The sequence below is a fragment of the Cryobacterium zhongshanensis genome (assembly GCF_022760445.1).
GTDB classification, from domain to species: domain Bacteria; phylum Actinomycetota; class Actinomycetes; order Actinomycetales; family Microbacteriaceae; genus Cryobacterium; species Cryobacterium algoricola.
On sequence record NZ_JALGAR010000007.1, the window covers coordinates 56,071 to 153,622 of the forward strand.

The 97,552-nt window shown below is 69.9% G+C and carries 85 protein-coding genes, 1 pseudogene and 2 riboswitches (1 of these 88 cut by a window edge); of the genes and pseudogenes, 38 read left to right on the forward strand and 48 right to left on the reverse strand.

The window, feature by feature from the left end; all coding sequences use genetic code 11:
• From MQH31_RS18665 to MQH31_RS18675, 3 genes are all read left to right on the forward strand, one after another.
• On the forward strand, positions 1-263 hold the end of the coding sequence (locus MQH31_RS18665; protein ID WP_372488188.1) for a DNA-3-methyladenine glycosylase 2 family protein. Its footprint begins 1,570 nt before the window's first position; only the last 263 of its 1,833 coding nucleotides appear in the window; its start codon lies off the left edge, out of view; its stop codon occupies positions 261-263.
• Positions 264-292: 29 nt separating this feature from the next.
• Positions 293-1,168, forward strand: coding sequence for a fumarylacetoacetate hydrolase family protein (locus tag MQH31_RS18670; RefSeq protein ID WP_134535007.1), 876 nt, complete (start codon positions 293-295; stop codon positions 1,166-1,168).
• Positions 1,169-1,265: 97 nt separating this feature from the next.
• Positions 1,266-2,009, forward strand: a complete 744-nt coding sequence (locus tag MQH31_RS18675) for a glycosyltransferase family A protein (RefSeq protein WP_243013310.1) — start codon at positions 1,266-1,268, stop codon at positions 2,007-2,009.
• A 168-nt stretch (positions 2,010-2,177) separates the two neighbouring features.
• Here the strand turns inward: MQH31_RS18675 and MQH31_RS18680 are convergent, their stop codons facing one another.
• Complete coding sequence (locus tag MQH31_RS18680) at positions 2,178-3,107, reverse strand: alpha/beta fold hydrolase (protein WP_243013311.1); 930 nt, start codon at positions 3,105-3,107, stop codon at positions 2,178-2,180.
• 126 nt (positions 3,108-3,233) lie between these two features.
• The gene (locus tag MQH31_RS18685) at positions 3,234-4,763 is read right to left on the reverse strand and encodes an amino acid permease (protein WP_243013312.1); all 1,530 of its coding nucleotides are present in this window, start codon (positions 4,761-4,763) and stop codon (positions 3,234-3,236) included.
• Positions 4,764-4,958: 195 nt separating this feature from the next.
• Between MQH31_RS18685 and MQH31_RS18690 the strand changes: the two genes are divergently transcribed.
• The 5 genes from MQH31_RS18690 to MQH31_RS18710 all read left to right on the forward strand — a co-directional run bounded on the left by MQH31_RS18690 (position 4,959) and on the right by MQH31_RS18710 (position 10,289).
• Positions 4,959-6,350 carry a glutamine synthetase family protein gene (locus MQH31_RS18690; protein WP_243013313.1) on the forward strand — a complete coding sequence of 464 codons (1,392 nt, stop codon included), beginning with the start codon at positions 4,959-4,961 and terminating at the stop codon, positions 6,348-6,350.
• A 52-nt stretch (positions 6,351-6,402) separates the two neighbouring features.
• Positions 6,403-7,173, forward strand: coding sequence for a gamma-glutamyl-gamma-aminobutyrate hydrolase family protein (locus MQH31_RS18695; RefSeq protein WP_243013314.1), 771 nt, complete (start codon positions 6,403-6,405; stop codon positions 7,171-7,173).
• The gene (locus MQH31_RS18700; protein ID WP_243013315.1) at positions 7,170-8,561 is read left to right on the forward strand and encodes an aldehyde dehydrogenase family protein; all 1,392 of its coding nucleotides are present in this window, start codon (positions 7,170-7,172) and stop codon (positions 8,559-8,561) included. The genes MQH31_RS18695 and MQH31_RS18700 overlap by 4 nt, the downstream gene beginning before the upstream one ends.
• Positions 8,558-9,349 carry a 3-oxoacyl-ACP reductase gene (locus tag MQH31_RS18705; protein ID WP_243013316.1) on the forward strand — a complete coding sequence of 264 codons (792 nt, stop codon included), beginning with the start codon at positions 8,558-8,560 and terminating at the stop codon, positions 9,347-9,349. The genes MQH31_RS18700 and MQH31_RS18705 overlap by 4 nt, the downstream gene beginning before the upstream one ends.
• A gap of 85 nt (positions 9,350-9,434) precedes the next feature.
• Complete coding sequence (locus MQH31_RS18710; RefSeq protein WP_243013317.1) at positions 9,435-10,289, forward strand: FadR/GntR family transcriptional regulator; 855 nt, start codon at positions 9,435-9,437, stop codon at positions 10,287-10,289.
• A gap of 108 nt (positions 10,290-10,397) precedes the next feature.
• Here MQH31_RS18710 and MQH31_RS18715 read toward each other — a convergent pair whose 3' ends face one another.
• The 3 genes from MQH31_RS18715 to MQH31_RS18725 all read right to left on the reverse strand — a co-directional run bounded on the left by MQH31_RS18715 (position 10,398) and on the right by MQH31_RS18725 (position 14,056).
• On the reverse strand, positions 10,398-10,745 hold the full coding sequence (locus MQH31_RS18715) for a hypothetical protein (RefSeq protein ID WP_243013318.1): 348 nt from the start codon (positions 10,743-10,745) through the stop codon (positions 10,398-10,400).
• Between the two features lie 113 nt (positions 10,746-10,858).
• The gene (locus tag MQH31_RS18720) at positions 10,859-12,196 is read right to left on the reverse strand and encodes an NCS2 family permease (RefSeq protein WP_372488186.1); all 1,338 of its coding nucleotides are present in this window, start codon (positions 12,194-12,196) and stop codon (positions 10,859-10,861) included.
• Between the two features lie 219 nt (positions 12,197-12,415).
• Positions 12,416-14,056: a carboxylesterase/lipase family protein gene (locus tag MQH31_RS18725; RefSeq protein ID WP_134535574.1), complete on the reverse strand. Its 1,641-nt coding sequence runs from the start codon at positions 14,054-14,056 to the stop codon at positions 12,416-12,418.
• Positions 14,057-14,114: 58 nt separating this feature from the next.
• Here MQH31_RS18725 and MQH31_RS18730 point away from each other — a divergent pair, with 58 nt between their 5' ends.
• Complete coding sequence (locus tag MQH31_RS18730) at positions 14,115-15,392, forward strand: uracil-xanthine permease family protein (RefSeq protein WP_134535573.1); 1,278 nt, start codon at positions 14,115-14,117, stop codon at positions 15,390-15,392.
• Positions 15,393-15,575: 183 nt separating this feature from the next.
• On the opposite strand, the gene MQH31_RS18735 is transcribed toward MQH31_RS18730, so the two are convergent.
• The 3 genes from MQH31_RS18735 to MQH31_RS18745 all read right to left on the reverse strand — a co-directional run bounded on the left by MQH31_RS18735 (position 15,576) and on the right by MQH31_RS18745 (position 17,715).
• The gene (locus MQH31_RS18735; RefSeq protein WP_243013319.1) at positions 15,576-15,908 is read right to left on the reverse strand and encodes a peptidase; all 333 of its coding nucleotides are present in this window, start codon (positions 15,906-15,908) and stop codon (positions 15,576-15,578) included.
• Positions 15,905-17,095, reverse strand: a complete 1,191-nt coding sequence (locus MQH31_RS18740) for an inorganic phosphate transporter (RefSeq protein ID WP_134535571.1) — start codon at positions 17,093-17,095, stop codon at positions 15,905-15,907. The genes MQH31_RS18735 and MQH31_RS18740 overlap by 4 nt, the downstream gene beginning before the upstream one ends.
• Before the next feature lie 146 nt (positions 17,096-17,241).
• Positions 17,242-17,715, reverse strand: coding sequence for an 8-oxo-dGTP diphosphatase (locus MQH31_RS18745; RefSeq protein ID WP_134535570.1), 474 nt, complete (start codon positions 17,713-17,715; stop codon positions 17,242-17,244).
• Between the two features lie 38 nt (positions 17,716-17,753).
• On the opposite strand from MQH31_RS18745, the gene MQH31_RS18750 reads away from it, so the two are divergent.
• Positions 17,754-18,008 (forward strand): mycoredoxin, encoded by a 255-nt coding sequence (locus MQH31_RS18750; protein ID WP_134449563.1) that lies wholly within the window; start codon positions 17,754-17,756, stop codon positions 18,006-18,008.
• A 78-nt stretch (positions 18,009-18,086) separates the two neighbouring features.
• Here MQH31_RS18750 and MQH31_RS18755 read toward each other — a convergent pair whose 3' ends face one another.
• The 7 genes from MQH31_RS18755 to nudC form a co-directional block, all read right to left on the reverse strand.
• Positions 18,087-19,115 (reverse strand): 6-phosphofructokinase, encoded by a 1,029-nt coding sequence (locus MQH31_RS18755; RefSeq protein ID WP_134449562.1) that lies wholly within the window; start codon positions 19,113-19,115, stop codon positions 18,087-18,089.
• Between the two features lie 106 nt (positions 19,116-19,221).
• A complete protein-coding gene (locus MQH31_RS18760; protein WP_134535569.1) occupies positions 19,222-21,402 on the reverse strand; it encodes a DEAD/DEAH box helicase in 2,181 nt (726 codons plus the stop codon).
• Positions 21,403-21,628: 226 nt separating this feature from the next.
• Positions 21,629-21,958: a DUF6804 family protein gene (locus MQH31_RS18765; protein WP_243013320.1), complete on the reverse strand. Its 330-nt coding sequence runs from the start codon at positions 21,956-21,958 to the stop codon at positions 21,629-21,631.
• Positions 21,958-23,841: a DUF2207 domain-containing protein gene (locus tag MQH31_RS18770; protein ID WP_243013321.1), complete on the reverse strand. Its 1,884-nt coding sequence runs from the start codon at positions 23,839-23,841 to the stop codon at positions 21,958-21,960. The genes MQH31_RS18765 and MQH31_RS18770 overlap by 1 nt, the downstream gene beginning before the upstream one ends.
• 9 nt (positions 23,842-23,850) lie before the next feature.
• The gene (locus tag MQH31_RS18775) at positions 23,851-25,338 is read right to left on the reverse strand and encodes an SDR family oxidoreductase (RefSeq protein WP_243013322.1); all 1,488 of its coding nucleotides are present in this window, start codon (positions 25,336-25,338) and stop codon (positions 23,851-23,853) included.
• Positions 25,339-26,241: 903 nt separating this feature from the next.
• Entirely contained in the window at positions 26,242-27,957 is a 1,716-nt protein-coding gene (locus tag MQH31_RS18780) for an ATP-dependent helicase (protein ID WP_134535567.1), read from the reverse strand.
• Positions 27,948-28,976 (reverse strand): NAD(+) diphosphatase, encoded by a 1,029-nt coding sequence (gene nudC, locus MQH31_RS18785; RefSeq protein ID WP_243013323.1) that lies wholly within the window; start codon positions 28,974-28,976, stop codon positions 27,948-27,950. Before nudC ends, MQH31_RS18780 begins: the two co-directional genes overlap by 10 nt.
• A gap of 93 nt (positions 28,977-29,069) precedes the next feature.
• Here nudC and MQH31_RS18790 point away from each other — a divergent pair.
• A pseudogene (locus MQH31_RS18790) lies at positions 29,070-29,810 on the forward strand (phosphotransferase); the annotation flags it as partial.
• A gap of 305 nt (positions 29,811-30,115) precedes the next feature.
• On the opposite strand, the gene MQH31_RS18795 reads toward MQH31_RS18790, so the two are convergent.
• Positions 30,116-33,616, reverse strand: coding sequence for an ATP-dependent DNA helicase (locus MQH31_RS18795; RefSeq protein ID WP_243013324.1), 3,501 nt, complete (start codon positions 33,614-33,616; stop codon positions 30,116-30,118).
• Complete coding sequence (locus MQH31_RS18800) at positions 33,613-37,239, reverse strand: UrvD/REP family ATP-dependent DNA helicase (protein WP_243013325.1); 3,627 nt, start codon at positions 37,237-37,239, stop codon at positions 33,613-33,615. Before MQH31_RS18800 ends, MQH31_RS18795 begins: the two co-directional genes overlap by 4 nt.
• 98 nt (positions 37,240-37,337) lie before the next feature.
• Between MQH31_RS18800 and MQH31_RS18805 the strand changes: the two genes are divergently transcribed.
• Together MQH31_RS18805 and MQH31_RS18810 are read left to right on the forward strand one after the other, a co-directional pair.
• Positions 37,338-37,562: a DUF3107 domain-containing protein gene (locus tag MQH31_RS18805; RefSeq protein ID WP_134449555.1), complete on the forward strand. Its 225-nt coding sequence runs from the start codon at positions 37,338-37,340 to the stop codon at positions 37,560-37,562.
• A 7-nt stretch (positions 37,563-37,569) separates the two neighbouring features.
• Positions 37,570-37,878, forward strand: a complete 309-nt coding sequence (locus tag MQH31_RS18810) for a hypothetical protein (protein WP_243013326.1) — start codon at positions 37,570-37,572, stop codon at positions 37,876-37,878.
• 146 nt (positions 37,879-38,024) lie between these two features.
• Here the strand turns inward: MQH31_RS18810 and MQH31_RS18815 are convergent, their stop codons facing one another.
• Positions 38,025-38,771 (reverse strand): ferritin-like fold-containing protein, encoded by a 747-nt coding sequence (locus tag MQH31_RS18815; RefSeq protein ID WP_243013327.1) that lies wholly within the window; start codon positions 38,769-38,771, stop codon positions 38,025-38,027.
• Positions 38,772-38,955: 184 nt separating this feature from the next.
• On the opposite strand from MQH31_RS18815, the gene MQH31_RS18820 reads away from it, so the two are divergent.
• Positions 38,956-40,485, forward strand: coding sequence for a DEAD/DEAH box helicase (locus tag MQH31_RS18820; protein ID WP_134535562.1), 1,530 nt, complete (start codon positions 38,956-38,958; stop codon positions 40,483-40,485).
• A 201-nt stretch (positions 40,486-40,686) separates the two neighbouring features.
• Here MQH31_RS18820 and MQH31_RS18825 read toward each other — a convergent pair whose 3' ends face one another.
• Positions 40,687-41,556, reverse strand: a complete 870-nt coding sequence (locus MQH31_RS18825) for a PHP domain-containing protein (protein ID WP_243013328.1) — start codon at positions 41,554-41,556, stop codon at positions 40,687-40,689.
• Positions 41,557-41,660: 104 nt separating this feature from the next.
• On the opposite strand from MQH31_RS18825, the gene MQH31_RS18830 reads away from it, so the two are divergent.
• Positions 41,661-43,208: an aminopeptidase P family protein gene (locus MQH31_RS18830; RefSeq protein WP_243013329.1), complete on the forward strand. Its 1,548-nt coding sequence runs from the start codon at positions 41,661-41,663 to the stop codon at positions 43,206-43,208.
• Positions 43,209-43,296: 88 nt separating this feature from the next.
• Here the strand turns inward: MQH31_RS18830 and MQH31_RS18835 are convergent, their stop codons facing one another.
• A complete protein-coding gene (locus MQH31_RS18835) occupies positions 43,297-43,953 on the reverse strand; it encodes a YflT domain-containing protein (RefSeq protein WP_243013330.1) in 657 nt (218 codons plus the stop codon).
• Between the two features lie 54 nt (positions 43,954-44,007).
• Between MQH31_RS18835 and MQH31_RS18840 the strand changes: the two genes are divergently transcribed.
• From MQH31_RS18840 to MQH31_RS18850, 3 genes are all read left to right on the forward strand, one after another.
• Entirely contained in the window at positions 44,008-45,339 is a 1,332-nt protein-coding gene (locus tag MQH31_RS18840) for a magnesium transporter MgtE N-terminal domain-containing protein (RefSeq protein ID WP_243013331.1), read from the forward strand.
• Positions 45,326-46,096 carry a DUF1003 domain-containing protein gene (locus MQH31_RS18845; protein ID WP_243013332.1) on the forward strand — a complete coding sequence of 257 codons (771 nt, stop codon included), beginning with the start codon at positions 45,326-45,328 and terminating at the stop codon, positions 46,094-46,096. The genes MQH31_RS18840 and MQH31_RS18845 overlap by 14 nt, the downstream gene beginning before the upstream one ends.
• Before the next feature lie 82 nt (positions 46,097-46,178).
• Positions 46,179-47,309 (forward strand): Mrp/NBP35 family ATP-binding protein, encoded by a 1,131-nt coding sequence (locus tag MQH31_RS18850; RefSeq protein WP_243013367.1) that lies wholly within the window; start codon positions 46,179-46,181, stop codon positions 47,307-47,309.
• 91 nt (positions 47,310-47,400) lie between these two features.
• Here the strand turns inward: MQH31_RS18850 and MQH31_RS18855 are convergent, their stop codons facing one another.
• The 3 genes from MQH31_RS18855 to ppk2 form a co-directional block, all read right to left on the reverse strand.
• Complete coding sequence (locus MQH31_RS18855) at positions 47,401-48,393, reverse strand: bacteriorhodopsin (RefSeq protein WP_243013333.1); 993 nt, start codon at positions 48,391-48,393, stop codon at positions 47,401-47,403.
• Positions 48,394-48,491: 98 nt separating this feature from the next.
• Positions 48,492-48,851 carry a DUF7882 family protein gene (locus MQH31_RS18860; protein ID WP_443656000.1) on the reverse strand — a complete coding sequence of 120 codons (360 nt, stop codon included), beginning with the start codon at positions 48,849-48,851 and terminating at the stop codon, positions 48,492-48,494.
• Between the two features lie 34 nt (positions 48,852-48,885).
• Complete coding sequence (gene ppk2 / locus MQH31_RS18865; protein WP_243013334.1) at positions 48,886-49,719, reverse strand: polyphosphate kinase 2; 834 nt, start codon at positions 49,717-49,719, stop codon at positions 48,886-48,888.
• Positions 49,720-49,842: 123 nt separating this feature from the next.
• Here ppk2 and MQH31_RS18870 point away from each other — a divergent pair, with 123 nt between their 5' ends.
• Positions 49,843-50,688 carry a helix-turn-helix domain-containing protein gene (locus MQH31_RS18870; protein WP_243013335.1) on the forward strand — a complete coding sequence of 282 codons (846 nt, stop codon included), beginning with the start codon at positions 49,843-49,845 and terminating at the stop codon, positions 50,686-50,688.
• Positions 50,689-50,745: 57 nt separating this feature from the next.
• Here the strand turns inward: MQH31_RS18870 and MQH31_RS18875 are convergent, their stop codons facing one another.
• Positions 50,746-51,135, reverse strand: a complete 390-nt coding sequence (locus tag MQH31_RS18875; protein ID WP_134535552.1) for a twin-arginine translocase TatA/TatE family subunit — start codon at positions 51,133-51,135, stop codon at positions 50,746-50,748.
• 85 nt (positions 51,136-51,220) lie between these two features.
• Between MQH31_RS18875 and MQH31_RS18880 the strand changes: the two genes are divergently transcribed.
• Complete coding sequence (locus MQH31_RS18880) at positions 51,221-51,853, forward strand: O-methyltransferase (RefSeq protein WP_134535551.1); 633 nt, start codon at positions 51,221-51,223, stop codon at positions 51,851-51,853.
• Positions 51,854-51,961: 108 nt separating this feature from the next.
• Here MQH31_RS18880 and MQH31_RS18885 read toward each other — a convergent pair whose 3' ends face one another.
• The 3 genes from MQH31_RS18885 to dapE all read right to left on the reverse strand — a co-directional run bounded on the left by MQH31_RS18885 (position 51,962) and on the right by dapE (position 54,662).
• Entirely contained in the window at positions 51,962-52,138 is a 177-nt protein-coding gene (locus MQH31_RS18885) for a DUF3117 domain-containing protein (protein WP_134535550.1), read from the reverse strand.
• Between the two features lie 103 nt (positions 52,139-52,241).
• Positions 52,242-53,528, reverse strand: coding sequence for a putative hexosyltransferase (locus MQH31_RS18890; protein WP_243013336.1), 1,287 nt, complete (start codon positions 53,526-53,528; stop codon positions 52,242-52,244).
• A 3-nt stretch (positions 53,529-53,531) separates the two neighbouring features.
• Complete coding sequence (gene dapE / locus MQH31_RS18895; RefSeq protein WP_243013368.1) at positions 53,532-54,662, reverse strand: succinyl-diaminopimelate desuccinylase; 1,131 nt, start codon at positions 54,660-54,662, stop codon at positions 53,532-53,534.
• 62 nt (positions 54,663-54,724) lie between these two features.
• Between dapE and dapD the strand changes: the two genes are divergently transcribed.
• Entirely contained in the window at positions 54,725-55,705 is a 981-nt protein-coding gene (gene dapD, locus MQH31_RS18900) for a 2,3,4,5-tetrahydropyridine-2,6-dicarboxylate N-succinyltransferase (protein WP_134535549.1), read from the forward strand.
• A gap of 69 nt (positions 55,706-55,774) precedes the next feature.
• Here the strand turns inward: dapD and MQH31_RS18905 are convergent, their stop codons facing one another.
• The 4 genes from MQH31_RS18905 to MQH31_RS18920 all read right to left on the reverse strand — a co-directional run bounded on the left by MQH31_RS18905 (position 55,775) and on the right by MQH31_RS18920 (position 59,902).
• Entirely contained in the window at positions 55,775-57,085 is a 1,311-nt protein-coding gene (locus MQH31_RS18905) for a citrate synthase (RefSeq protein ID WP_198415946.1), read from the reverse strand.
• Positions 57,086-57,302: 217 nt separating this feature from the next.
• A complete protein-coding gene (gene dapC / locus MQH31_RS18910; protein WP_308196488.1) occupies positions 57,303-58,406 on the reverse strand; it encodes a succinyldiaminopimelate transaminase in 1,104 nt (367 codons plus the stop codon).
• Between the two features lie 6 nt (positions 58,407-58,412).
• Complete coding sequence (gene fdxA, locus MQH31_RS18915; protein ID WP_104099174.1) at positions 58,413-58,730, reverse strand: ferredoxin; 318 nt, start codon at positions 58,728-58,730, stop codon at positions 58,413-58,415.
• 68 nt (positions 58,731-58,798) lie between these two features.
• On the reverse strand, positions 58,799-59,902 hold the full coding sequence (locus MQH31_RS18920; RefSeq protein ID WP_243013337.1) for a PIG-L family deacetylase: 1,104 nt from the start codon (positions 59,900-59,902) through the stop codon (positions 58,799-58,801).
• 103 nt (positions 59,903-60,005) lie between these two features.
• Here MQH31_RS18920 and efeU (MQH31_RS18925) point away from each other — a divergent pair, with 103 nt between their 5' ends.
• From efeU (MQH31_RS18925) to MQH31_RS18950, 6 genes are all read left to right on the forward strand, one after another.
• Positions 60,006-60,863: an iron uptake transporter permease EfeU gene (gene efeU / locus MQH31_RS18925; RefSeq protein WP_243013338.1), complete on the forward strand. Its 858-nt coding sequence runs from the start codon at positions 60,006-60,008 to the stop codon at positions 60,861-60,863.
• A 192-nt stretch (positions 60,864-61,055) separates the two neighbouring features.
• Positions 61,056-62,240, forward strand: coding sequence for an iron uptake system protein EfeO (gene efeO / locus MQH31_RS18930; protein WP_243013339.1), 1,185 nt, complete (start codon positions 61,056-61,058; stop codon positions 62,238-62,240).
• Positions 62,240-63,682 carry an iron uptake transporter deferrochelatase/peroxidase subunit gene (efeB, locus tag MQH31_RS18935; RefSeq protein ID WP_243013340.1) on the forward strand — a complete coding sequence of 481 codons (1,443 nt, stop codon included), beginning with the start codon at positions 62,240-62,242 and terminating at the stop codon, positions 63,680-63,682. Before efeO ends, efeB begins: the two co-directional genes overlap by 1 nt.
• Before the next feature lie 117 nt (positions 63,683-63,799).
• Positions 63,800-64,690 carry an iron uptake transporter permease EfeU gene (efeU, locus tag MQH31_RS18940; protein WP_243013341.1) on the forward strand — a complete coding sequence of 297 codons (891 nt, stop codon included), beginning with the start codon at positions 63,800-63,802 and terminating at the stop codon, positions 64,688-64,690.
• A 38-nt stretch (positions 64,691-64,728) separates the two neighbouring features.
• A complete protein-coding gene (locus tag MQH31_RS18945) occupies positions 64,729-65,505 on the forward strand; it encodes an alpha/beta fold hydrolase (protein ID WP_243013342.1) in 777 nt (258 codons plus the stop codon).
• A gap of 64 nt (positions 65,506-65,569) precedes the next feature.
• On the forward strand, positions 65,570-66,595 hold the full coding sequence (locus tag MQH31_RS18950) for an NADPH:quinone reductase (protein ID WP_243013343.1): 1,026 nt from the start codon (positions 65,570-65,572) through the stop codon (positions 66,593-66,595).
• 17 nt (positions 66,596-66,612) lie between these two features.
• Here MQH31_RS18950 and MQH31_RS18955 read toward each other — a convergent pair whose 3' ends face one another.
• From MQH31_RS18955 to MQH31_RS18980, 6 genes are all read right to left on the reverse strand, one after another.
• Positions 66,613-67,068, reverse strand: coding sequence for a hypothetical protein (locus MQH31_RS18955; RefSeq protein ID WP_243013344.1), 456 nt, complete (start codon positions 67,066-67,068; stop codon positions 66,613-66,615).
• 93 nt (positions 67,069-67,161) lie between these two features.
• On the reverse strand, positions 67,162-69,072 hold the full coding sequence (gene typA / locus MQH31_RS18960) for a translational GTPase TypA (protein WP_134535540.1): 1,911 nt from the start codon (positions 69,070-69,072) through the stop codon (positions 67,162-67,164).
• Between the two features lie 227 nt (positions 69,073-69,299).
• Positions 69,300-71,051 carry a dipeptide ABC transporter ATP-binding protein gene (locus MQH31_RS18965; RefSeq protein ID WP_243013345.1) on the reverse strand — a complete coding sequence of 584 codons (1,752 nt, stop codon included), beginning with the start codon at positions 71,049-71,051 and terminating at the stop codon, positions 69,300-69,302.
• Positions 71,048-71,995, reverse strand: coding sequence for an ABC transporter permease (locus MQH31_RS18970; RefSeq protein ID WP_134535538.1), 948 nt, complete (start codon positions 71,993-71,995; stop codon positions 71,048-71,050). The genes MQH31_RS18965 and MQH31_RS18970 overlap by 4 nt, the downstream gene beginning before the upstream one ends.
• Positions 71,985-72,914 (reverse strand): ABC transporter permease, encoded by a 930-nt coding sequence (locus tag MQH31_RS18975; RefSeq protein ID WP_134535537.1) that lies wholly within the window; start codon positions 72,912-72,914, stop codon positions 71,985-71,987. The genes MQH31_RS18970 and MQH31_RS18975 overlap by 11 nt, the downstream gene beginning before the upstream one ends.
• Before the next feature lie 137 nt (positions 72,915-73,051).
• Entirely contained in the window at positions 73,052-74,662 is a 1,611-nt protein-coding gene (locus MQH31_RS18980; RefSeq protein ID WP_134535536.1) for a peptide ABC transporter substrate-binding protein, read from the reverse strand.
• Between the two features lie 237 nt (positions 74,663-74,899).
• Here MQH31_RS18980 and MQH31_RS18985 point away from each other — a divergent pair, with 237 nt between their 5' ends.
• Together MQH31_RS18985 and MQH31_RS18990 are read left to right on the forward strand one after the other, a co-directional pair.
• The gene (locus tag MQH31_RS18985; protein WP_243013346.1) at positions 74,900-75,295 is read left to right on the forward strand and encodes a thiol-disulfide oxidoreductase DCC family protein; all 396 of its coding nucleotides are present in this window, start codon (positions 74,900-74,902) and stop codon (positions 75,293-75,295) included.
• Positions 75,292-76,065: a CPBP family intramembrane glutamic endopeptidase gene (locus MQH31_RS18990; RefSeq protein ID WP_243013347.1), complete on the forward strand. Its 774-nt coding sequence runs from the start codon at positions 75,292-75,294 to the stop codon at positions 76,063-76,065. The genes MQH31_RS18985 and MQH31_RS18990 overlap by 4 nt, the downstream gene beginning before the upstream one ends.
• 187 nt (positions 76,066-76,252) lie before the next feature.
• On the opposite strand, the gene gcvP is transcribed toward MQH31_RS18990, so the two are convergent.
• From gcvP to MQH31_RS19015, 5 genes are all read right to left on the reverse strand, one after another.
• The gene (gene gcvP, locus MQH31_RS18995; RefSeq protein ID WP_279239205.1) at positions 76,253-79,249 is read right to left on the reverse strand and encodes an aminomethyl-transferring glycine dehydrogenase; all 2,997 of its coding nucleotides are present in this window, start codon (positions 79,247-79,249) and stop codon (positions 76,253-76,255) included.
• A 25-nt stretch (positions 79,250-79,274) separates the two neighbouring features.
• A complete protein-coding gene (gene gcvH / locus MQH31_RS19000) occupies positions 79,275-79,646 on the reverse strand; it encodes a glycine cleavage system protein GcvH (protein ID WP_243013348.1) in 372 nt (123 codons plus the stop codon).
• 109 nt (positions 79,647-79,755) lie between these two features.
• The gene (gene gcvT / locus MQH31_RS19005) at positions 79,756-80,883 is read right to left on the reverse strand and encodes a glycine cleavage system aminomethyltransferase GcvT (protein WP_243013349.1); all 1,128 of its coding nucleotides are present in this window, start codon (positions 80,881-80,883) and stop codon (positions 79,756-79,758) included.
• A 65-nt stretch (positions 80,884-80,948) separates the two neighbouring features.
• Positions 80,949-81,049: riboswitch (glycine riboswitch) on the reverse strand.
• 1 nt (position 81,050) lies between these two features.
• Positions 81,051-81,146, reverse strand: a riboswitch (glycine riboswitch).
• Positions 81,147-81,270: 124 nt separating this feature from the next.
• On the reverse strand, positions 81,271-81,858 hold the full coding sequence (locus MQH31_RS19010) for an LON peptidase substrate-binding domain-containing protein (RefSeq protein WP_166792674.1): 588 nt from the start codon (positions 81,856-81,858) through the stop codon (positions 81,271-81,273).
• Between the two features lie 191 nt (positions 81,859-82,049).
• Complete coding sequence (locus tag MQH31_RS19015) at positions 82,050-83,714, reverse strand: ABC-F family ATP-binding cassette domain-containing protein (protein ID WP_243013350.1); 1,665 nt, start codon at positions 83,712-83,714, stop codon at positions 82,050-82,052.
• A gap of 92 nt (positions 83,715-83,806) precedes the next feature.
• Between MQH31_RS19015 and MQH31_RS19020 the strand changes: the two genes are divergently transcribed.
• Together MQH31_RS19020 and MQH31_RS19025 are read left to right on the forward strand one after the other, a co-directional pair.
• Complete coding sequence (locus MQH31_RS19020) at positions 83,807-84,157, forward strand: LysR family transcriptional regulator (protein WP_134535528.1); 351 nt, start codon at positions 83,807-83,809, stop codon at positions 84,155-84,157.
• Between the two features lie 112 nt (positions 84,158-84,269).
• Positions 84,270-84,770 carry a DUF2231 domain-containing protein gene (locus MQH31_RS19025; protein WP_243013351.1) on the forward strand — a complete coding sequence of 167 codons (501 nt, stop codon included), beginning with the start codon at positions 84,270-84,272 and terminating at the stop codon, positions 84,768-84,770.
• Positions 84,771-84,835: 65 nt separating this feature from the next.
• Here MQH31_RS19025 and MQH31_RS19030 read toward each other — a convergent pair whose 3' ends face one another.
• Together MQH31_RS19030 and MQH31_RS19035 are read right to left on the reverse strand one after the other, a co-directional pair.
• Positions 84,836-85,336, reverse strand: a complete 501-nt coding sequence (locus tag MQH31_RS19030) for a PNPOx family protein (protein ID WP_243013352.1) — start codon at positions 85,334-85,336, stop codon at positions 84,836-84,838.
• Between the two features lie 164 nt (positions 85,337-85,500).
• Complete coding sequence (locus MQH31_RS19035) at positions 85,501-86,688, reverse strand: DDE-type integrase/transposase/recombinase (RefSeq protein WP_243013353.1); 1,188 nt, start codon at positions 86,686-86,688, stop codon at positions 85,501-85,503.
• Between the two features lie 212 nt (positions 86,689-86,900).
• Here MQH31_RS19035 and MQH31_RS19040 point away from each other — a divergent pair, with 212 nt between their 5' ends.
• Positions 86,901-88,343 (forward strand): FAD-binding oxidoreductase, encoded by a 1,443-nt coding sequence (locus MQH31_RS19040; RefSeq protein WP_243013354.1) that lies wholly within the window; start codon positions 86,901-86,903, stop codon positions 88,341-88,343.
• A gap of 14 nt (positions 88,344-88,357) precedes the next feature.
• Here the strand turns inward: MQH31_RS19040 and MQH31_RS19045 are convergent, their stop codons facing one another.
• Together MQH31_RS19045 and MQH31_RS19050 are read right to left on the reverse strand one after the other, a co-directional pair.
• A complete protein-coding gene (locus MQH31_RS19045; protein WP_134535520.1) occupies positions 88,358-88,723 on the reverse strand; it encodes a zinc ribbon domain-containing protein YjdM in 366 nt (121 codons plus the stop codon).
• A 38-nt stretch (positions 88,724-88,761) separates the two neighbouring features.
• Positions 88,762-89,190, reverse strand: coding sequence for a DUF1761 domain-containing protein (locus MQH31_RS19050; protein ID WP_166792673.1), 429 nt, complete (start codon positions 89,188-89,190; stop codon positions 88,762-88,764).
• A gap of 255 nt (positions 89,191-89,445) precedes the next feature.
• Between MQH31_RS19050 and MQH31_RS19055 the strand changes: the two genes are divergently transcribed.
• A complete protein-coding gene (locus tag MQH31_RS19055) occupies positions 89,446-90,144 on the forward strand; it encodes a hypothetical protein (RefSeq protein ID WP_243013355.1) in 699 nt (232 codons plus the stop codon).
• 147 nt (positions 90,145-90,291) lie between these two features.
• Here the strand turns inward: MQH31_RS19055 and MQH31_RS19060 are convergent, their stop codons facing one another.
• Complete coding sequence (locus MQH31_RS19060; RefSeq protein WP_243013356.1) at positions 90,292-90,864, reverse strand: HhH-GPD-type base excision DNA repair protein; 573 nt, start codon at positions 90,862-90,864, stop codon at positions 90,292-90,294.
• Between the two features lie 231 nt (positions 90,865-91,095).
• On the opposite strand from MQH31_RS19060, the gene MQH31_RS19065 reads away from it, so the two are divergent.
• From MQH31_RS19065 to MQH31_RS19085, 5 genes are all read left to right on the forward strand, one after another.
• Complete coding sequence (locus MQH31_RS19065; protein ID WP_243013357.1) at positions 91,096-92,208, forward strand: DUF4407 domain-containing protein; 1,113 nt, start codon at positions 91,096-91,098, stop codon at positions 92,206-92,208.
• A 48-nt stretch (positions 92,209-92,256) separates the two neighbouring features.
• Positions 92,257-94,971: a winged helix-turn-helix domain-containing protein gene (locus tag MQH31_RS19070; protein ID WP_243013358.1), complete on the forward strand. Its 2,715-nt coding sequence runs from the start codon at positions 92,257-92,259 to the stop codon at positions 94,969-94,971.
• A gap of 128 nt (positions 94,972-95,099) precedes the next feature.
• Positions 95,100-95,792 carry a hypothetical protein gene (locus MQH31_RS19075; protein WP_243013359.1) on the forward strand — a complete coding sequence of 231 codons (693 nt, stop codon included), beginning with the start codon at positions 95,100-95,102 and terminating at the stop codon, positions 95,790-95,792.
• Between the two features lie 34 nt (positions 95,793-95,826).
• A complete protein-coding gene (locus MQH31_RS19080) occupies positions 95,827-96,078 on the forward strand; it encodes a DUF8691 family protein (protein WP_243013360.1) in 252 nt (83 codons plus the stop codon).
• A gap of 242 nt (positions 96,079-96,320) precedes the next feature.
• Positions 96,321-96,914 carry a DUF2306 domain-containing protein gene (locus MQH31_RS19085; protein ID WP_243013361.1) on the forward strand — a complete coding sequence of 198 codons (594 nt, stop codon included), beginning with the start codon at positions 96,321-96,323 and terminating at the stop codon, positions 96,912-96,914.
• Positions 96,915-96,967: 53 nt separating this feature from the next.
• On the opposite strand, the gene MQH31_RS19090 is transcribed toward MQH31_RS19085, so the two are convergent.
• The coding region (locus tag MQH31_RS19090; protein ID WP_243013362.1) for an HNH endonuclease signature motif containing protein at positions 96,968-97,552 on the reverse strand (585 nt) is incomplete at its 5' end.

Below are 97,552 nucleotides of genomic sequence, written 5' to 3' on the forward strand. Positions count from 1 at the left end.
CCCGGGAGTCCCTCACCGGGAAGCTCACCGCGCTGCCCGGGATCGGACCGTGGACCGCCGGCTACGTGGCCATGCGCGTGCTGGGGAGTCCGGACATCCTCCTCACGAGCGACCTGGCCCTCCGCCAGGGCGCCGCCCGGCTCGGCCTGCCGGCGGACCCGCGCGCCCTCGCGGCACACGGCGGGAGCTGGGCTCCCTGGCGGAGCTACGCCGGGATGCACCTGTGGCGGGCCGCCGGGCTCCCCGGGCCGGCTGCGGCGTAGCGCGCACGAATGGCGGCTACTCTAGGCAGGTGAAGTTTGCGCACCTCAGAGTTGATGGCCAGTCCACGCCCCGCCTGGCGGCGGTGTTCGGGGAATCCGCGCTTTTTCTCGACGAGGTCCTCGAGGACGCCCCGCGCGACCTGCAGGACCTGATCGAACGCGGCAGCGCCGAATACGACCGGGTGCGGGCGCTCAGCGAGAACGCAGCAGCCCACGGGGCGACGCTCACTCCGCTCGAGGAGCTGCGCTACTCATCCGCCGTGCTGCGGCCGCCGCAGATCATCGCGATCGGCGCGAACTACGCCGCACACTCCGACGAGCTCAAGCTGCGGACCGAGACCGGCGCGATCCTGTTCTCGCTCTGGCCGAACTCACTCACCGGACACGGGTCGACGGTCACCTGGGCGAGCGACATCGCCACCCAGGTCGACTACGAGGCGGAGCTCGGCGTCATCATCGGGCGCCCGGCCCGCAACGTCTCGGTGCGCGACGCCCTCGACTACGTGTTCGGGTACACGGTCGTCAACGACATCACTGCCCGCAACCTGCAGTTCTCCGAGGCCCAGTGGTCGCGGTGCAAGTCCTTCGACGGCTTCACCCCGACCGGCCCCATCGTCGTCACCCGCGACGAGATCGCCGACCCGCAGGACCTCGGCCTGACCACCCACGTCGACGGGCGCATCATGCAGGACGCCTCGACCGGCGACATGGTGCGGTCGGTCGCCGAACTGGTGTCCTATCTCTCCCAGACCTCGACGCTGCTGCCGGGCACGCTCATCTCGACGGGCAGCCCCGGCGGCGCCGGCTACAGCCGCACTCCCCCGGTGTTCCTGCACGACGGCTCGACCGTGACCATCACCATCGATAAGATCGGCCTCCTCACCACGCACTGCCGCACCCTCTGACGAGCCGCGGGGCGGCGAGTCGGGCCGGGTCGGGCCGGGAGTAGCATGTGCGGCGAGTCCGCACCCGACCCGAATCGGCGCGGCGAGAGGGGGCCCCGTGACCACCATCTCGGTCGTGATCCCCTGTTACAACGACGCGGCCTTCCTCGAGGTGGTCCTCGCCGCGCTCGCGGCGCAGACCCGGCCGGCGGACGAGGTGATCGTCGTCGACAATGACTCGACGGATGCCTCCGCGCGCGTCGCCCGGGCGGCCGGCGCCGTTCTCGTGGTCGAACCCGTGCACGGGATCTGGCCGGCCGCCGCGACCGGCTACGACGCGGCATCGGGTGACCTGATCGCGCGGCTCGACGCCGACTCCGTGCCGCCGCCGGACTGGATCGCGCGCGCCGAGGCGATCCTCACGCTCGCGCCCCTCGTGGACGTCCTGACCGGGCCGGGCGATTTCTACGACTGCCCGCGGTGGGTGGCCGCGCTCGGGCGGTTCGTGTATCTCGGCGGATACTTCCGGCTGATCGGGCTGTGGCTCGCGCAGCCGCCGATCTTCGGGTCGAACTTCGTGATGCGGCGCGCGGTCTGGGCGGAGGTGCGCGGCCTCGTGCACCGCGAGCGGGACGACGTGCACGACGACCTCGACCTGAGCCTGCACCTGCCGCCCTCGGTGACCGTATGGTTCGACCCCACCCTCCGGGTCGGGATCTCCGCCCGGCCCTTCGAGACCTGGCGGGGCATCGCCAGGCGGCTGGACTGGGCGTATCGCACCCTCGCGCTGCACGGGCCGGCGGGATCGCCGTGGCGGCTGCGGCTGGCACGCCGGGCCTGGGCGCGCCGCCTCCGCAGCTGAGCCGCGCCGCCCCACCGGCGCGAGCCGCCCCACGAGCCGAGCTCCGCAGGCCGCGCGCCCGGTGCGCCGCTTCGCGCCAGGCATGCCTGGCGCGAAACGGCGGAATTGGCGCGCGAACATCGCCCACCGGCTACGCCGCAGGAGCGCGAGCCGAGGGCCCGCCCGGGTTCAGGCGCGGGCGTAGAGGGCCAGCGGGTCGCGGGCGAGCTGGTGCGGCGTGGTCTCGCAGGGGCTGTGGCCGGTGCGGTAGACGCACAGTCCGGCGCCGATGCGCGCGGCGAAGACCCGGTGCAGCCCGACCGGCCAGAGATCCCGTTCACCGACCGCGACGAGCAGCGGAACCGGGCTCCGTGCGAGGTCGGGCCGCAGGTCGGGGGCGTCCTTCATCAGCCGCATGATCTCGTCGACGCTCCGGCGCAGCGTGTACTCGAAGCGCACCCGCACGAGCCGCAGCCGGCCGGGCGGTGCATGGTTGCGGTTGGTGACGAGGCCCCAGACCATCAGGCTCGCGATCGTGGGCGCGGGCAGCAGCCAGCTGAGCGGCCCGATCCAGCGCACACCCCGGAAGGTCTGGCCGGCCAGGGGCGGCGCGCCGAGCAGCGCGAGGCTCGCGAACAACTCCGGACGCGCGCTGAGCGCGATCTCCGCGACAATCCCGGCGAAGGAGTAGCCGAGCACGTGCGCCGGTCCCGCCCCAGCTTCGAGGACGGCCACGAGATCGGCGGCGAAGAGCCGGTAGTCGAAGCTCTCCCCGGCACCGGGTCCCGCGCCGGCCGACTCGTACTGCCCCGCAAGGTCGTAACTCTCCACGAGGTAGCCGGCGGCGGCGAGCAGCGGGGCGAGCAGCACGAAGTCTTCCTTCGAGCCCGTCGCTCCCGGCACGAGCACGACCCGCGGATGCCCCGGCTCGCCCCAGGCGAGCGCCGCGAGTGAACCGCTCGGGGCCTCGAACCGGAAGGCTCTGGCGCCCTGCGGCAGCCCGGTCCAGTCCCGGTCCTGGAGCGTCAGGTCGAGCGCCGCGGCCGGATCGGCGCTGACCTCGATCTCGAGGACGCCGGCCGGCCGGTGCACCCCGCGGCGTCTCTCCCGGATGGACACGCTGACACAGTAGCGCGGCCCGGTCGTCCCCGGTGGCTGCGCGCGGCATCCGCTGCGCAGCGGGGTCGCGACCGGACCGCGCGAACGCCAGAGGGTGTCGTCAGCGGACGTCGTCAGCTGATGCCGTCAGTGGGTGTCGTCCCGGAAGACCTCGCTCTCCATGGCGTCGTAGCCCTCGACCTGCGGGTCTCCGTGGGTGCCGCCGGAGAGGGCATATTCCTCCTCCGGCGAGAGCACGAGCTGCTTACGCCCGAACAGGGCGAAGCCGATGAGCATCACGACGTACACGATCGCGATCGCCACGATCGCCGGCCGGAACAGCTCGTTGAGCAGGAAGCCGAGGAAGATCGCGAGCGCGATCACCCCGGCGAGGATGGCGCCGGGCACGCCCATCGGGCTCAGGTACGGGCGGCTCACGTGGGCGAAGTTGCGGCGGAGCAGCACGAACGAGGTCATCTGCAGCAGGTAGGCGAGCACCGCGCCCCAGACGGCGATGTTGAGCACGATCGCGCCGCCGGTGCCCGCAGCGCCCCCGGTGAGGTCGACGATCACGAGGCCGAGGAACCCGATCACGGCGCCGACGAGGAGGGAGACCCACGGGGTCTGCCGCTTGCCGGTCAGCGAGAGGAACTTCGGGTAGTAGCCGGCCCGGCTGAGCGAGTACATGTTGCGGCCGTAGGCGAACATGATGCCCTGGAGCGAGGCGAGCAGCCCGATCAGGGCGAACGCGCTGAGCACCGCGGCGAGGCCGTCGGGCAGGATCGCCCGGAACCCGTCGAGGAGGGGCTCGCCGGAGGCGCCGAGTGAGTCGGAACCGGTCAGCCCTGGGTTCAGCACGAGGACGACGGCTCCGCACGCGACGAGGGTGATCATGCCCATGATGCCGCCGCGGGGGATGTCCTTCGCCGGGTCGTGCGCCTCCTCGGCGGCGAGCGGCAGTTCCTCGATGCCGAGGAAGAACCACATCGCGAACGGCAGCGCGAACAGGATCGGCAGCACCCCGTGCGGCAGGAACGCGGTCTGCCCGGCGTCGGGGACGATGTCGTAGAGCTTGTCGACGCTCCACTGGCCGGAGGCGAGCGCGAGCACGGCGAAGACGGCGAGGATCGCGATCGACAGGAACGCGACGACGAGCGCGAACCGGAACGAGACCGCGGCCCCCGCCGTGTTGAGGGCGATGAAGACGAGGTAGAGGATGATCCACCAGACCCAGGCGGGGAGCGTGAAGCTGAAGAGCACATCGGTGATGCCGTTCGCGTACGACGCGGAGAAGTAGACGATCACGGCCGTCGTCGCCACGTATTCGATCGTCTCGGCGAGACCGGTGACGAACCCGCCCCACGGCCCCATCGCCGCCCGGGCGAAGGAGTACGCGCCGCCGGTGTGCGGCATCGCCGCGCTCATCTCGCCGATCGAGAACAGCATCGCGAAGTACATCACCACCACGATCACGAAGGCGATCGCCATGCCGCCGAAGCCGGCGGATGCGAGTCCGAAGTTCCAGCCGGAGAAGTCGCCGCTGATCACGGCGGCGATCCCCATCCCCCAGATCCCCCAGAACCCGGCGGTGCGCTTGAGGCTGCGTTTCTCGAAGTAGCCGGCCTCGGCCGGCGTGTAGGTGACGCCGGAAACGCTCGTCTTGTCTGGCTCGGCCACGGGTCTCTCCTCTTCCTCGGGTGGCACGATTGTAGGGTGGGCAATGGCCCGCTGTACATACCTTTGGACGTCTTCTGCTGAGAATATTTCTGCCCCCGGGCGGGGCATCCTGTGTTGTAATGGTCGAATTGACGCGCCATTGATCCCGTTCCCCCCTCGAATGCCCACGCGAATCCCCCGCCAAGAGGAGCACCCATGACCCCGATCGAGTCACCGAAGACCCGGACCGGAACCGGCTACCTGAGCCTCACGGACCTCACCGGGCTCGTGGCGGCCGGCTCGATCGACACCGTCATCGTGGCCTTCACCGACATGCAGGGCCGCCTCGTCGGCAAGCGGGTGTCTGCGCGACTCTTCCTCGAGGACGTCGCGAGCCACGGCGCGGAGTGCTGCAACTACCTGCTCGCCGTCGACGTCGAGATGAACACCGTCGACGGGTACGCGATGTCGAGCTGGGCGCGCGGCTATGGCGACATGGCGATGATCCCCGACCTCACCACGCTGCGCCTGGCCCCCTGGCTGCCGGGCACCGCGCTCGTCACGGCCGACCTGCACTGGCTCGACGAGGCGCCCGTCGTCGCCTCGCCCCGGCAGATCCTCCAGGCGCAGCTCGCCCGCCTCGCCGAACGCGGACTCGTGGCCTACGTGGGCACCGAGCTCGAGTTCATGGTCTTCGACGACGGCTACCGCGACGCCTGGAAGAAGGGCTACCTCGGCCTGACCCCGGCGAGCGACTACAACATCGACTACGCCCTGCTCGCCTCGAGCCGGATGGAGCCGCTGTTGCGGGACATCCGCCGCGCCATGGACGGCGCCGGAATGTACTGCGAGGGCGTCAAGGGCGAGTGCAACCTCGGCCAGCAGGAAATCGCCTTCCGCTACGCGACCGCGCTCGAGACCTGCGACAACCACTCGATCTACAAGAACGGGGCCAAGGAGATCGCCGACGCGCACGGTAAGAGCCTCACCTTCATGGCGAAGTACGACGAGCGCGAGGGCAACAGCTGCCACATCCACATCAGCCTGCGCGGCACCGACGGGACCGCGGTGTTCGCCGACCAGGCGGATGCCGGGGGCATGTCGACCCTGTTCCGCCGGTTCCTGGCCGGTCAGCTCGCGGTCATGCGCGAGCTGACCCTGTTCTCGGCGCCCAACATCAACTCGTACAAGCGGTACGTCGCGGGCAGCTTCGCACCGACGGCGATCAAGTGGGGCTTCGACAACCGCACCTGCGCCCTGCGGGTCGTGGGCCGCGGCCTGGGCATGCGGGTGGAGAACCGGGTGCCCGGCGGCGACGTGAACCAGTACCTCGCGGTCAGCGCGCTCATCGCGGCGGGGCTCTACGGCATCGAGAACGAGCTCGACCTCGAGGATGCCTTCACCGGCAACGCCTACGAGAGCGACGCCGCCCGGGTGCCCGGCTCGCTGCGGGAGGCGACGGCGTTGTTCGCCTCGTCGGAGGTGGCCAGGGCGGCCTTCGGTGACGACGTGGTCGACCACTACCTGAACAACGCCAGGGTCGAGCTCGCCGCCTACGACGCTGCGGTGACCGACTGGGAACGGGTGCGCGGCTTTGAACGGCTCTGACCCGGACCGAGCACCGGTCACGGCACCGGTTTCTGCGCCTGTTTCTGCAGCTGTGTCCGCACCTGTTTCCGCACCGCTGATCGGTCTGACCACCTACCTCGAACAGGCGACGACCGGGGTCTGGGACGTGTCCGCGGCGTTCCTGCCCGAGGTGTATTTCGACGCGGTGATCCGCGCCGGCGGCATCGCCGTGCTGCTTCCGCCCCAGCCCGCGAACCCGGAGACGGTCGGCCGGGTGCTCGACGCCCTCGACGGCCTGATCGTGACCGGGGGGAAGGACGTCGATCCGGCCCGGTACGGCCAGGCGGCGCATCCGCTCACCGACCAGCCGCGCCGGGACAGGGACGCCTGGGAGGACGAGCTGCTCCGCGCCGCGATCGAGCGGGACCTGCCCTTCCTCGGGATCTGCCGCGGCGCCCAGCTGCTCAACGTCAGTCTCGGCGGCACCCTGCACCAGCACCTTCCCGACCTGCTCGGCCACACCGGGCACCAGGCCGGGGGCGGGGTGTTCGGGGTCGTCGACGTCGTCGTCGCCCCCGACTCCCGGCTGCACGACCTGCTCGAGGCCCCGCAGTCGACCGTCACCGTGCCGGTCTACCACCACCAGTCGATCGACAGGCTCGGCGCCGGACTGTCCGTGACCGCCGTGACCGGGGAGGGCGTCGTGCAGGCCGTCGAGCTCGCCGGCGCCGGTTTCGGGGTCGCCGTGCAGTGGCACCCGGAGCAGGATCCCGACGACCTCCGCCTGTTCGCGGGCCTCGTCGACGCCGCGCGCGGCTACCGCGCCGCGCGCTCCGCACCGAACCAAAGGATCTCCGAGTGAGCAGCTACACCGTGGTCAACCCGGCCGACGAGACCGTGGTGTCCGTCGTCGAGCACCGGGATCTCGAGGCGACGGATGCCGCGATCGAGCGGGCGCACGTCGCCCAGCGGTCCTGGGCGCGGGTCTCCCCCGCCGACAAGGCGGCCGCGCTCCGCCGCTTCGCTGAAGCGGTCGACGGCGACCGGGAGAACCTCGCACGGATCGAGGTCACGAACTCGGGGCATCCGCTCAGCCAGGCCCGCTGGGAGGCCGGGCACGTGCGCGACGTGCTCGAGTACTACTCCGCCGCGCCGGAGCGGATGTTCGGGCGCCAGATCCCCGTGGCCGGCGGCCTCGACGTCACCTTCCAGGAGCCGCTCGGCGTCGTCGGCATCATCACGCCGTGGAACTTCCCGATGACGATCGCCGCGTGGGGCTTCGCGCCCGCCCTCGCGGCCGGCAACGCGGTGCTGCTCAAGCCCGCGGAGTGGACGCCGCTGTCGAGCATCCGCCTCGGCGAGCTCGCGCTCGAGTCCGGCCTGCCCGAGCACCTGTTCCAGGTGCTCCCCGGTCGTGGTTCTGTCGTCGGCGAGCGGTTCGTCACGCATCCCGCCGTGCGGAAGGTCGTCTTCACGGGCTCGACCGCGGTCGGCAAGCGGGTGATGGCCGGCTGCGCCGCGCAGGTGAAACGGGTCACCCTCGAACTCGGCGGCAAGAGCGCCAACATCGTCTTCGCCGATTCCGACCTCGAGAAGGCCGCGGCGGCCGCGCCGTCCGGGGTGTTCGAGAACGCCGGCCAGGACTGCTGCGCGCGCAGCCGCATCCTCGTCGAACGCAGCGTCTACGACCGGTTCGTGGAACTGCTCGAACCCGCCGTCGCCGCGGTGCGCGTCGGCGACCCGCTCGACCCCGGCACGGAGATGGGCCCGCTCGTCTCGGCGGAGCACTTCGCGAGCGTCTCCGGGTACGTTCCGCCCGGCGCGCCCGTGCTCTTCCGCGGCAGCGCGCCCGACGGCCCCGGGTTCTGGTTCCCGCCGACGGTGCTGGCCCCCTCGCGCACCGACCGCACAGCGACGGAGGAGATCTTCGGCCCCGTCGTCACCGTCCTGCCCTTCGACGGCGAAGCGGATGCCGTCGGCCTCGCCAACGACACGGCGTACGGCCTATCCGGCTCGATCTGGACCCGCGACGTCGGCCGGGCGATCCGGGTGGCGCGCGCCGTCGAATCCGGGAACCTCTCGGTGAATTCGCACTCCTCGGTGCGCTACTCGACCCCGTTCGGCGGGTTCAAGCAGTCCGGGCTCGGCCGCGAACTGGGCCCGGACGCCCCCCTGAGTTTCAGCGAGACGAAGAACGTCTTCATCGCCGTCGACGAGATCTCCACCCCCAATCACCAGGAGCAGCCATGAGCACCATCACCCCGATCGACCTGACCCAGCGACTCGCCGGGAAGGTCGCCGTGATCACGGGCGGAGCGAGCGGGATCGGCCTCGCGACCGCCCGCCGGTTCGCAGCGGAGGGCGCGACGGTCGTGATCGGCGACCTCGACGAGGCCGCGGGTCGCGTCGCCGCGGCCGACGTCGGCGGCCTGTTCGTGAAGGTCGACGTGACGGACGAGGACGAGGTCAACGCCCTCTTCGACACGGCGAAGCACACCTACGGTTCCGTGGACGTGGCCTTCAACAACGCCGGCATCTCGCCACCGGACGACGACTCGATCGAGACGACGGAGCTGCCCGCCTGGCAGCGCGTGCAGGACGTCAACCTGAAGTCGGTCTACCTCTGCTGCCGGGCGGCCCTCCGCCACATGACACTGCAGGGCAGCGGATCGATCATCAACACGGCCTCCTTCGTCGCGGTGCTCGGCTCGGCGACGAGCCAGATCTCCTACACGGCGTCGAAGGGCGGGGTGCTCGCCCTCAGCCGGGAGCTCGGGGTGCAGTTCGCGCGGCAGGGCATCCGGGTCAACGCGCTCTGCCCCGGCCCGGTGAACACGCCGCTGCTCCAGGAACTCTTCGCGAAGGACCCGGAGCGGGCGGCCAGGCGGCTCGTGCACATCCCGGTCGGTCGCTTCGCCGAGCCCGCCGAACTCGCCGCCGCCGTCGCGTTCCTCGCGAGCGACGACTCCTCCTTCATCACCGGGTCGACGTTCCTCGTCGACGGCGGCATCAGCTCGGCGTACGTCACGCCCCTGTAGGCCCGCGAGCACGAGCACGGCCTGGAGACCGGAGGCCCACGGAATCTGTGGTCAACTGGACACCGGTAAACGTAACGGACCCACCATGATCGATGAATCCCCCGGCCGCGACAGCGGCCTCCTGCTCCGGCCGGTGCACGGCGGCAACGCCTTCGAGGAGACCGTGCAGCGGCTGCTGCAGACGGTGCGTCTCGGCCTGATCGCCCCCGGCGAGCGGCTCCCCTCCGAACGCGAACTCGCGGCGATGCTCGCGGTGAGCCGCGACACCCTGAGGGATGCACTCAAGAGCCTCGCCGACGCCGGGTACCTGGTCGCCCGGCGCGGGCGATACGGCGGCACCTTCGTGACCGAGGTCCTGCCGGGAACCGGTAGCGCGACCGCCGAGGGGACCGGCGCCACCGGCAGCGCGACCCGAGTCGCGGACCCGGCCATGAGCGGCTCCGGGGCCACGGACGGGACCGACGGGGGTGCTGCGGTCTCCGGGGTTCCGGCGTCGGCGCATCCGCTCGCCCGGCGGGTGCCGCCAGCGCGCGAGATCGACGACGCGCTCACCCTGCGTGAGATTCTCGAGGTGGGCGCCGCCCGGCACGCCGCTGCCCGTGCGCTCGGGCAGGCCGCGCGGGAACAGCTCTGGGCGAGCCTGGCCGAGTCCCGGGCAGCGACGAGCGCGGACTACCGGCGGCTCGACTCGCGGCTGCACCTCATGATCGGGGAGCTGGCGGGTTCACCCTCGCTCGTTCCGCTCCTCGCCGAGGTGCGGATGCGGGTCAACGAGCTCCTCGACGCCATCCCGCTCCTCGGCCCGAACATCGCGCATTCGGACCGGCAGCACGAGGAGATCGTCGCGGCGATCCTCGCCGGCCGGCCCGATGCGGCCGCGCAGGCGATGGCCGAGCACCTCGCCGGCACCGCCCTCCTGCTGCGCGGCTTCCTCGAATAGCGCGATCCGGATGCCGCGGCCGGGCCGAGACCTCGCCGTTCGTGCCGAGAATCGCCGGCAGAACGGCGACGGTCGGAGCTGACGGCGAGTGTCGGCGACGATAGCGGCTCAGAGGGCGAAGGCGAAGGGCAGGAACGGCAGGAAGGCGAGCCCGAAGACGAGGCCGAGCACCAGCAGCAGGAACACTCCCGCGAGCATGACGGCGTTGAGCACGATGCCCCAGAGGGCCATGGTGCGGGCGTACGGTTCCCGGCCGAGGGCGAGCACGCCGGTGACGATCCCGACGATCGGGGCCACGAAGGTCCAGCCGGCGAGGATCGAGACGAGGCCGAGCACGAGGCTCGTCAGCGCGAGCGGGCTGCTGGGCCGCACCGGCGCTGCAGGCGGGTAGGCGTATGCCGGCGGGGCCTCGTACGCGGCTGGCGGTGTCGTCTGGTCGGGATGCAGCGTGGACATTCTGGGTTCTCCTTGGGATTCGGCCGCGGGTGGCGGCTCTCTTCCAGAGTACGAAGCCGGCCTGCCGCCGACCATGGGGCTATCCCCCGCATCCGGCCTTACTGATTCGAGGGTCAGCCGCCGATCAGGGCCTCGATCGGGCCGCGCACGAAGAAGACCAGGAAGCCGACCGCGACGATCCAGAGCAGCGGGCTGATCTCGCGGAACTTGCCGGAGAACGAGCGCACGATGACCCAGCTGATGAAGCCGGCGCCGATCCCGTTGGCGATCGAGTACGTCAGCGGCATCACGATGATCGTGAGGAACACCGGGAAGACGATCGAGAATTCGCTGAAGTCGATGAACCGGATCTGCGAGACCATCATCGCGCCGACGATGACGAGCGCGGCCGCGGCGACCTCGAGGGGGACGATCTGGGTCAGCGGGGTGAAGAACATCGCGGCGAGGAACAGGAGCCCCGTGATGATGTTCGCGAACCCGGTGCGGGCGCCCTCGCCGATGCCGGCACCGGATTCGACGAACACGGTGTTGGAGGAGCCCGACGTCGCGCCGCCGAGCACGGCGCCGACGCCCTCGACGATCAGGGCCGACTTGAGCCGGGGGAAGTTGCCCTTCTTGTCCGCGAGGCCTGCCTCGGTCGCGAGGCCGGTCATGGTGCCCATCGCGTCGAAGAAGTTCGTGAAGACGAGCGTGAAGACGAGCATGAGTGCGGCGAGCACGCCGATCCGGTCGAAGGCGCCGAAGCTGATGTGGCCGAGCAGGCTCAGGTCGGGCAGGGACACCGCGGTCGTCGGGAGCACGGGTGCGTTGAGGTTCCAGCCGTACGGGTTGGTGCTGAACGAGGGCCCGACCTTGAAGATCGCCTCGAGGACGACGGCGATGACCGTCGTCGCGACGATTCCGATCAGGATGGCGGCCTTGACCTTGCGGGCCACGAGCACGCCGATCAGGAGCAGGCCGATCACGAACACGGTGGTCGGCAGGGTCACGATCGACCCGTTGTCGCCGAGCTGCACGGGCGGGCTCGCGAGCCCGCTCGAGCGCACGAAACCGGAGTCGACCAGGCCGATGAACGCGATGAACAGGCCGATGCCGACGGTGATGGCAATCTTGAGCTGGTGCGGAACGGCGTTGAAGATCATCTCGCGGAGCCCGGTCGAGGCCAGGAGCACGATGATGAGCCCGTTGATGAGCACGAGGCCCATCGCCTCCGGCCAGGTGACCTGCCCGACGACGCTCACGGCGAGGTAGGAGTTGATGCCGAGGCCGGCCGCGAAGCCGAACGGCAGCCGGGCGATCACGCCGAAGAGGATCGTCATGACGCCGGCGGTGAGCGCGGTGACCGCGGCGACCTGGGCGTTCGGGAGCCAGCCGCCGACGACGTCGACAGACGCCTGGTCTGCGCTGAAGCCGCCGAGGATGAGGGGGTTGAGGATGACGATGTACGCCATGGTCACGAAGGTGACGAGGCCGCCGCGGATTTCACGGCTCCAGCTGGAACCACGGGTCGTGATTTCGAAGTATCGGTCGAGACGCGCCTTCAGGCCGGTCGGGAGCGGGGTGGGCGTGTCGGTCTGTGTAACAGGAATGGGGTTCTCCAGGCTGCCGTCTCGGCTGATTCTCAGCTACCAGCTTACGCTTGTCGCTCTCGACCCCCGGCCTGGTCCGGATCAGACGTGCGGGACGAAGGCTCCCCACGCCAGCCGCCGCTCGGCGAGCGGATCGGACTCGACCCGGTCGGCCGCGTCGATGATGAGGGTCAGTCGGCGCGCCTCGTCGTAGAGCGGCCAGGCGGCATCCGGTTCGCCCGTCGTCGCGAAGCCGAGCCACCAGCGCTGCATGCGCGCGCCGATCGCCTTGAACTCGCGGCGGCCGCCGATGATCGTCATGCCGCGGCCGAACCAGCCGTCGAGCCGGTCGAAGAGCGGGAAGAGTTCGAGGCCGTGGGTCGCGTCGAGGCCCATCCGCCGCACGAGTCGCGGAGCGAAGTCGAAGCGGTAGAAGTGCACGGGGGCGTAGCGGGAGTGACGCTCGCCGACCTTCACGCTCGGGTACCAGAAGGAGAAGTCGCCGCCGAAGTCCAGCGCCGGCCGCAGCGCCGGAATCCCCGGGTACTGCGCCGTGAGCGCCTTGCGCGCCTTCTTCTTGGTGTTGGCGAAGATCGCACGGATGCGCTTGGGCGTCGACGCGAGGATATCGATCCGACCGCTGAAGAGCGAGCCCTCGCGGGCGTTGGTGCCGATGATCAGCGGGATCCGTGCCGCGCGGCCGTCGCGGAACGCATCGAGCGGGCGTTCGGGCAGGAAGTCGCCGTCGATGACGGGCGACAGCGGAATCGTGCCGGGGTACTGGTCGGGCGCCCGCACGGTGAGTTCCATCGTCGCGGCGGCGAGCCGGGCCGGGGTCGCGCCGAGCAGCAGCGCCCGGGACTGCTCGAGCGCATCCGGGTTCGCGGTCGGGTTCGGGTTCGGCTCGGCCAGTGCATCCTGGTCACCGTCCGACGTCGCGCGCGGGATCCCGTCCGCTGCCGCGCGTGCGGCGAGGATGCTCACGAAATCGCGCGCCCACTCCGCCGTGAGCGCCGGCGGATAGACCGCGTTCGGCGGTGCGCTCTGTGCGATCGCGCGCTGGAAGAGCCCGTGGGCGCTCGGCACGGTCATCAGGGTCGTCACGGCATTGCCGCCGGCGGACTCGCCGAAGAGCGTCACGGCATCCGGGTCGCCGCCGAAGAAGCGGATGTTGTCCCGCACCCAGGCGAGGGCCGCGCCCTGATCCCGCAGCCCGAGATTGCTCTCGAAGGGGCGCTCCGGGGTCGAGTAGCTGCTGAAGTCGAGGTAGCCGAGCGCGCCGAGACGGTAGTTCAGGCTCACGTAGACGATGCCGCCGCGCCGGACGAGCCCCTCACCCTGGGTGGGCACCTCCCGGGATGACCCCACGCTGTACGCGCCGCCGTGGATGAACACCATCACCGGGCGGAGCGCGGCCGGGTCGACGGGTGCGTCCGGGGCGAGCACGTTGAGATTGAGGCAGTCCTCGTCCTGCGGGATGTCCGGGCGGGCCCCGTTGAACTGGCCCTTGTGGCTTTGCGGGGAGACGGGTCCCCAGTCGGCCGCGTCGCGCACCCCCGGCCACGCCTCCGGCGGCTGGGGAGCACGGAACCGCAGCGCTCCGACGGGCGCGGCGGCGTAGGGAATGCCCCGCCAGGCGCGCACCCCCCGCACCCGGATTCCACGCACCAGGCCGGTCCCGATCCGGACGGTCAGTGCCGCGTCAAGCGAGTCGTCGTGGGCGGGCTGAACGGTTCGGGTCACGGTCCGATCCTAATTCTTCACTACGATCGGAATACGTCCCACTACGAAACGAGCGACAATGGCACTGCCCTGGACCCTGCACGGCGACGGAAAAACGGTCGGGGTCGGGGACGTGGTCGGTCCGGGTGAGCGACTGAACTGGCCGCTCACGATCGGGATCGGCGCCCAGCACGTCGTCGCGATGTTCGGTGCGACCTTCCTCGTTCCGCTGCTCACGGGGTTCCCGCCGAGCACCACCCTCTTCTTCTCCGGCATCGGCACCCTGCTCTTCCTGATCATCACGAAGAACAAACTGCCGAGCTACCTCGGTAGCTCGTTCGCCTTCATCGCCCCGATCACGGCGGCGGTCGCGACGGCGGGCATGGGCAGCGCCCTGTTCGGCATCCTCGCCGTCGGTGCTCTGCTCGCCATCATCGGCGTCGTCGTGCAGGTCACCGGAACCGGCTGGATCGACGCGCTGATGCCACCGGTCGTGTCCGGTGCGATCGTCGCCCTGATCGGTTTCAACCTGGCGCCGGTCGCGAAGGCGAACTTCGCCCACGCTCCTCTGACTGCCGTGATCACCCTGGCCGCGGTCATCCTCTCGACGGTGCTGTTCCGCGGCATCCTCGGCCGGCTCTCGATCGTGATCGGCGTCGCGGTCGGCTACCTCGCTGCCGTCCTCTCCGGCGAGGTCGACTTCTCCAAGGTCAACGACGCCGCCTGGATCGGCCTGCCGCCGTTCACGCTGCCGACGAACCCCTTCGAGAACGCCGCCGTGCTCGGGGTGCTTCCCGCGTTCCTGCCGGTCGTGCTCGTACTCGTCGCCGAGAACGTCGGCCACATCCGCGGCGTCGCCCAGATGACGGATGCGAAGGTGAACCGGTTCACCGGTCGCGCCCTGATGGCCGACGGGCTCGCGACGATGCTCGCCGGGTTCAGCGGCGGCTCGGGCACGACGACCTACGGCGAGAACATCGGCGTGATGGCCGCGACCCGGATCTACTCGACCGCCGCGTACTGGGTCGCCGGCCTCGTCGCCGTGCTGCTCGGCCTCTCCCCCAAGATCGGCGCGGTCATCAACACCATCCCCGCCGGGGTGCTCGGCGGCGTCACGACCGCCCTCTACGGCCTGATCGGCATCATCGGCGTCAAGATCTGGCTCGATAACAAGGTCGACTTCAGCCGCCCGGTCAACCAGTTCACGGCCGCCACCGCGCTCATCATCGGCATCGCCGACTACACCTTCACCGCCGGCAGCCTCAGCTTCAACGGCATCGCGCTCGGCACGGTCGCCGCGATCGTGATCTACCACGTGATGACCCTGATCGGCCGCCTCCGCCGCACCGACCGCTGACCCCCGACACCGGCCGATCCGGCCGCGCCACAGTTACCTTTCCGGTCGAGAGTGCCCGTTCCGCGGGTGACTCTCGACCGGAAAGGTGACTCTCGGGTGCGCTGCGCTCGCGCAGGCGCTGTCGCAGGCATCCGCTGCCGGACGCGGAACCGGACGGGCGGGCCGGAGTGGTGACCTGCGCGGTCAGCGGTGCAGCGCGGGCACGATCAGGTAGACGCCGTAGAGCACGGCCCCGACGCACAGCACGAAGCAGGCATACGCTCCGACGAGCGCGAGGCGCTTCTGGAAGACGGTCAGCGGGTTCGCCGTCGCCGACTTGCGCTGCCGCTTGGCCTCTTTCGCGGCCCGCTTGGGCGTGAGCACCGTGATCGCACCGGTGAAGGACGCCGGATCCACCACGAGGGCCCGGCCGGAACTCGTCAGCAGCCGGAGTCCGAGGGAGTAGAGGCTCACGACGAGGGTCGACGCCAGGAGCGAGGCCCCTGCGACGACGAAGAATGCGCCCCAGTCGATCACAGGGATACCTTCTTCCGGTCGCGGCGCGCGATGCGCCGGGGCGTCTTCTTGATGTTGACGACGAGGGCGGCGTCGTCGATGTCGTGCAGGTTGTCATGGGTGATGCGGGTGCGCCGCGACTGGCGGAACAGCAGGGCGACGATGACCGAGCCGAGGACGAGGTCGATGACGAGCCCGATCGGCCCGAGCAGGGTGAAGCCGGCGGCGAACGCGCCCATCACCGCGGAAGCCGGCAGGGTCAGCAGCCAGCCGAGCGCGATCTGGCCGGCCATGCCCCAGCGCACGGTCGCGCCGCGGCGGCCGAGGCCGGAACCGATGACGGAGCCGGAGGCGACCTGGGTGGTCGACAGCGCGAAGCCGAGGTGGCTGGAGGCGAGGATGGTCGCGGCCGTGCTCGTCTCCGCCGCGAAGCCCTGGGCCGGCTTGACGTCGGTGAGGCCCCTGCCCATCGTGAGGATGATCCGCCAGCCGCCGGTGTACGTTCCGATCGCGATCGCGAGCGCGCACGTGCAGATGACCCACCACTGCGGTCCGCTGCCCACGGCCTGGAATCCGCCGGCGATGAGGGTCAGGGTGATCACGCCCATCGTCTTCTGGGCGTCGTTGGTGCCGTGGGCGAGGGCGACGAGAGAGGACGAGAAGATCTGCGCGTAGCGGAAGCCGCCCCGGCCGTCCGCCTTGCCGGCGTCCCGGCGCGTGATGAAGTACGCGAGCCTGGTCGCGATGAGCGCGACGACGCCGACCGTGACCGGTGCGATCAGGGCGGGCAGGATCACCTTGGCGAAGACGACGCTGAAGTCGACGGACTGGACGCCGATCCCGATGATGGCCGCACCGATCAGGCCGCCGAAGAGGGCGTGGCTCGAGCTCGAGGGCAGGCCGCGGAGCCAGGTGATCAGGTTCCAGACGATCGCGCCGATGAGTCCGGCGAAGATGATCTGCGGCGTGATCTGGACCCCGCCGTTGCCCTCCCGGATGATGCCGCCCGACACGGTCTTCGCGACCTCGGTGGAGAGGAACGCGCCGACGAGGTTGAGCACCGCGGCAAGGCCGACGGCGACCTTGGGGCGCATCGCCCCGGTCGCGATGGGCGTCGCCATCGCGTTCGCGGTGTCGTGGAAGCCGTTGGTGAAGTCGAAGACGAGGGACAGCGCAATCACGAGCGCGACGATCAGGGTGAGATCCACCGGAGTCTTTCTTGTTCGGCTGCAACAGGGTGCAGCCCAATCCGCGCTGTTTCCCGGACGCCGGACGTGCAAGCGACCCTACGATCCTGACACTCCCGGGAGGTCAGGTCAATTCAGCGGGCGGTAACCACTGGTTCACCCGGCGTTCACCCGCGGGAGACGACCGTCGCGAGGTCCGCGCCGAACGTGAAGGTCTCGCGCACGGGAACGCCCGCGAGCACGCCGGGCAGCCAGTGCCTGGCGTCGTCCCACATCTCGTCGAGGGGAAGCGCGGCGACGTCGAACCAGACCGGGTTGAGTTCGTTCGACTCCCGCGGGGTGCCGCTCCAGTCGCTGCACACGAACACGGACGATTCCTGGCTCCACGCCTCCCGGTGCGGGAACAGGTAGGTCAGCACGCCGAGGGCGGTGAGAGCGGATGCCGCGACGGTGAGTCCGGACTCCTCTTCGATTTCGCGCACCGCGGCATCCACCGCGGTTTCGCCGGGTTCGAGCTTGCCGCCGAGGCCGACGATGTTGCCGAGACCGAGGCCCTTCTTCTTGCGGCCGAGGAGCACCTGGGTGCCGCCACCATTCGTTTCGCGGGTGAGGTAGCACACGCACACCTGGGGCAGGGTCATGGTCCCAGCTTAACGGCGGGGTTTGTTAGGCTGCGCCTATGAATTTCGTTCCCGAGTCGGGCACCATCACCATGTTCACGACCAACTGGTGCGGTTATTGCTCCCGGTTGAAGTCCCAGCTCGACAAGGCGGGCGTCGGCTACACCGAGGTCAACGTCGAAGAGGTCGACGGCACGAGCGAGCTCGTGATGAGCCTCAACGGCGGCAACCGCACCGTTCCGACCGTGCTGTTCCCCGACGGGTCGAGCGCGACCAACCCCTCGCTCGCGCAGGTCCAGGCCAAACTCGCCTGAGGCCCTGCCGGTTTCGCCGGTGGTTAACGAAATCCGGCCGGCACCGGGACTGGTGCCGGCCGGACGGGTCACACAGGTTTAGCCGAAGAGGACAGCAGCCTCGTCGTACCGGGCCTGCGGGACGGTCTTGAGGCCGATCGTGGCGTCGGCGATGCTGACGATCTCGATGTCGGTGCCCTTGAGCGAGACCATGGAGCCCCACTGGCCGGCGTGGATCGCGTCGACGGCGGCCATGCCCAGGCGGGTGGCGAGCACGCGGTCGTATGCCGACGGGGAGCCGCCGCGCTGGGTGTGGCCGAGGACGGTCGCACGGGTCTCGATGCCGGTGCGCTCTTCGACCATCGGGGCGATCATTTCGCTGATGCCGCCGAGGCGGGGACGGTTGAACGCGTCGAGGCCCTTGGTGGAGAGTGCTTCCTCCATGCCGGCGAGCTTGAAGCCCTCCGACACGACGAGCACCGGTGCGCGGCCGCGGTCGCGGACGCTGAGGACCCACTCGCAGATCTGCTCGATGGTCTGGCTCTGCTCGGGGATCAGGATGGCGTGTGCTCCGCCGGCCATGCCGGAGTGCAGGGCGATCCAGCCCACGTGGCGGCCCATGACCTCGACGATCATGCAGCGGCCGTGCGACTCGGCGGTGGTGCGGAGGCGGTCGATGGCCTCCGTGGCGATCTCGACGGCGGTGTTGAAGCCGAACGAGTAGTCGGTGGCCTCGAGGTCGTTGTCGATGGTCTTCGGTACGCCGACGATGCGGATGCCTGCATCGGTGAGACGGCGGGCCGCGGTCAGCGTGCCCTCGCCACCGATGGCGATAATGGCGTCGATGCCCTCGGCATCCATCATCTTCTGAATGTTAACGGGCCCGCCGTTCTCGCCCTCGAACGGGTTGGTGCGCGAGCTCCCCAGGATGGTGCCGCCCTGACGGGATAATCCACGCACGCTGTGGCGATCGAGGGTCATGAACTCCCCCTGCACCAACCCGCGCCAGCCATTGCGGATTCCGATGAATTCATCATCGAGAACGCGGACGCCTTTAAGAACGGAACCGCGAATAACCGCGTTCAGTCCGGGGCAGTCTCCACCGCTCGTGAGGATACCAATTTTCATCTGTGACTGCTCCTTCATGCCTAAGTCATCATGTCGGCGCCTGCACCAACCCCTAATGATGGTCCCGAATCGGGGCCAGACTCAAATCCGCGCCGGGGAGTCCGGACTACAGCTCCCCGTCGAGCGCCTGCGTGAGCAGGTAGACGAGCGCGCTGGCCTGGATCGAGTCCTCGGACGAGACCTCACCCTCGACGCCGTCGAGTGCGCGGGCGGCGAGACCCTGCTTGCTGCCGATGAGTTCCGCGATGCGGGCGTCGATCGTGTGCGCCGCGATGATCCGCCAGGCCGTGACCGGCTCCGACTGGCCGATGCGGTGCACCCGGTCGATGGCCTGGGTCTGTTCAGCGGCCGTCCAGCTGAGCTCCGCGAGCACGACGTTCGAGGCCGCCTGCAGGTTGACCCCGACGCCTGCGGCGCTGAGCGAGCAGACGACGACGGCGACTCCCGGGTCGTTGTTGAAGGAGTCGATCGCCGCCTGACGGGCGAGCGCGGTCTGGTCGCCGCGGAGGGAGACGGAGCGCATGCCGCGCTTGGCGAAGATCTGCTCCGCAGTGTCCATGACGTCGATGTGCTTGGCGAAGAACACGACCTTGCCGACCGAGTGCGCGAGCTGCACGGCGTAGTCGGCGGCGAGCCCGGCCTTGGCCTGGCCGATCTTGCGCACCATGGTGAAGACGTTCTCGCCCGTGGTCTGGCCCTTGGACTCCTCGAGCTCAGCGTGGGCGACCGCGCGGATGAACGCGGCCCGCTCCGCGCCGTCGAGGGTCGGAGCCTTCCGGCCGGGATGGCGCGCGGACACGAGGCCGTGGTACCGGGTGACGAGGCGGGCGGCGAGTTCCCGTTCGGCCTGGCGGATAGACCGCCCGAGGTCGTCGTCGAGCTCGACGGGCAGGTCGGCGATGCGCTTGGCGGGCAGGTCCGCCGCGACGTCGACCTTGCGGCGGCGCACGATGCCCATGTCGATGACGGCGGCCCTGGCTTCGGAGTAGAAGCCGGCATCCGCCGGGGTGAGGCCGGTGGCCTCGAGCCGGGCCATCAGCTTCGCGGTCGGCTTGTCGCCGTCGATCCAGCCGAGGAACTGCCAGATGGCGCGGAAGTCGTCGACGTCGTTGATCAGCGGGGTGCCGGTCAGGGCCATCAGGAGCGGGTTGCCGCCGGGGGTGCGGCGGCGGATCTGCTCGGCGAGGGCGAGCACGTGGCGGGAGCGCTGCGACTGCAGGTTCTTGATGAAGTGCGCCTCGTCGACGACCATGCCCTTGAAGCCGAGGGTTCCGAGCCAGGCCCGGTGCCGGTCGAGCACGTCGTAGTTCACGATGACGACGTCGGCGAAGGCGTCGAGGGTGTCTCCGTCGCCGTGGATGACGGTCGCCCGGCGCTGCGGCGTCCACATCTCGACCTCGCGCACCCAGTTCATCTTGACGACGTTGGGCACGATGGCGAGCAGCGGGTATGCGCCGGCGACGGACGCCGCGAGCAGGCTCTGCGCGGTCTTGCCGAGCCCCGGCTCGTCGGCGAGCAGGTAACTGCGGTGGCCGAGCCGTGCGCTCTCGATGAAGCGGGCCTGGTGACGCATGAGTTCCATGCCGGGCGGGGAGAGCCGGTCGATGACGGGCGCCTCGGGCAGGTCCATGCTCGCGGCCTGGCCGCCGGAGCCGTATTCGAAGGACTTGAAGAGCGGGCCGATCAGTTCCCAGTTCGCGAGCCGGCGACCCGAGATGACGGGGGCGGCCTGGACGGCGCTGAAATCGGGGGCGAGGAAGGGGTTGGCGAGCTGGCGCGCCCGCACGGACTGCGGGACGACCTGGTTCTCCGGCTCCTCGGGCTTGACCTCCGGTTCGCGGGTGATGATCAGTTCGTCCGGGCTCAGGTCCGCCCCGGATTCGAGGAGCCAGTCGCGGCGGAAGCGCTGCGCGACGGTCGAGACGCCGGCGTCGGGTTCGAGCAGGGTGATCAGGCTCGTGTCGCGGGCCGCGGTCTTCGCGAGGATCTGCGCGATGCCGTCGAGGCGTTTGAGCAGCTCTGCCCGGTTCGCGTCGGTCAGCTCGCGGTCGCCCTTGACCCTGGCGCGTTCCTCGCGCATCAGGAGCGCGATGACCTGGTACTTCGTGCGGTTCGTCGGCCCGAGCTTGGTGCCGGACTGGGCCTTCGCTTCGACCTCCCGCACCTTGCGCGCGAGGATCGGGATGATCGGGGCGTCGTCGTCCCTGGAGCGTGCGCGCTGCCTGGCGCGGCCTCCGGCCGGGGCATGGTTGTTCGAGCCTGGGGCCTGGTGGCGGGTGTATGCCATTCTTCTCCAACTTCACAGCGGCTGTGGCAGCGTGATCCACGCGCGACGTCGTGCGGCATCCGTGGACACCAGAGCGATCAATCGAAAGAACCGGGCCGAGCCAACGAAACGATTGTGCTGCAGACCGCTTCGGTACTACACCGGGGAGGTCGAGACGACGACCGGGTTTCGACGCACCTGTAGTCTACGCCCGCGCATCCGCCCGATGACACACCCCGTCGGCCGGTCAGTGCACGGGAACCTTGACCCGCACCCCGACGACGATGAACAGCAGTGCTGCGACGTACTGGGCGGCGACCCAGCCTTGCCCGTGCAGCTCGATCACGAAGATCGGGTTCCACAGCACGGCGACGGGGCCGAGGCCGATCAGCCACCACCACGCCGTCCCCTGCACGGCGAAGACGCAGAGGATGAGCGCGAGGATGCTGACGGCGTACCGGATGATGATGAAACTGTCGGCGTCGATCAGGGCGAGACCAGCGAGCAGGGCGATGGCGCCGAGCAGGCCTGGCGCGAGCGCCGACCGGGAGAAGGTGGGTGCGACCGGGGTGCCCATCAGACGCCCCCTCCGCCGCCGCCGCCGCCTCCGCCGCCGACGGACCCTCCGCCACCGAACCCCGAACTCGAGGAGCTCGACGCGGTGCCCGACCACGCCGCGGTCGTCGAACTCGCGAAGCCACTCAGGCTCGCCGCGAAGAATCCGGCATTGAACGCGCCGGTGCCGTAGTACCAGTCCGGCTGGGACCTGCTCTGGGCGTAGTACTCACCGAGCACGGCCGACCAGTCCTTCTCCTGCCCGAACAGCACGGCGAACGGCAGCAGCCGCTCGTAGAGCTTGAGCACCTGCATCGGCTGACCGGGGTCGACCCCCGCCTCCTGGCTCCCGGGCTCCGGGCGGTACGGCGAGCGCAGCGCGCCCTGGGGGCTCTGCAGCACCCGCAACCGGTCGGTTTCGGCGACACCGATGTACAACCTGACTCCTTCGAGGTAGTCGCGCAGTTCCGCCCCTGCCGCGGTGAGCGGGCGGATGCTCGACGCGAGTGACACGGTCGTGATCGCGCCGAGCAGCCCGACGAGGAGGACCAGGAACGGCCACGCCCCGCCGATCTCGAGGGCGAGCCCGACGACGCCGCCGAGAACGGCGACGAGGCCGCCGACGACGGAGAGGCCGAGCAGCGCGGAACGCAGGGACCCGCCCTTCTTCTCGCGGAACCCGGCGGGAATGGCAGCCCGGCGGGTCGCCCGCAGCTCGCCCTGCAACGCGGTCGTGAGGCTCGTGCTTTTCTTCTTGAGGTCGCGCTGGGTTCCGGGCTTGAGCCCGGGGAAGAGATGGCCGAGCACGGAGAGCTCCGCCTTGTCGACGCCCCGGGTGTCGCGCAGTTCGAGCAGGAAGTGCTTGGGGCCGGACCCTTCGATCACCCGGACGTTCCCGCGCACGGCGAACTGGAGGAACTGGGCGGTCATGGCCTTGGTGCTCGTGCGGGTCACTTCGCCGGCCTGGAGCAGGTTGACGCCCTTCGGCGGCAGGTATTCTGCGATGATCGTCGGCCGGCCGGGGGCGTTGCGCCAGCGGGTCGCGCGCGCGACGATCGCGAGGGCGGCACAGACGAGCGCGAGGACGGCGCCGGCGAGGCCGACGGCGGGGAACGGGTTCGCGAAGAAGGAATTGTCCCTCGGCACGAAGGTGCCCGGCGTGAAGCCGACGACGAGGGTGAGCCCCTGATGGGCGGCGAGACTGCCGCTGCTCGCGGTGATCCGGGTTCCGGTCGTCGTTGCCGCGCTCGTGTCGGTGCTGATCTCGGAGCAGTCCGTCGAGGACGACGCCGAACCCTGGATGCACCGGGCCTGGCCGGTCAGCCGGTCCGTCAGCGCCGGGTCGACCGTGAGCGTGGCGGAGACGGAGCCGAAGGGCTGGGCCCAGCCGGTGCCGTTGACCTCCCAGTAGAATTCCTCGTCCTGGGCGTCGGACGGCACCAGGGTCACGTCGCGCTGCGTGTAGGTGATCACATAGGTCTGCACGCCGTGCACGTAGCCGTCTGCCGCGCTCGTCACGATGAAGAAGTCGCCGTCGTCACTGTCGCCCGTTTCGCTCGGCCGCGGGGCGCCGTTCTCGTCGGTGACGCTCACGAGGTCGATCCCGGTCGGATGCCCGTCGTAGTGGGTCGGGATCGACCGGCGGATGCCGTGGTTCTGATCGAAGTCCGGGAACCGGGCCACGATGGTCTCCGTTGTCGTCAGCGCGGAATGCCCGTCCGCTGAGCGGCTGAGCACGAAGTCGGAGTGCATCGAATCGAAGCTGAAGTCGTCGACGCCGCCGGACACGGAGACGGCCGGTGGCGCGAGGTCCACCGCCGCGACGGCCGCGGCGGGTACCGACAGGGTGAAGAGGGCGAACGCGCCCAGGATCGTGACGAACAGGGATCGAGCCAATCGGCGCATGCCCCCACTCTAGCGAGCCGGAACGGACCCACTCGTCGCTTCGGCCGTCGCCGTGATGCGGTTGGCCATTCCGCTGAAGATGACGCCGTGGAACGGGAGGATCGAGAACCAGTAGAGCCGGCCGCCGAGGCCGCGCGGGAAGAACACGGCACGCTGCCGGTAGACGGAGCCGCCGTCCGGGTCCGGTTCGGCGGTCATCTCGAGCCAGGCCTTGCCGGGGACCCGCATTTCGGCCCGGAGCCGGAGGAAGCGGCCGCGTTCGAGGCTCTCCACCCGCCAGAAGTCGAGCACGTCGCCGGTGTGGAGGCGCTCGGCGTCACGCCGGCCACGGCGGAGCCCGACGCCGCCGACGAGCTTGTCCGCCCAGCCGCGCACGGCCCAGGCGAGCGGGAAGGAGTACCAGCCGTTGTCGCCGCCGATGCCCTCGATGATGCGCCAGAGTTCGGCGGGCGCCGCGGGGGTGTGCTTCGTCCGGAGGTCGGTGTAGACGAGGTGCCCCGCCCATTCCGGGTCGCTCGGCAGCGGGTTGCTGCTCGCCCCCTCGATCGAGGCGTTCCGCCAGCTGGTCTCGACGTCGCCGTCGCGCATCCGCCCGAGCGCGAGCCGCACGGCCATGCGATAGCTGGTCAGGCCGCCGTCGGGTACGGGGATGTAGCCGTCGATGTCGTGCTCGCCCATCACGCAGTCGTTCTGCAGGGAGGCGATGATCGGAACGGCGAGGTTGCGCGGGATGGGGGTGACGAGGTTGACCCACTGCGAGGCGAGCCACGGGGTCAGCACCGGAAGGGCGGCGATCGGGCGCTGGCGGAGGCCGGCCTCGAGGGCGTAGCCGTTCATCATCTGCCCGTAGCGGAGCACATCGGGACCGCCGATGTCGAAGGTGCGGCTGACGGAGTCCGGCAGGTCCGCCGCGGCGACGAGGTAGTAGAGCACGTCGCGCACGGCGATCGGCTGGATCTTGTTCCGCACCCACTTCGGTGCGGGCATGTACGGCAGCACATCGGTCAGGTGCCGGATCATCTCGAAGGACGTCGAACCGCTCCCGATCACGACGCCGGCCTGCAGGGCGGCGGTCGGCACGCCGGAGGCGATCAGGATCCGCCCGACCTCGGCCCGGGAGCGCAGGTGCCGGGAGAGGGTCTCGGTGTCCGGGTGCAGCCCGCCGAGGTAGACGATCCGGGACACGCCCGCAGCTGCGGCCGCCGCCGCCACCGTCCGGGCGGCCCGGGCCTCCGCCTGCTCGAAGTCGCCCGAGCTGCCCATCGCGTGCACGAGGTAGTAGAGGACGTCGATCCCGGCACACGCCGCGTCCACGGCGTCGGCGTCGGAGAGGTCGCCGACCCGGATGTCCACCCGATCCCGCCAGGGGACGTCGGTGAGCTTCTGCGGCGAGCGCACGAGCACGGTCACCTCGAATCCGGCGTCGAGGAGGAGCGGAACGAGCCGTCCGCCGATGTAGCCGGTCGCGCCGGTCACGAGAGCTCGTCTGGCAGTCATGGACACGAGCCTAGGGCGAATGCCGTCGCCGAGACTGGGAGCCTGCCGGGCCTGTGCTGCCGGGCCTGTGGATGAATCGCTCGCGCTCCGGAGGATTCCGGCAGGATCGGCGCATGACTCTGCGACTCGACCCCCGGTATCCCCTCGTCTGGCGCTCACCGGACACCATCCAGCTCGGCGTGGACCACCCGGTGCTCCGGGTCCGGGTGCCCGGCCCCGGCCTCGAAGGCGTCATCGACGCGCTCCGCTCCGGGGTGCCCCGCGCCGGGGCCGTCATGCTCGGCAGCAGGGGCGGCGCGACGGCGGAGTCCGTGCACGCCCTGCTCGCCGAGCTCCGCCCGGTCTTGCTCGACGACCGCAGGCCGGCAGTCTCGCCGGCCCGGCCCCGGCGCTGGGTGTCGGTCGACGGTCGCGGCACCACGGCCGCGCGGCTGCGTGCCTTCCTCGACGATCTCGGGCTCGAGGCCCACGACCTCGACGACGACGGCGGCACCGGCGATGTCCTTCCCGGCGCAGAGGCGGATGCCGCGGCGCCGGCGACGACGCAGCTCGCGGTGATCATCGGCCGGTTCGCGATCGAGCCGGCGCGCTACCGGCGCTGGCTGAACCGGGACGTGCCGCACCTGCCCGTCGTGTTCGGAGACCGCGAGGTGCGGATCGGCCCGCTCGTGGAGCCGGGTCGGGGCCCGTGCCTGTTCTGCCTCGAGCAGGCGAGGGTCGATGCCGACCCGGCCTGGCCTGCGATGGCGAGCCAGCTGACCCACCGGCCTGCGCCGACGGAGTCACCGCGTCGCGGCCTCGAGGTCGCCGTCCGGGTCGCCGGAATCGTGCAGGACCGGGTGCTGTCGGGTCGTTCGGAGCTCGCGGGCGTCTCCCTGGCGATCGACGCCGCGAGCGGCAGGATCACGCGCCGCGCGCACCGGCCGCACGAGCGTTGCGCATGCCGAGCTCTGTCAGGAACCGCGATCGTTCCCGCGGGGCCCGTTGCTGGTGTCCGGACGCGGACCAGCTCAGTGCGAGTCGCCGGCGTGCCCGGGTGATGCCGACGTAGAGCAGCCGGCGCTCCTCGTCGATCTGCTCGAAGGTGCCCGCATAGCTGATCGGGACGAGCCCCTCTGACAGCCCCACCACGAAGACGGCGTCCCACTCGAGCCCCTTGGCCGAGTGCAGCGTCGCCAGGGTCACGGCGGAGACGGTCGGTTCGTGCTGGCCGGCCTGCCGTTCCATCAGCTCGTCGGTGAACTGGCGGAACGTCGTGCCCGGCGGGGCCTGGTCGACGAGCCCCATCAGGGCGTTGAGCGATTCCCAGCGGTCCCGCACCGCACCGGCGGCCTCCGGAGCGGTCTGGCTCCAGCCGAGCGAGCGCAGCACGTCGCTCGCCGACTTGAACAGCGGCTCGCCCACGATCGAGACGGATGCCGCGCGCAGCTGCATCACGGCCTGCTTGACCTCGGTGAGGTCGAAGAACCGCTTCGATCCGCGGATCTGGTAGCTGATCGACAGGTCGCCGAGCGCGGTCTCGAGAGCGGCGGCCTGCACGTTGACGCGGTAGAGTACCGCGATGTTCTCCGGCCGGGTTCCGGACTCGATCAGTTCGAGGATCTGCTGGGCGACTCCGCGCGCCTCGGCGAGGTCGCTCGCGTACTCGTGCACGCTCGGATCGACCCCGGGCTCCGCCGAGTGCGCCCGGAGGGTGAGCGCACCCGTGCGTCCGCGCATCAGCTGGTTCGCGGTCGTGACGATCGCCGCGGTGGACCGGTAGTTCTGTTCGAGGCGCACGACCGTCGCGTCCTCCCACCGCTTGGGGAAGTCGAGCAGGTAGTCGCTGCGGGCACCCGCGAACGAATAGATGGTCTGGCTCGCGTCGCCGACCACGCAGAGGTCCCTGCGCGGCCCGACCCAGAGGGCGAGCAGGTCGTGCTGCAACGGCGAGACGTCCTGGTATTCGTCGACGACGAAGAACCGGTACTGCTCGCGCACCTGCAGGGCGACGGACGGCTCTGACTCGATCATCCCGGCCATCGCGAGAAGGACATCCTCGAAGTCGATCTGCTTGCGCTCGTCCTTCAGTCGTTCATAGCGTTCGTGCATCGCGACGACCTGGTCGGCGTCCAGCCGGCCGGGCAGGCTCCGCCGGGCGATGCCCGCGGCATAGTCCTCGATCGAGAGCCCGGTGGTCTTCCGCCACTCGACCTCGGCGGCGAGGTCGCGCAGGGTCGCGGTGTCGAGCCGGAGCTTGAGTTGTTCGGCCGCGTGGCCGAGAAGACGGCCCTTTCCGTCGAGGATGCGCGGCGCCTGGCCGCCGACGACGTGCGGCCAGAAGTAGTTGAGCTGGGACAGCGCCGCGGCGTGGAAGGTGCGTGCCGCGACGCCGCCTGCGCCGAGCTGGCGCAGCCGGCCGCGGAGTTCCGCGGCGGCCCGCGAGGTGAAGGTGAGCGCCATCACCCGGTTCGGGGCGTACGCGCCGGTCATCACCCCGTATGCGATCCGGTGGGTGATCGCGCGGGTCTTGCCGGTTCCTGCGCCCGCGAGCATGCAGACCGGCCCGACGAGGGCCTCCGCGGCAATGCGCTGCTGGTCGTCGAGGCCGGCCAGGAGCGTCTCGGGGGTCAGCGCCATCCGGCGACCAGGTCGGGGCCGAAGTCGATCGGTCCGCCGTACCACTGCTCGATGATCGCGCGCGCGATCGAGGAGCGGCCGGGCAGGATGATGCTGTCGCCGGCCGCGGCGAGTTCGGTGCGGCTGAACCAGCGCAGGTCGAGGATCTCCTCACCGTCCGGCAGGACACCGGCCGGCTTCTGGCCGTCGGCCAGCCGGGCGGTGAAGCCGAACATGATCGAGGCGGGGAAAGGCCACGGCTGGGAGCCCAGGTAGACCGGATCGGTCACGCGCAGGCCGGACTCCTCGAACATCTCACGGATGACGGCCGCCTCGAGCGACTCCCCCGGCTCGACGAAGCCCGCGAGGAGGGAGTAGCGGTTGTCCTCCCACATGGCGTTCGAGCCGAGCAGGATGCGATCGTCGTCGTCGGTGATCAGCACGATCACGGCGGGGTCCGTGCGGGGGAAGACCTGGCTGCCGTCGACGGGGCACCGGCGGCTCCAGCCGCCGCCCTCGACCTCGGTCGCGGCGCCGCAGCGCGGGCAGTGCGCGTGCGAGGCGTGCCAGTTCGCGAGGGCGAGTGCTTCGGTGAAGAGGCCGGCGTCACGGTCGGAGAGGGCGCTCGCGACGGTGCGGAGCGGCACCCAGAGGGACTCGTCCGGTTCGAGGGTCGCGGCCCCGTCGTCGTCGAGGATCGCGGCGACCAGGCGGGTGCCTGCGGGTTCCGCGCCCTCGTCGGCGAGGGACTTGCCGAGGTAGAGCTCGATCGGGACCCGAGGGACGAGCGCGGGCGGGAACAGCCGCAGCCGGGGCCGGGGGCTTCCGTCGTTGGAATCGTATGCCGCGAGCTCGTGGGTGCCTGCGGAACCGGCCCCCGGTTCCTCGGCGAGGAGCGTGGAACCGCGCCAGAGCGGAAGGACGCGCGTTGCGGCATCCGCCCGGAGTTCGTCGAAGAGCCCCGGCCGGGCCCGGGTGAGGTGGTCCCTGTCGACGGCGTGGCGGGACAACGGCAGTCGGGCGGTGAACGTGAACGGCATGAAGACCCCTTCGGACTCTGGCGTGACTGCCGAAGTTGTGTGGAGGCGTGGCGAACGACCACACCGAGGGGAAGTCGACCTAACCTAGTAGGTATGGCCAGATCCCATCTCACTCTAGCCGCGCTCGCCACTTCAGCCGTGCCCGGTCTCGACGTCGTCCAGGCCCGCAGCCATGGCTCCAGCGGGCGCTCGTCCGGCGCGCCCGGAGCGTACGATTCCGCCGTCCTCCTGGACCGCGACGGACGCTCCCTGATCATCCGGGTGCCGCTTTCGCAGGCCGCAGAGACCGAGCAGTCCGCGGACCTCGTCGCGCTCCGCGCCCTGACCGTCGGCAATCGCAGCCGGCTGCCGTTCGACGTGCCGCAGTTCGTCGGGCAGGCCCCGCTCGGCGGGACGCGCGCCGTCGTCTACGAATTCCTGCCCGGCGACACCTTCGACGCGGACGCCCTCACCGGGCACGCCGGGGTCTCCGGGTCGATCGGCCGGGCCATCGCGGCCGTCCACGGGCTGCCGACCGCGGTGGTGAGCGATGCCGGGCTCACGCAGCGCAGCGCCCAGGACTGCCGCACCGAGGTGATCGAGCTGATCGGACGCACCGAGGCGACCGGGTATCTGCCCGCCGCCCTGCTCCGCCGCTGGGAACTGGCGACGGACGACGATGCCCTCTGGCAGTTCCTGCCCTGTGTCATCCACGGTTCCCTGTCCGCGGAGTCCTTCCTGATCGGCGAGGATTCCGTGACGGCCGTCCTCGGCTGGGCGGCGCTGAGCGTCGGCGACCCGGCGAGGGACCTGAACTGGCTGCTCGCGTCCCGCGGGGCCGCCGGCGAAGCCGCGATCGCGTCCTACGGCGGCGTACGCCAGGGCAACGACCCGCGCATCACGCAGCGGGCGATGCTCTACGCCGAGCTCGAGCTCGCGCGCTGGCTGTTGCACGGCACGGACACCCGCAACCAGGGCATCGTCGATGACGCCGTCGCGATGCTCGACGGCCTGGTCGAGAACGTGCACCACGCGACCTCGCACCCGCTGTCCCCGAAGACCGGCCCGATCCTGAACGTGTCTGAGGTCGAGAGCCTGCTCGCCGCGACCCCGTACGCCGCGGTGAAGCGTGCGCCGGCCGCCGCGATGCACACGGATGCCTACCGACTGTCCGACTTCGAGACCGGCGAATTCTCCGACGAGGCCGACACGACCGGTGCGATCGACATCGTCGGCGACGGCGGGGACACCGGCGCCGACTCCGGTTCGGGCACTGACGTGCGGGACACGACCGCGGACCACGCCGCCACGAGGTCCGCCTCGGAGTAGAGCCGCTCGGGGGCGACCACGGTGTCGTCGGCGACGAAGTAGAACACCGCGTCGACCGTCTCGGGGTCGATGCCCTTCCAGCTCGCGTATGCGAGCCGGTAGAGCGCGAGCTGGGTCTGCTTGAGTTCGAGGTCCGCGGCGTTCTTCGGCGCCCGGCCGGTCTTCCAGTCGACGACCTGGTAGCCGGACTCGGTGCGGTACACCGCGTCGAGCTTGCAGATGAAGACCTGCCCGGCGAGCACGTAGTGGATCTCGATCTCGACCTCCTCCGGCTTGAGGCCGGCCCAGGGCGACCGTTCGAAGGTGGTCTGGAGGCGTTCGAGCTGGGCCTGCTCGAGCGGCTGGTTCTGGTCGAGGTCGAGGTCGAACGCGTCGGCATCCGTGTCGTCGTCGGATTCGAAGAGCCCGGCGTCGATCCGGTCCCCGCCGAGGAGGCCGCCGGCCCTCCGCTCGACCCAGGAATGGAAGAGGGTGCCGAGCCGGGTGGCCCGGTACGGCCGTTCGGGCATCGGGCGGCGCACCTGCGCGGCGACCCGGTCGGGGTCGTCGACGTAGTCCTTGAACCGCGACGCGGGGATGCGGGCGGGCAGCGGGGCGACCGTGCCCGCGCCCAGGCGGAGCGCGCGTTCCTCGAGCAACAGGGTCACCACGTGGGACCAGCGCGTCTCTCGGGCCGGGGCGTCCGGATCGTTCGCGGCGGCGCGCACCCCGGCGGCGGCCGCTTCGACGACGGCCCGGCGGGTGCCGAGAGGGTCGAAGGGCCAGGCCGGGGTGAGGCCGTCCTCCGGGGCAGGCTTCTCGTCGAAGGCGCTCGCCTCGGGCAGGGCATCGATGAGGCCGGCCTCGGCGAGCTCGACGAGGTACCGGCTCGGGGCGCGCACGGTCGAGCCGGATCCCCAGAACGAGCCGGTCAGCAGGAGTTCGTGCCTGGCCCGGGTGGTGGCGACGTAGATCAGCCGGCGTTCCTCGTCGTCGTGCCGGTCGGCGAGCTCCGCCTTGTATGCCTGGAAGGCGAGGTCGTAGGACAGCTGGCTGTCGTGGCCGGTCCAGTCCAGCTCGGGCAGCTCGGCGTGGTCGCCGCGGAACGGGTACGGCAGCTCGCCGAAGCGGATCCAGCCGGTGACCTCGCGGGCTGGGGCCGGCAGGCTCTTGTCCGTGAGGTTCGGGATGGCGACGTAGTCCCACTCGAGACCCTTGGCGCCGTGGATGGTGAGGAGTTGAACGGTGCCCTGTTCGGCCACTTCGGCGCGCGGCCCCATGTCGTCGGCGAGCTCCGCCCGGCCGAGCCAGCGCAGGAAACTCGCCGCGGTGCCGAGCTCGTCGCTCGCGAGGAAGTCGGAGATCGTGTCGTGGAAGGCGTAGAGGTTCGCGAGGCCGAGGCTGTTGTTCTCGTTCGCGACGAGTTCGACGTCGAGGAGGAGTTCCTGTTCGACGAGGCGCACGAAGTCGAGCAGCGGAAGACCGGCCCGGGAGCGCAACCAGGCCAGGAGCCTGCCTGCCGCCCGGAGCCGTTCCCGGCCGACGTCGGTGAAGCCGGCGAGCTGGCCGTGGCCGGGCGGCGCCGCCGCGACGAAGTCGAGGGCGTCGACGAGGGACGCCCCTTCGTCGTCGGCGACGGACGCCCGGAGCTTCTCGGTGAGCTCCCGGCTGACGGCCTTCTGGGCCCAGTCGTGGGCGGCGAGCCAGCGTGAGACGGCGGCGAGGTGCTGCAGGTCGCGCGGTCCGACCCGGAACCGGGCACCGCTCAGCAACCGGACGAGCTCGCTTCCCGCCGAGGGATCGTGCACGACCCGGAGCACGCTGACGACGTCGGTGACCTCCGGGGTGGAGAGCAGCCCGCCGAGGCCGAGGACGTGGGCCCTGACGCCGTTCGCGCGGAGTACGCCGGCGAAAAAGTCCATGTCGCGCCGGGCACGGAAGAGGATGGCGCCGGACTTGTCGCTGCCGGACCCGAGCCGCCCGGCGAACCAGTGGGCGACGGTCTGGGCTTCGTCGGTGGCTGTTTCGGCGAGGTGCGCGGAGACGGCGCCGGGCCGGGTGCCGTCCGGTACCTTGAGCGTCTCGACCTGGATGCCGTCCGTCCGGCGGCGGAGGGCCTCGCTGAGCGGGGCGACGAGGGTGTTCGCGGCGTCGAGCACCGAGCGGGGGTTCCGCCAGGTGAAGGAGAGCGACATCGAGGGGGTGACCCGGTGCTCCGAACGGGCGTCCGGGTCGAAGTCGGCGGAGAAGGCGAGCAGGTTCGCGGAGCTCGCGCCGCGCCAGCCGTAGATGGACTGGTGCGGGTCGCCGACGGCCATCACCGGGTGCCTCGCGAAGAGGGTGTGCAGGAGTTCGGTCTGGAGCACGGAGGTGTCCTGGTATTCGTCGAGCAGCACGACCCGGTACTGGTCGCGGTACCCGGCGACCACCCGCGGAACCCGCTGGCTCACCTGCAGGGCGAGGGCGACCTGGTCGGAGAATTCGATCAGGCCGAGCCGGCGCTTCTCCCGGTCGTACCAGCCGGCGAGTTCGGCGAGCACGGGCAGCGGCCCGACCGCGGCGAGCGAGTCGACGACGGAGGTGTACGGGACCTTCTTGCGCGGGTTGCCGTACGGAAGGTCTTCGAGGTAGGCGAAGCCGGCGGCGAGGCCGGCCAGATCGTGCCCGGGGCGGTCGGGAGCGTCCGCGCCTGGCGCGCCCGTCGCCAGGCCGATCGTGAGGTTCGGCGGGTTCTCGGCGAGCAGACGACTGAACCGGAGCACGGCATCCGTCACGGCGTCGAGGCTCTTGCCCCAGGGCACCAGCCTGCGGTCGCCGTGCTCGATCACGACGCGGCGGGCGAGGAGCCAGGCGCTCGTCTCGGTGAGCAGCACGGACTCGGGTTCGCGGCCGAGCAGGAGGGCGTTGTCGGTGAAGAGCCGGCTCGCGAACGAGTTGTACGTCGACACGGTCGGGGTGTTGAACAGGCCGGAGTCGACGAGCTCGCCGGTGGCCTCCGCGCCAACCGCCGGGGTGGGCGCCGGCAGCAGCCCCTGCGCGTCGAGCTGGGCGATGCGGTCGCCGATGCGCTCGGCGAGTTCGCCGGCCGCCTTGCGGGTGAAGGTGAGCCCGAGGATCTGGTCCGGGCGGGCAAGGCCGTTTGCGAGCAGCCAAAGCACCCGGTTGGCCATGGTCTCGGTCTTGCCGCTGCCGGCGCCTGCCACGACGAGGGTCGGCGCGAGCGGGGCCTCGATCACGGCCCGCTGTTCCGGGGTCGGCGGGAACATGCCGAGCGTTGCGGCGATCTCGAGGGCGCTGACCGGGTGGTGCGGACGGTTCGGATCCTGGGGCACGGGCGTTCCGTTCTGGCTCACGAGCTGACCTGCCCGATGATGTGGATGCGGCAGGCTCCGTGCGAGCGCGGGTCGAGGCAGTGCGTCGCGAGCTCGGCGACGAAGGTCGCTCCGCCCATGAGCGCCGCGTCGGCGCCGACCCTGGTGCGGAAGGCGAGGAGCTGCTCCGCGGTGAAGGTGGCCTGGGTGGGGTTGCGGTAGTTCTGTTTGACGGTGCCGGAGGAGACGATCACGAGGCGGGCGCCCGCGAGCGGGGTCCCCGCGGGGACGCCCTCGATCCGGTCCTCCTGGAAGGCGAGCTGGTAGGCGCCGAGCTGCGGGTGGTCTGCGACGCCCGCGTCGCTCACGGGGTCTCCCCGCCCGGTCTTGAGGTCCACGATGACGGCGCTGCCATCAGCGAGGCGCTCGACCCGGTCGACGGTGCCGGTGAGCCAGGCGCCGTCGACGTCGAAGCCGAAGCTGCCCTCCGCGCTCAGGAGTTCGCCGCCGGCCTGTTCGAAGTCGAGCAGGTAGGAGGCGAGCCGGTCGGTGAGGTTTCGCGCGTCGGCGCGCTGCACCTCGGACTGCCACTCCGCGTCGAAGCGGAGCTCTCCCCAGCGTTCGTCGACCGCCTGCCACAGTGCTTCGGGGCGGCGGTCCGTCGACTCCTCCATCACCGCGTGGATGATCGTGCCGAGGTTCGCGGCCGTGTTGGAGCTGCCGCCGCCGAGCCGGCCGATCGCCCAATGCAGCGGGCACGTCTCGACGGCGGCCATCTTCGACGGGGAGACCCGCACGGGCTCGTCGCCGGCCGCCGGGTCGTTGAGGGGCTGCACCGTGCTGGGCTCGGCGAGGCCGTACCACTGGCCGGGGTCCGCACCGGGCACGGATGCCGCGGCGAGCCGCGCGAGGGTCGCCGCGGCATCCGTTGCGCGTCCCGACCAGTCCGGGTGCTCGGACGGGGAACCCGTCGGTACGCCCCTGGTGAGGTCGCGACGCAACCGGCCGACGAGGCCGCGGAGCGACACCGGATAGCGTCCGGCGGGGTCGGTACCGTCAGCCCCCGCCGCCGGGGTCGGCCGTGGCAGCAACTTGAGGAACACCGACGGTTCGTTCTCCTCGTTGTCGACGGCCGTGACGAGGAGTTCGGTGCGGGCCCGGCTCGCGGCCTGGGCGAACATCCGCAGCTCGTCGTGCAGGACCTCGGTGCGCGCGTCGCCGCCGCGGGGGTCGCGTCCGGAGGCGAGCGCGGCGAGGTCGCCCGCACCGAGCAGCGAGCCGCGGATGCGTAGGTCCGGCCAGACGTTCTGCTGCACGTTCGCGATCACGACGAGGTCGAACTCACGGCCGATCAGCCCGTTCGGGGTCGAGACGGTGACGGCGTCACCGAGGGCGCGCGGGGCGAGGGTGTCCTCGGGGACGTCGGTGTCGACGAGGTGTTCGAGGAAGAGCACCGGCGGCGCCGCCGGGGTGCGTTCGACGTAGCGCTGTGCCGCGGAGAACAGGGCCACGACGGCGTCGAGGTTGTGGTTGGCCTCGTCGGCGATGATGCCGATCCCTGCGGACTGCTCGAGCCATTCCCTGGCCAGGCCGCTGCGCTGCCAGAGGCCCCAGAGCAATTCCTCGATCGTGGCGCCCGCCTCATATTCGACGGCTGCCGTGAGCAGGCTCTCCGCGCAGCTCGCCGCGCGGCGGGCGGTGCGGTTGTCGATCGTGGACAGCAGCGATGGCGTCGCGAAGACGGCGGCGAGGAGCTCGTCGGCCGTGCGGGTGCCGGCGGTGCGGGTGCCCGCGGTGCCCGCTCTGCTCGCGGTCGCGCCGGGTTCCGGTTGACCGGACTCGTGATCGCCGCGCTCCGGTTCGCTCAGTTCCGGTTCGCTCAGTTCCTGTTGACGCAGGGCAGCACGCAGGCGGCGCAGGGTGATCGGGTCGAGGCCGCCGAGCGGGCCGCGCAGGAGTTCGGTCGCCGCTTCGGCGTCGAGCGGACGGCGGCCGAGGGTGACCTCGAGGGCGAGAATGAACGCCCGCACCGCCCACTCGTCGCGGAGCGCGGTCTGGGCGGAGGGCACCTGGGTGGGCACCTCGAGGGCAGCGAGGCCACGGGCGAGTGCCGGAATGGCCGAACCGCTCCGGGCGATCACGGCCATGCGTCCCCAGGGCAGGCCGTCGAGCACGTGCCGTTCCCTCAGCCGACCGGCGATGAGTGCGAGCTGGTCTGCCGGGCTCGCGGCGAGGAGGGTCTCGACGGAAGCGGCGGCGGGCGCCCCGGCGTCGGATCCGGCGGCACCGGCAACGACGGCATCGTCGGCATCGGCAACGACGGAACCGGGCTCGTCGGCGCCTGTCGTGTGGGTGCCTGTCGTGTGGGTGCCTGTCGTGCGGGTGCCTGTCGTGTGGGTGCCTGTCGTGCGGGTGCCTGTCGTGCGGGTGCCTGTCGTGCGGGTGCCTGTCGTGTCGGCGCCCGTCTCGACTGCACCGGTCCCGACGGCGCCCGTCGCGGCGCTGCCGGTCTCAGCGGCGCCGCGCTCGTCGCCGCCTGTCCCGTCGCCGCCTGTCTCGTCGGCAGGGGCACCGACGGACGCGGCGCGGCGCTGGGTGCCCGCCGACGCCGTCCCGATCCGGTGGGTGATCTCCCGGACGACGCCGCGGATGCCGGGCCCATGCCGGTACACGGTGTCGAGGACGAGGGTCGTGACGAGCGGTGCACCAGGGGCCAGGTAGGAGGAGAGCCGGCCGAGGGCATCCGCGTGGGCGCCGTTGAAGGAGCCCGTCGTGATGTCGGGGTCTCCTGCCGCCACGATCGCGACGCCGCGGGCGGCGAACTGGGCGAGCAGGGTGAGGGTGGCCCGGTTCAATTCCTGGGCGTCGTCGACGGCGATGAGGCGGAGGCCGGCAAGGGTGCCGAGGGTCGCAGCGCCCGCGGCCCCTGGCGCTGCGGCGGCGACGACGGCCGCAGCGAAACCGGCGAGCTCGGTGGAGTCGTACTGGCCCGGCCGGCTCTGGTCTTTGACCTCGTCGTAGCCACGGATGAAGTTCGCCGCCGCGACCCACTCCGGGCGATCGGTCGTGGTGCCGAGCTCGGCGAGGCGAGCGGGGGTGATCCCGTATTCCACGGCCCGCATCATCAGGTTGCGCAGTTCGGTGCGGAACCCGCGCAACCGGCGCACGCCGGGATCGAGGGTCGGCGGCCAGGCCGGACCGGACGGAACCGCCCCGACCGCATCGAGGGGGCCGCCGTCGTCCAGGTCGCCCTGAAGCAGTTCGGCGATGATCTGGTCCTGCTCGCCGCCGGTGAGCAGTGTGGGCGCCGGGCCGCCGGCCACAGCCTCGGCGCCGCGCACGAGTTCGAACGCGACGGAGTTCGCCGTGCGGGCGAGCGGGCCGTTGGTCGGGACGCCGAGGCGGAGGGCAAGCCGGTCACGCAGCACGGTGGCGCCCGCCCGGGTCGGCACGAGCAGGAGGACCTCCCCCGGGGCGTACCCGCGCTCGAGGACGCGTTCGGCGAGGAGCTCGATGAGGGTCGTGGTCTTCCCGGTGCCCGGTGCGCCGATGAGGGCGGACGAGACCCCGTCCGCCAGGCCGAGCGCCACCCGCTGGGAGTCATCGAGGGGGAAGGGGACCGCGGAAACAGCGCGGGAGAGGGTCGGGATTCCGGGGCTGGTCACGTTTTCAAAGCTAGCGGGTTGCGCCGACAGTGAACGCTGTCCGGCTGCCCCGCCGTTCTGTCGTACTCTGGGCGCTTAGGCAACGAAAGGCGCATCTGGTGGATATCCGCATTGGCATCTTCAACTCTCCCCGTGAGATCAGCTTCGAGACGTCGCAGGCCGCGACCGAGGTCGAGGAAGCGGTAGCCGCCGCCCTCTCCGGTTCGACCGGGTACCTCAAGCTCGCCGACAGCAAGGGCCGGGTCTTCATCGTCCCGACGATCGGCCTCGCCTACGTCGAGCTGGGCTCCGAGGAGTCCCGTCGCGTCGGTTTCGTCGCGTAGACCCGGAATGGAACTCCTCTTCGCCGCGCTCGGCGGGGCCGTCCTCGGCCTCGCGGCACGGTACGTGCTCCCCGGGCGCACGAACCACGGCGCCGTGCTGCTCCCCGCGATCGGCACGATCGTCGCCATGGTCGTCTGGGTCGCACTGACCTGGTTCGGCTGGGCGTGGGACGGTGGCTGGATCTGGTGGGCCACCCTCATCGTCGCCGGCGGGGCATCCGTCGCTGCCGGCATGACGCTCGCGCGCTCACGCGTCGCCGGCGACACCCGGATGCTGCACGAACTGATGCGCACGGGTCACCCCGGCCGCGCGTAGGCTCACGCTCACCGAGCGCGGGTGTTGCGCCGGTGCGCGTGCGGTGCGCGTGCGGTGCGCCACCCGCGCAGCGGCGCAACACCCGCGCTCGAGAACAGACCGGTCGAGAACAGACCGGTCGGGCACAGACCCGTCGCGGCGATGGCTCAGGCCGTGAGGCCGAGGCCGTCCATCCGCCGGGTGTGCGCGGCGATCAGTTCGGTGAAGACCGGCTCGATGCGTTCCTCGGCTGGTCCGGCGACGGTGACGACTCCGGCCTGGTCCGTCGTGCCCGCGAACGCGAGCGCGGAGCGGGCGATCAGCAGGGTGTCCCCGACCAGCCGACGGCCCCAGAGGGCCAGGTGCGAGGCGAGCGGAGCATCCGCGGCGATCGCTGCGGCGAGCTGGGTCGCGAGGATCGCGGCCCCGGCGTCCTCGCCGAGGAGGTGCGCGACCCGCGGGCCGACCTCACCGGGAAGCCCGTCGGAGAGCCGGATGAAGAAATCGTCGAGCAGTCCACCGGCGAGGTAACAGCTCAGCAGCAGCTCGGTCCAGTCCGCGCCCGTGATCTCGGCGCGGAACGCGTCGAGGGCAGGGACGAACGGCGCCATCACGTCTGCGGGTTCCGCTCCGCGGCGGCGGATCTCGGCGACGAGGCCCTGGTGCTTGGAGAGCGCCCGCCCGGCGGCGGTGCTGAGCGCCTGCTTGGCGGCGAGGTTCGGCGCAATCAAGACGGCGCGGGCGAGGCTCTCGAAGACGCCGAGCTCGAAGTACGCGGACTGGCCCAGGAACGGCAGCAGTTCGGGGGTGAGGTCCTTGATGTCCACTTTCGTGGTCGATGGACGTTCCCCCCGGGTGGTGAGCCGGGGGATTATCTCGACGCGCTTGGCGCGCCCATCAAACCAGGAGAACACCAGCCCAGCTTAGGACAGAGCTGCGTCGTCCGCGCGGCCGGACACCCGCCTGCCCGCGTGGCTTCGGCTGCTTCCCAGACAGCTCCCGGTAAGGTGAGACAAGCCATCGGCGTGGATCGGTGGCTGGTGCCCGAGGCAGAAGACGGGCGCATTTCCGTTTCCAGCTAATGACAGGCAAACTTTCGTGACTTTCTCCGAACTCAATATCGACCAGGACCTGGTTGACGCTCTCGCCAGTAAAGGCATCCTCGAGCCGTTCCCGATCCAGCTCCAGACCATCCCGCTCGCGATGAGCGGCCAGGACATCATCGGCCAGGCCAAGACCGGCACCGGCAAGACCCTCGGCTTCGGTCTCCCCCTCATCCAGCGTCTCGGCCTCGACCCCGAGCCCGGCGTGCAGGCGCTCGTGGTCGTTCCGACCCGCGAACTGTGCGTGCAGGTCAGCGAAGACCTCGAGATGGCCTCGCAGAACCGCAACACCAAGATCGTGTCCATCTACGGCGGCAAGGCCTACGAGGGTCAGATCGAGCAGCTCAAGGCCGGCGCCCAGATCGTCGTCGGCACCCCCGGTCGCCTGCTCGACCTCGCGAGCCAGCACCTGCTCAGCCTCGCCAACGTGCGCGAGATGGTCCTCGACGAGGCGGACAAGATGCTCGACCTCGGCTTCCTGTCCGACATCGAACGGCTCTTCGCCCAGACGCCGTCGACCAGACACACCATGCTCTTCTCCGCGACGATGCCCGGCCCGATCGTGGCCCTCGCCCGCCGCTTCATGAACCGGCCCATCCACATCCGTGCGCAGGAGCCCGACGAGGGCCTCATGCAGGCCAACATCCAGCACATCGTCTACCGCGCCCACAGCATGGACAAGGACGAGGTCATCGGCCGCATCCTGATGGCGGAGGGCCGCGGCAAGACCGTCATCTTCACCCGCACCAAGCGCGCAGCAGCCAAGCTCGTCGAGGAGCTCGGCGACCGCGGCTTCAACGCGACCGCAGTGCACGGCGACCTCAACCAGGACCAGCGCGAACGCGCGATGGCCTCGTTCAAGGCCGGCAAGAAGGACATCCTGATCGCAACGGATGTCGCCGCTCGCGGAATCGACGTCGACGACGTCACCCACGTGATCAACCACACCATCCCCGAGGACGAGAAGGCGTACCTGCACCGCGTCGGACGCACCGGGCGCGCGGGCAAGACCGGCATCGCCGTCACGTTCGTCGACTGGGACGACATGCACAAGTGGACGCTGATCAACACCGCGCTCGACTTCGGCGTTCCGGTCCCCGTCGAGACGTACTCGTCCTCACCGCACCTGTACTCCGACCTCAACATCCCGGTCGGCTCGAAGGGCCGCCTGCGCATCTCCCCCGTGCGCGAGCACTCCGCGGGAACCGGTCACTCGGACTCCGGTCGTTCGGACGGACGCTCGGGTGGAGCCGGGCGCACCGGCGGCGCCGGCCGCTCCGGCGGATCGGGCCGCGGCGGCGACGGTGCACGCTCGGATTCGGGCCGCACCGCGGACGCCGGCCGCTCGGGCGCAGCACGCACCCGCACCCGCGTCAGCCAGACCACCAACCCCGACGCTCCCGCCGTGACCCCCGCAGCGGGCACCCACGACGGCGGCGGAGCCCAGCACCACGACGGCAACAGCGCCCCGCGCCGGCGCAGCCGTTCGCGCCGCTCCGCCCCCGCAGCCGGCGGAGCCAACTAGCCGCTCCGGCCTCCAGCCGCCTCTGCCGACAGAATCCGTCGCCAGAACAGGGCGCGTCCGCTTCGGCGGGCGCGCCCTTCTGCGTGCCGCAACCCGCAGCATCCGCAGCGCGTATCTCGCTGAGGTGTCGCAGATCGAGGTTCCCGCAGCGCGCGAACCTCGATCTGCGACACCTCACGGGGTCTAGGCGAAGACGGGGGTCTAGGCGAAGACGGGCTCAGAGCCGGTCGCCTGCTTCAGGATGCGGTCGAGTACCTCGGGCGTCGTGGTGTTCTCCCCGAGACGGTTCGGTTTGCCCTCGCCGTGGTAGTCGCTCGACCCCGTGACGACGAGCCCGTACTTGGTCGCGAGCGAATAGAGCCGCGCCTTCGCGGCCGTCTTGTTCTCCCGGTGCTCGAGTTCGAGCCCGAACAGCCCGGCCTCGACGAGCCGGGCGAGCCGGGCCTCCGGGATCACGTCGCCCGCGCCGCGGGTCGCGGGGTGCGCGATGACCGGCACTCCCCCCGCCGCGACGACGAGGCCGACGGCGCGCACCAGGTCGGGGGCATAGTGCGGCTGGTAGTACCCGGACTCCCAGTGCAGGATGCCCGCGAAGGCCTCGCTCCGGGTGAGGGCGAAGCCTCGGGCGACGAGGGCATCCGCGATGTGCGGGCGCCCCACCGTGGCATCCGGTGTGGTCTGGGCGAGAACGTCGTCCCAGGTCAGCGCGTAGTCCACGCCGATCCGTTCGACCATCTCCTCCGCACGGACGAGGCGGGCCTGCCGCACCCGCGCCGTCTCGGCGACGATTCCGGCATCCGAAGGATCGAAGAGGTATGCCAGCAGGTGCACGCTCGCCGTCGACACCCGGGTGCTGAATTCCATTCCCGGAATGAGCGTGATTCCGGCGGTGCGGGCCGCCGCCGCCGCTTCGTGCCAGCCCGCCGTGGAGTCGTGGTCGGTCAGAGCGACGGTGCCGAGACCGGCCGCGGACGCGGCCCGCACCAGCTGGGAGGGGGTTTCCGTGCCGTCCGAGACGCTCGAGTGCGCGTGCAGGTCGATGGGACCCCTGAATTGCCGTTCGCCTGCCATGACCCCATGCTAGTTGCGGCGGGAGCGGCCACCGGTCGACCGCAGCCCGGCCGCGTCCCGGCGATACTCGCGGGACAGCCAGCGGGCAATGGGACAATGGGAGTATGGCCAATTCCACCGAAACCGTGCCCACCGTCACCGCCAAGCCCCGCCCGAACGAGAACCGTTCCACGACGCCGGGGTCGGACGGCTTCAAGTCCTATATCTCGAGCGGCTGGGCGGAGCGCGTCGACACGCTCCCGCCGGCCCGTGAGCAGGCGCCGTTCGCCGCGGCCCGGCGCGCTCGCGTCTCCGCGATGTACCCGGGGCAGCGCCTGATCGTTCCGGCCGGGCGCCTCAAGCAGCGCTCGAACGATACCGACTACGCCTTCCGCGCCCACTCCGCCTTCGCGCACCTCACCGGCTGGGGCAGCGACTCCGAGCCCGGAGCAGTCCTCGTGCTCGAGCCGACGGCGACCGGGCACGACGCGACACTGTACTTCCGTGAGCGCGCCGGACGCGACTCCGACGAGTTCTACGCCAACGCCGACATCGGCGAATTCTGGATCGGCCCGCGCCCCTCCATCGCCCAGGTGGCGAGCGACCTCGCCGTCACCGTGCGCGGCATCGCCGACCTCGACGCCGTGCTCACCGTCGTCGACACCACGACCCTCGTCATCCGCGAGGCCGACCCGGCCTTCACCGTGGCCGTCGACGAGGGCCGCCTCCGCTTCGCCGCGGACAAGGTGCTCGGCGACAACGCCACGAACTCCCCGTTCAGTCTCGAGGTCAACGGCGAGCACGAGGCGGACGACCGGTTCGCCCGCGACCTGTCCGAGCTGCGCCTCGTGAAGGACTCCTACGAGATCGCCCAGATGCGCCTCGCGATCGCGGCCACCGGGCGCGGCTTCGAGGACGTCATCCGCGACCTGCCCCGGTCGAGCTCCCACGAACGCGGCGAGCGTCTCGTCGAGGGCGTCTTCAACACCCGCGCGCGGGTCGACGGCAACACGGTCGGCTACGACACGATCGCGGCCTCCGGCCCGCACGCGTGCATCCTGCACTGGACCCGCAACGACGGCCCGCTCAACCCGGGCGACCTGATCCTGCTCGACGCGGGCATCGAGGTCGACAGCTACTACACCGCAGACGTCACCCGCACCCTCCCCGTCGACGGCACCTTCTCCCCCGTGCAGCGTCGCGTCTACGAGGCCGTACGGGAGGCAGCGGATGCCGCGTTCGCCGTCGCGAAGCCCGGCGCGATCTTCCGCGAGGTGCACGCCGCGGCCATGGCGGTCATCGCCCGCCGGACCGCGGAGTGGGGCATGCTCCCGGTCACCGCCGAGGAGGCCCTGAAGCCCGAGAACGGCCAGCACCGCCGCTACATGGTGCACGGCACGAGCCACCACCTCGGCATCGACGTGCACGACTGCGCCCAGGCGCGGCGCGACATGTATCTCGACGGCGTGATCGAGCCCGGGATGATCTTCACGATCGAACCCGGCCTCTACTTCCAGCCCGACGACCTCACCGTGCCGCTCGAGTTCCGCGGCATCGGCGTCCGCATCGAGGACGACGTGCTGATCACGGCGACGGGCGCCGAGAACCTGTCCGTCGGCATCCCCCGCAGCGCGGACGACGTCGAAACCTGGATCGCCACTCTCACCGCCTAACGGCCTACCCCGCCGCGAAAGCGGGTGAATCGTCGTTCTCACGAGGTCGAACCGACGATTCACCCGCTTTCGCGAGCGTGCGTGGGCGCTAGTCCGTGGATGCGGTGGGCGCGGCCTCGGGGGTCGGGGTGGCGGCCTGCGGCGCAAACTGGCCGTACGGCGGTGCCGGCTGGTCGGGGCGGGCCGACGGGGCCGACGGCTCCGGCTGGGCCGGCTGGGCGGGCTCCGGATCGGCCTGGTGGACGACCACCGGCTCCGCGGTGCCGTGCAGGAGGTTGCGCGCCTTGTTCACAAGGGCGGCCTCCACGATGATCTGGTAGCTGCTCGCCATCACCTGCATGGTCGAGGTGAAGTCGCGGCGCCTGCGGTTGAGCGCGTAGCTCACCACGCCGAACAGCATCCCGAAGCCCGCACCCATCAGCACCGCGGCGAGCACGAACGGCAGGCCGGCCCCGGTCGGAGAAAAGATGAAGAACAGCAGGCCGAAGAAGATCCCGAGCCAGGCGCCGGAGGCCGCTCCGGCGAGGGCAACGCGACCCCAGGTCAGTTTCCCGGTGACCCGCTCGACGGTCTTGAGGTCGTTGCCGACGATCGAAAGCTGCTTCACCGGGAAATCGGCCTTCGCGAGGGTGTCGACGGCGGCCTGCGCCTCTGCGTAGGTTTCATAGGTCGCGAGCACCTCGCCCTTGGGCAAAACCGGGAACAGGGCGGGACCGCGATTGCCGAAAGGGTTCTGATTACTCATGGACCCATTCTCCCACAGCACGCCGAAGGGCTACAGGTGGCCTACATTTGTAAGGTGACTGCCACCAGAGTCTTCGTTGCCCGATTGGCCGGGTGTTCCGTCTTCGACCCCGCGGGAGACCGCGTCGGCAAGGTCCGCGACGTTCTCGTCGTCTATCGAAAAGACGATCCGCCCCTCGCGGTCGGACTCATCGTGGAAATCCCGGGCAAACGCCGCGTCTTCGTGTCGATGAGCCGGGTCACGAGCATCGGCTCCGGCCAGATCATCACGACCGGCCTGATCAACGTGCGCCGCTTCGAACAGCGCGGCGGCGAGGTGCGCGTCATCGCGGAGCTCCTGGGCCGCGAGGTCGTCTTCAACAACGGTTCCGGCGAGGCGACCGTCGAGGACGTCTCGATCGAGGAGACCAAGCAGGGGGCCTGGGAGATCGCCCAGCTCTTCGTCCGCCGCCCCAAGGCGAGCGTGTCCCTCTTCGCGAAGGGCGCGACGACGTTCGCCACCTGGAGCGACGTCCGCGAGAAGACCACCGTCGGTCAGGCCCAGTCCGCCGAGCAGCTCATCGCGACATACTCCGACCTCAAGCCCGCCGACCTCGCCAACACGATGCTCGATCTACCCCCCGAGCGGATGCACGAGGTCGCGAGCGAGCTCCCCGACGGCCGCCTCGCCGACGTGCTCGAGGAGATGCCCGAGAGCGAACAGGTCGCCATCCTCACCCGGCTCGGCGACGCCCGTGCCGCCGACGTACTCGACCACATGCAGCCGGACGACGCGGCCGACCTCATCGCGCAGCTGCCGGAGGAGCACGGCGAGCAGCTGCTCGACCTGATGGAGCCGGAAGAAGCCGACGACGTGCGGTTCCTGCTCACCTACGCGCCGGACACGGCCGGCGGCCTGATGACGACGGAGCCCATCATCGTCTCCGCCGACGCGACCGTCGCGGAGGGCCTCGCCCTGATCCGCCGCCACGACCTCGCCCCGGCTCTCGGTGCGGCGATCTGCGTCACCCTGCCGCCGTACGAGCCGCCGACCGGTCGTTTCCTGGGCATGGTGCACTTCCAGCGGATGCTGCGCTACCCGCCCCACGAGCGTCTCGGCACGCTGCTCGACCAGGGTCTCGACCCCGTCACCGCTGACACCTCCGCCGCGGAGGTCACCCGGATCCTCGCGAGCTATGACCTCGTCTCCGTCCCCGTTGTCGACGACAACCACCGACTCGTCGGGGTGGTGACAATTGACGATGTCCTCGACTACCTCTTGCCCGACGACTGGCGAAGTCACGACGGCAATGACGATGTACGCCGCAGGGCAGCCGCCCGCAGCGAGCTGAAGACGGGAAGCATCCCGCTCCCACACGGACGGAGGACCGGCAATGGCCCGAATTGATCGCTCGGATCAGCGCCTCGACTCGCCCAAGGGCCTGCGCGTCGCTCCCCTGTCCCGCACCAGGAACCGCAACCGCAACCGCGACCGGCCGTCGAGCGACCGCTTCGGCCGGCTGACCGAGGCCATCGCCCGGGGCATGGGCACCCCGTGGTTCCTGCTCGGACTCACGCTCTTCGTCCTCTTCTGGATGGGCTGGAACACGCTCGCCCCCGTCGCGTGGCGCTTCGACTCCGTCGCCCTCGGCTTCATCGCACTCACCCTCGTGCTCTCGATGCAGGCCTCGTACGCCGCCCCGATGATCCTGCTCGCGCAGAACCGCCAGGACGACCGCGACCGGGTGCAGTTCGAACAGGACAGGCAGCGCGCCGAACGCAACCTCGCCGACACCGAGTACCTCGCCCGCGAGGTCGTCGCACTCCGCCTCGGGATGAAGGACCTCGCCTCCCGCGACTTCCTGCGCAGCGAGCTCCGCGCCCTCCTCGAGAACCTCGAACAGCGCGAGGACGAGGAGAAGCGCGGCCGCAAGCGCTCCCGCAAGGGCGACCGCGACCGGGAAATCGACCATGATCGCGACCACGACCGTGCCGCGGACCAGGGCCGGGCGACCGCCACCGCGACGGCCCGAAGCGTCGAACCTGCGCCGGCAGAGACACCCGCGGGACCCGGGGCACCGGCCGCATCCCCCGCATCGGCCGCATCCGCCGCATCCGCCGCATCCGCCAAGATCATCGAGGAGCGACCCCCGATTGGCCGCTGACTCGCCCACGGCGCCGGGCACGGCATCGAACACGGCATCGAACGCGGCATCCGCTGATGCCTCCGGAATCGCCGCCAGGGTCATGACCGCGCTCACCCGGGTGATCGACCCGGAGATCCGCAAGCCGATCACCGATCTCGACATGGTGTCCGGGGTGCGCACCGAGAACGGCCACACCACCGTCGACCTGTTGCTCACGATCGCCGGATGCCCCGCCGCCCGCCAGATCGAACGGGACGTGCTCGAGACGGCGGAGTCCGTCGCCGGGCCCGGCGCCGTCACCGTCTCGGTCGGCGTGATGACCCGCGAGCAGCGCCGCGCGATGACCGAGAAGCTTCGCGGTGGGGCGGCCGCGCGCACGACGCAGTTCGGTGCGGGGTCCCTCACCCGGGTCTACCTCGTCACGAGCGGCAAGGGCGGGGTCGGCAAGTCCACCATCACCGCGAACCTCGCCGTCGCGCTCGCCGGCCGCGGCCTCAAGGTCGGCGTCGTCGACGCGGATGTCTACGGCTTCTCCATCCCCGGCCTGCTCGGCCTCGTCACGCCCGGCGTCGACGGCGCCAAGGGGACCGCGGTCAAACCGACCAGGGTCGGCGACATGATCCTGCCGCCGATCAACTACGACGTGAAGGTCATCTCGATCGGCATGTTCGTCGAGGACGGCGGCGTCGCGGTCGCCTGGCGCGGGCCGATGCTGCACCGCACGATCACCCAGTTCCTCACCGAGGTCTACTTCGGCGACCTCGACGTGCTGCTGCTCGACCTGCCGCCCGGCACCGGCGACGTCGCGATTTCGATCGGCCAGCTGCTCCCCCAGGCCGAGGTCATCGTCGTGACGACACCGCAGCCCGCCGCGGCGGACATCGCCGAACGCAGCGGCGTCGTCGCCCGCCAGACCGGGCAGACGATCTTCGGCGTCATCGAGAACATGTCCGGCGCCCTCCAGCCGGACGGCAGCATGCTCGAACTCTTCGGCGCCGGCGGCGGCGCGGAGGTCGCGCGCCGCCTCTCGGCCGGCCAGGACACGCCGGTGCCGCTCCTGGCGAGCGTGCCGCTCAGCGTTCCCCTCCGCACCGGAGGCGACGACGGTCGCCCGGTCGTGCTGAGCGACCCGCTCGACCCGGCGGCCCAGGCGATCGACGCGGTCGCCGAGCGGCTCTTCTCCCGCGCCCGGGGCCTCTCCGGTCGCAGCCTCGGCGTCTCCCTCAAGTAGCCGTCACCTTTCCGGTCGAGAGTGACGTTTCCGCGGGTCACTCTCGACCGGAAATGCAGCTCTCGGCGGAGTGTGGGGTGCCCGACGGACTCTAGGGTTCGAGGTCGGCGAACACCTCGGGCTGCGGGTCGGCGAACAGCTCTGGCTGCGCAGTCGGCGCCGCCGTACTCGTCGGCGGCTGCGGACGCCGCACGTGCACGGCCGCACCGGCGGCGAGGTACACCTCGCGCGGCTTGCCTGCGTCCGAATGCTTGACGGAGGAGATCCAGATCGCCTCCGGGTGCACGTCGCGGCCGGCACGCACGTCCTCGGCGGTCCGGAGCTTCGCCACGCGATGCAACGCGCCGCCGAACCAGATCTTCGCGACGATGTCGGCGAGGGTCAGCATGACCTGCATGACCACGACCAGCGTCCCACCGGAGCCGACGAGCGGCATCGCGTACACGATGGGGTACACCGCCCAGGAGGACAACAGGAGGATGGTCGCGGAGCGCAGCAGTGCGGCAGACTCGACCGTGAGCGCGGGCAGGGATCGCCGCACCACGATCGCGAGGAGGGCCGTCGTCGCCAGCCAGAACACTCCGGCGACGATTCCCCACCCGACGAGCGCGGCGGCATCCGTGCCCCCCGAAGCGACGATCGCGCCCAGGTACGCGAGGAACACCATCAGGAAACCACCGGTCATCGCGACCAGGCGGATGCGCCGGGCCACGCCGCCGAGGACGACGCACACGGCGAGGAGCTCGATGACGACCAGGGGAACCGCGACCGACCACTCGACGTAGCGCACGCCGAAGGTGAGGAGTGCCACGTCGTTGGGGACGAACTCCCCGGCGACACGGGTGTACCCGAAGAGCAGGCCGCCCAGCAGCACGACGTACGACACGAACATGGCGCTCATGATGCCCAGCCGGGCGACGACGGCGGTCCGGTAGCGGGCGCCGACCTCGCCACGCGTCACCCAGGCCCGGAGAAACCCGACGAAGAAGCACAGGGCGCCGATCCCCACGAAATAGCAGATGAGCTGGAACTGCGCCGGGGAGAGAGCGGCCTCCCACGGTGCGGCCAGGGAGCGGACGGACACGGATACCCTTCATCTGCGACGGTATGGTGCGAATCGTGAGGGACAGGAACGCGACTTCAGGACTACGACTTCAGGAACGCGATTTCAGGACTGCGACTTCAGGACCGGGACTTGAGGACCGGGATGACCGGCGGCGGTTCGACGGAGAAGAACAGCCCGCCCGCGCTGTTCGCCGAAACCATCAACCGCTCGATCCAGTCCCGGTTGATGTTCGGCACCCGACTGACCGAATAGCGGTAGTAGAGGATGCTGCTGGCATCGAGCCAGATCGCGCTCCGACCGCTCTCGGTCTCGTCATCTGTCGACTCCGTCCACGAAAAAATGAAGCCCTCCCTGCGCCTCAGTTTCGTCGTGATCACGATCTGCAGGTGCATCAGAGCGCGATCCTCAAAACTGACCACAATTCCTGGACTGCCGTACAACAAGGTACCCACGAGCTCCCCCTCCGGATGGCTCACTCTAACGGACGAATCCTCCGCCGCCTAGCATTCGCTATCGGGGCGCGTCACCGTCCGCACCGAGGGTCGAAGCATGGTCGGGGACCGTCCGGTTCAGCTCACGCGGAGGACGCTCGTAGTCGGTGCCCTGCGGCCGATGCGGGATCGAGACCCGCGGCGGTTCGCGGTGGTCGTACGGCACGATGGAGAGCAGGTGGTTGATCATGTTCAGCCTGGCCGCGAGCTTGTCCTCGCTCTCGACGACCCACCAGGGCGCCTCGGCGATGTCGGTGTGGACGAACATCTCGTCCTTCGCCTTCGAGTAGTCCACCCATTTCGTGATCGAGAGCAGGTCGGTCTCCGAGAGCTTCCAGCGCCGCATCGGGTCCTTGAGCCGGGAGCGGAACCGGGCCTCCTGCTCGTGGTCGGAGACGGAGAACCAGTACTTGACGAGGAGGATCCCATCCTCGACGAGCATCCGCTCGAAGAGGGGCGCCTGGTGCAGGAACCGGCGGTACTCGTCGGGGGTGCAGTACCCCATCACGCGTTCCACCCCGGCCCGGTTGTACCAGGAACGGTCCATCAGGACGATCTCGCCCGTCGACGGCAGGTGCTCGATGTACCGCTGGAAGTACCACTGGCCGCGCTCGCGGTCGGTGGGCACCGGAAGGGCCACGATCCGCGCGATGCGCGGGTTGAGGTATTCGGTGACGCGCTTGATGGCCGATCCCTTGCCCGCGGCGTCGCGTCCCTCGAAGATCACGACGATGCGCGCACCGGACTCGCGTACCCATTCCTGCATCGCGACCAGTTCGGTCTGCAACCGCCGCAGTTCGACGTTGTAGTCCGACTTCCTGACCCGACCCGGTGTGGACTTCTTCTTGGCCATCCCCGACCTTTCGTTCGCTTGGGTCACAGCCTAACGACGCCGAACGGTCGGGTTGCTCTATCCGGCTCGGGCGAGTCTGTCTATCCTGTTCCGAATAGTCGCCGACGACACGAGAGGAGCCTGATGACGCTCGAGCACCGCACCCTCATCTCCTCGGTCCAGCGCGCCCTCAAGGTCGTCGACATCGTCGCGGGCGCGCCACGTCCGATGCCGGTCAAGGCGGTCGCCCAGGCCTCCGGGCTCAGCCTCGGCACAGCGTACAACCTCACCAGGACCCTCGTGCACGAGGGGTATCTCGTCGCCGAACCCGATGGCCTCGTTCTGGGCCTGCGTTTCCCCAGTCTCCGCGGGGCCGACGCGGGGGTCTTCCTCGCCCGGGTGCGCCAGACCCTGCACCACGTCGCAGCGGAGAACGGCGCGACCGCGTACCTCGCCCGCTTCTCGGACGGAATGGTCAGCATCATCGACATCGTCGATGCGACGGGCGCCCCCCGGGTCGAGCAGTGGACCGGGCTCGGTGCGAGCCCGTATGCCTCCGCGCTCGGCCGCCAGATCCTCGCCCAGCTCAGCCGGGAACAGCGCGTCGACTTCCTCGGCACCGCGGACCGGCGTCCCGGAGCCCACGCCTCCCACGCGGACGCAGACGCCCGCGGACTCCCGGTCGGCCACGCGCTGCACGCCGCGAACGCGGGAGCGCAGGTCGGCGCGCAGGTGATGACGCGTCGCGCGCACCGGGCCGCCTCTCCCCGCCCGGCGGATGCCTTCGGCCGCGACCAGGGGACGACGCACGGCACCGCGTGCCTCGCCGTTCCGGTGCGGGCGCCCGGGGTCATCGCCGCGCTCGGCGTCGCGGTGACGGGAGAGCGCAGCGCCGCCGAACTCGGCGCGCTCACCGTGCGGCTCCGCGCCGCGGCCAACGCGCTCGCGACGCAACTCGGCGCCGAACGGCCCGTGCAGGCCCGTGCCTGAACGGCCGGGGGAACGCCCGGGTCGGAGCCGCAGCAGCGGATCCGTCGTGCGGTGCCGCTACGTCGCCTCCGAGTCGAACGGGGCGGGTTCCGACGGCGCGAGGGCGTTCTCCCTCGCGCGCTTCCGGGACAGGTATGCGCCGTTCGGGTTCGGCGAGACCCGGGACACCACGGCGGACTGCTCCTTGACCGGCTCGTCCTCGACGAGCGCCTCACGGATGATCCGGCGCGGGTCGTACTGGCGGGGGTCGAGTTTCTTCCAGTCGACGTCGTCGAACTCGGGGCCCATCTCGTCGCGCATGCGTTCCTTGGCGCCGTTGGCCAGGTCCCGGAGCTGCCGGACGAGCCGGGCCAGCTGGGCCGCGTAGTGGGGCAGCTTCTCGGGCCCGAGCAGGAAGACGGCGACGATCCCGACCAGGAGGAGCTTCTCGAACGTCAAACCAAGCATAGGTTGAGGATAACGCGCGGCGGGGCCTCCGCCGACCCGAGGGGAGCGCCCTTAGGCTGGACCCATACAAAACTGGAGTTGCACCGTGTCAGACAAAGATTTGAACTGGAAATTTTCCGACGACTCGGTCGTGGAATCCGAGGCCGTCGTCCGGGCGCGCCAGCAGTCGCTCGAACTCGGGATCGACGCGATCTCCCCCGCGGTCGGTGCGCAGTCCGCCGTGATCGCCGCCGCGACCGGTGCCCGCAGCATCCTCGAGGTCGGCACGGGGGCCGGAGTCTCCGGCATCTGGCTCCTGACCGGGGCGCCAGGGGCGACGCTCACCTCGATCGACACCGAGGTGGACCACCAGCAGCACGCCCGCGCCCTGTTCACCGAGGCGAAGATCCCGGCGAACCGGGTGCGGCTGATCACGGGCAAGGCAGCGGATGTCCTCCCGAGGATGAACGAGAACTCGTACGACATCGTCTTCATCGACGCCGACCCGCAGTCGGTCATCGAATACGTCGAGCACGGGCTGCGCCTGGCCCGGCCGGGCGGAACCGTGCTCGTGGCCCACGCCCTCTGGCGCGGCCGCGTCGCCAACCCGGCGCAGCGCGACGAGGTCGCCACCGGGTTCCGCACGCTCCTGAGCGAGATCAGCGGCTCGACCGCCGTGATCAGCGCCCTGTCCCCCGTCGGCGACGGGCTGCTGCAGATCACCAAGCTGCGCGCGTAGCGTTCCAGCGCCACCACGAGCGGCGACAAAAGGATCGGCCGCGCAGCAGGGCTGCACGGCCGATCCGTAATTCTCCTCGGTTACGAGGTGGAGACGTAATCTCCGACGCTAGACAACCGGGCGTACTACCCCGGCGAGTGCATCGTGAAGCTCCTTGGCTTCTGCGTCGTTCACAGAGACGACGAGTCGCCCTCCGCCTTCAAGCGGAACACGCACAATGATCAGGCGCCCCTCCTTTACAGCCTCCATTGGCCCGTCTCCGGTCCGTGGCTTCATGGCCGCCATGAACTCCCCTTCCACTCATTCGTCTGAACTTCTATTATCGACCATCCCGGCCCGAGACGAAAATTCGCGAGGTCCGGGCGGGTTACGCGGGCGGTTGCACCGGTTACGGCGGTGTCCAGTCGGCGCCGTCGACGCCCCAGCAGATCAGCAGCCATCCCCACTGGCCGAGGATGCACAGCACCACGATCGCGATCCGGTAACTCAGCCGTTTCGGCTGCGCGATCGCGCCGAGCAGCGGGAACATCGGCATCAGCAGCCGGAAGGTGCTCGACTGTGGGAAGAACACCGCGAAGAGGTAGAGCCCGTATGCGGCGAGCCAGAACCGCAGGTCGACGCCGAGCCTGCGCACGGCAGGGGCGAACAGCGCGGCGGCGAAACCGACGACGAGTACGAGCACGACGACGATGCCGAGCGGCTGCCCGAGCCACCAGACCCCGCCCTGGAACCAGGCGGTGAAGGGAACGAGTTCCTGGTAGCCGATGTACGAGGACCGCCAGGCGAGCTCCGTTTCGGTGTACGCGGTCGCCGAGCCGGTCGCGATCCACGCGATCAACGGCCAGGCGAAGCCGCTGAGGGCGCTGAAAGCGGTGACGGATGCCGCGAGGATCCGCTCGGGAACGGGGAACGGGTCGTTGCGGCGGGTCAGCCAGCGGTGCACGACGTGGAAGCCGAGTGCGAGAGCGAAGGCGAGGCCGCTCGGCCGGGTGAACGCCATCACGGCGATCACCGGGAACAGCAGCACATACCGGCGTTCGAGGAGGAGGAGGAGGGCGAGGGTGAGGAAGAACAGGTACATCGACTCGGCGTAGCCGAACTGCAGGATGGGGGCGAGCGGGGCGACGCAGAACAGCACGACCGCGAACAGGGCGGTGCCGCGGCCCTGGACCCGCAGCATCACCCGGTAGAAGAGCAGGGCGGCCCCGAGGCTGAAGGCGAGCGAGACGATGACGGCGGCCGGTGCCCACGGCGCCCCGCTGAGGAACATCACGACGCGCACGACCGCGGGGTAACCCGGCAGGAACGCCCAGGCGTTCTCGCCGACGTGTCCGGAGCTCGTGATCGGCAGCACGGCCGGGTAGCCGGATGTTGCGACGATGTTGTACCAGCGGGCGTCCCAGATGTTGGCGAAGTCGAAGTACCCCGGGCTGGCACCGGTCCACGGGTTCGCGCCCTGGACGCGCGCGAGGATGAGGACGAGGGTGGTCGTCACGAGCCGGGACAGCACCCAGATGCCCGCGACGGCGGCCCACCACGGGGCCAGCCGGGCGCGGGCCCGCCAGCGGGCCGGCAGCATCCGCTTCACGGCCGGAGGTCTGGCCGCCGGCACCGGCACGCGGCCCTGCTCGAGCGGCGGTCCCTGGCTGGGGCGGAGTGGGGCCCCTGTCGACACGGGCTAACGCTGCTTCCGGTTCGGGGCCGCGGTCAGCCAGGAGCGGAGGGCGTCTTCGCAGTCGGTGATCTGGTGCACGGCGACGCGCTCGTCGTCGGCGTGGGCCTTGAGCGGATCTCCCGGACCGTAGTTGACGGCGGGGATGCCGAGCGCGGAGAACCGGGCGACGTCGGTCCAGCCGTACTTGGGGCGGGCCTCCGCTCCGACGAAGGCGAGGAATTCCTGTGCGAGCGGCGCGTCGAGCCCCGGGCGGGCGCCCTCCGCGCGGTCGACGACGGTGACGTCGTAACCGGCGAACAGCTCGCTCACGTGCTCGAGGGCCTCGGCGGAACTGCGGCTCGGGGCGAACCGGTAGTTGATGTGCACCATGCACTCGTCGGGAATGACGTTCCCGGCGATGCCGCCGCTGATCCCGACCGCGTTCAGGCCCTCCCGGTAGACGAGCCCTTCGACCTCGACGGCGCGGGGTTCGTAGCCGGCGAGGATGGCGAGGATCGGTGCGGCCTTGTGGATGGCGTTCTCGCCGACCCAGCTGCGGGCGGAGTGGGCACGCAGACCGTGGGTGCGCACCTCGACCCGCAGGTTGCCGTTGCAGCCGCCCTCGACCTGCCCGTTGCTCGGCTCGCCGAGGATCGCGAAGTCGCCCTCGAAGAGATCGGGCCGGGCCAGGGCGAGCCGGCCGAGGCCGTTGAGGTCGTCAGAGACCTCCTCGTGGTCGTACCACATCCACGTCACGTCGAGGCCGGGCTCGGTGAGCTCGGCGGCGAGCTTCAGCTGCACGGCGACACCCGCCTTCATGTCCACGGTGCCTCGTCCCCAGAGGTAGTCGAGGTCGTCGACGGTCTCGAACCGGGTCGGCAGGTTGTCGTTGACCGGGACGGTGTCGAGGTGTCCGGCGATGATGACGCGCTGGGCGCGGCCGAGGCGGGTGCGGGCGACGATCGTGTCGCCGTCGCGGATGATCTCGAGGTGCGCGAGGCCGGCGAGCGCACGCTCGACGGCGTCGGCGAGGGGGGTTTCGTTGCCGGAGACGGACTCGATGTCGCAGATCGCCTGGGTGATCGCGACAGACGATGCGGCCAGGTCGAGCGGTCCGGCGCGGCGGGCGCCCGCGGCATCCGGTGCGGGGTTCACGTACGGGTTCACGGGCGGGGACGCGGGCTGGGGGGTCGAAGGCACCCTACTAATCTAGAGGAATGACCACGCGACAGTCCCCCCAGCCCGCCGTTCCGACCACAGCCTGGGGCTACGGCCTGGCCACCATCGCCCAGGACGGCACGGTCCTCGACACCTGGTTCCCCGCTCCCCTGCTCGGCTCCCTGCCCGCCGGTCGCGACCCGTGGATCGTGCCCGCCTCGGTCACCGAACTCGCCGGGCCGGACCCGCGGCGCGCGGTGCGCCTCGAGACCGTGACGATCGAGATCGACCTGACCGCTCCCCCGGCCGGCACGTCGGACGCCTACCTGCGCCTGCACCTGCTCTCGCACCTGCTCGTCCTGCCGAACAGCATCAACCTCGACGGCATCTTCGGCCACCTGCCCGTCGTGGTGTGGACGAACGCCGGCCCGATGCTCCCCGCCGACTTCGACCGGCTGCGCCCGGCGCTGCAGCGCGCGGGCATCCAGGCCGGCGGCGTGGACAAGTTCCCGCCGCTGCTGAACTACGTCACCCCCGACCGGGTGCGGATCGCCGACGCCTCCCGGGTGCGTCTCGGCGCCTACCTCTCCCCCGGCACAACGGTCATGCACGAGGGCTTTGTCAACTTCAACGCGGGCACCCTCGGCGTCTCCATGGTCGAGGGGCGCATTTCGCAGGGTGTCGTCGTCGGCAACGGCGCGGACATCGGCGGTGGAGCCTCGATCATGGGCACCCTGTCCGGTGGCGGGACCGAGCGCGTGCGCATCGGCGAACGGGCCCTGCTCGGCGCCAACTCCGGCATCGGCATCTCGATCGGCGACGATTCCGTCGTCGAGGCCGGGCTCTACGTCACGGCGGGCACGAAGGTGTCCCTGCCCGACCAGCCGCGCACCGCGGACGGCCGCATGCAGACGATGAAGGCCGTCGAGCTGTCCGGGGTGCCGAACCTGCTCTTCCGCCGCAACTCGATGTCGGGCGCCGTCGAGGTGCTCGCCCGCAGCGGGAACGGAATCGTCCTCAACGAGCAACTGCACGCCTGACCCCGGCACAGAACGACGGATGCCCGGCACGCGTTGGCGTGCCGGGCATCCGTCGTTCTGTGCGTACGGCTAGCGGCGGGGGAAGTCCCGCGCCGGGGAGCCCGTGTAGAGCTGCTGCGGGCGGCCGATCTTCGTGGTCGGGTCCGCGTTCATCTCACGCCAGTGCGCGACCCAGCCCGGCAGGCGGCCGACCGCGAACAGCACGGTGAACATGCTCGTCGGGAAGCCCATCGCCTTGTAGATGACTCCGGTGTAGAAGTCGACGTTCGGGTAGAGCTTGCGCTCACGGAAATAGTCGTCATTGAGGGCGATGTGCTCGAGCTCCTTGGCGATGTCGAGGAGGTCGTCCTTGACGCCGAGGGCGGCGAGCACCTCGTCTGCGCTCTCCTTGACGAGGGTCGCGCGCGGGTCGTAGTTCTTGTAGACCCGGTGGCCGAAGCCCATCAGGCGAACGCCCTGCTCCTTGTTCTTGACCCGCTCGACGAACTTCTCGACGCTTTCGCCGGAGGCCCTGATCTCGCCGAGCATCTTGAGCACGGCCTCGTTCGCGCCGCCGTGCAGCGGGCCGGAGAGCGCGCTGATTCCGGCGGACACCGAGGCGAACAGGTTGGCCTCCGTGGAGCCGACGAGGCGAACGGTCGACGTCGACGCGTTCTGCTCGTGGTCTTCGTGCAGCATCAGCAGGCGTTCGAGCGCCTTACTCACCACGGGATCGACTTCGTAGGGCTCAGCAAGGGTCCCGAAGATCAGCTTGAGGAAGTTGTCGACGTAGCCGAGGGAGTTGTCCGGGTAGAGGAATGCCTGTCCGACGCTCTTCTTGTGGGCGTATGCCGCCATCACCGGAAGCTTGGCGAGCAGGTGGATCGTGGCGGTCTCGACCTGCTCCGGGTCGTTCGGGTTGAGCGAGTCCTGGTAGTACGCGGCCATCGCGGAGACGCCGGAGGCGAGCACGGCCATCGGGTGCGCGTTGAACGGCAGCACGTCGAAGAAGCGGCGCATGTCCTCGTGCAGCAGGGTGTGCTTGCGGATGCGCTTGTCGAAGGCCTCGAGTTCGCCGGCGCTCGGCAGCTCGCCGTAGATGAGCAGCCACGCGGTCTCGAGGAAGTTGGAGTTCTGGGCGATCTGCTCGATCGGATAGCCGCGATACCGCAGGATGCCCTTGCCGCCGTCGATGTACGTGATCGCCGAACGGGTCGCCGCTGTGTTCACAAAGCCGGAGTCCAGCGTGACGAGCCCGGTCTGTTTGGTGAGCGTCGAGATGTCGATGCCGGAGGGGCCGTCGGTCCCATGGGCGATCGGGAACTCGGCGATGCCCCCTGGGAAGGCGAGCGTCGCCCCCAGCGGGTCGATGGACGGTGTTCGCTGTACGACGTCGCTCACGGCGCCTCCCTGAATATCACTGAGTGTCACTGAATCACTGCCTTACGGACTGGGGGTGGCCGCCATGGCACACCGGTGTGGCTGGAGACGTCCAAGCGGATACAGCCTAATCGGCCCCACCACCTACTGTTGCATCCGCCAAACTTTCGGCAGTTTCACCGGAGGAGATCTACAAGAATGGCGATGCCACCCGGTCCGGGTACACCGTGGGCAGTTGCTACTCTAGCGACCGGAGCCGGACGGCGGCTGCGTGGATGCGCTCATCCGTCGCCGTGAGCGAGAATCGGACGTGCTGCGGGTACCCGTCCCCATAGAAGGATCCCGGCCCGGCGAGGATACCGAGCCCGGCGAGTTCGGCGATCGACTGCCAGCAGTCGGCCCCCTTCGTGGCCCACAGGTACAGGCCGGCCTCACTCCGGTCGATCCGGTACCCGGCGGCCTCGATCGCCGGCACGAGCACGGCACGCCTGCCGCGGTACCGTTCACGCTGCGCCGCCACGTGGGCGTCGTCGCCGAGGGCGGCCACCATCGCGGCCTGGAGCGGCTGCGGGAGCATCAGGCCGGCGTGCTTGCGCACGGTGAGCACCCGGGCGAGCACGGTGGCGCAGCCGGCCGCGAAGGCGCCGCGGTAGCCGGCCATGTTCGACTGCTTGCTGAGGGAATAGATGGCGAGCACGTTGCGCCGGTCGGTGCCGATCACGCGCGGGTCGAGGATGCTGGGAATCGGCTCGGACGCCCAGGGCCCGGCCCAGCCGAGCTCGGCGTAGCATTCGTCGGACACGATTACGGCCCCGAGCTCCCGCGCGCGTTCGACGGCGGCACGCAGTTCGGACACCGACAGAACGCGGCCGTCGGGGTTTCCCGGGCTGTTCAGCCAGATGAGCTTCGTCGTGGACGGCCACGCGGCCGGGTCATCGGAGGCGAACGCGTCGCATCCGGCCATCGCGGCGCCGATCGCATAGGTGGGGTAGGCCGCGAGGGGGTGCACGACGGTGTCGCCCTCGCCGAGGCCGAGCATGAAGGGCAGCAGGGCGACGAGCTCTTTGGAGCCGATCGTGGGAAGCACGTTCGCCGGGGTCAGCGTCACCCCGCGACGGCGTGCGTACCAGTCGACGATCGCGGTTTGCAGCTCCGGCGTGCCGACGGTCTGCGGGTACGCGTGGGCATCCGTCGCCTCGGCGAGGGCGTGGCGCACGACGTCGGGGGTCGGATCGACGGGCGAGCCGATCGACAGGTCGACGATGCCGTCGGCGTGCGCGCGGGCCTGGGCCGCGAACGGCGCCATCTGGTCCCACGGGTAGTCGGGGAGCGGCTTGAGCACGGTCGGTTAGACCTGCGGGGGCAGGACGGCGATGATCGGGTGGTCCTTGTGGATCACGCCGACCTTCGCGGCGCCGCCGGGAGACCCGATGTCATCGAAGAATTCGACGTTGGCCTTGTAGTACTCGGCCCACTGCTCGGGGACGTCGTCCTCGTAGTAGATGGCCTCGACGGGGCAGACCGGTTCGCAGGCACCGCAGTCGACGCATTCGTCCGGGTGGATGTAGAGGGAACGGTCACCCTCGTAAATGCAGTCGACCGGGCATTCGTCCACGCAGGCGCGGTCTTTCACGTCGACACACGGCAGGGCAATGACATAGGTCACGAGCGGGGAGCTCCCTTCACGAGCTGAACGTCCAGTCTAGGACAAGCGCCCTCGGTCGAGCGCCCGCTTCAGGCGCCCCGGCCCGGGCGGGTGCTCCGCTGCGGGAGCCGCGGCCAGGCCAGCACGAGTGAGGCGACGAGGGTCGGCAGCGCCGTCCACAGGGTGCCGGCCAGCCCGGCGGGCACGAGCACGGAACCGCCCGTGCTCTTCAGTGAGAGCAGGAAGATCGATCCGACGAGGCCGATCGTGCACGCGAGCACGACGACCCGGTCGTCGAGCACGAGCCGGAGGCCGATGAGGAGGGCGCTCGCGGCGAGCGTCGCGAGCACGAGCCCGGCGGGCAGGGTCACGGAGCCGACCGAAACGGTGGCCTGGTGCGCCACCGTGCCGAGCACCCCGAAGACCACGCCGGCGGCGAACGCGACGAGACTCGCGAGGGCGCGCAAGGCCCCGGTCGCGACGGGGCCGGCCGGCGCCGGGGAGACCTGCTGCGGGGCATCCGCGGGGTCCGCTGCGGGCTGCGGCGCCGGGGCGGCGGATGCCGCGGACCGGTCTGCGGGCGCGGCCGGCGGCGGAGTGTCCCGCAGGTAGGTCTCTGTTCCCGTCACCGTCCCGGCCGGGGCGCCCGGCCGGATGGCCGACACGACGCGTCCGTCCACGGTCCACCGGTCGGAGTATGCGGAGAGGGCGGCGAGCTTCTGCTCGAGGTGATCGCTGACGTCGATCGCGACGATCCGCTGCCCGATGGCCTCGGTGACCCCGCGGCTCACGAAGACCGGCACGCGGGACACGCGTGCGGCATCCGCTGCGGCGGCCTGGAGCAGCTCGCTGCGGGCGCCGATCACGATCGCCGTCGCCCTGACCTCGTCGAGCACGGCGACCACGGCCGCCGCCGGGTCGGCGGCGACGGGCAGGAAACGCCAGTCGCTGACCCCGAGTGCGGAGAGTGCTGCACGCACCTCGGAGCTCGCCCCCGCGGTACTGTCGCCGTCGTCCCCCGGCGCCCGGGCACCGAAGAGCACGACGACCTCCGCGTCATCGCCGCGCAGGCGGGCGATGGTGCCGCCGGTGAACCAGGCCTCGTCGCCGGGCCCGTCGTGCACGAAGACGACGCGTTCTGCACTGCCGGACATGACCATCGATGAGCTCCCCAGGGTCGGCTTGGCGGACACCCACCTCAGAATAATAACTGGACAATTCCGGGCGACCGCCGGTAGAGTCGCTCAGGTAAGGATAGCCTTACCAACATCGACCGCTCCCGAAGACCAGGACACCGTGCTCGCAAATTATCTGATCGGCCTGCGTGAGGGCCTCGAAGCCGCTCTCATCGTGACGATCCTCGTCGCCTACGTCGTCAAGATCGGGCGGAAGGACGTGCTGCCGCGGATCTGGGCGGGCGTCGGCCTCGCCGTGCTCCTCGCGCTCGGCATCGGCGCGCTGCTCACCTACGGCACCTCCACGCTCTCGTTCGCCGCGCAGGAAACGATCGGCGGCCTGCTCTCGATCGCCGCGACCGGCCTCGTGACCTGGATGGTGTTCTGGATGCTGCGCACCGCGCGCACCCTCTCGAGCCACCTGCGCGGCAGCATCGACAAGTCCCTGCTCGGCACCGGCATCGGACTCGTCGTCGTCGCCTTCATCGCCGTCGGCCGGGAGGGCATCGAAACGGCGCTGTTCCTCTGGGCAGCCGTGCAGGCGACCGGCGAGACCACCCTGCCGCTGATCGGCGCCTTCCTCGGCATCGTCACGGCCGCGGGGCTCGGCTGGCTGATCTACTCGGGGATGCTCCGGATCAACCTCTCGAAGTTCTTCACCTGGACCGGCGGTATCCTCATCGTCGTCGCGGCCGGCGTGCTCTCCTATGGCGTGCACGACCTGCAGGAGGCCGGCGTCCTGCCCGGCCTGCACAGCATCGCCTTCGACGTGAGCGCGGCCATCCCGCCGGACAGCTGGTACGGCACCCTGCTCAAGGGAACGCTCAACTTCTCCCCCGCGACGACCTGGCTCGAACTCCTGGTCTGGGTCGCCTACGTCGGCACCACGCTCACCTTCTTCGCCCGCGCGGTCCGCCGCGGCCGCCCCAGCCCCGCTGCGCCGGAGACTCTGCCCGAAGAGGTCCTGGCCGGCGCCTGACCGACCGGAAGCCCGAAAGACTCCGTCGGACTCGTCCGGCGAATTCGTTCGGGCGCCTGCTCCGTCGACCCGTCGACACCCCTCCAGCCGCCGACCATCCCTGCGCCGCAGCGACGTATGCCCGCACTCCCGGCATCCGCCCACCGGCCCGTTCCTCCCGCACGACCACCCCGCTCACCACCTAAGGACTCCATGCAGCCCCGACTCCTTCCCCTCGCCGCCCTCGCCGCAGCGACCGCGCTCGCCCTCACCGGCTGCGTCCCGAACGCCTCGGCGCCCGGAGCGACGCACGCCGCCCTGACCGTCGACAGCAGCGCGACGGCGTGCACGGTGTCGGCCTCCACGGCATCCGCAGGCAACGTCACGTTCACGGTCTCGAACTCCGGAGACCAGGTCACCGAGTTCTACCTTCTCGGCGACGACCAGCTCCGCATCGTGGGCGAGGCGGAGAACATCGGCCCCGGCCTCAGCCGCACCCTCGTCGTCGACCTGAACGCCGGCAGCTACTTCACCGCGTGCAAGCCCGGCATGACCGGTGCGGGCATCGGCCAGGCCCCGTTCACCGTGACCCCGTCGAGCGCAGCGGATGCGGCGACGAACGCCCCAGGCGACGCCGACCTCGCTGCCCGCGTCGAGACCGCGAACGCCAACTACGCCTCCTATGTGAAGGACCAGATCGGCCAGCTCGTCACCGGGACGGCAGCATTCGCCGCCGCGTACACCGCAGGCGACGACGACACCGCGCGCACGCTCTACGCGGCCACCCGCGCGCACTGGGAACGCGTCGAAACCGTCGCGGAATCCTTCGGCGACCTCGACCCGAAGCTCGACCTGCGCGAGGCCGACCTCGAAGAGGGCCAGGACTGGACCGGCTGGCACGCCATCGAGAAGGACCTCTGGCCCGCCGACGCCGAAGCCGGCTTCGCCGCGTACCCCGCCGCCGAGCGCGCCCGCCTGGCCGGACTGCTCGTCGCGGACACGGCGACCCTGAACGAGAAGGTGCAGCCGCTCAGCTTCACCCTCGCCCAGCAGACCAACGGCGCGATCGGCCTCCTCGACGAGGTCGCGACCGGCAAGGTCACCGGCGAGGAGGAGGTCTGGTCGCACACCGACCTCTGGGACTTCCAGGCCAACGTCGACGGCGCCCGGGTGCTCTACGCCGGGGTGCGCGACGTGCTCGTGCAGAAGGACGCCGACCTCGCGGCGACCCTCGACACCCGCTTCGCGGCCCTGCAGGCCCTCCTCGACGCCCAGCGCGTCGGCGACGGCTTCGTGCTCTACACCGACCTGTCCACCGGCACCGTCAAGGGCCTCGCCGACCAGGTCAACGCCCTCGCCGAGCCCCTCGGCCGGCTGACCGCGGCCCTCGTCCTCTGATGCAGGGCGGCGATTCGCGAGAGCGGAAAAGTGGCCCCTTCCCGGGCGCCGAAGGGGCCGAAACTCCGCTCTCGCGGGAAGACGGGGAGGAACGGAAGGACCGGGCGGATGCCGGGGCGAACGCGTCCGGGACGGCGTCCGTGGTCGGGGCAGCCGCGGAGGGCCCGCGCAGCACCTCCCGGCGCGGCATCTCCCGGCGCGGGCTCTTCGGCCTCGCCGGGGCCGGCGTCGCGGGCCTCGGCATCGGGATCGCCGCGGACCGCGGGGTCCAGGCCCTCGCAGCGGCGGGCGCACCGGCCGCCGGCAGCACCGTCTACCCGTTCTACCAGGAGCACCAGGCCGGCATCGTGACGCCCGCCCAGGACCGGCTGCACTTCGCGGCGTTCGATCTGGCGCCGGGGGCCACCCGCGCCGACCTGATCTCCCTGCTGCAGGACTGGACCGCCGCGGCAGCGGCCCTGACCGCCGGGCGCGACATCGGCAGCTACGGCGCCGTCGGCGGGCCGTACGACGCCCCGCCGGAGGACACCGGCGAGGCGTTCGGCCTGCCTCCGGCCGGCCTGACGATCACGGTCGGCTTCGGGCCGACGCTCTTCGAGACGAGTGCAGGTCTGGACAGGTTCGGCCTCGCATCCGCCCGCCCGGACGCGCTCGTCGATCTGCCGCACTTCCCCGGCGACCAGCTCGATGCCGCGCGCGGCGGCGGCGACCTCTGCATCCAGGCCTGCGCGGACGACCCGCAGGTCGCGGTGCACGCGATCCGCAACCTGTCCAGGATCGCCTTCGGGCGCGCGGCGATCCGCTGGTCGCAGCTCGGCTTCGGCCGCACCTCCTCGACGAGCACGAGCCAGGCCACCCCGCGCAACCTCTTCGGCTTCAAGGACGGCACCGCCAACGTCAAGGCGGAACAGCCGGCCGTCGTGGACGAGCACGTCTGGGTCGGTGCGGGCGACGGTCCCACGTGGCTCACCGGGGGCTCCTACCTCGTCGCCCGGCGGATCCGGATGACGATCGAGACCTGGGACCGCACCGCGCTCCGCGAACAGGAAACCGTGTTCGGCCGTACCAAGGGTGAGGGCGCTCCGCTCTCCGGGGGCACCGAGTTCACCGAGCCCGACTTCGCGAGCACCGGCAACACGGGCGCCCCGCTGATCGCCGCGACCTCGCACGTGCGCCTCGCGCATCCCGCCCAGAACAACGGGGTGCAGCTGCTGCGGCGCGGCTACAACTTCGTGGACGGCAACGACGACCTCGGCCGGCTCGAGGCCGGGCTGTTCTTCATCAGTTACCAGCGCCGGCCGTCGCAGTTCACGACGGTGCAGCTCGCGCTCGCCCGGCACGACGCCATGAACGAGTACGTCCGGCACGTCGGTTCGGCGCTCTTCGCGGTCCCGCCCGGTGCCGCCCGCGGCAGCTACCTCGGCGCAGCCCTCTTCGCCTGACCGGGCAGGAGGATCCTCGTGGATTCTCAGAATCTCGGGGGCGGATGGTAAGGGTAGGCTTACCAACTCCGTGGTACTCTCGGTGCGCATCACCCACCAGACCAGAACCGGAGTGCCGTGCTCGCCAACTACCTGATCGGACTCCGCGAGGGTCTCGAAGGTGCCCTCATCGTCACCATCCTCGTCGCCTACCTCGTGAAGGTCGCCCGCCGCGACCTGCTGGGCCGGCTCTGGACGGGCGTCGGCCTGGCCGTGCTCCTCGCCCTCACGATCGGCGCCGTGCTCACGTTCGGCACCGCGAGCCTTCCGGAATCCGCCGAACCGGCCATCGCCGGCTCGCTCTCCGTCGCCGCGACCGGCCTGGTCACCTGGATGGTCTTCTGGATGCTGCGCACGGCCCGCGACCTGAGCGGTCACCTCCGCGGCACCATCGACCGCTCCCTCGTGGGCACCGGCGTCGGCCTCGTCCTGGTCGCCTTCCTCGCCGTCGGGAGGGAAGGCATCGAAACGGCCCTGTTCATCTGGGCCGCCGTGCAGTCCACCGGGGAGACCACGCTGCCGCTCATCGGAGCCGCGCTCGGCATCCTCACCGCCGTCGCCCTCGGCGCACTCATCTACTTCGGCATGCTCAAGATCAACCTCGCGCGGTTCTTCACCTGGAGCGGGGCGATCCTGATCGTCGTCGCGGCCGGAGTGCTCTCCTACGGCGTGCACGACCTGCAGGAGTCCGGCATCCTGCCCGGTGAGCACGCCCTCGCCTTCGACGTGAGCGGCGCGATCCCGGCGGAGAGCTGGTACGGCACCCTGTTGAAGGGCACCCTGAACTTCTCGCCGGAAACCACCTGGCTCTCGCTCCTCGCCTGGCTCGCCTATACCGGCACCGTGCTCACGCTCTTCCTCGTGAAGAGCGCCAGGGGCCGGGCCGTGCGCCCGCTCGCGGTCCCGCGCCCGGCGGGAACCGGCACGGCGGCAACCGCCACTGCGACGGTGCCCGCGCCCATCCACTGATCACCGTCGCCGATAGCCACCACCCCGAGGAGAGCCAGATGCCCGAATTCGTCCGGTCAGCCGATGGAACGCAGATCGCCTTCGAGAGAGCCGGTTCCGGGGACCCCGTCATCGTCATCGGCGGGGCCTTCAACACCCGGTCCTCCCCGTACCCTCTCGTCACGCTGCTCGCCGAGCATTTCACCGTGTTCACCTACGACCGGCGGGGCAAGGGCGACAGCCCCGAGACGCACCCCTACGCCGTCGAACGCGAGATCGAGGACCTCGCGGCCCTCGTCGCCGTTGCCGGGGGCGCGGCCGGAGTGTACGGACACTCGTCCGGAGCGATCCTGGCAATCGAGGCCGCCGCGGCCGGCGCGCACGTCACCCGGCTCGCGGTCTACGAGCCTCCGTACACCGCCGACCCGGAGCACCCGGCACCGGCGGACGACCTCGGCCTCCAGGCCGCCCTCGACGCGGGAGACCCGGCCACCGCGGCGACGCTCTTCCTCCGCATCACCGGGATGGACGACGCGGCCGTCGGCTTCATCACGTCCGCCCCGTTCTGGCCGGGGCTCGTCCACCTCGCCCCCACCCTGCCGCACGAACTCGCCCTCACGGCCGACGGCGTGCCCCCGGTGGGTCGCCTGGCCGCGATCACGGCGCCGACGCTGGCACTCGCGGGCGGCAGGAGCCCCGCCTGGGCGGCCCGTGCAGCCGAGGCGGTGGCGTCCTCCGTCGCCGACGGCAGTGTGCTGACCGTTCCCGGCCAGGATCACGACGTCGACCAGACCGTACTGGCCCCGCTGCTCGCCGAGTTCTTCCTGGGCCGCTGACCGAGTTCCACCCATTCCGCGCAACTGCGGGAACCTTTTCCGTCGCCGGAACGTTGGACAGAGCATGAGAGCAATCGTCTACAGCGCAACCGGCACCCCCGACGTCCTCCGGCTCGTCGAACGCGACCTGCCGCAGCCCGGCCCCGGCGAGGTGCGCGTGCGCATCCTCGTCTCGGGCGTGAACCCCACCGACTGGAAGTCCCGCGCGGGGAGCAGGCCCGGCGAGGCGCTTGCGTTCCCGGAGGTCGTGCCGAACCAGGACGGCGCCGGCACCGTCGACGCCGTCGGCGCGGGCGTCGAGCGCCTGGACGTCGGCGACCGGGTCTGGACGGCCATCGCCGCGTACGGCCTCGCCTCGGGCGGCACCGCCCAGGACTACACCGTGCTCCCCGCCGAGCGGGTGTACCCGCTGCCGGACTCGGCGAGCTTCGACCTCGGTGCGACCCTCGGCGTTCCCGCGATGACCGCCCACCGCGCGCTCACCGTCGCGGAGGACGGTCCCCGGCGTCTCTCCCCCGGTGCTCTCGCCGGCCGGGTGGTCCTGGTGGCCGGCGGGGCGGGTGCGGTCGGCCACGCGGCCATCGAGCTCGCCCGCTGGGCGGGGGCGACCGTCATCACCACCGTCAGCGGCGCGGAGAAGGGTGCACTCGCATCCGCCGCCGGCGCGCACCACATCGTGAACTACCGAGACACGGATGCCGCCCGCGCCATCCGCGCACTGGCGCCCGACGGCGTCAACCTCGTCGTCGAGGTCGCTCCCGCGCAGAACGCGGCGCTCAACGCGGCCGTGATCCGCACCCGTGGCTCGATCGCGGTCTATGCGACGACGGGCGAGCCGCTCACGCTCGACATCCGCGCCCAGATGACCCTCAACGTGCGGTACCAGTTCCAGTTGCTCTACACGCTCGGCCAGGATCTGCTGGACGCCGCGGCGGCCGACATCGGCGCCGCCATCGATGACGGCGCTCTCCGCGTCGGCGTCGAGGCAGGCCTGCCCCTGCACCGCTTCCCGCTCGAGCGCACGGCCGACGCGCACGCCGCCGTCGAGGCCGGAGTGGTGGGCAAGGTCCTCATCGACGTCGCCCCCTGACGGGACGAGCGGTCAGGTCAGGAGACCGGGGTGACCGTGTACAGCAGGCCGTCGGGTCCTCCGGCGACGACCACGGCGTAGTGGTCGTTCTTCATCGAGACCAGACCGGCTGAGCCGACCGTCGCGGACACGTCGCCGCCGGCCACGAAACCGGCCGCGGTCAGGCTGCTGGTGGCCTCGGCGATGGGATCGGCGGCGCTCGCCTTCACGGTCACGGTCCAGCCCGGCTTGTCACCCTTCTGGACCGCGGCGAACAGGATCTTGCCTTCGACGACCGGCACCTCGGCCGGCCAGGCGGACGGGAGTGCGCCGCCGAGGCTCACGTCGCCGTTGGTCGCGCCCTGCACGGCCCCGTTGACGGCGTTCTGAGCCGCGTCTGCGGTGCATCCGGTCAGCAGCGTGCCGCCGACCAGGGTGAGCGCGATCGTCGCCAGGACTCGGACGTGGAGCAGGGATGTCGTCATCTTCTTCATTTCCTCAGTGTCGGGGGCCCAAAAAAAAGCGGCGCCGGCAGTGCCGCCCTGATGTATCAGAGCGTAACCGCCGGCGCCGCCGACAAGCTGGGACTAGTTGGCGTCCTGCTTCTTGATGCGCGAGACGTTGCGTGCGCGAGCGGATGCCGCGAGCTCGACCTTGCGGATCCGCACGATCGCGGGGGTCACCTCGACGCACTCGTCTTCACGGGCGAACTCGAGGCACTCCTCGAGCGTCAGCTGACGCGACGGCGTCATCGACTCGAAGGTGTCGGAGGTGGACTGACGCATGTTGGTCAGTTTCTTTTCCTTGGTGATGTTGACGTCCATGTCGTCGGCGCGCGAGTTCTCGCCGATGACCATGCCTTCGTAGACCTCTTCGGTCGGGTTGACGAAGAAGGACATCCGCTCCTGCAGGGCGATGATCGCGAACGGCGTGACGACACCGTTGCGGTCGGCCACGATCGAGCCGTTGTTACGGGTGACGATCGGGCCGGCCCAGGCCTCGTAGCCGTGGAAGATCGCGTTGGCGATACCGGTACCGCGGGTGTCTGTGAGGAACTGGGTGCGGAAGCCGATCAGGCCGCGCGACGGAACGATGAATTCCATCCGGACCCAGCCGGTGCCGTGGTTCGCCATGTTCTCCATGCGACCCTTGCGGGCCGCGAGGAGCTGCGTGATCGCGCCGAGGTACTCTTCGGGCGAGTCGATGGTGAGGTGTTCGTACGGCTCGTGGATCTTGCCGTCGACGCGGTGCACGACGACCTGCGGCTTGCCGACGGTGAGCTCGAAGCCTTCACGACGCATCTGCTCGACGAGGATGGCGAGGGCGAGTTCGCCACGACCCTGGACCTCCCAGGCGTCCGGGCGTCCGATGTCGACGACCTTGAGGGAGACGTTACCGACGAGTTCGCGGTCGAGACGGTCCTTGACCATGCGGGCGGTGAGTTTGTGGCCCTTGACCTTGCCCATGATGGGCGAGGTGTTGGTGCCGATCGTCATCGAGATGGCGGGCTCGTCGACCGTGATGGTCGGCAGCGCGCGGGGGTCGTCGGGGTCTGCGAGGGTCTCACCGATGGTGATGTCCTCGAAGCCGGCGACGGCGACGATGTCGCCGGGGCCGGCGCTCTCGGTCGGGTAGCGGTCGAGCGCCTTGGTGATCAGGAGCTCGGTGACGCGCACGTTGTGGACCGAACCGTCGTGCTTGATCCAGGCGACGGTCTGACCCTTGCGGATCGTGCCGTGGAAGACGCGCAGCAGCGCGAGGCGGCCGAGGAACGGCGAGGCGTCGAGGTTGGTGACGTGGGCCTGCAGCGGGTGCTCGTCGTCGTAGACGGGGGCCGGGATGTGCTCGAGGATCGCTTCGAAGAGCGGCTCGAGGTCGGCGTTGTCGGGCAGCTGGCCGTTCTCGGGCTGGTTGCGGCTCGCGGCGCCGTTACGGCCGGACGCGTAGACGACGGGGACGTCGAGGATGGCGTCGAGGTCGAGGTCGGGGTGCGTGTCGGCCATGTCGCTCGCGAGACCGATGAGCAGGTCCTGGCTCTCCGCGACGACCTCTTCGATACGCGCGTCGGGACGGTCGGTCTTGTTGACCAGGAGGATCACGGGCAGGTGGGCCTCGAGCGCCTTGCGCAGCACGAAACGGGTCTGCGGCAGCGGGCCCTCGCTCGCGTCGACGAGGAGAACGACACCGTCGACCATGGACAGACCGCGCTCGACCTCGCCACCGAAGTCGGCGTGGCCGGGGGTGTCGATCACGTTGATCGTGATGGGGCCGTCGGTGGCGTGGATGCCCTTGTACGAGATCGCCGTGTTCTTGGCGAGGATGGTGATGCCCTTTTCGCGCTCGAGCTCGTTCGAGTCCATCGCGCGCTCGTCCACGTGCGAGTGGTCCGAGAACGAGTTGGTCTGCTGGAGCATCGCGTCAACCAGCGTGGTCTTGCCGTGGTCGACGTGGGCGACGATTGCGACATTTCGGAGGTTATTGCGCGTGGCAATCGCCATGAAGTGAATCCTTACGAAGAATGATGCCGCGGACAAACGGATGCGGCGAAGAATGGATGTATGTGGTCAAGGTCCGACCCAACGGATAATCCTACCGCACTCTTCCTGCCGGGAGGCTGGGAGCCGTGTCGCGGCCGGTACCCGGTGATCCGGGCATCCGCTGGAACGCCGAAGCGGGGCGTGGACCGAAGTCCCCGCCCCGCTCGCTGACGGTGAAGCCGGGCTGTTTAGCGCCCGAACTCGAAGTTGCCACCCGGGATCGCGGCGAGCAGCTCCTGCGTGTATGTCTGACGGGGATTGTCGAAGACCTCGTCCGTCGTCGCGGCCTCGACGATCCGGCCCTGCTGCATGACGCAGACGTTGTCCGCGACGAGGCGGACGACGGCGAGGTCGTGGGTGATGAACAGGTAGGTCAGGTCGAGTTCCGTCTGCAGCTCGGTCAGGAGGTTGAGCACCTGGCCCTGCACGAGCACGTCGAGAGCGGAGACCGCCTCGTCGAGCACGAGAACGTCCGGCTTGAGCGCGAGCGCCCTGGCGATCGCGATGCGCTGGCGCTGCCCGCCCGAGAGTTCACTCGGGTAGCGGTGCCGGGACGCCCAAGGCAGCGAGACCTGGTCGAGGAGCTCCCGCACCCGGGCCTGACGTTCCTTGGCCGTTCCGACCTTGTGGGCGAGCAGCGGCTCGGCGATGGTGTTGCCGACGTTGTACTGCGGGTCGAGGGAGCCGTACGGGTCCTGGAAGACCGGCTGCACGCGGCGGCGGAACTTCAGCAGGTCCGCGCCCTTGAGCCCGGCGACGTCCTGGCCGTCGAACTCGATCTGCCCGCTCGTGATGGACTCGAGCTGCAGGATGAGCTTGGCGACCGTGGACTTGCCGGAGCCGGACTCGCCGACGAGCGCGGTCGTCGTGCCCTTCTTGATGCCGAAGGACACGTCGTTGACCGCGAGCAGTTCGTTGTACTTGAAGCCCTTGGTGCGGATGCGGTACATCTTCGAGATGCCCTGGACCGAGATCAGGTCCTTGGCCGGTGCGGCCTGCTCCCGCTCGATCGCACGGTTCACCAGAACCTGGTCGTTCGCGCCCGCTGCGGAAACATCCGTGTCGACCGCGACGGAGTGCTTGGCCGACTGGATGCGCCGCGATGCGAGGCTCGGTGCCGCGGCGACAAGGCGCTGCGTGTACGGATGCTGCGGGTTGGCCAGGATCTCCTGCGAGGGACCGGACTCGACGACCTTGCCCTTGTACATCACGACGAGCTGTTCCGCGCGCTCGGCCGCGAGACCGAGGTCGTGCGTGATGAACAGCACCGAGGTGCCGTAGTCGCGCGTGAGCGTGGCGAGGTGGTCGAGGATCTGGCGCTGCACCGTGACGTCGAGCGCGGAGGTCGGCTCGTCGGCGATCAGCAGCTTCGGACGGGCCGAGAGGCCGATCCCGATCAGAACTCGCTGCCGCATGCCGCCGGAGAACTGGTGCGGGAACTGCTTGAGCCGGTCCTCAGCGTCGCTGAGGCCCGCCTCCTTGAGCACCTCGATGGTGCGCAGTTTCGCGGCCTTCCTGCTCATGGCGCCGCCATTGGCCCGGATGGCCTCTTCGACCTGGAAGCCGATGTTCCAGACCGGGTTGAGGTTCGACATCGGGTCCTGCGGGACATAGCCGATCAGGCGCCCGCGGACATCCTGCATTTCCTTGGGCTTGAGGGTCGTGAGGTCGCGCCCCTCGAACAGGATCTGGCCGGCGGTGACCGTGCCGGTGTTGGCGAGCAGGTTGATGATCGCCTGCGCCGTCGTGGTCTTGCCCGACCCGGACTCGCCGACGATCGCGAGGGTCTGGCCGGGATACAGGGTGAGGTTGACGCCGCGCACGGCGGGAACGACACCGTGCTGGGTCTGGAAGCCGACCTCGAGATCGCGGATCTCGAGGAGCGGGGAATTCTCGTCCCGGACAGCGGTGCTCACGGGTTCGATCACGGTCTGGCTCATCGGCGTGCCCTCGATTCGGGGTCGAGTGCGTCGCGCACGGCGTCGCCGAGCATGAGGAAGGCGAGCACGGTCAGGGACAGGGCGATGGCGGGGTAGATCAGCACCTGGGGGTTCGTTCGGATCGACGACTGGGCCGAGTTGATGTCATTGCCCCAGGACATGATCTGCGGGGGCAGACCGATGCCGAGGAACGACAGCGTCGCCTCCGCGACGATGAACGTGCCGAGGGAGACCGTGGCGATCACGATCACGGGGGCGATCGCGTTGGGCACGACGTGGCGCACGAGGATGCGGAACTTCGAGACGCCGAGGGCGATCGACGCCGTGACGTAATCCGAGTTCCGGGCCGAGAGCACCGAACCGCGCATGATCCTGGCGATTTGCGGCCAGGCGAAGATCGAGAGCACCAGTGCGATCGTGACGGGCGTGCGCTCCGGGAGGACCGACATCAGCACGATGGCGCCGAGCACGGTCGGGACGGCGAAGAAGATGTCACCGATCCGGGAGACGATCGCGTCGAAGAAACCGCCGTAGTAGCCGGCGAGGGCTCCCACGACGAGGCCGAAGAGGGTGACGATCATGGTCGCGAGCAGGCCGACCGTGACGGAGGCCTGGGTGCCGTGGATCATCCGCGAGTACACGTCACAGCCTTGCCGGGTGAAGCCGAGCAGGTGCCCTTCTTCCGGTCCCTTGTTGCTGTTGGCGAGCAGGCAATTCTGGTCCGGCGGCACCTGGGTGAAGATGCCGGGGAACAGGGCCACGATCACGATCAGCAGGATCAGCGCGGAGGCGATCCAGAAGCTGGGCTTGCCGCGCAGCGACTCCCAGGCATCCGCCCAGGTGCTGCGCGCCTTCTCGGTCTCGTCGAGGCGATCGATCGCGGCGATGGGGGTGTCTTCGAGCGCAGCGACGAAGTGCGGCTGCGTCTGACGATTACTTGGCATAACGAATCCTCGGGTCCAGGGCTGCGTACAGCAGGTCGACGAGCAGGTTCGCCAGCACGAAGATCACGACCATGACGGCGATGAACGACACCACGGTCGGTCCTTCGCCGAGTTTGATCGCCTTGTAGACGGTGCCACCCACACCGTTGATATTGAAGATGCCCTCTGTCACGATCGCGCCGACCATGAGCGAGCCGAGGTCGACGCCGAGGAAGGTGACGACGGGGACGAGCGAGTTCCGCAACACGTGCACGGTGACGACCCGTCGGCGTGACAGGCCCTTCGCCGTGGCCGTGCGCACGAAGTCGGCGCCGAGGTTCTCAGAGACGCTCGCCCGGGTGAGCCGCACGATGTAGGCGAACGAGACGGATGCGAGCACGATGGCCGGCAGGATCAGTTCGGAGAGCGGGGCCTCACTGCTGACCGTCGTACGCGCCCAGCCGAGCTTGACCGCGAAGACGTACTGCAGGATGAACCCGATCACGAAGGTCGGCACGCTGATCAGCAGCAGGCTCACGACGAGGGCGCTCGCGTCGAAGAGCTTGCCCTTGCGGAGACCCGCGACGAGGCCGACGAGGATACCGGCGACGGACTCGAAGAACAGCGCGAGAAGCGCGAGCCGGGCGGTGATCGGGAAGGCGGCGGCCATCACGTCGGAAACGGCGCGACCGGAGTACGTGGTGCCGAGGTCCCCGTGGAAGAAGCCGCCGATGTAGATGAAGTACTGCACGATGAAGGGCTGGTCCAGGTGGTACTGGACACGGAGCTGTTCGATCACGCCTGGCGCGGGTTGCCGATCACCGAAGAGGGCAGCAATGGGATCTCCGGGGAGGGAGAAGACCATGAAGTAGATGAGGAAGGTAGCGCCGAAGAATACCGGGATCATCTGGAGCAGGCGTTTGCCGGTGTACCAGAGCATCAGGTTCCCGCACTGGAACGAACGGTCATGAGAATCGCAATCACTGGTCGAGTCTAGCGAGCGATGTCCGGGACTGAGTGCCCCGGACATCGCTTCGCATGAAACTGGGTTCTATTTTTTCGGGTTGAGCGGGGGAACTAGCCCTTGGTGATTTCGTTGTACAGCGGCACGGAATCCCAGCCGAAGACGACGTTCTGGACCTTGTCGGACCAGATACCGGTCACGTTGGAGTACCAGAGCGGGATGGACGGGAGGTCCTTGAGCAGGACTTCCTGTGCTGCCTGGTACTTCGCGGTGGCGTCGTCGACGGACTTGGCCGCTGCGCCTTCCTTGAGGAGGGTGTCGAACTCGGTGCTGGCGTACATCTCGTAGTTCGAGCCGGCACCGGTCTGGTACAACGGCGCGAGGAAGTTGTACATCGAGGGGTAGTCGCCCTGCCAGCCGGCACGGGTTCCGCCGGTCAGCGCCTTCGCCTTGCGGTCAGCCAGAGCGGCCTTGAAGGTCGCGTACGGCTTGCCGACTGCGTTGATGCCGAGGGTGTTCTTGATGCTGTTGGCAACGGCGTCTACCCAGCCGGCGTGTCCGCCGTCGGAGTTGTACGCGATGTCGAACGTGCCGGTGTACGGGGAGATCGCGTCAGCGGCCGCCCAGTCCTTGACGGCCTGTTCCTTGTTGAACTTGAGCACGTCGGCACCCTTGAGGGCGTCGGAGTAGCCCGCGATGACCGGGGAAGTGAAGTCGGTCGCCGGGGTACGGGTGCCCTGGAAGATGACGTCCGTGATTTCCTTGCGGTCGATGGCCATCGAGATGGCCGCGCGACGCAGCTTGCCCTCTTCGCCACTCCAGTGCTCGAGGTAGTACGGCATGTTGAATGCCTGGAAGATCGCGGCGGGCTGGTTCACGAAACGCTCGGGGAAGTCCGTCTGGTAGGTCGCGAACGCGGAGTCGGGGACGGCGTCGAGCACGTCGAGGTTTCCACCCTGAGCGTCGGCGTATGCCGAGTCGAGGGAGGAGTAGAAGACGATGCTCAGTCCGCCGTTGGCGGGGGTGCGCACGCCCTTGTAGTCGGGGTTCGTCTTGAGGTCGATCTTGACGTTGTGCTCCCACGCGCCGGTCTTGGCCAGCATGTACGGGCCGTTGCCGATCGGGTTCTCACCGAATGCTGCCATGTCGGTGAACGCGACGGACGGCAGCGGCATGAAGGCCGTGTAGCCGAGGCGCAGCGGCCAGTCGGCCTCCGGAGACGCGAGCGTCACGGTGAAGGTCGAATCGTCGACGACCTTGAGTCCGGTGAGCTCGGTGTCTGCGTCGTAGCTGAAGCCTTCGATGTCGTCGAAGAAGTACGACGCGCTCTGGGCGTTGCTGAACTTGGCGCCGTAGTTCCAGGCGTCGACGAACGACTTGGACGTGACGGCCTCGCCGTTGGTGAACTTCCAGCCGGTGTTGAGCGTGACGGTCCAGTGCTGTGCGTCGTCGGCGGAGATCGACTTGGCGACCTCGTTCTTGCCCTCGCCCTTGGCGTCGTAGGACACCAGTCCGGCGTAGATCGACGTCATGATCTTGCCGCCACCGGTTTCGGTGGTGTTCGTGGTGATCAACGGCTTCTGCGGTTCTGAACCGTTGGTCGAGATGATCGCAGCCGTATCACCCGTCTTCGCCGGTGTCGTCGAGCCGCTGGCGCAGCCGGAGAGCATGAGCGCTCCCGCTGTGGCCAGAGCGATGGGAATGCCCAGTCTCCTGATTTTCAATTTTCCTCCAGTGCGCAGGGAAACGCCGCGCGATTCGGGACCGCGAAGACGCCTCAGATACTTCTGACCCTAAGTATTCATTGAGCCAAAAGCACAATCGCGGATGGAATCGTTACCTCGACGAAACATCTTGCGCAAATTCGTTGCGCAAATAGGGAATCTTTCGCCGAAACTCGCGTGGCCGCGCGAAGAATGCGCGCAGCCACGCCGCCCTTTCATCGATGCGAGGATAGGGGTATGGATGCTGCTACCCGTGCGCGCGCGTCATTGCTGGTCTTCGACGGCGACTGTGCCTTCTGCACGACGGCCGTCGGGTGGATGAGCCGCCTGTTGCCCGCGATGCCGGATGCCGCGCCGTACCAATGGACCGATCTTCCGGCGTACGGCCTCACCGAAGCGGATGCCCGCTCCCGGGTCTGGCTCGTCGACCCGGCCGGACACCGTTTCGGCGGCGCCGCGGCGGTGTCCGCCCTGCTGCGGCACCAGCCGGCTCCCTGGCTGCGGTTCCTCGGCTGGCTCGGCACCGTGCCACCGTGGTCCTGGGCGGCCGAGGCCGGCTACCGGGTGGTCGCCCGCAACCGGCACCGCCTGCCCGGCGGAACGCCGGCCTGCCGGATGAAACCGGCCGAGTGACATCCGGGAGTGCGAACCGGACGCGACTGACCTGGGAAGTCGTCATCGTCCTCGGGCTGTCGCTCGGGGCATCCGCCGTCTATTCGATCGTGTCGATCGTCGCCCGCCTCACCGACCCGACCCCGCTCGGCAACCAGTCGACGACCATCAACGGCTCGCAGTCGACGCGGGAATGGCTCGACTTCACCTACCAGTTCCTCGGCATCTTCTTCGAGCTGTTCGCCGTCGCCCTCGTGCTCTACCTGCTCTGGCGGCCCGGGTCGAGCAGCTTCCGGCGGCTCGGCTTCGACCTGACCCAGCCGCGGCGGGACCTGCTGGGCGGCGTCCTGCTCGTGCTCGCGATCGGCATCCCGGGCCTCGGCCTCTACCTCGCGGGACGGGCGCTCGGAATCACGGTCGCGGTCGTCGCCTCCCCCATCGACACGTTCTGGTGGACGATCCCGATCCTGCTGTTCTCCGCGGTGCGCGCCGCCTTGAGCGAGGAGCTCATCGTCGTCGGGTACCTCTTCATCCGGCTCAAGGAGCTCGGCTGGTCGACCTGGACGATCATCTCGGCATCCGCGCTGCTCCGCGGCAGCTACCACCTCTACCAGGGCATCGGACCGTTCATCGGCAACGCCGCCATGGGCGTCGTCTTCGGCTGGTGCTACACCCGCTGGGGCCGCACGGCGCCGCTCGTCGTGGCGCACACGATCCTCGACGTGGTCTCCTTCGTCGGCTACCCCCTAGCTGTCGCCTGGTGGCCGGCGCTCCTGGCCCCCGCCACCTGACCCGCGCGCTCCCCGCGCCCGTCCCGTCCCCGCGCCGGTCCCCGTCTCGCCTCGTCCGCAGAACCGCCGGTTTCCTTCCGCGAGAGTACACTTTTGGCCCTTAAACCGGGGGTTTAAGGGCCAAAAGTGCGCTCTCGCGGCCGGGCTGTGGCTGGGCTGCGGGCGCGTCAGGGCTCAGCGGATGGTGCTAGTCGGCGAAGGCCTCGGGGGGCGGGCAGGCGCAGACCAGGTTCCGGTCTCCGAAGGCGTTGTCGATGCGGCGGACCGGCGGCCAATACTTGCCGCGAATGAGGCTGCGCAGCGGGTAGACGGCAGTGGCGCGGTCGTAGGAGTGCTCCCACTCCCCCTCGATCACGGACTGCGCCGTGTGCGGCGCATTGTGCAGGGGGTTGTCGTCGGCCGGCCAGACTCCGGCGGCGACGGCATCCGCTTCGGCCTTGATCGCGATCATGGCCTCGATGAAGCGGTCGATCTCGCCGAGGTCCTCGCTCTCGGTCGGTTCGACCATGAGCGTGCCCGAGACCGGGAAGCTCATCGTCGGCGCGTGGAAGCCGTAGTCGACGAGGCGCTTGGCGACGTCGTCGACGGTCACCCCGGTCGCCGCGGTCAGCGGCCGGAGATCGAGGATACACTCGTGGGCCACGAGCCCGTTCTCCCCGGAGTAGAGCAGCGGGTAGGCGCCCTCGAGGCCCTTCGCGACGTAGTTCGCCGCGAGCACGGCGGCGCCGGTGGCCTGCTTGAGGCCGGCCGCACCCATCATGCGCACGTAGGCCCACGAGATCGGCAGGATGCCCGGGCTCCCGTACGGTGCGGCCGAGACGGGGCCGCCGCCGTGCACGACGGTTCCGGCACTGCCGTCGGTGCCCCGCAGGTAGTGCTCCTCGTCCTGGGCGAGCGGGTGCCCGGGCAGGAACGGTGCGAGGTGCGCCTTCGCCGCGACCGGGCCGACGCCGGGCCCGCCGCCGCCGTGCGGGATGCAGAACGTCTTGTGCAGGTTGAGGTGCGACACGTCGCCGCCGAAGTCACCGTACCGGGCGAAGCCGAGCAGGGCGTTCAGGTTGGCGCCGTCGACGTAGACCTGGCCGCCGGCCGCGTGCACGGCCTCGCAGATGGTGCCGACCTCGTGCTCGTAGACGCCGTGGGTCGAGGGGTAGGTGATCATGAGCGCGGCGAGGGTGTCGGCGTGTTCGGCGATCTTCGCGCGCAGGTCGTCGAGGTCGACGTTGCCGAGCTCGTCGCAGGCCACGACGACGACCTTCATGCCGGCGAGCACGGCGGATGCCGCGTTCGTGCCGTGCGCGCTCGACGGGATCAGGCAGATGGTGCGTTCGGTGTCGCCGTTGGCCAGGTGGTAGCCGCGGATCGCGAGCAACCCGGACAGTTCGCCCTGGCTCCCGGCGTTCGGCTGGAGCGACACGGAGTCGTACCCCGTGACATCCGTCAGCCAGGTCTCGAGCTGCCGGATGAGTTCGAGGTACCCGTCGACGTCGTCGCGCGGCGCGAAGGGGTGGATGCCACTGAACTCGGGCCAGCTGACGGCCTCCATCTCGGTCGCCGCGTTGAGCTTCATGGTGCAGGATCCGAGCGGGATCATGCCGCGGTCGAGCGCGTAGTCGTAGTCCGCGAGGCGCTTGAGGTAGCGCATCATGCTCGTCTCGGAGCGGTGCGTATTGAAGACCGGGTGCTCGAGGTAGCTCGTCGTGCGGGCGAGCTCGTCGGGGAGCCCCGTGACGGATGTCTCGAGGTCGACGTGTCCGAAGGCATCCGTGCCGCCGAACGCGCCGAGCACGGCGGTGAGGTCGCTCGGGGTGGTGGTCTCGTCGACACTGATGCCGATCGTGTCGCAGTCAACCTGGTAGAGATTGACGCCTGCGCCCGAGGCGCGGGCGACGATCTCGGCGGCCCGGGACGGCACCGAGACGCGCACGGTGTCGAAGAAGGTGTCGTTCAGCACCGTCACGTCGGCTGCGCGGAGGGCGGCGACGAGCCTGCCCGCGTTCTCGTGCACTCCGCGGGCGATCTGGCGGAGCCCGTCCGGCCCGTGGTAGACGGCGTACATGCCCGCCATCACGGCGAGGAGTACCTGGGCGGTGCAGATGTTCGAGGTCGCCTTGTCCCGGCGGATGTGCTGCTCGCGCACTTGGAGCGACAGGCGGTAGGCGGGGTGGCCGGCGGCGTCGACGCTGACGCCGACGAGACGGCCGGGCATCTGGCGTTCGAGGCCCTTGCGCACGGCGAGGTAGCCGGCGTGCGGACCGCCGAAGCCCATCGGCACGCCGAAGCGCTGGCTCGTGCCGACGGCGACGTCGGCGCCGAGTTCACCGGGCGACATGATCAGGGTGAGCGCGAGCAGGTCGGCGGCGACGACGGCGAGGGCGCCCTGGGCGTGCGCGGCCTCGATGACGGCGGTGGGATTCCAGACCCGGCCGGTCGCGCCGGGGTACTGCACGAAGACTCCGAAGTAGTCGCCGAGCCCGGTGGAGGCCTCCGCGTCCTCGTCGGCGACGACGGAGGGTTCGGCGTCGGCGCCGAGCGCGCCGAAGTCGGTTTCCACGAGTTCGATGCCGAGCGCGGCGGCCCGGTTCGCGAGCAGCGCCTTGGTCTGCGGGAGGGCGTCGGCGTCGACGAGGAACCGATGCGACGGCGACTTGGAGCCACGGCGGGCCAGGAGCATGCCCTCGACGACGGCGGTCGACTCGTCGAGCATCGACGCGTTCGCGGTGTGCAGGCCGGTCAGGTCGGCGATCATCGTCTGGAAGTTGATCAGCGCCTCGAGCCGGCCCTGCGAGATCTCGGGCTGGTACGGGGTGTACGCCGTGTACCAGCTCGGGTTCTCGAGGACATTGCGCTTGATCACGGCGGGCGTGATCGTGTCGTAGTAGCCGAGTCCGATCATCGAGCGCTGCACGGTGTTGCGGCCGGCGAGGGCGCGCAGTTCGGCGAGCGCCTCGCGCTCGCTCGCGGCGGGCGGAAGCAGGGTATCCGACTCCGACCGGAATGCGTCGACGTGGATCGAGGCGGGAACGGCAGCGGCCACGAGGGCGTCGACGGAGTCGTAGCCGAGGCGGGCGAGCATCGTCGCCTGCGCCGCGGCATCCGTGCCGATGTGCCGTTCGGTGAACGGCCGTTCGGCGGCCTGGGACGAGGCCTGGGGGGTCAGGGTGGGGCTGAGGTGCTTGGTCATCTGGCGCTGCCTGCTTCCGGTGGGTCTACTCGCCGGTGAGGGCGGAGTATTCGGCGTGGCTGAGGAGGGGCGGCAGCTCGAGGAAGGTGACCTTGATCAGCCAGCCCTCTCCGAAGGGGTCGCTGTTGACGAGCTCGGGGCTGTCGACGACGCCGTCGTTGGTGGCCGTGACCGTGCCGGTGACCGGCGCGAAGAGCTCGCCGACCGACTTGGTGGATTCGATCTCTCCGACGATCGAGCCGGCGATGACGCCCGTGCCGACGGCGGGCAGTTCGACGAAGACGACGTCACCGAGCTTCTCGGCCGCGTATGCCGTGATTCCGACGGTCGCGGTGTCGCCCTCGAGGAGCACCCACTCGTGTTCAGCGGTGTACTTGAGGGTGGTCTGGTCGGTCATGGGGTGTCCTTTCGGCGGAACAACGGGCAGTGCGTCTGGTGTGGGGTGCCGGCGTGATTCGCCGGCGGGAGCGAGTGGGCGGATGCCCGCGGGGTCAGGGCTTCAGGGATCAGGGCTTGCGGGAGTAGAACGGGAGTGCGGTCACGGTCGCCGGGATGCGCGTGCCGCGCACGTCGACGAAGACCTCGGTGCCGAGCCGGGCGATCGACGGCGAGACGTACGCCATCATGACCGGATGCCCCAGGGTCGGGGAGAGGGCGCCGCTCGTGATCATGCCCTCCGGGGTGTGCGCGTCGGCGGTGCGGTAGACGTCGTAGGAGGCGCGGCCGGCACGCTTGCCCGCCGCCACGAGACCGACGAGCACGGCGGACCCCGCCTGCGGACCCTCTTCACTCGCGGCGCGGCCGATGAAGTCGGTCTCCTTGGCGAGGTTGACGACCCGGCCGAGTCCGGCCTGGGCCGGGTAGGTCGCCACGCTCAGCTCGTGGCCGTAGAGCGGCATCCCGGCCTCGAGGCGCAGGGTGTCGCGGCTCGCGAGGCCAGCGGGCACGAGGCCGTGGCCCGCGCCGGCAACGGTGAGGGCGTTCCAGAGTGCGAGCGCCTCGGCGACGGGCACGTACAGTTCGAAGCCGTCCTCCCCGGTGTACCCGGTGCGGGCGATCAACACGGGGACCTCGCCGAAGGTGCCCGTCATCGCCCGGTAGTAGCGCAGGGCGGCGAGGTCGTCCGTGGCCGTGAGACCGATGGTCGCCTGCAGGATGGCGAGGGAGTTCGGGCCCTGCACGGCGATGAGGGCGGTGTCGTCGCTCTCGTCGGTGACGGTCACGTCGAAGCGGGCCGCGCGCTTGGTGAGGGCCTCGAGCGCCGGGTAGTGGTTGCCGGCGTTGGCGATCACCAGGAACTCGGTCTCCCCGGTGCGGTAGACGACCACGTCGTCGACGATGCCGCCGGCCGCGTTGAGGATCAGGCTGTACTTCGCCTGGAAGAGGGCGATCGCGGAGAGCTTTCCGGCGAGGGCGTAGTCGAGGTAGGCCGCGGCATCCGCCCCGCTCACCCGGATCTCGGCCATGTGGGAGAGGTCGAACAGGCCGGCCGCGGTGCGCACCGCGTGGTGCTCGGCGAGATCGCTCGAGTAGCGCACCGGCATCTGCCAGCCGGCGAAGTCGGTGAAGCTGGCTCCGGCGTCGACGTGCGCCTGGTGCAGCGGGGAATACCGTTCGGTCAGTTCCGGGGTCATGAGTTCTCCAGGCAGGTCGGCCGCGGCCGAGCGAGATTCTCGGGGTCGAAAGACCCCGTGGGAACTCCCCCTCTGTCGTCAGGCCTGAGAGCTTCGCCGCGTCCTGGTCGGACGTGACTTTCACCATGGGCGAGCCGCACTGTGCTGCGACTACTTTTCAGAGTGGCCAGTCCGATGCGGTACGAGTACCTGAGAGATTGTCGGGGAGGATTGCTCCTTCGGTGTCCGGCCGCCGAGGCGCCGGACTCTCCCGCATCGGCCATGTCGGCCCGGTATTCAGTTGGACGGCGCACCCGTCAGGGCGCAACCGCTTCGCGAGCAGCTTAGCAGCCGGAGTCCCCCAGCGACCGGCTCCGGCCTGCCCGACCGGCCTCGGTTGCGGGCCGGTCAGGCGCCGAAGGAGTCTGTGGCCGCCTCGGTGACCTCGATCACTCGGGTGAGCAGGGCCTCCATCGACTCCGACCGCAACAGCTCGACCTGGTCGAGCGGTCCGACCGGTGCGATCGCCGCGAGTTGCCAGGCCGCGACAGCCGGGTCTCCGGAGAGTTCGACGTCGGGAGCCCAGGGCTGTTCGGTGAATTCGCTCGCGAGCGCGAGGGCCCGGCGCACGACCCGTTCGGCCCGTTCCCGCAGCGGGAACAGTTCGTCGTCCCACTCGAGTTCGGCGAGCTCGCGGACGCTCGCCTGCGGATGCGGGTCGTCGTCGAGCCACTCGAGCACCTCGATGCGCCGCTCGCCCTGCGCGACGACGCCGACGAACCCCTCGGGGGCCTCGAGCTGCGTGATCCTGGCAACCGTCCCGATCCCGAACCGGTGCTCGCCGCCGCCGACCTCCTGGCCGCGCTCGATCAGCACCACGCCGAAGACCGCGGCGTCGGCGTCGAGCACCCGCGCCATCATGATCAGGTAGCGCTGCTCGAAGACGCGCAGGTGCAGCGGCATGTGCGGGAAGAGCACAGATCCCAGCGGAAACATCGGCAGAGTGGTCACCCGCCCACCCAACCACGCTCGCGCCCCCTCACCAACCCCCGCCCCGCGCATCCGCTCGCCCACCCACCCGCGAGAGCGCGAAAAGTGCCCTTAGGCACCGGGTTTAAGGGCCACAAGTGCGCTCTCGCGGGCGTGCGGCGACATGCGGGCGGGGCGGATGCGGGGAGCGCGGGCGGTCAGGACTCCGTGACGTGGCCCGCGGCGACCGACCAGTGCCGGTCCGTGTGGACCGTGGCGAGCATCCGCCGGTCGTGGGTGACCAGGAGCAGCGTGCCCTCGTAGCCCTCGAGGGCCTGCTCGAGCTGTTCGATCGCGGCGAGGTCGAGGTGGTTGGTCGGCTCGTCCAGCACGAGCAGGTTGACGCCGCGGGCCTGGAGCAGGGCGAGGGCCGCACGGGTGCGCTCCCCCGGCGACAGCTCACCGGCCGGCCGGGTGACGTGGTCCGCCTTGAGCCCGAACTTGGCGAGCAGGGTGCGCACCTCCGCGGTCGACAGGTCGGGCACGAGCTCCTCGAAGCCCTCGGCGAGCGGCCGGGGGCCGAGCAGCAGCGACCTGGCCTGGTCGATCTCGCCGATCCGCACGCTCGACCCGAGGCTCGCGGTGCCGCTGTCCGGAACGAGGCGCCCGAGAAGGGCGCCGAGCAGGGTCGTCTTGCCCGCCCCGTTCGGCCCGGTGATGCCGATCCGTTCCCCCGCGTTGACCTGGAGCGACACCGGCCCGAGAGTGAACCCGCCCCGGCTGAACACCGCCTCGTTGAGGGTCGCGACGACAGCTCCCGACCGCGGCGCCTCGCCGATCGTGAAGTCGAGCTGCCATTCCTTGCGCGGTTCCTCGACCTCGTCGAGGCGCTTGATCCGGCTCTCCATCTGCCGCACCTTCTGCGCCTGCTTCTCGCTCGATTCAGCGGATGCCTTCCGCCGGATCTTGTCGTTGTCCGGGGACTTCTTCATCGCGTTGCGGACGCCCTGGCTCGACCACTCCCGCTGCACGCGGGCCCGGCCCACGAGGTCGGCCTTCTTCTCGGCGAACTCCTCGTAGTGTTCGCGCTTGTGCCGCCGGTCGGTCTCGCGCTCCTCGAGGTAGGAATCGTAGCCGCCGCCGAAGACCCGGTTGGCGCCCTGGGCGAGGTCGAGTTCGAGCACGCGGGTGACGCAGCGGGCCAGGAACTCCCGGTCGTGGCTGACGAGCACCACTCCGCCCCGCAGCCCGTGCACGAAGGCCTCGAGCCGTTCGAGGCCGTCGAGGTCGAGGTCGTTGGTGGGTTCGTCGAGCAGCACGACGTCGAAGCGGCTGAGCAGCAGGGCGGCGAGGCCCACCCGGGCGGCCTGCCCGCCCGAGAGGGACGTCATCGCCGCGTCGGCCGCGAGGCTGAGGCCGAGGTCGGCGAGCTGGGCGGGCATCCGTTCGTCGAGGTCGGCGGCACCGCTCGCGAGCCAGCGGTCGAGGGCAGCGGAGTAGACGTCGCCGGGGTCACGGTCGTCTCCCCCGGACGCCCCAGCGGGCGCCTCGCCGGCGAGCAGGGCGGCGGCGGCATCGAGGTCACGGCTCGCGTCGGCGCAACCGGTACGCCGGGCGATGTAGTCCGCGATCGATTCGCCCGGCCTGCGGTCCGGTTCCTGCGGCAGCCAGCCGACGAAGGCATCCGCCGGGGAGAGGCCGACGGTGCCTGCCTGCGGGGCGAGCCGGCCGGAGAGCAGCCGCAGCAGCGTCGACTTGCCCGAACCGTTGACTCCGACCACCCCGACGACGTCGCCGGGCGCGACGGTGAGGTCGAGCGAATCGAAAAGGGTACGGTGCGCGTACCCGCCGGCGAGGCCCTTGGCCACGAGCGTTGCGGTCATTGCTCCATGTTCTCATTGCGCCTGTTCTCCCGGCACCGCGTAGCCTGTTACTGCCCCGTGACCGGCACGGTGGCAGTTCGAAGGGCTTTCTTGTGGACACCACCCTGCTCCGGCGTTTCGTCACGACCGCCGAAGCCACCAACTGGGGTGCCGCGGCGAAGACCCTCAACATGACCCGCGCCACCCTGCTGATCTCCATCCGCAAGCTCGAGGAGGAGGTGGGCGGCGAACTGTTCGTCACCGTCGACGACGTGCCCACCCTGACGAGCGCCGGACTCGAGCTGCTCGAGGTCGCGCGCCCCGTGGTGCGGAAGCCCACTGCGGCAGCGGCCCCGCAGAAGCCGGCGAAAGCAGGCGGCAAGGCCAAGGCCTCCAAGGGCCAGGGCCGGGCGCCCGCGGTCAAGGGAGCACCGAAGCCCAAGGGACGCCGCCAGTCCCGCTGATCGACGGGACCCGCCCGGCCGATAGGCTGGCTTCGTCCACACTCGGGAAGGGCACGATCATCAGAGAACCACGGCACATCGACTCAGCGTCTATCCAGCGGATGGCTACAGCATGAACTGGGTGATCGCCGGACTTCCCCTGCACCCCCTTCTCGTGCACGCAAGCGTGATCCTGATCCCCCTCGCCGCCCTCTGCACGATCCTGACCCTGGTCTGGCCGACGGCCAGGCGCCGGCTCGGCATCGTGACGCCGCTGCTCGCGTTCGTCGCGCTCGGGGCGACCATCCTGACCGTGGAGGCCGGTGAGGCCCTCGCCGAGGTGATCACGCCGACCGCACTGAGCGGAGCGCACGTCGCCATCGGCGGAAGCGTGCGGTTCTGGATCTTCGGACTCTTCCTCGTCGCGGCGGCCCAGTGGGTGTGGTTCCGCTATTTCGGGCCGGGACAGAAGTACGCCGCGCGGATTGCCACCCCCGCCACCCGCACCGTCCTGACCGTTGTCCTCGCGGTCGCGGTCGCCGTCAGCGCCGTCGGCTCCGTCGTCTCTGTCGTCATCGTCGGCGACACCGGAGCCCAGGCCGTGTGGGCACCGGTCATCGGCAGCACGAAGTAGGAACCTCGAACAGCGAAGGCCTCGAACCCGCGAGACCCCGCGTATCTCCACGAACGGGCTGAGGGTCAGGCCCGATCGAGGCGCAGATACGAGTCGATGCCGTAGAGGCGCAGCACCCGGCGGGACCGCGCTGAGAGGACAGCGGATGCCTCCTCCGCCGGCACGATGACGGGGCTGGTGGCTTCGATGCGTTCGCCCTGGCTCTCGATCGTGCACCCGCCGGCCGCGAGCACGTTCTCGGACCCTTCCGTCCGGGCGCCGTACGGCAGCGGAATATACAGGCGGTCACCCACCGCCTCAGTGACGACGGGCGTCGCGTACTGCCTGCCCGACTTTCGGCCCACGTGGTGGACCACCGAGGCGTACCAGTTCTTCGACCCGGCTTTTCGCAGCATCGCGGGATTGAGCACCGTTCGGTTGAACCGGCGGATCGCATCGATCGCGGGGGGCCACTTCGTGCGGAACACCGTGATCATGAGGGTTCCGGCGGTCAGCAGGACGAGCGCAGCACCTCCGACGATCTGAACCATTCTGACGACAGGCAATGGCAGCCGGGATCTGGTCATGCAGCGAACCTAGGCGGTTGTCCGGCCCGTCGGAAAACCCGGGCGGAAGACCCCGACGGAACGCACGCCTGCGACAAACGAGGGCTGCCCCCGAAGACCCTATTGCCTCATGTCAATACCTCCGGGAAGCTGATTCATTGCCTCAACTGGAAAGCTCCGCGTAGTCAGTGGGTGAAGGAGTAGTTCACGGTGGGTTTGCGCTCGGCGGGTCGCTTGGCCAGGGCCATCGTTTCGAGCTCGCCGGTGAGGGCCAGGATCTGGCGGGACAGGGCTCCGGGCTTGATGCGTTTGAACTGCGCGTTCATCTGGATGATCGGGCGTTTGCGCATCGTCTCGTGGCTGATGGCGCGGTGGTGTGGAGTGGTCGCGGTGTCGTACTTCTTCGTGACTTTCGCGCCGTGACGCTGTTTGGACACGAGTTTCTGCTGGGGCAGGAAGTAGTTCGTGAACTCCCGGTCCAGCTCCCAGATCTCGTTGAGCTTGGCGAGTTCGGATGCCGTGTCGTAGCGGAGATAACCCACCAGTTCGCGCACGTGGGTCCAGTTCTTCTGCTCGACGTGAGCACCGTCGTTGCTGTGGCGGGGCCTGGACCGGGTAAACGTGATCTGATGCTCACGGCAATACCGGAACAGGTGATCATTGATGAACTCCGACCCGTTGTCCGAGTCGATCCCGATGATCGGGAACGGGAACACCGCCATCACGTGTTGCAACGCCTCGAACACCCACTTTTCGGCCTTGTTCTGGACGGACCTGTTCACCGTCCAACCCGTGCAGATGTCAGTCACAGTCAGGGTGAAACAGAACTGACCCGACGCGTTGCCGCCCTCGTGGCCGACCAAGTCGATCTCCACGAACCCCGGCACCGCGTCATCCCAATCGGCCCAGGTCCGGATCGGGATCTGCGACTTCAACAGCGTCCCCGGCTTGGTATGCGACCGTCCCCGCAACGCGATCTTCGCCCGCTCCGGCGCCAACCGGCGGTCGATCGTGGCCGCACTCATCCGCACCAGCAGCGCCGCTTCCTCGTCGCTGATATCGAGGTCGCCATCACGCCGCAGCAACGGCACCAACACTCCCAGCATCGGCGCGAGCCGCTTGCCAGCCGGCGCCCGCAACACCTTCCAACACGTGATCAGCGCCCGCGTCAACGCCGGCGAATACGTCGGTGCCCGCCCCGGCCTGGGCTTGACGACCTTCAACGCCAACGCGTCACGCAACGCCGCCCGCGCGTAGTCGCGATGCCAGCCCGTCAGCTCCACCACTTCGGTCAAGATCCGGGACTTGCCCGCACGGTCAGCGCTCCGATACGCGAGCGCCTTCTCCTTCGTCACAGCCTGCCGTTGCGTCATCGTCAGCTCCATAGAAACGGGCGTAACCCACATCCACCACCGAGCCAGAAACCCACGCCGGAAACGAAGGCTTTCTACTGAGGCAATGAATGCACCTACGCGGAGGTTTTCTATGAGTCAACGCGAAGACTTGACCGCGAGCGACTACGGGTGTATTACAGACGCCGTGAGGGCTCGGACGGGTTCCGGGCATGCCGTCCAAAGGAGGAATCATGGCACCCTTCACCCTTGACTCTTTGCGCCAACAAATCCGCGGATCCGTGGTCGGCCCGGACGACCCCGGGTACGACGACGCGAGAGCGGTCTACAACGGGATGATCAACCGGCACCCGGCCGTCGTGGTCAGGCCGTCGCAGGTCGCCGACGTGATGACGAGCGTCGCCTTCGCCAGGGAGCACGAGCTCCCCGTCGCGATTCGCGGCGGTGGGCACAGCGCCCCGGGCTTCGGCACGGTCGACGGCGGTCTCGTCATCGATTTCACTGGCCAGACCGGGGTCCGGGTGGACCCGGCCACGGAAACAGCCCGCTCGGCGGCCGGGGCGACCTGGGCGGACTTCAACCACGCGACCCACGCCTTCGGCCTCGCGACGACCGGCGGGATCATCGGCTCGACGGGCGTGTCCGGGCTCACCCTCGGCGGCGGAATCGGGTACCTCTCGCGGCAGTACGGCCTGTCCTGCGACAACCTGCTCTCCGCCGATGTCGTGACCGCGGACGGGCGGTTCCTGGTCGCGAGTGAGACCGAGAACGCGGACCTGTTCTGGGCCCTGCGTGGCGGCGGCGGCAACTTCGGAGTCGTCACCTCGCTCGAATTCCGGCTGCATCCTGTCGACACGATCTATGGGGGCCTAGTGATCTACCCTGCCGCGGAGGCAGAGACCGTCGGCCGTTTCTACCGGGACTTCATCGCGAGTGCCCCCGAGGAATTCGGCGTGTTCCTCGGCTTCCACCAGGGGCCGCCCGTGCCGTTCCTGCCCGAGCAGTGGCACGGCACACCCGTCTGCGTCATCGTCGGCGCCTGGACCGGCCCTCTCGACGAGGGCGAGAAGCGCTGGCAGCCGATCCTCGACGCCGCGCCCGTCGCCGGTTCCTTTGTCGGACCGCTCCCGTACCCCGTACTGAACGGCCTTTTCGACCCGATGCTGCCGAAGGGCATGCAGGCGTACTGGAAGGCGGACTTCCTCGCCTCGCTGAGCGACGACGCGCTGCGGGTCGCCGTCGACTTCGGGAGCCGGGTGCCGAGTATGGAGTCCGCGAACCACTACTACCCGATCGACGGTGCCGTGCAGCGGGTCGCGCCGGGCGCGACGGCGTTCGCCTACCGGAACGTGGACTTCGCGCCGGTCATCGCCGGGATGTGGCACGACCCCGCGGACAATGCGGCGAACATCCGCTGGGTGCGGGAGTACTGGGAGGCGCTGCACCCCTTCGCCGAGCCCGGCGGCTACATCAACTTCATGGACGCCGACGATCAGGCCAGGATCCAGCAGAACTACGGCCCGAACTATGCGCGGCTCGCCGAGGTCAAAGCCGCATACGACCCGGACAACGTGTTCCGCGTCAACCAGAACATCGGTCCCCGCGTCGATGCCCGGTCGGCCGGCACCCGGGCGCCGGGGGCGCAGCAGGGAGGCGTCACGAGCGTCGAGGACTGACTGTCGTCGTCGGGTCAGGCCTTCTTGACCACACTCGACTTCAGCTGCATCGCTCCGACGCCGTCGATCTTGCAGTCGATGTCGTGGTCGCCGACGCCGTCGACCAGGCGGATTCCCCGCACCTTCGTACCGACCTTCACCACGCCTGAGCTGCCCTTGACCTTGAGGTCCTTGATCACGGTCACGGTGTCGCCGTCCGCGAGAACGGTCCCGAAGGCATCCGTGATCACGCGCTCGGCGGATGCCTCGCCCGGGTCGCTCGTCGCGGTCGCGTCGGCCGCGGCCCACTCGTGCCCGCACAGCGGGCAGACGAGGAGTGCGCCCATCTCGTATGCGAGGTCGCTGGAGCATTCGGGGCACAGGGGCAGGGTATCGGTCACTTCCTCACAGTAGTCGAGCGTGGTCGCGGCCCCATCGTTCAGCGCCAGCTGCCGATGATCAGGCCCATGATCGTGAGGTTGAGCACGTCGCTCGACACCTCGATCAGCCAGACCCGGAACCCGACCCCGGCGAAGAGCCGGTGCGAGAGCGATGAGGCCGCGGCGAGCCCGATGCCGAGCAGGAAGCCGGTGAGTGCGCCCTGCAGCGGGCCGAAACCGGGAGTGGCCGGCGCGACGAAGGAGATCACGACGGCGACGCTCACGGCCTCGACAAACGCGGCGACGGCCGTCGAGCCGAAGACGACGGCCATGTTGCTGCCGGCCCCGGGCACCGCCGCCGGGTCCTTGCCCATCAGCTTCCACCAGACCGGGAAGAACGTCTTCGGGCCGAACCAGATGCCGCCCGCGATGAAGGCCGCGACGGTGGCGGCGAGAATGGCCAGCCAGTTGAGGTGGGTCAGGTCCACGATCGTTCCAATCGGTCGGCCGGTGCGAAGAATTCGACTGTATCGACAAGCGGATGTCCGCGGCTAGCCGCCGCCGGCCGCAACCGCCTTCGAGAATCGCCGTTCACGCCGAGTTCGCCCGTTCCGCCGGCGATTCTCGGCCGAAACGGCGATTCTCGGTCGCTCGGGGTCTCACGGTCGGTGACAACGGAGACGCAAAGTGCGAAGATGGTGGTCAGGGGCGATTTCCATCTTCCCCATATTGGGGGATGCACGATGAGACGTCCGGTTCTGTTGCTTGCTGCAGCTTTCACTGCCGCGCTCCTGCTGAGCGGATGCGCCGGGCCGGCCACCGGGGGTACCGCCGCCGGTTCGTCCCCGATGGCGACACCGTCCCCCTCCCCTGCGATGGCCACTCCCACCCCCACGCCCACCGCCGCGGCGAGGGCCGTCCACCTCTCGATCGGCGCGCTCGCCGTCAGCACCATCGACGCGACCGGCACGACGATCGCAACGACCCCGTATTCGGGCGGCGCCCCGGCCATGGTCGCCTTCCTCTCCGCTGCGATCGGCGTCGCACCGACCGTGGCCCGCACCGATCCCGAGACCGGCTGCTCGGGAGCGGCAACCACGTACACCTGGGCCGCCGGGTTCCTCGTCGACGTTCCGGACACCGAGAACCCGCCGCTCTACACCTGGACCGTCCAGGCCCGCTCCGCGCAGGTCGGCGACACCGGGCTGACCGTTCAATCCAGCACCGGGCTCGTCGTCGGCACGGATGTCTCCGCGAGCGCCGCCGCCCTCCCCGCCGACCAGAAGATCGACGAATACCAGGACGGCACCGGTCCCCTCGTCTTCGAGGTCGCCGGCCGGACCGCGGAGGACAAGCCGTACGGCGGCGCCGCCCTGGTCGGGCGGGGGGGAGTCCTGTCCGCGATCGCGGCCCCCGCCGGCCTCGGCAAGTTCTATTGCTGATCTCCTGCTGACACGGGTTCGGCCGTGCAGCGGCATCCGCCCGCCGGAACGTCTGCAGCGTCCGGAACGTCTGCAGCGTCCGGAACGTCTGCAGCATCCGGAATATCCACATCGTCCGCAGCGTCGGCAGCGGCGGCAGCGGCGAGGCTAGGCCTTCGTCTTCGCGGCCGCCTTGGCCGCGCGCTTGGTCTCGCGTACCCGCGCGAGCGATTCGGCGTCGACGATGTCGGCAACGGATGCGTGCGAGCCGTCCTGCCCGTATGGCGCCGAGGCGTCCTGCCAGCCCGGTGCTGCGAGAGCGAACCGTTTCCCAAGGATGGCCAGGAAGATCTTCGCCTTCTGCTCGCCGAAGCCGGGCAGCATCCTGAGCCGGCGGAGCACCTCGGTGCCGTTCGGGGTCCCCGATGTCCAGATCAAGGAGGCGTCGCCGTTCCAGTCCCGCGCGACGACCTCGGCGAGCGCCTGCACCCGTCCGGCCATCGAGCCGGGAAAGCGGTGCACGGCCGGCGTCGCCCGGAAGACTCCGACGAAGGAATCGGCGTCGAATGCCGCGATGGTCGCCGGGTCCAGGGTGCCGATCCGGTCCCGGATCTTGGCCGGCCCGGCGAACGCCGTCTCCATCGGCACCTGCTGGTCCAGGAGCATCCCGACCAGGAGGGCGAACGGGTCTTCGCTGAGCAGGGCGTCTGCGGCGTCGTCGCCGGTGAGGTGCAGCATCATGCGGCCATTGTGGCACCGGCAGGGCAGACCCGCGCGGACGGACCGCGTGAGTGCCGGCACCGGCGGCAGCAGCACCGCCGCCGCGCCCGCTTCGGCAGGCCGCGCCCGAAACGGCAGGCGCGGGCTGCCGTGTCGGGCGCGGCGGCGACGGTACCCCGCCTTCGGGGCCGGCGGGGCGGTCCGACCGGAGCGGATGCCCCTTGGTTCACGCGCGCGTGTCATACTCCGCGGGTGACGCTCTTCGAATCCGACTCCGGCTGGGCCCCGCGCCCGGTGCGGCGACCGCCCCGGTGGCGGCTGCGGGGCACCGTCTTCGGAATCGTGCTCGGGACCGTCGCCGGTGTGACGTTGGCCGCCACCTACCTCCCATCGAGCCCGCTCGCGGGTATCGCACCGTACTCGCTCCCGGCGGATCTCGCGCAGATCGCCGACCGAATCGGGTTCAGTGACGAAGGCAGGGACATCTTCCTGGCCACTCGTCCGCAGCTCCTCGACAGCGGTGATTTTCGCAAGGCCTGCGACGGGACCCCGGATGGGACCGTCCACGGCGACTTCGCGACCGTCGGGTGCTTCTACGGTCTCGGGGAGCACTTCGGACGGATAGCCGTCTTCCGCCCCAGCGACGCCCGGCTGGCCGACCAGATCGCGGTGACGGCCGCCCACGAGTTTCTGCACGCCGCGTATGCCCGGCTCACATCCGGTGAACAGGCGCGCCTCGACGCGCTCCTCGACGCGCGCTGGTCCACCATTGCGGCGGACGACCCGATTCAGGCGAGCGTCGATTCTTCGGTGGGGTCGGCGGCCGAGAACCGGTCCACCGAAGAATTCGCGTATTTCGGAACCGAGATCGCCGATGCGGTCGACCCGGCCCTCGAGGCGTACTACGCCCCCTATTTCCGCGACCGCGGTGCGCTCGTCGCGATCCACGACGCCGACCGCGCCCTCTGGGACGGACTCCAGGCCGACTACAGCGCGAAAGCGGATGCCCTCACCGTCCGGGAACAGGCGAACGCTGACGCGAGCGCGCAGTTGCAGGCCGACCGCGCGCAACTGGCCGCCGACCGCGCCTGGTACAACGGGCAGGCCGATGAGTACAACGCCCTCTCCCCGGAGGTCCGCGCCCGCACCTACGTCGCCGACTCCGACGGCACAGCGGGCCGTGAGCCGTACGGCAGCTATCTCGCCGGCAGGCTGGCCGAATTCGCGACGACGGAGGCCGACCAGGCGCGGCGTCAGGGCGAACTCGACGCCGCCGAAGCCGCAGCCCCGGTCGAGCGCGCGGAAGTGGAACGACTCTATGCGGACATCGAGGCGCTCACTGCCGCCGCCGTGCCCGCCGCGTGACGCGGGGCCGCTGTTGCCGAAAGCCCGCCGAGGTGCTCTGATGAGCGAATGAGCGAATCGTCCCTGCCCGTTCTGGCCACGAAGCTCTTCATCCCCTCGCCCCGCCCGAACGCCGTCTCCCGCCCTCGACTCCTCGAGCGTGTGTGGGAGGGGCTCCGCGCCGGTCACCGCGCGACTCTCCTGTCGGCGCCGGCCGGATTCGGCAAGACCACGCTGGCGAGCCAGTGGATCGCCGATGCCCGGGACGGTTCACCCGGCGCCCAGGTCGCCTGGCTCTCGCTCGACGCGAGCGACAACGACCCCTCCCGATTCCTCACCTATCTCATCGCGGCCCTGCACCGCGCCGATCCCTCGGTCGCCGCGGATGCGCACGCACTCCCGCTCTCGTCGATCGAGGACACGATGGCCGCGCTCATCAACGACGTCGCCGCAGCGCAGCACCCGATGATCCTGGTCCTCGACGACGTCCACCTCATCGAGGACAGCACGATCCGCGAGGGGCTCGCTTTCCTGATCGATCACTCACCACCGAACCTGCATCTGGCCATCATGAGTCGTTCCGACCCGCTCCTGCCGCTGGCCAGGCTGCGCGCGCGGGGCGAGCTGACCGAGCTGCGGGCCGCGGACCTGCGCTTCACTCCCGCTGAAGCCGCAGCGTTCCTCAACGAGGTCATGCACCTGGAGCTCTCCCCCGCCCACGTCGCCGCCCTCGAGGCCCGGACGGAGGGCTGGATCGCAGGCCTCCAACTGGCGGCACTGTCCATGCGGGACCGCTCGGATGTCGGCGGTTTCATCCAGGGCTTCACCGGCAGCCACCGGTTCGTGATCGACTATCTCGCCGAAGAAGTGCTGCAGCGCCAGCCCGATCACGTCCGCGGCTTCCTGTTCGATACCGCGATCCTCGGCCGGTTGAGCGCTCGCCTCTGCGATGCGGTCACCGGTCGCACCGACAGCGGCGAGATGCTCGCAGCCCTCGAGCGGGACAACCTCTTCGTCGTTCCCCTGGACGACCGTCGCGAGTGGTATCGCTATCACCACCTTTTCGCCGACGTGCTGACCGCTCGGGTGCTCGCTGACGGTCCTGAGCGGGTACCGGACCTGCACCGACGCGCGAGCGGATGGTTCGAACAGAATGGGCTGCCGGAAGATGCGGTCGCCCATGCCCTCGCCGCCGGCGATTTCGGGCGGGCCGCCCGGGTCATCGAGTCGACGGTCCCCGGCGTGCGCAAGAGCAGGCAGGATGCGACCCTGCTCGGCTGGCTCGCCGTGCTTCCGGGCGACATCATCGCCCGTCGGCCCGTTCTGGGTGTCTATCGCGCCTGGTCGTTGCTCGTGTCCGGTGAAGTGGATGCTGTCGAACCCCTGCTGGCGGACGCGGAGCGCGCGCTCGGCGCGACGACGGACGATGGCACGCCGGCCCACGACTCCGCGACCGGCGAGGAACTCCGGATCCTCCCCGTCACGATCGCCCTGTACCGGGCCGCCGTCGCGCAGGCGCGGGGCGACGTCGCTGAAACCCAGACGCAGGCGCGACGGGCGCTCGATCTCACCGGCCCCGATGACCACTTCGGGCGCGGTGCGGCGGCCGGTTTCCTCGGACTGGCGTCCTGGGCTGTCGGTGACCTCGGCGCCGCGGTCGACGCGTTCGGCGAGGTCGCCTCGAGCCTCCGTCGGTCCGGAAACTTGGCCGACATGCTCGGCACCACGATCGTGATGGCCGACCTCCTCATCCAGCAGGGACGGCTGCGGGACGCGCAGCGCGCCTGCGAGGATGCCCTGCGGCTCGCGGCGGACCAGGGAGAGCCGGTTCCCCAGTCGACGGCAGACCTGCACGTCGCCGTCAGTGAGCTCCTTCGTGAACGCTCCGACCTGCCCGCCGCCCGGGAGCAGCTGCTGGTGAGCCAGGCACTCGGCGAGCGGGCGTCCCTACCCGAAAACCGGTATCGCTGGTTCGCGGCGATGTCCCGGATCGACGAGGCGGAGGGGCGACTCGAGGACGCCGTTGACGCGCTCGGCGCCGCGGAGCAGCTGTACCGGCCCGGGTTCTTCCCGGAGGTGCGCCCGCTGGCCGCGCTGAAGGCCCGGATCTGGATCAGGCAGGGACGCCTCGGTGACGCCCAGGGCTGGGCAGACAGCCAGGGGCTCGCGACGACGGATGCGCCGACGTACCTGCGCGAGTTCGACCACCTCACGCTCGCGAGGCTCTCGATCGCACGGTACGCGTCCGACCCACGGGCCGGCTCCCTCGATGCCGCAGTGGGCCTGCTCGACCGGTTGCTCTCCGCCGCGGATGCCGGTGGTCGCGCCGGTCGGGTGAATGAAATCCTGGTCCTGCAGGCGATGGCCCACGCGGCGGCCGGCCACACCGACCTGGCGCTCCGCCCGCTCGCTCGTGTGCTGGCCCAGGCCGAACCGGAGGGATACCTGCGGCTCTTCCTGGACGAGGGTGCGCCGATGGCCGCCCTGCTCCGCACGGCCGCCGCCGAGGGAATCACCCCTGCCTATACCCGCCGCCTCGGCCAGGCATTCGTGCAGGAGGAAGATCCGCGGGCATCCGCCCGGCCGCTCGCCGATGCGCTGAGCGAACGGGAGCTGCACGTGCTCAGGCTGCTGGCGACCGAGTTGAGCGGGCCGGAAATCGCCCGCGAACTGTACGTCTCGGTGAACACCCTGCGCACCCACACCCGGCATATCTTCGGCAAACTCGAGGTCACCAGCCGGGCGGATGCGATCCGTCGCGCTGAAGGGCTCGGCCTCGTCTAATCGGTGCTGCGGTGCTGTTATCACCACACAGATCACCAACCAGGGTGATGCCCCGTCATCACATGTCTCCCTAGATTCAGGGTGTCTTCAGGCAACCGCCTGGGTCACACAGAACATCGGAGCGACTCATGAGCATCACGCCATCCACCCTCACCCGCGCGGCCGCCGGAGCGGCCGCACTCTCCGGGCTCATCTACATCGTCATCCAATTCATCCACCCCGCCGACGTCGTCGCCTCGCTCGCCACCCAGATGTGGATCACCGTGCACGTCCTCAGCTTCGGAATGGCCGTCCTCGGCATGATCGGCCTCACCGGAATCTACCTGCGGCAGGTGCAGAAGTTCGGGATGCTCGGCCTGATCGCCTACCTGATGTTCGGATTCTTCTTCATCCTGCAGGCCTCCTTCAACTTCACCGAAGCCCTCATCGCGCCGCTCGTCGCGACGGCAGCCCCCCAGCTCGCCGTGGACATCGTCGGCCTGTTCGGCCGTTACCCGGCCGTGAACGACCTCGGCCCTCTCGCGGCGCTCCCCCAGGTCGGCGGCCTGCTCTACGTCGTCGGAGCGCTGCTGTTCGGCATATCCATCCTCCGTGCCCGTGTGCTGTCTCGCGGCGCCGGCATCCTGTTGATCGTCGCAGCGGCCGTGACGCCCATCGCAGGCGCCCTTCTCCCGCATGCACTCGAGCGGATGGCCGCGATCCCGATGGGCCTGGCTCTGATCTGGCTCGGATACTCCCTCTGGACGAACCTGCGGACGACTGCGGCACCCGAGCTGGCCACCACCGCCGGCGCTCGCCTCGACACGACGCCGACGGTCTGACCCGGATTCGCCGGGGCGACCCAGGAGGAATGACATGAAGAATGAACACGTGACCCCACCCGGGTGCGGTGAATTCGACACGTACGAGATTCGACTCCAGGGGCAGCTGGATGCCGGCTGGACCGACTGGTTCGACGGCTTCCGGCTGACCGAGAGGAACGACGGGACAACGGCCCTCACCGGCACGGTCGTGGACCAGGCCGCGTTGCACGGGTTGCTGAGACGGGTCGGTGATCTGGGGGCCACGTTGATCTCGGTCAACGTCCTGACGAGGGCCGACCGATGACCAGAGAAAGGATCACACGAGACGCGGCGACCCGAGACAGGCTGACAGACGCCACGGCGTCACCAGATATGTCGACACACGACGGAGAGACACGCGATAAAGAGTCCAACGACAGGGCGACGCGAGACGCGGCGACTCACAACGCGGCGTCAGCAGTCAGGCCTCCTGCTGCGGTCCCAGGCGGTGCTCGTACCCGGACACGGGCGCGGGCCAACCGGCGGCAGTGGGTCGCACCGGCCGGGTTGATCCTGCTCAGCCTCATTCCGATCCTCGCCGGGGCCGCGCGCCTCACCGAACTGACCGGGGGCGCCGCCGCCACAGAGGACAACGCCCGGTTCCTCGACTCCCCCGTGCCGGTCATCACGCACATCGTGAGCGTGACCGTCTTCTGCCTCCTCGGTGCCTTCCAGTTCGTTCCCGCCCTGCGGCGCGGGGCGGGCAGGTGGCACCGCGTGGCGGGTCGGGTCCTCATCCCCGCCGGCCTGCTCTCCGCGCTCTCCGGCCTGTGGATGGTGGCGTTCTACCCGCACCCGCCCGGTGACGGCATAGCCCTCGGCGTGATCCGGCTCGTCTTCGGGTCGGCGATGGCCGTATGCCTCGTGCTCGGTATTCGCGCGATCGTGCGCCGCGATTTCATCAGGCACGCCGAGTGGATGACGCGTGCCTACGCGATCGCCGTCGCCGCCGGTACCCAGGCCCTGCTCCTCATCCCGGGAGCGATCCTCTTCGGGGCGAAGGACGAGCCCTCCCGCGCCGTCCTGATGGGTGCTGCCTGGGTCCTGAACCTCGCGGTCGCCGAGTACCTCATCCACAGTCGGCGTCATCGCCGAGGCTAGACAGCATCGCCTCAGACGTTCGCCGGACAGAACGCTCCCAGCTCTGGAGAGTTCTAGAACGGGCTTGGTTTGTCGGGGTCGTTGGGTTCGGGGTCGTTGGGTTCGTTTGGTTTGGGGTTGAGGTTCCAGACGTCCACGGCCGGGGCCGGTGGTTTCGGTGCGGGTTTGGGATGTTTGGGTGGTCTCATGTCGGCGGAGGGTTCGACGATGTAGCGGTACCCGGCCGGTGAGGTCCATTCGATGCGACCGTCGCCGAGGTGCCGAGGTGTCCACCGGGTGTAGCTCTTGACCGCGTGGTGATACGGGCACAGGTGGGCGAGGTTCATCGCGTCGGTCTGCCCGCCGTGTTGCCATTCGACGCTTTGGTCCACGTCGGAGCGTTTCGCGGAGCGGCGGCAGCCGGGGAAGGTGCAGGTTTCATCCCGCACCTCGAGCCACTTCTTGAGCGCGACCGGGACTTTGTAGGTGTCGCGTCCCATGGAGAGCACGACCCCGGTTTCCGGGTGGGTGAGTAGCCGGGTGAAACTCGGCGCCCCCGCCGCCAGGCGCCTCGCGGTGTCGGGGTCGATCGGCCCGTACCCGGCCAGATAGCCCGGTTCCTCACTCTTCCCGAGGAGAGTCAGCACGGGGACGGTCAC

Excerpts from the sequence above, each read along its gene's own strand:
- gcvT (WP_243013349.1), bottom strand. The coding sequence starts at position 80,883 with ATGACCCCGGAACTGACCGAACGGTATTCCCCGCTGCACCAGGCGCAC.
- MQH31_RS18965 (WP_243013345.1), bottom strand. The coding sequence starts at position 71,051 with ATGAGCCAGACCGTGATCGAACCCGTGAGCACCGCTGTCCGGGACGAG.
- MQH31_RS18945 (WP_243013342.1), top strand. The coding sequence starts at position 64,729 with ATGCCCGAATTCGTCCGGTCAGCCGATGGAACGCAGATCGCCTTCGAG.
- MQH31_RS18745 (WP_134535570.1), bottom strand. The coding sequence starts at position 17,715 with ATGACCCTGCCCCAGGTGTGCGTGTGCTACCTCACCCGCGAAACGAAT.
- MQH31_RS19030 (WP_243013352.1), bottom strand. The coding sequence starts at position 85,336 with ATGACCAGATCCCGGCTGCCATTGCCTGTCGTCAGAATGGTTCAGATC.
- efeO (WP_243013339.1), top strand. The coding sequence starts at position 61,056 with ATGCAGCCCCGACTCCTTCCCCTCGCCGCCCTCGCCGCAGCGACCGCG.
- gcvP (WP_279239205.1), bottom strand. The coding sequence starts at position 79,249 with ATGACCAAGCACCTCAGCCCCACCCTGACCCCCCAGGCCTCGTCCCAG.
- MQH31_RS18750 (WP_134449563.1), top strand. The coding sequence starts at position 17,754 with ATGAATTTCGTTCCCGAGTCGGGCACCATCACCATGTTCACGACCAAC.
- MQH31_RS18825 (WP_243013328.1), bottom strand. The coding sequence starts at position 41,556 with ATGGCAGGCGAACGGCAATTCAGGGGTCCCATCGACCTGCACGCGCAC.
- dapD (WP_134535549.1), top strand. The coding sequence starts at position 54,725 with ATGACCACGCGACAGTCCCCCCAGCCCGCCGTTCCGACCACAGCCTGG.
- MQH31_RS18770 (WP_243013321.1), bottom strand. The coding sequence starts at position 23,841 with ATGCGCCGATTGGCTCGATCCCTGTTCGTCACGATCCTGGGCGCGTTC.
- MQH31_RS18715 (WP_243013318.1), bottom strand. The coding sequence starts at position 10,745 with ATGTCCACGCTGCATCCCGACCAGACGACACCGCCAGCCGCGTACGAG.
- MQH31_RS19025 (WP_243013351.1), top strand. The coding sequence starts at position 84,270 with ATGAACTGGGTGATCGCCGGACTTCCCCTGCACCCCCTTCTCGTGCAC.
- MQH31_RS19055 (WP_243013355.1), top strand. The coding sequence starts at position 89,446 with ATGAGACGTCCGGTTCTGTTGCTTGCTGCAGCTTTCACTGCCGCGCTC.
- MQH31_RS18730 (WP_134535573.1), top strand. The coding sequence starts at position 14,115 with ATGGCACTGCCCTGGACCCTGCACGGCGACGGAAAAACGGTCGGGGTC.
- MQH31_RS19080 (WP_243013360.1), top strand. The coding sequence starts at position 95,827 with ATGAAGAATGAACACGTGACCCCACCCGGGTGCGGTGAATTCGACACG.
- MQH31_RS19015 (WP_243013350.1), bottom strand. The coding sequence starts at position 83,714 with ATGACCGCAACGCTCGTGGCCAAGGGCCTCGCCGGCGGGTACGCGCAC.
- typA (WP_134535540.1), bottom strand. The coding sequence starts at position 69,072 with ATGGCGATTGCCACGCGCAATAACCTCCGAAATGTCGCAATCGTCGCC.
- MQH31_RS18710 (WP_243013317.1), top strand. The coding sequence starts at position 9,435 with ATGATCGATGAATCCCCCGGCCGCGACAGCGGCCTCCTGCTCCGGCCG.
- MQH31_RS18830 (WP_243013329.1), top strand. The coding sequence starts at position 41,661 with ATGGCCAATTCCACCGAAACCGTGCCCACCGTCACCGCCAAGCCCCGC.
- MQH31_RS18835 (WP_243013330.1), bottom strand. The coding sequence starts at position 43,953 with ATGAGTAATCAGAACCCTTTCGGCAATCGCGGTCCCGCCCTGTTCCCG.
- MQH31_RS18765 (WP_243013320.1), bottom strand. The coding sequence starts at position 21,958 with ATGGGCACCCCGGTCGCACCCACCTTCTCCCGGTCGGCGCTCGCGCCA.
- MQH31_RS18810 (WP_243013326.1), top strand. The coding sequence starts at position 37,570 with ATGGAACTCCTCTTCGCCGCGCTCGGCGGGGCCGTCCTCGGCCTCGCG.
- MQH31_RS19060 (WP_243013356.1), bottom strand. The coding sequence starts at position 90,864 with ATGATGCTGCACCTCACCGGCGACGACGCCGCAGACGCCCTGCTCAGC.
- MQH31_RS18705 (WP_243013316.1), top strand. The coding sequence starts at position 8,558 with ATGAGCACCATCACCCCGATCGACCTGACCCAGCGACTCGCCGGGAAG.
- MQH31_RS18775 (WP_243013322.1), bottom strand. The coding sequence starts at position 25,338 with ATGACTGCCAGACGAGCTCTCGTGACCGGCGCGACCGGCTACATCGGC.
- nudC (WP_243013323.1), bottom strand. The coding sequence starts at position 28,976 with ATGCCGTTCACGTTCACCGCCCGACTGCCGTTGTCCCGCCACGCCGTC.
- ppk2 (WP_243013334.1), bottom strand. The coding sequence starts at position 49,719 with ATGGCCAAGAAGAAGTCCACACCGGGTCGGGTCAGGAAGTCGGACTAC.
- gcvH (WP_243013348.1), bottom strand. The coding sequence starts at position 79,646 with ATGACCGACCAGACCACCCTCAAGTACACCGCTGAACACGAGTGGGTG.
- MQH31_RS19075 (WP_243013359.1), top strand. The coding sequence starts at position 95,100 with ATGAGCATCACGCCATCCACCCTCACCCGCGCGGCCGCCGGAGCGGCC.
- MQH31_RS18875 (WP_134535552.1), bottom strand. The coding sequence starts at position 51,135 with ATGCTTGGTTTGACGTTCGAGAAGCTCCTCCTGGTCGGGATCGTCGCC.
- MQH31_RS19010 (WP_166792674.1), bottom strand. The coding sequence starts at position 81,858 with ATGTTTCCGCTGGGATCTGTGCTCTTCCCGCACATGCCGCTGCACCTG.
- MQH31_RS18985 (WP_243013346.1), top strand. The coding sequence starts at position 74,900 with ATGGATGCTGCTACCCGTGCGCGCGCGTCATTGCTGGTCTTCGACGGC.
- MQH31_RS19070 (WP_243013358.1), top strand. The coding sequence starts at position 92,257 with ATGAGCGAATCGTCCCTGCCCGTTCTGGCCACGAAGCTCTTCATCCCC.
- efeB (WP_243013340.1), top strand. The coding sequence starts at position 62,240 with ATGCAGGGCGGCGATTCGCGAGAGCGGAAAAGTGGCCCCTTCCCGGGC.
- MQH31_RS18970 (WP_134535538.1), bottom strand. The coding sequence starts at position 71,995 with ATGCCAAGTAATCGTCAGACGCAGCCGCACTTCGTCGCTGCGCTCGAA.
- MQH31_RS18845 (WP_243013332.1), top strand. The coding sequence starts at position 45,326 with ATGGCCCGAATTGATCGCTCGGATCAGCGCCTCGACTCGCCCAAGGGC.
- MQH31_RS18755 (WP_134449562.1), bottom strand. The coding sequence starts at position 19,115 with ATGAAAATTGGTATCCTCACGAGCGGTGGAGACTGCCCCGGACTGAAC.
- MQH31_RS19040 (WP_243013354.1), top strand. The coding sequence starts at position 86,901 with ATGGCACCCTTCACCCTTGACTCTTTGCGCCAACAAATCCGCGGATCC.
- MQH31_RS18955 (WP_243013344.1), bottom strand. The coding sequence starts at position 67,068 with ATGAAGAAGATGACGACATCCCTGCTCCACGTCCGAGTCCTGGCGACG.
- MQH31_RS18780 (WP_134535567.1), bottom strand. The coding sequence starts at position 27,957 with ATGGCGCTGACCCCCGAGACGCTCCTGGCCGGCCTCGACGACCAGCAG.
- MQH31_RS18870 (WP_243013335.1), top strand. The coding sequence starts at position 49,843 with ATGACGCTCGAGCACCGCACCCTCATCTCCTCGGTCCAGCGCGCCCTC.
- MQH31_RS18850 (WP_243013367.1), top strand. The coding sequence starts at position 46,179 with ATGACCGCGCTCACCCGGGTGATCGACCCGGAGATCCGCAAGCCGATC.
- MQH31_RS18720 (WP_372488186.1), bottom strand. The coding sequence starts at position 12,196 with ATGGCGTACATCGTCATCCTCAACCCCCTCATCCTCGGCGGCTTCAGC.
- MQH31_RS18975 (WP_134535537.1), bottom strand. The coding sequence starts at position 72,914 with ATGCTCTGGTACACCGGCAAACGCCTGCTCCAGATGATCCCGGTATTC.
- MQH31_RS18690 (WP_243013313.1), top strand. The coding sequence starts at position 4,959 with ATGACCCCGATCGAGTCACCGAAGACCCGGACCGGAACCGGCTACCTG.
- MQH31_RS18885 (WP_134535550.1), bottom strand. The coding sequence starts at position 52,138 with ATGGCGGCCATGAAGCCACGGACCGGAGACGGGCCAATGGAGGCTGTA.
- MQH31_RS18950 (WP_243013343.1), top strand. The coding sequence starts at position 65,570 with ATGAGAGCAATCGTCTACAGCGCAACCGGCACCCCCGACGTCCTCCGG.
- MQH31_RS19035 (WP_243013353.1), bottom strand. The coding sequence starts at position 86,688 with ATGACGCAACGGCAGGCTGTGACGAAGGAGAAGGCGCTCGCGTATCGG.
- MQH31_RS18760 (WP_134535569.1), bottom strand. The coding sequence starts at position 21,402 with ATGGCATACACCCGCCACCAGGCCCCAGGCTCGAACAACCATGCCCCG.